The 115,343-nt window shown below is 65.9% G+C and carries 101 protein-coding genes, 3 tRNA genes, 1 other RNA gene and 2 pseudogenes (1 of these 107 running past the window's edge); 30 read left to right on the top strand and 77 right to left on the bottom strand.

The features are described from left to right. The 3 genes from M9921_06865 to M9921_06855 form a co-directional block, all read left to right on the top strand. Nucleotides 1-810, top strand: partial view of a dipeptidase gene (locus M9921_06865; protein ID MCO5296559.1) — the 3' portion only. 261 nt of this gene lie to the left of the window's left edge; 810 of the gene's 1,071 nt are visible here — the last part of the coding sequence; its start codon lies off the left edge, out of view; it ends in the stop codon at nucleotides 808-810. A 13-nt stretch (nucleotides 811-823) separates the two neighbouring features. Beyond that, entirely contained in the window at nucleotides 824-1,264 is a 441-nt protein-coding gene (locus M9921_06860) for a MarR family transcriptional regulator (GenBank protein ID MCO5296558.1), read from the top strand. Between the two features lie 149 nt (nucleotides 1,265-1,413). Further along, on the top strand, nucleotides 1,414-1,785 hold the full coding sequence (locus M9921_06855; protein ID MCO5296557.1) for a hypothetical protein: 372 nt from the start codon (nucleotides 1,414-1,416) through the stop codon (nucleotides 1,783-1,785). A gap of 37 nt (nucleotides 1,786-1,822) precedes the next feature. Here the strand turns inward: M9921_06855 and pth are convergent, their stop codons facing one another. Genes pth through M9921_06820 form a run of 7 tightly spaced genes read right to left on the bottom strand, consistent with a single transcriptional unit; the run spans nucleotide 1,823 to nucleotide 7,356 of the window. Next, nucleotides 1,823-2,407 (bottom strand): aminoacyl-tRNA hydrolase, encoded by a 585-nt coding sequence (pth, locus tag M9921_06850; protein MCO5296556.1) that lies wholly within the window; start codon nucleotides 2,405-2,407, stop codon nucleotides 1,823-1,825. Then, nucleotides 2,407-3,279: an undecaprenyl-diphosphatase UppP gene (gene uppP / locus M9921_06845; GenBank protein ID MCO5296555.1), complete on the bottom strand. Its 873-nt coding sequence runs from the start codon at nucleotides 3,277-3,279 to the stop codon at nucleotides 2,407-2,409. The genes pth and uppP overlap by 1 nt, the downstream gene beginning before the upstream one ends. Beyond that, the gene (gene wecB, locus M9921_06840) at nucleotides 3,270-4,403 is read right to left on the bottom strand and encodes a UDP-N-acetylglucosamine 2-epimerase (non-hydrolyzing) (protein MCO5296554.1); all 1,134 of its coding nucleotides are present in this window, start codon (nucleotides 4,401-4,403) and stop codon (nucleotides 3,270-3,272) included. The genes uppP and wecB overlap by 10 nt, the downstream gene beginning before the upstream one ends. Beyond that, the gene (locus M9921_06835) at nucleotides 4,396-5,484 is read right to left on the bottom strand and encodes an undecaprenyl/decaprenyl-phosphate alpha-N-acetylglucosaminyl 1-phosphate transferase (GenBank protein ID MCO5296553.1); all 1,089 of its coding nucleotides are present in this window, start codon (nucleotides 5,482-5,484) and stop codon (nucleotides 4,396-4,398) included. Before M9921_06835 ends, wecB begins: the two co-directional genes overlap by 8 nt. Further along, a complete protein-coding gene (locus tag M9921_06830; GenBank protein MCO5296552.1) occupies nucleotides 5,481-5,954 on the bottom strand; it encodes a dCMP deaminase family protein in 474 nt (157 codons plus the stop codon). Before M9921_06830 ends, M9921_06835 begins: the two co-directional genes overlap by 4 nt. A gap of 37 nt (nucleotides 5,955-5,991) precedes the next feature. Continuing rightward, nucleotides 5,992-6,579 carry a LemA family protein gene (locus tag M9921_06825; protein ID MCO5296551.1) on the bottom strand — a complete coding sequence of 196 codons (588 nt, stop codon included), beginning with the start codon at nucleotides 6,577-6,579 and terminating at the stop codon, nucleotides 5,992-5,994. Between the two features lie 6 nt (nucleotides 6,580-6,585). Continuing rightward, entirely contained in the window at nucleotides 6,586-7,356 is a 771-nt protein-coding gene (locus M9921_06820; GenBank protein ID MCO5296550.1) for a DUF3137 domain-containing protein, read from the bottom strand. A gap of 69 nt (nucleotides 7,357-7,425) precedes the next feature. On the opposite strand from M9921_06820, the gene M9921_06815 reads away from it, so the two are divergent. Both M9921_06815 and M9921_06810 read left to right on the top strand, forming a co-directional pair. After that, nucleotides 7,426-9,132, top strand: coding sequence for a M14 family metallopeptidase (locus M9921_06815; protein MCO5296549.1), 1,707 nt, complete (start codon nucleotides 7,426-7,428; stop codon nucleotides 9,130-9,132). A 97-nt stretch (nucleotides 9,133-9,229) separates the two neighbouring features. Then, nucleotides 9,230-11,827 (top strand): S8 family serine peptidase, encoded by a 2,598-nt coding sequence (locus tag M9921_06810; protein ID MCO5296548.1) that lies wholly within the window; start codon nucleotides 9,230-9,232, stop codon nucleotides 11,825-11,827. A 58-nt stretch (nucleotides 11,828-11,885) separates the two neighbouring features. On the opposite strand, the gene M9921_06805 is transcribed toward M9921_06810, so the two are convergent. The 21 genes from M9921_06805 to xseA form a co-directional block, all read right to left on the bottom strand. Beyond that, nucleotides 11,886-12,968, bottom strand: a complete 1,083-nt coding sequence (locus M9921_06805; GenBank protein MCO5296547.1) for a hypothetical protein — start codon at nucleotides 12,966-12,968, stop codon at nucleotides 11,886-11,888. Nucleotides 12,969-13,014: 46 nt separating this feature from the next. Continuing rightward, the gene (locus M9921_06800; protein ID MCO5296546.1) at nucleotides 13,015-15,843 is read right to left on the bottom strand and encodes a prolyl oligopeptidase family serine peptidase; all 2,829 of its coding nucleotides are present in this window, start codon (nucleotides 15,841-15,843) and stop codon (nucleotides 13,015-13,017) included. Nucleotides 15,844-15,984: 141 nt separating this feature from the next. Beyond that, on the bottom strand, nucleotides 15,985-16,599 hold the full coding sequence (locus M9921_06795; protein ID MCO5296545.1) for a sigma-70 family RNA polymerase sigma factor: 615 nt from the start codon (nucleotides 16,597-16,599) through the stop codon (nucleotides 15,985-15,987). Nucleotides 16,600-16,818: 219 nt separating this feature from the next. Further along, nucleotides 16,819-18,000 carry a sigma-54 dependent transcriptional regulator gene (locus M9921_06790; GenBank protein ID MCO5296544.1) on the bottom strand — a complete coding sequence of 394 codons (1,182 nt, stop codon included), beginning with the start codon at nucleotides 17,998-18,000 and terminating at the stop codon, nucleotides 16,819-16,821. Continuing rightward, on the bottom strand, nucleotides 17,997-19,541 hold the full coding sequence (locus M9921_06785; GenBank protein ID MCO5296543.1) for an ATP-binding protein: 1,545 nt from the start codon (nucleotides 19,539-19,541) through the stop codon (nucleotides 17,997-17,999). The genes M9921_06790 and M9921_06785 overlap by 4 nt, the downstream gene beginning before the upstream one ends. A gap of 191 nt (nucleotides 19,542-19,732) precedes the next feature. Continuing rightward, nucleotides 19,733-20,143, bottom strand: coding sequence for a type II secretion system protein GspG (locus tag M9921_06780; protein ID MCO5296542.1), 411 nt, complete (start codon nucleotides 20,141-20,143; stop codon nucleotides 19,733-19,735). Between the two features lie 54 nt (nucleotides 20,144-20,197). Then, nucleotides 20,198-21,433, bottom strand: a complete 1,236-nt coding sequence (locus M9921_06775) for a type II secretion system F family protein (GenBank protein ID MCO5296541.1) — start codon at nucleotides 21,431-21,433, stop codon at nucleotides 20,198-20,200. A gap of 2 nt (nucleotides 21,434-21,435) precedes the next feature. After that, a complete protein-coding gene (gene tadA / locus M9921_06770) occupies nucleotides 21,436-23,148 on the bottom strand; it encodes a Flp pilus assembly complex ATPase component TadA (protein MCO5296540.1) in 1,713 nt (570 codons plus the stop codon). Next, a complete protein-coding gene (locus M9921_06765) occupies nucleotides 23,145-24,944 on the bottom strand; it encodes a type II and III secretion system protein (GenBank protein MCO5296539.1) in 1,800 nt (599 codons plus the stop codon). Before M9921_06765 ends, tadA (M9921_06770) begins: the two co-directional genes overlap by 4 nt. Continuing rightward, nucleotides 24,941-25,552, bottom strand: coding sequence for a hypothetical protein (locus tag M9921_06760; protein ID MCO5296538.1), 612 nt, complete (start codon nucleotides 25,550-25,552; stop codon nucleotides 24,941-24,943). The genes M9921_06765 and M9921_06760 overlap by 4 nt, the downstream gene beginning before the upstream one ends. Next, entirely contained in the window at nucleotides 25,549-26,121 is a 573-nt protein-coding gene (locus M9921_06755; GenBank protein ID MCO5296537.1) for a hypothetical protein, read from the bottom strand. The genes M9921_06760 and M9921_06755 overlap by 4 nt, the downstream gene beginning before the upstream one ends. Then, nucleotides 26,118-26,720 carry a hypothetical protein gene (locus M9921_06750; GenBank protein ID MCO5296536.1) on the bottom strand — a complete coding sequence of 201 codons (603 nt, stop codon included), beginning with the start codon at nucleotides 26,718-26,720 and terminating at the stop codon, nucleotides 26,118-26,120. Before M9921_06750 ends, M9921_06755 begins: the two co-directional genes overlap by 4 nt. Then, nucleotides 26,686-27,861 carry a type IV pilus assembly protein PilM gene (pilM, locus tag M9921_06745; GenBank protein MCO5296535.1) on the bottom strand — a complete coding sequence of 392 codons (1,176 nt, stop codon included), beginning with the start codon at nucleotides 27,859-27,861 and terminating at the stop codon, nucleotides 26,686-26,688. The genes M9921_06750 and pilM (M9921_06745) overlap by 35 nt, the downstream gene beginning before the upstream one ends. A 1-nt stretch (nucleotide 27,862) precedes the next feature. Then, the gene (locus tag M9921_06740; protein ID MCO5296534.1) at nucleotides 27,863-29,542 is read right to left on the bottom strand and encodes an HD domain-containing protein; all 1,680 of its coding nucleotides are present in this window, start codon (nucleotides 29,540-29,542) and stop codon (nucleotides 27,863-27,865) included. A gap of 98 nt (nucleotides 29,543-29,640) precedes the next feature. Then, nucleotides 29,641-30,705: a hypothetical protein gene (locus M9921_06735; protein ID MCO5296533.1), complete on the bottom strand. Its 1,065-nt coding sequence runs from the start codon at nucleotides 30,703-30,705 to the stop codon at nucleotides 29,641-29,643. Further along, complete coding sequence (locus tag M9921_06730; protein ID MCO5296532.1) at nucleotides 30,696-31,367, bottom strand: prepilin-type N-terminal cleavage/methylation domain-containing protein; 672 nt, start codon at nucleotides 31,365-31,367, stop codon at nucleotides 30,696-30,698. Before M9921_06730 ends, M9921_06735 begins: the two co-directional genes overlap by 10 nt. Then, a complete protein-coding gene (locus M9921_06725) occupies nucleotides 31,357-31,758 on the bottom strand; it encodes a type II secretion system GspH family protein (GenBank protein ID MCO5296531.1) in 402 nt (133 codons plus the stop codon). Before M9921_06725 ends, M9921_06730 begins: the two co-directional genes overlap by 11 nt. A gap of 43 nt (nucleotides 31,759-31,801) precedes the next feature. Next, complete coding sequence (locus M9921_06720; protein ID MCO5296530.1) at nucleotides 31,802-32,194, bottom strand: VOC family protein; 393 nt, start codon at nucleotides 32,192-32,194, stop codon at nucleotides 31,802-31,804. A gap of 9 nt (nucleotides 32,195-32,203) precedes the next feature. Further along, on the bottom strand, nucleotides 32,204-32,683 hold the full coding sequence (locus M9921_06715) for an HIT family protein (protein MCO5296529.1): 480 nt from the start codon (nucleotides 32,681-32,683) through the stop codon (nucleotides 32,204-32,206). Nucleotides 32,684-32,685: 2 nt separating this feature from the next. Next, complete coding sequence (xseB, locus tag M9921_06710; protein ID MCO5296528.1) at nucleotides 32,686-32,919, bottom strand: exodeoxyribonuclease VII small subunit; 234 nt, start codon at nucleotides 32,917-32,919, stop codon at nucleotides 32,686-32,688. Then, a complete protein-coding gene (gene xseA / locus M9921_06705) occupies nucleotides 32,916-34,661 on the bottom strand; it encodes an exodeoxyribonuclease VII large subunit (GenBank protein ID MCO5296527.1) in 1,746 nt (581 codons plus the stop codon). Before xseA ends, xseB begins: the two co-directional genes overlap by 4 nt. Nucleotides 34,662-35,031: 370 nt before the next feature. Between xseA and M9921_06700 the strand changes: the two genes are divergently transcribed. From M9921_06700 to M9921_06685, 4 genes are all read left to right on the top strand, one after another. Further along, nucleotides 35,032-36,780: a thiamine pyrophosphate-binding protein gene (locus M9921_06700; GenBank protein MCO5296526.1), complete on the top strand. Its 1,749-nt coding sequence runs from the start codon at nucleotides 35,032-35,034 to the stop codon at nucleotides 36,778-36,780. Between the two features lie 122 nt (nucleotides 36,781-36,902). Next, a complete protein-coding gene (locus tag M9921_06695) occupies nucleotides 36,903-37,790 on the top strand; it encodes a hypothetical protein (GenBank protein ID MCO5296525.1) in 888 nt (295 codons plus the stop codon). A 35-nt stretch (nucleotides 37,791-37,825) separates the two neighbouring features. Further along, complete coding sequence (locus tag M9921_06690; GenBank protein ID MCO5296524.1) at nucleotides 37,826-38,308, top strand: ankyrin repeat domain-containing protein; 483 nt, start codon at nucleotides 37,826-37,828, stop codon at nucleotides 38,306-38,308. Nucleotides 38,309-38,417: 109 nt separating this feature from the next. Then, nucleotides 38,418-39,137, top strand: a complete 720-nt coding sequence (locus M9921_06685) for a prepilin-type N-terminal cleavage/methylation domain-containing protein (protein ID MCO5296523.1) — start codon at nucleotides 38,418-38,420, stop codon at nucleotides 39,135-39,137. A 74-nt stretch (nucleotides 39,138-39,211) separates the two neighbouring features. On the opposite strand, the gene M9921_06680 is transcribed toward M9921_06685, so the two are convergent. From M9921_06680 to M9921_06640, 9 genes are all read right to left on the bottom strand, one after another. After that, complete coding sequence (locus tag M9921_06680) at nucleotides 39,212-39,835, bottom strand: hypothetical protein (GenBank protein MCO5296522.1); 624 nt, start codon at nucleotides 39,833-39,835, stop codon at nucleotides 39,212-39,214. A 49-nt stretch (nucleotides 39,836-39,884) separates the two neighbouring features. After that, nucleotides 39,885-39,956 (bottom strand) — tRNA-Thr (locus tag M9921_06675). Nucleotides 39,957-40,024: 68 nt separating this feature from the next. After that, nucleotides 40,025-40,432: a hypothetical protein gene (locus M9921_06670; GenBank protein MCO5296521.1), complete on the bottom strand. Its 408-nt coding sequence runs from the start codon at nucleotides 40,430-40,432 to the stop codon at nucleotides 40,025-40,027. A 76-nt stretch (nucleotides 40,433-40,508) separates the two neighbouring features. After that, nucleotides 40,509-41,363, bottom strand: coding sequence for a pantoate--beta-alanine ligase (gene panC, locus M9921_06665; GenBank protein MCO5296520.1), 855 nt, complete (start codon nucleotides 41,361-41,363; stop codon nucleotides 40,509-40,511). Next, complete coding sequence (panB, locus tag M9921_06660) at nucleotides 41,360-42,142, bottom strand: 3-methyl-2-oxobutanoate hydroxymethyltransferase (protein ID MCO5296519.1); 783 nt, start codon at nucleotides 42,140-42,142, stop codon at nucleotides 41,360-41,362. The genes panC and panB overlap by 4 nt, the downstream gene beginning before the upstream one ends. Before the next feature lie 21 nt (nucleotides 42,143-42,163). Continuing rightward, complete coding sequence (locus M9921_06655; GenBank protein MCO5296518.1) at nucleotides 42,164-42,499, bottom strand: hypothetical protein; 336 nt, start codon at nucleotides 42,497-42,499, stop codon at nucleotides 42,164-42,166. A 10-nt stretch (nucleotides 42,500-42,509) separates the two neighbouring features. Beyond that, nucleotides 42,510-42,602 (bottom strand) — tRNA-Ser (locus M9921_06650). Between the two features lie 30 nt (nucleotides 42,603-42,632). After that, nucleotides 42,633-43,511, bottom strand: coding sequence for a DNA-processing protein DprA (locus tag M9921_06645; protein ID MCO5296517.1), 879 nt, complete (start codon nucleotides 43,509-43,511; stop codon nucleotides 42,633-42,635). Next, on the bottom strand, nucleotides 43,508-44,239 hold the full coding sequence (locus M9921_06640) for an MTAP family purine nucleoside phosphorylase (GenBank protein ID MCO5296516.1): 732 nt from the start codon (nucleotides 44,237-44,239) through the stop codon (nucleotides 43,508-43,510). Before M9921_06640 ends, M9921_06645 begins: the two co-directional genes overlap by 4 nt. 117 nt (nucleotides 44,240-44,356) lie before the next feature. Between M9921_06640 and M9921_06635 the strand changes: the two genes are divergently transcribed. Together M9921_06635 and bcp are read left to right on the top strand one after the other, a co-directional pair. Beyond that, nucleotides 44,357-44,776: a CBS domain-containing protein gene (locus M9921_06635; GenBank protein ID MCO5296515.1), complete on the top strand. Its 420-nt coding sequence runs from the start codon at nucleotides 44,357-44,359 to the stop codon at nucleotides 44,774-44,776. Next, complete coding sequence (gene bcp, locus M9921_06630) at nucleotides 44,769-45,221, top strand: thioredoxin-dependent thiol peroxidase (GenBank protein ID MCO5296514.1); 453 nt, start codon at nucleotides 44,769-44,771, stop codon at nucleotides 45,219-45,221. The genes M9921_06635 and bcp overlap by 8 nt, the downstream gene beginning before the upstream one ends. Nucleotides 45,222-45,283: 62 nt before the next feature. Here the strand turns inward: bcp and recR are convergent, their stop codons facing one another. The 10 genes from recR to trpD form a co-directional block, all read right to left on the bottom strand. Further along, nucleotides 45,284-45,877: a recombination mediator RecR gene (gene recR, locus M9921_06625; protein ID MCO5296513.1), complete on the bottom strand. Its 594-nt coding sequence runs from the start codon at nucleotides 45,875-45,877 to the stop codon at nucleotides 45,284-45,286. Then, nucleotides 45,878-46,198 (bottom strand): YbaB/EbfC family nucleoid-associated protein, encoded by a 321-nt coding sequence (locus tag M9921_06620; protein MCO5296512.1) that lies wholly within the window; start codon nucleotides 46,196-46,198, stop codon nucleotides 45,878-45,880. A 16-nt stretch (nucleotides 46,199-46,214) separates the two neighbouring features. Further along, nucleotides 46,215-47,783, bottom strand: coding sequence for a DNA polymerase III subunit gamma/tau (gene dnaX, locus M9921_06615; GenBank protein ID MCO5296511.1), 1,569 nt, complete (start codon nucleotides 47,781-47,783; stop codon nucleotides 46,215-46,217). A 13-nt stretch (nucleotides 47,784-47,796) separates the two neighbouring features. Next, nucleotides 47,797-47,895: signal recognition particle sRNA small type (gene ffs, locus M9921_06610), an RNA gene on the bottom strand. Nucleotides 47,896-47,951: 56 nt separating this feature from the next. Then, nucleotides 47,952-49,343: a hypothetical protein gene (locus M9921_06605; GenBank protein MCO5296510.1), complete on the bottom strand. Its 1,392-nt coding sequence runs from the start codon at nucleotides 49,341-49,343 to the stop codon at nucleotides 47,952-47,954. 4 nt (nucleotides 49,344-49,347) lie between these two features. Then, nucleotides 49,348-50,133 carry an ABC transporter permease gene (locus tag M9921_06600; protein ID MCO5296509.1) on the bottom strand — a complete coding sequence of 262 codons (786 nt, stop codon included), beginning with the start codon at nucleotides 50,131-50,133 and terminating at the stop codon, nucleotides 49,348-49,350. 9 nt (nucleotides 50,134-50,142) lie between these two features. Further along, nucleotides 50,143-51,060, bottom strand: coding sequence for an ABC transporter ATP-binding protein (locus tag M9921_06595; GenBank protein MCO5296508.1), 918 nt, complete (start codon nucleotides 51,058-51,060; stop codon nucleotides 50,143-50,145). A 309-nt stretch (nucleotides 51,061-51,369) separates the two neighbouring features. Next, nucleotides 51,370-51,954: a phosphoribosylanthranilate isomerase gene (locus M9921_06590; protein ID MCO5296507.1), complete on the bottom strand. Its 585-nt coding sequence runs from the start codon at nucleotides 51,952-51,954 to the stop codon at nucleotides 51,370-51,372. Then, on the bottom strand, nucleotides 51,951-52,733 hold the full coding sequence (gene trpC, locus M9921_06585; protein MCO5296506.1) for an indole-3-glycerol phosphate synthase TrpC: 783 nt from the start codon (nucleotides 52,731-52,733) through the stop codon (nucleotides 51,951-51,953). The genes M9921_06590 and trpC overlap by 4 nt, the downstream gene beginning before the upstream one ends. Then, the gene (gene trpD / locus M9921_06580) at nucleotides 52,730-53,746 is read right to left on the bottom strand and encodes an anthranilate phosphoribosyltransferase (protein MCO5296505.1); all 1,017 of its coding nucleotides are present in this window, start codon (nucleotides 53,744-53,746) and stop codon (nucleotides 52,730-52,732) included. The genes trpC and trpD overlap by 4 nt, the downstream gene beginning before the upstream one ends. Nucleotides 53,747-53,790: 44 nt before the next feature. Between trpD and ndhC the strand changes: the two genes are divergently transcribed. The 6 genes from ndhC to nuoD all read left to right on the top strand — a co-directional run bounded on the left by ndhC (nucleotide 53,791) and on the right by nuoD (nucleotide 59,887). Then, nucleotides 53,791-54,234: an NADH-quinone oxidoreductase subunit A gene (gene ndhC, locus M9921_06575; protein MCO5296504.1), complete on the top strand. Its 444-nt coding sequence runs from the start codon at nucleotides 53,791-53,793 to the stop codon at nucleotides 54,232-54,234. Then, a complete protein-coding gene (locus tag M9921_06570) occupies nucleotides 54,234-54,833 on the top strand; it encodes an NADH-quinone oxidoreductase subunit C (GenBank protein MCO5296503.1) in 600 nt (199 codons plus the stop codon). Before ndhC ends, M9921_06570 begins: the two co-directional genes overlap by 1 nt. A gap of 397 nt (nucleotides 54,834-55,230) precedes the next feature. Next, nucleotides 55,231-56,121, top strand: coding sequence for a prepilin-type N-terminal cleavage/methylation domain-containing protein (locus tag M9921_06565; GenBank protein ID MCO5296502.1), 891 nt, complete (start codon nucleotides 55,231-55,233; stop codon nucleotides 56,119-56,121). 1,417 nt (nucleotides 56,122-57,538) lie between these two features. Next, nucleotides 57,539-57,715: a hypothetical protein gene (locus tag M9921_06560; GenBank protein MCO5296501.1), complete on the top strand. Its 177-nt coding sequence runs from the start codon at nucleotides 57,539-57,541 to the stop codon at nucleotides 57,713-57,715. 84 nt (nucleotides 57,716-57,799) lie between these two features. Further along, nucleotides 57,800-58,477, top strand: coding sequence for a hypothetical protein (locus tag M9921_06555; protein MCO5296500.1), 678 nt, complete (start codon nucleotides 57,800-57,802; stop codon nucleotides 58,475-58,477). A gap of 195 nt (nucleotides 58,478-58,672) precedes the next feature. After that, the gene (gene nuoD, locus M9921_06550) at nucleotides 58,673-59,887 is read left to right on the top strand and encodes an NADH dehydrogenase (quinone) subunit D (GenBank protein ID MCO5296499.1); all 1,215 of its coding nucleotides are present in this window, start codon (nucleotides 58,673-58,675) and stop codon (nucleotides 59,885-59,887) included. Here nuoD and M9921_06545 read toward each other — a convergent pair. Then, nucleotides 59,884-61,455 (bottom strand): hypothetical protein, encoded by a 1,572-nt coding sequence (locus M9921_06545; GenBank protein MCO5296498.1) that lies wholly within the window; start codon nucleotides 61,453-61,455, stop codon nucleotides 59,884-59,886. The two genes, nuoD and M9921_06545, sit on opposite strands and share 4 nt — an antisense overlap. Here M9921_06545 and M9921_06540 point away from each other — a divergent pair. The 6 genes and pseudogenes from M9921_06540 to M9921_06515 all read left to right on the top strand — a co-directional run bounded on the left by M9921_06540 (nucleotide 61,454) and on the right by M9921_06515 (nucleotide 64,926). Further along, nucleotides 61,454-62,074 (top strand): NAD(P)H-dependent oxidoreductase subunit E, encoded by a 621-nt coding sequence (locus tag M9921_06540; protein ID MCO5296497.1) that lies wholly within the window; start codon nucleotides 61,454-61,456, stop codon nucleotides 62,072-62,074. The two genes, M9921_06545 and M9921_06540, sit on opposite strands and share 2 nt — an antisense overlap. Nucleotides 62,075-62,369: 295 nt before the next feature. Further along, complete coding sequence (locus M9921_06535) at nucleotides 62,370-63,218, top strand: prepilin-type N-terminal cleavage/methylation domain-containing protein (protein ID MCO5296496.1); 849 nt, start codon at nucleotides 62,370-62,372, stop codon at nucleotides 63,216-63,218. 1 nt (nucleotide 63,219) lies between these two features. Continuing rightward, nucleotides 63,220-63,438: a hypothetical protein gene (locus M9921_06530; GenBank protein ID MCO5296495.1), complete on the top strand. Its 219-nt coding sequence runs from the start codon at nucleotides 63,220-63,222 to the stop codon at nucleotides 63,436-63,438. Between the two features lie 206 nt (nucleotides 63,439-63,644). Continuing rightward, nucleotides 63,645-64,493 carry a prepilin-type N-terminal cleavage/methylation domain-containing protein gene (locus M9921_06525; protein MCO5296494.1) on the top strand — a complete coding sequence of 283 codons (849 nt, stop codon included), beginning with the start codon at nucleotides 63,645-63,647 and terminating at the stop codon, nucleotides 64,491-64,493. A 1-nt stretch (nucleotide 64,494) separates the two neighbouring features. Beyond that, the gene (locus M9921_06520) at nucleotides 64,495-64,713 is read left to right on the top strand and encodes a hypothetical protein (GenBank protein MCO5296493.1); all 219 of its coding nucleotides are present in this window, start codon (nucleotides 64,495-64,497) and stop codon (nucleotides 64,711-64,713) included. 138 nt (nucleotides 64,714-64,851) lie between these two features. Further along, nucleotides 64,852-64,926 (top strand): annotated as a pseudogene (locus M9921_06515) (prepilin-type N-terminal cleavage/methylation domain-containing protein). Between the two features lie 842 nt (nucleotides 64,927-65,768). Here M9921_06515 and nuoF read toward each other — a convergent pair. After that, complete coding sequence (nuoF, locus tag M9921_06510) at nucleotides 65,769-67,076, bottom strand: NADH-quinone oxidoreductase subunit NuoF (GenBank protein MCO5296492.1); 1,308 nt, start codon at nucleotides 67,074-67,076, stop codon at nucleotides 65,769-65,771. 76 nt (nucleotides 67,077-67,152) lie between these two features. Here nuoF and M9921_06505 point away from each other — a divergent pair. The 3 genes from M9921_06505 to M9921_06495 all read left to right on the top strand — a co-directional run bounded on the left by M9921_06505 (nucleotide 67,153) and on the right by M9921_06495 (nucleotide 69,058). Continuing rightward, nucleotides 67,153-67,228, top strand: a tRNA-Arg gene (locus tag M9921_06505). 68 nt (nucleotides 67,229-67,296) lie between these two features. After that, on the top strand, nucleotides 67,297-67,731 hold the full coding sequence (locus M9921_06500; protein MCO5296491.1) for a hypothetical protein: 435 nt from the start codon (nucleotides 67,297-67,299) through the stop codon (nucleotides 67,729-67,731). A 118-nt stretch (nucleotides 67,732-67,849) separates the two neighbouring features. Beyond that, nucleotides 67,850-69,058 carry an ABC transporter permease gene (locus M9921_06495; protein ID MCO5296490.1) on the top strand — a complete coding sequence of 403 codons (1,209 nt, stop codon included), beginning with the start codon at nucleotides 67,850-67,852 and terminating at the stop codon, nucleotides 69,056-69,058. A 45-nt stretch (nucleotides 69,059-69,103) separates the two neighbouring features. On the opposite strand, the gene M9921_06490 is transcribed toward M9921_06495, so the two are convergent. Both M9921_06490 and thrS read right to left on the bottom strand, forming a co-directional pair. After that, a complete protein-coding gene (locus M9921_06490) occupies nucleotides 69,104-69,466 on the bottom strand; it encodes a prepilin-type N-terminal cleavage/methylation domain-containing protein (GenBank protein MCO5296489.1) in 363 nt (120 codons plus the stop codon). 307 nt (nucleotides 69,467-69,773) lie between these two features. Further along, nucleotides 69,774-71,588 (bottom strand): threonine--tRNA ligase, encoded by a 1,815-nt coding sequence (gene thrS / locus M9921_06485; GenBank protein ID MCO5296488.1) that lies wholly within the window; start codon nucleotides 71,586-71,588, stop codon nucleotides 69,774-69,776. A gap of 110 nt (nucleotides 71,589-71,698) precedes the next feature. Between thrS and M9921_06480 the strand changes: the two genes are divergently transcribed. Next, a complete protein-coding gene (locus M9921_06480; GenBank protein MCO5296487.1) occupies nucleotides 71,699-72,535 on the top strand; it encodes a hypothetical protein in 837 nt (278 codons plus the stop codon). Nucleotides 72,536-72,659: 124 nt separating this feature from the next. Beyond that, a pseudogene (gene rpsR / locus M9921_06475) lies at nucleotides 72,660-72,887 on the top strand (30S ribosomal protein S18). 115 nt (nucleotides 72,888-73,002) lie between these two features. On the opposite strand, the gene M9921_06470 reads toward rpsR, so the two are convergent. Together M9921_06470 and rocF are read right to left on the bottom strand one after the other, a co-directional pair. Continuing rightward, nucleotides 73,003-73,965, bottom strand: coding sequence for a KpsF/GutQ family sugar-phosphate isomerase (locus M9921_06470; GenBank protein ID MCO5296486.1), 963 nt, complete (start codon nucleotides 73,963-73,965; stop codon nucleotides 73,003-73,005). Between the two features lie 22 nt (nucleotides 73,966-73,987). Next, complete coding sequence (gene rocF / locus M9921_06465; GenBank protein ID MCO5296485.1) at nucleotides 73,988-74,950, bottom strand: arginase; 963 nt, start codon at nucleotides 74,948-74,950, stop codon at nucleotides 73,988-73,990. A gap of 17 nt (nucleotides 74,951-74,967) precedes the next feature. Between rocF and pdxT the strand changes: the two genes are divergently transcribed. Next, nucleotides 74,968-75,549, top strand: a complete 582-nt coding sequence (pdxT, locus tag M9921_06460; GenBank protein MCO5296484.1) for a pyridoxal 5'-phosphate synthase glutaminase subunit PdxT — start codon at nucleotides 74,968-74,970, stop codon at nucleotides 75,547-75,549. A 73-nt stretch (nucleotides 75,550-75,622) separates the two neighbouring features. On the opposite strand, the gene M9921_06455 is transcribed toward pdxT, so the two are convergent. The 24 genes from M9921_06455 to tadA (M9921_06340) form a co-directional block, all read right to left on the bottom strand. After that, nucleotides 75,623-76,675, bottom strand: a complete 1,053-nt coding sequence (locus M9921_06455; protein ID MCO5296483.1) for a copper amine oxidase N-terminal domain-containing protein — start codon at nucleotides 76,673-76,675, stop codon at nucleotides 75,623-75,625. 403 nt (nucleotides 76,676-77,078) lie between these two features. Then, nucleotides 77,079-78,158, bottom strand: a complete 1,080-nt coding sequence (gene ribD, locus M9921_06450; protein MCO5296482.1) for a bifunctional diaminohydroxyphosphoribosylaminopyrimidine deaminase/5-amino-6-(5-phosphoribosylamino)uracil reductase RibD — start codon at nucleotides 78,156-78,158, stop codon at nucleotides 77,079-77,081. Continuing rightward, on the bottom strand, nucleotides 78,133-78,435 hold the full coding sequence (locus tag M9921_06445) for a hypothetical protein (GenBank protein MCO5296481.1): 303 nt from the start codon (nucleotides 78,433-78,435) through the stop codon (nucleotides 78,133-78,135). The genes ribD and M9921_06445 overlap by 26 nt, the downstream gene beginning before the upstream one ends. Further along, complete coding sequence (gene rpe, locus M9921_06440; protein ID MCO5296480.1) at nucleotides 78,426-79,073, bottom strand: ribulose-phosphate 3-epimerase; 648 nt, start codon at nucleotides 79,071-79,073, stop codon at nucleotides 78,426-78,428. Before rpe ends, M9921_06445 begins: the two co-directional genes overlap by 10 nt. Next, nucleotides 79,070-80,788, bottom strand: coding sequence for a PASTA domain-containing protein (locus M9921_06435; GenBank protein MCO5296479.1), 1,719 nt, complete (start codon nucleotides 80,786-80,788; stop codon nucleotides 79,070-79,072). The genes rpe and M9921_06435 overlap by 4 nt, the downstream gene beginning before the upstream one ends. Beyond that, nucleotides 80,785-80,949 (bottom strand): hypothetical protein, encoded by a 165-nt coding sequence (locus M9921_06430; GenBank protein ID MCO5296478.1) that lies wholly within the window; start codon nucleotides 80,947-80,949, stop codon nucleotides 80,785-80,787. Before M9921_06430 ends, M9921_06435 begins: the two co-directional genes overlap by 4 nt. 23 nt (nucleotides 80,950-80,972) lie before the next feature. Continuing rightward, the gene (aroB, locus tag M9921_06425; GenBank protein MCO5296477.1) at nucleotides 80,973-81,989 is read right to left on the bottom strand and encodes a 3-dehydroquinate synthase; all 1,017 of its coding nucleotides are present in this window, start codon (nucleotides 81,987-81,989) and stop codon (nucleotides 80,973-80,975) included. Then, complete coding sequence (locus tag M9921_06420) at nucleotides 81,986-82,492, bottom strand: shikimate kinase (protein MCO5296476.1); 507 nt, start codon at nucleotides 82,490-82,492, stop codon at nucleotides 81,986-81,988. The genes aroB and M9921_06420 overlap by 4 nt, the downstream gene beginning before the upstream one ends. Nucleotides 82,493-82,579: 87 nt before the next feature. Continuing rightward, nucleotides 82,580-84,229, bottom strand: coding sequence for a hypothetical protein (locus tag M9921_06415; protein MCO5296475.1), 1,650 nt, complete (start codon nucleotides 84,227-84,229; stop codon nucleotides 82,580-82,582). Between the two features lie 43 nt (nucleotides 84,230-84,272). Beyond that, a complete protein-coding gene (locus tag M9921_06410) occupies nucleotides 84,273-84,989 on the bottom strand; it encodes a hypothetical protein (protein MCO5296474.1) in 717 nt (238 codons plus the stop codon). A 77-nt stretch (nucleotides 84,990-85,066) separates the two neighbouring features. Then, entirely contained in the window at nucleotides 85,067-85,819 is a 753-nt protein-coding gene (locus tag M9921_06405; GenBank protein MCO5296473.1) for a hypothetical protein, read from the bottom strand. Nucleotides 85,820-85,846: 27 nt separating this feature from the next. Beyond that, nucleotides 85,847-86,641, bottom strand: a complete 795-nt coding sequence (locus M9921_06400) for a hypothetical protein (GenBank protein MCO5296472.1) — start codon at nucleotides 86,639-86,641, stop codon at nucleotides 85,847-85,849. Nucleotides 86,642-86,653: 12 nt separating this feature from the next. Then, nucleotides 86,654-87,544: a hypothetical protein gene (locus M9921_06395; protein ID MCO5296471.1), complete on the bottom strand. Its 891-nt coding sequence runs from the start codon at nucleotides 87,542-87,544 to the stop codon at nucleotides 86,654-86,656. A 9-nt stretch (nucleotides 87,545-87,553) separates the two neighbouring features. Continuing rightward, nucleotides 87,554-88,771, bottom strand: a complete 1,218-nt coding sequence (gene pilM, locus M9921_06390; protein ID MCO5296470.1) for a type IV pilus assembly protein PilM — start codon at nucleotides 88,769-88,771, stop codon at nucleotides 87,554-87,556. Between the two features lie 331 nt (nucleotides 88,772-89,102). After that, nucleotides 89,103-95,669 (bottom strand): PQQ-binding-like beta-propeller repeat protein, encoded by a 6,567-nt coding sequence (locus M9921_06385; protein MCO5296469.1) that lies wholly within the window; start codon nucleotides 95,667-95,669, stop codon nucleotides 89,103-89,105. Nucleotides 95,670-95,678: 9 nt separating this feature from the next. Then, the gene (locus M9921_06380) at nucleotides 95,679-100,391 is read right to left on the bottom strand and encodes a hypothetical protein (protein MCO5296468.1); all 4,713 of its coding nucleotides are present in this window, start codon (nucleotides 100,389-100,391) and stop codon (nucleotides 95,679-95,681) included. Next, nucleotides 100,391-103,390: a hypothetical protein gene (locus M9921_06375; protein ID MCO5296467.1), complete on the bottom strand. Its 3,000-nt coding sequence runs from the start codon at nucleotides 103,388-103,390 to the stop codon at nucleotides 100,391-100,393. Before M9921_06375 ends, M9921_06380 begins: the two co-directional genes overlap by 1 nt. Before the next feature lie 16 nt (nucleotides 103,391-103,406). Next, entirely contained in the window at nucleotides 103,407-105,548 is a 2,142-nt protein-coding gene (locus tag M9921_06370) for a type II secretion system GspH family protein (protein ID MCO5296466.1), read from the bottom strand. Further along, nucleotides 105,545-107,431 carry a type II secretion system GspH family protein gene (locus M9921_06365; protein MCO5296465.1) on the bottom strand — a complete coding sequence of 629 codons (1,887 nt, stop codon included), beginning with the start codon at nucleotides 107,429-107,431 and terminating at the stop codon, nucleotides 105,545-105,547. The genes M9921_06370 and M9921_06365 overlap by 4 nt, the downstream gene beginning before the upstream one ends. Nucleotides 107,432-107,468: 37 nt before the next feature. After that, nucleotides 107,469-108,341, bottom strand: coding sequence for a type II secretion system GspH family protein (locus M9921_06360; GenBank protein ID MCO5296464.1), 873 nt, complete (start codon nucleotides 108,339-108,341; stop codon nucleotides 107,469-107,471). A gap of 23 nt (nucleotides 108,342-108,364) precedes the next feature. Further along, the gene (locus M9921_06355) at nucleotides 108,365-109,441 is read right to left on the bottom strand and encodes a prepilin peptidase (protein MCO5296463.1); all 1,077 of its coding nucleotides are present in this window, start codon (nucleotides 109,439-109,441) and stop codon (nucleotides 108,365-108,367) included. A gap of 156 nt (nucleotides 109,442-109,597) precedes the next feature. Next, nucleotides 109,598-110,830 (bottom strand): type II secretion system F family protein, encoded by a 1,233-nt coding sequence (locus M9921_06350; protein MCO5296462.1) that lies wholly within the window; start codon nucleotides 110,828-110,830, stop codon nucleotides 109,598-109,600. 16 nt (nucleotides 110,831-110,846) lie between these two features. Continuing rightward, a complete protein-coding gene (locus M9921_06345; protein ID MCO5296461.1) occupies nucleotides 110,847-112,061 on the bottom strand; it encodes a type IV pilus twitching motility protein PilT in 1,215 nt (404 codons plus the stop codon). A 9-nt stretch (nucleotides 112,062-112,070) separates the two neighbouring features. Then, nucleotides 112,071-113,834, bottom strand: a complete 1,764-nt coding sequence (gene tadA, locus M9921_06340) for a Flp pilus assembly complex ATPase component TadA (GenBank protein MCO5296460.1) — start codon at nucleotides 113,832-113,834, stop codon at nucleotides 112,071-112,073. Nucleotides 113,835-114,023: 189 nt separating this feature from the next. On the opposite strand from tadA (M9921_06340), the gene argS reads away from it, so the two are divergent. Next, nucleotides 114,024-115,343 (top strand): arginine--tRNA ligase (gene argS / locus M9921_06335; protein MCO5296459.1); only part of this gene is annotated, 1,320 nt, incomplete at its 3' end.

The raw sequence follows: 115,343 nt of genomic DNA, 5'->3' as shown, positions 1-115,343 counted from the left end.
GCGGACGCCTTCACCCGCGGAATCGCGGAACAGATGTTCGCCCTGGAAGCGGGCTCCGCCGGACGCGTCGTCGTCGCCCGCGATGCGGCGACTCTGGAGGCGTGCCGCGCGGACGGGCGCTTTGCGGTCGTGTTGCACTTCGAGGGCGCCGAGGCCATCGCGCCCGACCTCTCCAACCTCGAAGGGTGGGTTCGGCGGGGATTGCGCTCTTTGGGACTGGTGTGGAGCCGGAAGAACGCTTTTGCGGAGGGCGTTCCCTTTCGGTTTCCCTCCTCGCCGGACACGGGCCCGGGCCTCACGCCCGCCGGCCGCGAACTCGTGGCCGCGTGCAACCGGCTGGGCGTGATGATCGACCTCGCGCACCTCAACGAGAGGGGTTTTTGGGACGTTGCCTCCCTTTCGAGGGCGCCGCTGGTCTCCACCCATACGGCCGTGCACGCCCTCGCCCCCCGCTCGCGCAACCTCACGGACGCGCAGATCGATGCGATCGGCGCTTCCGGAGGCGTGATGGGCGTGATCTTCGCAAACTACGACCTCGACCCCGAGGGGCGGCTCGACGCGGACGTTCCCTTGGAGCTGCTGGTGCGGCACATGGCCTACGTTGCCGAGCGCATCGGCGTGGAGCACGTCGCCTTCGGCTCGGATTTCGACGGGACCCAGCTCCCTTCGGCCATCCGAGACGCGTCCGGGCTTCCGAAGATTGTCGGGGCCCTGCGCGCCCACGGCTTCGGCGAGAGCGATCTCGCCAAGATCGCCCATGGGAACTGGATGCGCGTGCTCGGGCAGACTTGGGCGCCGCTCACTCATTAGGTATCCTAACCATATGGAAGGCGAACGGTCTTTGCAGGGGTCGCTCTCGGCCCGGGCCTCCGTGCTCTCCGAGCTCGTCTCCGCGCAGCTCGATCCGGTGCTCGAGGCCAACGGCCTGAACTACGGCACGTTCGAGCTTCTCAGCGCGGCGCACGCGGCCGACGGGAAGGCGAGCCAGGCGGAGCTGGCTAGGCGGCTGGGAATCACCCCACCCTCCTTGTGCGAGGCGGTGAAGGGCGCGATGGCCAAAGGTCTCGTCGAGCAGCGCGCGAACAAGCGCGATCGCCGGGAGAACCGGATCCAACTGACGCGAAAGGGCGGCGCGGCCCTCCGCAAGGTCCTGTCGGCGCTCAGCGCGACCGAAGAGCGGATGACCCGAGGGATCTCGACCGAGCAGCTCGACATCGCGGTGCGGGTGCTGGGCGATGCGGCGCACAACCTCGCCAACGATTAGCATGGGGAATTGGGGAAAAACCGGAGTTGGGGCTTCGGAGGGAGTTGGACTATCCTCGGCTAAGGATTGCGAGGGCCTCCCCAAGGTGTGGAAAACCGGCTCCGAATCGGGCTTGCGATCCGTCCCTTTAGGCAAGGTGGTCCACCTCTGTGATTAGAATCGTCGGCGTCCAGCGAAGCGAATCTGCGGAACGGGAATTCGTTCTGCTCCAAAACCAGGGTTCGCTCCGTGCCGCCCTCAGGGGCCACATGCTGGTCGCGGACGAGGCCTTGCGGACCGGAGACGTCCTGCGCGGCTCGCATCTGTTCACCGACGACGTCCTCGTGCCCGCGGGCATGTACGTGATCCTGATTTCGGGAGCGGGTACGCCGCGCTGGGGAAAGACGCGGGACGGCGCCCACGTCTACCACGTCTACATGAACCAGACCCGGCCCCTGTGGAGCCGGTGCGACCTGCCCCTGCACCTGCTGCACACCCAACACTCGTACAGCGAGCGCACCGAAGGCCTTTTGATGCGCTAAGAGCCCGATCGGGTGCAACCGGGTGCCACAGGACGGTCTACGTCAGGTCGCGGCGCCCCTCGAGTCCGTCCGCCAGCAACTCCTCGACCGCGTCCGCGCAAGCCGCGATCGCCTTGTCGATCTCGGCGCGCTCTTCCGGCTCGAACCGGCTCAACACGTGCTCGATCGTCGCGTCTCCCGGGCGACCGATCCCGATTCGGAGCCGAGGGTACTCCTGGGTCCCGAGCATCTGGATCAGCGACTTGTGGCCGTTGTGCCCCCCCGAACCGCCCCGGGGCCGGTACCGCACCTGACCCACGGGCAAATCAAGATCGTCGGCGACCACCGCGATCCGATCGACCGGGACCCCCAGTTGTCGCGCCAGCGGCGCGACCGACTGACCGCTCAGATTCATGAACGTCAGGGGTTTCACCAACCCCACGGCCACTCCCCGAATGCGCCCGATCCCGACCAGCGCCCGATTCCGACCCCTGTCCAACTTGATCCGGTGCCGCCGGCCCAGCTCCTCGACCACCTCGAAGCCCACGTTGTGACGCGTGCGCGCGTACTCCGCCCCCGGATTCCCCAACCCAACGATCAGCCATTCGGGCTGGATCGCCTCCTTGGGCTTGCGGCGGAACATCACGGTTGGTGCCCGGTGGCGACGACCGCCCCCTCCGCCGGCGGCAACCCGGTATCGGGACGAAGCGTCCCCGAGGAAAGCAGTGCCAGGATCGCGACTCCGAGAGCCACCCGGTACAGGACGAACGGCCACAACCCGCGCGTCTGCAGGTATCGCAAGAGGAACGCGATGGACGCGTACCCCACCACGAACGACACCGCCGTGGCCACGGCCACGGCCATCCACTGGCCCCCAAGCGCTCCCGCGTGCTCTTTCAAGCTGAACACACCCGCGGCGAAGACGCTGGGAACGCTCAGCAAAAACGAGAATCGGGCCGCCGCGGCGCGGTCGAAACCGCCCAGCAGGGCGCCCGTGATCGTGCTCCCGCTGCGGCTTGCACCCGGGATCAACGCGATGCACTGCCAAAGGCCCACCCACACGCCGTCGCGCACCGTGGCCTCGTGCTCGCCCCTCGTGCCTGCCGCCACCCGATCGGCAACGCCCAACAGAAGCCCCATCCCGATCAAGGACCAGGCGATGATCTCAAGCGACCGCAACTCGTTCTCGATCGAGGACTTGAACAACACGCCGAGGATCACGATCGGAATCGTGCCCCAGAAGATCGCCCAACCGAGCCGGCCCTCGGGCGTCTTGCGCAGCGAAGCGTCCCCCAGACTGCGGCCCCAGGCCCCGAGCGCGGAGGCCAACTCGCTTCGGAAGTACACAAGCACCGCACCCAACGTGCCGAGCTGGATCACCGCCGTGAAGGACGCCCCCGGATCGGACCAACCCAACAGAGCGGGCAGAATCCGTAAATGCGCCGTACTGGATATAGGCAGGAATTCCGTCAGCCCCTGGACAATTCCGAGCACGATCGCTTCGATCAACCCCACATCGGCACCTCGTTGGCCCCCAGGCCCAGGCGCCGAAGGATCACCGACGCGATTCTCCGCGCCGCCATGCCATCCCCGTAGGGGCTGACGGCATGCGCCATCCGCCGGTACGCCGTCTCATCGCCCAGAAGGGCCAAGGCTTCGCGCTCGATCGTCGCCCGATCGGTCCCGACGAGCTTGGCCGTGCCGGCATCGACCCCCTCGGGACGCTCGGTGGTCTCCCGAAGCACCAGCACCGGGACCCCGAACGCCGGCGCCTCCTCTTGAACCCCTCCCGAATCGGTGAGGATCAGGGTCGCGCGCTGCATGAGTTTCACGAACCTCGGATACTCCGGCGGGTCGATCAGCTGGATCCGCGCGTGGCCGCCCAACTCGGCCTCCAGCACCTCGCGCACGCGCGGGTTCCGGTGCATGGGGACGATCAGGAGCGTGTCGGGCGTTTGGTCCACCACGGTGCGGACGGCGCGGGCGATCTCGCGCTGAGGTTCGCCCCAGTTCTCCCGGCGATGCGTCGTTAGAACGAGCACGCGGCCGGCGTGATCGGGCGCCCACTCCTGGGGAAGCCGCGGCGCGATGGCCTGCACCGCGTCGATGCCCGTGTTGCCGGTCACGAAAAGGTCGCATTCGGCCTTGCCCTCGCGGCGCAGATTGTCGGCGGCCCAGTGCGTGGGTGGGAAGTGGAGCGAGGCCACCAGACCGGCGGCGCGACGGTTGAACTCCTCCGGGAAGGGGTTGTCGATGCGGTCCGTGCGCAGCCCCGCCTCGACGTGCGCGGAGGGGATGCCTCGGTAGAACGCGGCGAGGAACGCGCAGAACGTGGTCGTCGTATCCCCCTGCCCCACGACCATCTGGGGTTCCAGGCGTTCCAAAAGCCCATCCAGCCCGGCCAACGCCCGTGCCGTCACCTCCGCCAACGTCTGTCCATGCTGCATGATCGCGAGATCGTGATCGGGCGCAAGGTCGAAGGCACCCAACGCCTGCTCCAACATCTCCCGGTGCTGGCCCGTGGACACGAGAAGCGTCTCCACCTCGTCCCGATGCTCCCTCAGCGCCAGGACCACCGGCGCCATCTTGATCGCCTCGGGACGGGTTCCGACGACGCACGCCACGACCGGCTTAGCCATACAGTCGCACCACCACGAGCAGCACGCCGCACAGGGTCAGCGCCACGAGATAGAGCACCCACACGGCTTGGCGCTGGGTCAACCCCCGCTCCAGCAGTTGGTGGTGCAAGTGGCGCTTGTCCGCCTGAGTGATCGGCTGTCGGCTCGCCAGGCGTCGAATCACGACGTTTACAGCGTCCACGATCGGCACTCCGAACACCAGGACGGGAACGAGCAGCGCCAGGGCGGCGGCCGTCTTCATCACACCGACGATGCTCAGGCATGCGAGCAGGAATCCAAGCAGTTGGGCCCCGCCGGTGCCCATGAAGATCTTCGCGGGATTGTAGTTGTGCTTGAGAAAGCCGATCGCGGCCCCCGCGAGCGCGGCGGCGATAATCGCGATCCGCGGCAAATCCTGCCAAAGCGCTCGCCCGAGTTCCGCGGCCCGCTGCGGATTCGAGTCCAGCACGAAGTAGGTGGCGATGACGGACAACGTGCCGCCCGCAATCGCGGCGATCCCCGCGGCGAGGCCGTCGATGCCGTCGATCGTGTCCATCGTCTTGGTCACCACGAACAGGTAGATCGCCGTGATCGGCACGGCCGCCCACCCGAAATCGATCCAACCGCCTTCCGCGGCGAGCGGATTGCCCATGCCGGGGATCTGAACGCGCCCCGCATCGCCAAACCAGTACTGGACACACACTCCGATGGTGAGAAGGAACAAGGCCTGCACCGAGGCCCGAAACTGGTAGAGGTCGTCGAGCGCTCCCATCACCACGATCAGGAGGCTGGCCACGAGCATCGCCTGCAGATACCGTGGAAACGGATTGAGAGGGAACGCGAACGGCAAAACCACCGCCAACGCGGCGGCGATTCCCACGAAGATCGCCAGACCTCCCCACCGTGGCGTGGGTTCGGTGTGCACCCGTCGGTCGTCGGACTTGGGGTCGTCGATCACGCCCTTTCGAATCGCCAACGACCGAACAAACGGGGTCAGGAAGTAGGTGACCGTGAGGGCGATGGCACCGGTCATGAGGGGCGCGCGAAAGCCGGCGAGCGGCTTGGCGTGCTCCTGCGCGACCCAATCGAGAAGATCCATCATTCTCCGAGGTCAAGACGTTCCAAACGGTCGCCGCGATAGAGGAAAACGTCGAGCCCCGCGTCCCGGAACAGCTCCTTGGAAAACTCGTCCGGGTACTCCCCCTCGTAAATGACGGTTTGGATGCCCGCGTTGATGATCATCTTCGCGCACGCGTTGCAGGGCTGGCACGTCACGTACATCGTCGCCCCTTCGCACGCGACGCCGATCATCGCGGCCTGCAGGAGGGCGTTCTGCTCCGCGTGCAGGGAACGAATGCAGTGGCCCGCGCGCATGCACCCGACCGGCCAGTCGTGCTCGGGTCCCTCCGGGGGGCAGTGCGGCAAGCCGCGCGGGGCCCCGTTGTAGCCCGTGGCAAGGATGCGGCGGTCCCTGACGATCAGGGCTCCCACCTGGCGTCTCGGGCAGGTCGCGCGTTCCGACGCGAGGTGGGCAAACCGCATGAAGTAGGTATCCCAACTCGGGCGCTCCATGGTTGGTGATTATGACCGCTTCGCGATGGGACGAACCTCAACGGGGGCCGGGCGCCACGGTCGGCGCAAGTCGCACGTGAAGCTCTTCGATTTCGAAGAACTCGGCAGGCCGCAGGCCCATCGACGAGCCGACCATCGCCGACGGGAACGACTCGAGCAGGAGGTTGAAGTCGCGCACGTTCGCGTTGAAGAACCGACGCGCCGCCGCGATCCGGTCCTCGGTGTTCGTCAATTCGTTCTGCAGCGCCAGGTAGTGGACGCTTGCCTTCAGCTCCGGGTACGCCTCGACGCGCACGAGGAGTTGGTTGAGCGCCCGAACCAACTCGGATTCGGTTTGCGCCTGGTGCCCGACGCTTCCCACATCGGCGACGGCCTGCTCTCGGGCCTTGGCGACGGCCTCGAACACCTGCTGCTCGTGGGCCGCGTAACCCTTGACCGTCTCCACCAGGTTCGGGATCAGATCGTAGCGCCGCTTAAGGAGCACGTCGATGTTGGACCAGCTCTCGCGCATCATGTTTTGAAGGCGGACGAACCGGTTGCGGGTCACGATGTACCAGAGCAGCGGTGTGACGAGGGCGAAGAACCCGACGGCAAGCAATGGGCTCAGAGAAGTGGGGGCATTCATCGTGCGCTATCCAGAATACGCGGAACGGGCACGCAGGTCCTGGTCCAGGTACGGAGGAAGCAGCTTGAGGAAGTCCTCGACGTCCGAGATCACCCGGAACAACTCCTCCGCCGAGTAGCTGCCGCTCTGCATCAGCACGACGCGGGAACCCTTGATTTGCCAATGGCGGGGTGGCAGGCCCATCAGGAACTCCATGGCCTGGGGGTGCAGGATCCCGTACGCCTCCTGGGCGTCGGGAGACGTCACGAAGTAGCGGCGGTTGAACGCCTCCATTTCGAATTGGATGTCCTTCCATCCCACGATCGAAGCCACCCGGTCGAGCACGCTCTCCGGCCGGATCTGCAGTCCGGCGAACACCATCGGCACCGTGGCGGCCGCGATTCCGAAATGGTGCGTGCTCCGGCTCTTGCCCGATCCGGTCGAGTACTGGTAGTCGAAGCACTGCCAATCCAACTCCGCCCGCCGGCCAGACAGCAGATTCGAAGCGCGCCGGGAGTCGCCGCGGCCGAACGGGTCGAATCCGTCCAACCGGGCAATGATCGAGGCGCGAGCGGTCCCGCCTCCGCCAAAGAGCCCCATCAGACACCCGAACGGATCCCCGCCGTCGACCACGCCGGGAATGAAATCGAGTCCGAGCAGCCGCGCGACTTCGGCGAGACGCTCCTGGCGAAGCCTCTGCAAATGGTTGGCGAACAGCAGGATCGCCACGACGACAAGGACACCGGCCCCGACGACCGCCGCAGGTCCCAAGCTCTCCAGGAGTCCCCCGTCATCCACTCAGGAACCTACGTGGGCGGTGAGGCCGCGTTGCACTCGAGCCGATCGGCCGCTAGGTAATCTGCCGCCATGCCCGGGATCGCCTTCAACCGCTACTACCGTTACGACGAACTCACCGCACTCCTGAGAGGCTACGCGGAGGAGTATCCCGAGCTCGTGGAGCTGGAGTCGATCGGACGCTCGCACGAGGGCAAGGAGATCTGGCTCGTCACGCTGACCCAGCGCGAATCCGGACCGGCCGCCGACAAACCCGCGTTCTGGTGCGACGGCAACATCCACGCTTCCGAAGTGAGCGCCTCCACGGCTGTGCTCTATCTGATCCACCACCTGTGCACGGGCTATGGGTCCGACCCCGAAGTGACGCGCGCCCTCGACTCGCGGGCGTTCTATCTCGTGCCAAGACTGAACCCGGACGGCGCGGACTGGAGCTTGGAGTCGCCGCCAAGGGTCGTGCGCAGCGGAACCCGGCACTACCCGTACGACGAGGAGGACCTCTACGGGCTCGAACGCAAGGACCTCGACGGAGACGGCCGCATCCTCAATCTTCGCGTCAAAGACACGAACGGCGCGTGGAAGGTGTGCGAGCAGGAGCCCCGGCTGCTGGTCCGCCGCCAACCCGGCGACGTTGGCGGGACCTACTACCGCGTCATGCCCGAGGGCCTTCTGCACAACTACGACGAAATGACCCTTCGGGCGCGGAGGATCCCCCAAGGGCTCGACTTCAACCGCAACTTCCCCATCGCCTGGCGCGGCGAGCACGAACAGCACGGCGCGGGGCCGTTCCCCACCAGCGAGCCCGAGATCCGGGCTGCGGTCGCGGCCATCTGCGATCGACCCAACATCTGTGGGGCCGTCACGTTCCATACGTTCAGCGGAGTCCACCTTCGCCCCCCGAGCCGCAAGCCCGACGACGAGCTGCCCGCCGAGGACATCTGGACGTTCGACAAGATCGGCGCCGTTGGCACCGAGATGACCGGGTACCCGGCGATCAGCAACTTCCACGAGTTCAAGTACCACCCGAAGGAGGTGATCTCCGGCGTATTCGACGACTGGATGTACGAACATCGGGGCGTGTACTCGTGGACCACCGAGATCTGGTCGCCCCAGCGCCAGGCCGGCATCACGGACTACAAGTACATCGATTGGTTCCGCGAGCATCCGGTGGAAGACGACCTCAAGCTCCTGAAGTGGTCCGACGAGAAATTGGGCGGCCGGGGCCACGTCGATTGGCAACCCTTCCACCACCCGCAGCTCGGAGAGGTCGAGATCGGCGGGTGGGACAGCCACTACGCGTTCCGCAACCCGCCGCCAGAGTTCCTCGAGGCCGAAGTGGCGCCATTCTCCAAATGGGTGGTTTGGCAAGCCCTCGCCTCTCCGAAGCTCGAGTTGCGGGAGCTGCGCCTCGACCCGCTCGAGGGGGGCGTCACCCGCATCCGCTTCGCGGTCCAAAACACCGGTTGGCTTCCGACCAACGTCACGAAGTGGGCCGCCGAGAAGAAGCTGGTCCGCGGCGTGGTGGGAGAGATTCGGCGCACGAACGAGGAGGAGGGGGGCGCGGGCGCCCACGCTCCGGAGTGGCTCGCCGCCGGAAAGCTCCGTGAAGAGGGCGGCCAGCTCGTGGGTTGGAATCACGTGACGGCAGGGGGTTTCGGGTGGCAGATGAGCGGAACCGACGACGTCCACATCTTCGAATGGGTCGTGCGCGGCCCCGGGACTTTCGAGCTGATCGCACGGCACGAACGGGCCGGAACCGTACGGACCACCGTCCAGATCTAACCGTCGGCGACTTGCCTCCCCGTCCGTTTTGACGCACAATGGGAGAGTGTTGCGGTAGCAGCACGCGTTTGCGTTCATCTATCTGGAGAGGTGTTTCATGTTGAATCTTGTCTTCGCCGCTGCCATCGGGCTCGGCGGCACCGCTGGCGGCGGCCTCGTCGTCCAGCGCTCGGGCGACCTGACGTCGCTCGCTTTTGAAAAGGGAGAATCCTTCCACCAGACGAGGGCGAAGGTGGCCGATGGACGGGCCATCGACGTGGCCGGCACACAGCTCCGCCTCGCCACGTGGCAAGAACGCTCCCGCGCCGGCACGAAGACCTTCTACGCCATCGCGCCGAACGGCCGCGACGTCAGGCGCGTTGCTGAGGCGCTGAACACGCTCAAGCTGCGCTACGAGGAGTTCGACCCGCTCCAGACGATCCCCACGGTCTCCCCCGAACTCGCGGCCACCGAGCACAACGAGCAGTACATCGTGCAGTTTCAGACCCAGCCGCTACCCGAATACCGCGACGCGATCGCCCGGGCGGGCGGTGTGGTGACCTACTACTTGCCGTACGACGCCTACCTCGTGCGGATGGACTCCCACGCCCGAGGCGCGGTCTCGCAACTGCCCTACGTGCGGTGGGTGGGCCCCTACCAGCCCGCCTACCGGCTGGACCCCGATCTTCGGAAGCAAATGGAGAAGGGCAAGCTCCCGACCCAGCGCTACAACGTCCAGGTCTATCACTACGGCCTCGAGGAGAAGCAGACCGCCGCCCAGTGGATTGAAGCGATCGGCGGCAAGATCGACGAGTTGGGCGAGCCCGGATACGTCTTCCAGGCGACGCTGACACCGGGCCAGTTGCGCGCCGCGCTCCTCATGAACGAGGTGTTTTGGATCGACAAGTGGGTCCCGATGGAAATGGACATGAACATCGCCCGCGACTTCGGCGGGGCGAACTACATCGAGGGCGTGGCCGGCTACACGGGCCAAGGCGTCCGCGCCCAGGTGCGCGACGGCGGGCTTCGGACCACGCACGTCGCATTCCAAAGTCCCCCCACGATCATTCGTTCCAACACGACCAACACCAGCCACGGGTCCAGCACTTACGGCATCGTGTTCGGAGACGGCACGGCGAACCCGCTCGGTCGCGGCATGATGCCGGACGCCCAGGGGATCTTCCTGGCGGGCCTCACGACAGGCTCCACACGTTACAACGAGACCGCCGCCCTGCTCCAGGCGCCGTATTTCGCCGTGTTCGAATCGAACTCGACCGGCGGTACGCGAACGCGGGCCTACACGACCGACTCGTTCGGGATGGACGACATCCTGTTCCGCATGAACATCACGATCCTGCAGTCCCAGAGCAACGCGGGCAACCAAGACTCCCGGCCGCAGGCGTGGGCGAAGAACATCGTCTCGATCGGCGGCATCAAGCACCTCAACACGCTGACCCGCGCCGACGACCGTTGGACGGCGGGCGGAAGCATCGGCCCCGCGGCCGACGGCCGCATCAAGCCCGACCTGGCGCACTTCTACGACTCCGTGCTGTGCACCACCAACACGAACGATACGGCCTACACGTCGAGCTTCGGCGGGACGAGCGCCGCAACGCCGATCACGGCGGGTCACTTCGGACTCTTCTATCAGATGTGGGCCGACGGGGTGTTCGGGCAGACCGTCACCGGGACGACCGTGTTCGACGCGCGCCCGATGAACATGACTGCCAAGGCGGTCATGATCAACACCGCCACGCAGTGGACGTTCAGCGGAGCCAGCGCGGACCTCACTCGCACGCACCAGGGCTGGGGCGCCGCAGACCTGAAGGCTGCGTACGATCAGCGCAACGACATGTTCATCGTGGACGAGACCGATGTGCTGACCAACCTCCAGTCCAAGACCTATCGCCTCTACGTGGCCTCCGGAACGCCGGAGTTCAAGGCAACCATGGTCTACTCGGATCCCCCCGGCACGACCAGCTCGACGCTCCACCGCATCAACGACCTGACGCTCAAGGTCACCGCGCCCAACGGCACCGTCTATTGGGGGAACAACGGGCTGCTGGCCAACAACTACTCCACCCCGGGCGGCGTCGCGAACACCGTCGATACGGTGGAGAACGTGTTTGTGGCGAGCCCCCAAGCGGGCGTCTGGACCATCGAGGTGAGCGGTGACGCCATCGTGCAGGATGCGCGTCTGGAAACGGCCGGTGTGGTCGATGCCGACTACGCGCTGGCGGTCAGCGGCGTGCGGCACAGCGTCCTGGTGAGTTCGCTGCAGGCGGACGTCGGCACGCCCCAAGGCGGCGTCCTCGCCGACCTGCACACGAGCAACAACCACGCGATGGGCTGGGGCCAGTCCGCCCAGTACGACTCCATCGTGCCCCACGGGCGCGTGACGTTCCGGGGAACGGCCCCGACGTCGACGCTCTCCCAGTTGACCTTCCGCGTCGAAGCGAAGGCCAACGCGACCGGAACCTCGATGGACACGTACCTCTACAACTGGACGACGAACCGCTACGAGCTGGTCGATTCGGCGACGCTCGGCGGCACGGACCAGGTGCGGACCGTCACGGTGACGTCGAATCCGAGCGCCTACGTCAACCCCGCGACCCTTCAAATGGCTGCTCGGCTTGACATGTATCGCCGCGTGGCCGCGAACGAGGTCGCCTGGCGCGTCTCCACGGACCAGGTGCGCTGGTTCGTCCACCCCTAGGGCCCCGAAAGGGTCCCAGAAGGTAGCCCGGGGTCTCGCCGAAAGCAGACCCCGGGCCCTAATTCACAATCGTGAACCGCCCGTCCGGCGCCACGAACAGAGCGCTGCGGTGCCCACTCGAGTCGAAGGCGCCCGAGGAGCCGTCGGGAAGGTCGCGCCAATGCACGCGGCCGTCCGCTTCCCAAATGCCCAGCAGGGAGCCGTCCGCTCCACGCGCGACCGAGGGGTACTTCGAGGGCCCGTCGGCAAGCTGCTTGCGGGGAAGGAAGGTCTCCCCGGCACGTTCGGCCCAGTACGTGCGCCCGTCGCTCATCCACGCGGCCACCGGACGTCCGACGCTCTCGAAGTAGCGCGGCCCGTCCATCGGACACGTCTTGAGGGACCAGTTGTCCTCGGACACGCGCAGCGCGGAAAACTCGCGCCGATCCGTTGGCCGTTCCAGAAGCCACACGTCTCGGATGTTCCCTTCTCCCGATCGGTAGAGCACCTTGAGGGTGCCGTCCTCCGTGAACTGGGCGTCCATCGTGCAGCAGGCGCACGCGCGTCTCGCTCTCGCCGCCACCGCGGAGACGCGCCCGCCGGCAGACCTTGGTTCGACGATCGAGTAGGCCTCCAGCTTCGTGTTCGGGCCGAACGTGTTGCCGCCGTCCGTGCTCTCGACGTAGTAGATGAGGCTGGTCGCGGGACTGCGCGGGTCCTCTCCGCCCCGACCGTCCAGCCAAAGCACCACGACCCGTTTCCCCATTGCCGCGACGGTGACCATGTCCACACCGACGCTGCCCTGAAGGAGATCGCGTTGAGATTCGAATCCCTTGCCGCCGTTCGCGCTGCGCGCGTACCACACGTGCGCTCCGCCCTCTTGGGGGCCCTGCCACGCGACGTGCAGGGCGTTGGTGCCCGCGGCGATCTGGGGTCCCCGTTCCCCTCCCGCGACCGCGGACCCCCGGGTGGAGTTCACGCGGACGGGCGGCGTCAGCGTCTGGTCGCCGAACTTGATTTCGGCGACGTAGGCGTCCGAACGGTCCCCGTAGGCCACCCACGCGCGCGAACCTTGAACCGCCACATCCGGAACGATGCCGCCGACGGGCAATCGGACCAGAAGGGGCGACGCGGAAACGGCCAACAGACAAGCGCTAAGCATCACAAGGGTTCAGACGTCCCGGCGCCGCCCAGCGCGTCGCCCGACCCTATCCGCCCCCCTTCTTCTCGATCAACCCAAGCCCGAGGTCCTTGCCCTTGTTGACCGCTGGAACCCCGTCCACCAGCCAAACCGGGGGCGCCGCGTCCTTGAGATAGAAGTCGAAGAACTGCTGCATCCGGATCGACCAATCCTTCCGGTTCTGGCGCTTGCCGAGCCCGTGGTCTTCCCCGTTGTAGTTCAGCATCCAAACGGGCTTTCCAAGCCTCCTCAGCGCGGTGAAGTACTCGATGCCCTGATACCAGGGAACGGCTCCGTCCGCATCGTTGTGGATGAGCAGCAAAGGCGTCTCCACTTTGTCGGCCCAGAAGATCGGCGAGTTCTCGAGGTACTGCAGCGGCCGCTCCCAGAGCGAACCTCCGATGCGGCTCTGCGTCTTCTCGTACTGGAACTGGCGGACCATGCCGCTTCCCCACCGAATCCCACCGTAGGCACTCGTCATGTTCGACACGACCGCGCCACCGATCGCACACCGAAACAGGTTCGTGCGCGTGATGAGGAAGGCCGTCTGGTACCCACCCCAACTGTGTCCGCAGAGGGCCATGTGCGCCGTGTCCACGTAGCCGCGCGAGGCCACGCTCTGGACGGCCGGAAGGATCGCGTGCAGAGCGCTCTCGCCCGGATAGCCGACCTTGTAGGGAATGTCGGGCATGAGCACCAAGTAGCCGCGGCTGGCATAGAACGAGGGGTTCACGCTCGCCCCCGAACTGGGGCTGGGCGCGTAGTAACGATGGAGCCCGTCGGAAAGCCGCTCGTAGAAGTAGACCAGCATCGGATACTTCTTCCCGGGGTCGAAGTCGGCGGGCTTCACGAGGATTCCTTGCAGCGGAACCCCGTCGATCGACGTGTACTGCACCAGCTCTGCGTCGCCCCACGCGTACTCCGCCTGCTGCGGATTCACATCGCTCATCCGTTTGCGGTGCTCAAAGTTCCCGTTGGAGACCCAGAGATCGGGAAAGTCGCGGAAGGTCTCCTGCGTGAAGAGCAACACGTCCGCATCCTCCGCCTTCGACGGATTGCCGAAGCGGCGGTCTTCCATCACCAGCTTCTGCGGAGAGTCCGTTCCGGCAAGGGAATCGCGATAGAATCCCGCCGCCTTGGTGTCCGCGTTGAACGCGTTCAGCAGAAGCGACGCCTTCGGATCGAGCGGGCCGCGGTCGCGATCGAGGGAAACCACCCGCAGCCGAAGGTTCCAGCGTCTGCCGAAGCCCTCGGTGACGCATCGCGGCGCCGCGACGCCCGTGGGGTCGCAGAGCCAAAGGTCGAAGGCGTCGTAGATGAGGGTGCCCTGGTCGCCCTTGAGCCATCCCGCGTTGCCGTAGGCGTTCGGGCGATCGGGCGTATCGTGCTCCTCGTCGTGCACGGCGTAGGGGATCCCCGCGCTGAGCACGACGATCTTCCCGGTGGCGACGTCCATCGCGTAGTACGCCAACGTCGCCTGGTCGAACCACGAGACGAAGCGGCACTCGGGGGAGAGCGTGGCCTGTCCGTCGAGCTGCTCGAGGATTCGCCGGCGCGAACCGTCGGACACGTTCACCAGGACCACGTCCACATAGGTGGTGTCCCAAGAGGTCAACTGGCGATAGGGGAGGTTCGAGGTTCCCAGCGCCCAAGCGCCATCCCCTTTCCCACCGACCGTCACGTTGGGAAGGTCCTCGGTCTCCAACTGGACCAGCTTTCCCGTCTCGAGGTCCGCCATGGCGGTGTACGTCCGGTTTCGCTCCGCCGCCGCCCGAAGAAGCTGCATGGGCTGCAGCTCCGGATCGCGCCAGTTCCAGATGTCCACGACCACCTTCTCATCGGCCGCGGGCGCGTCCTCCTTCTTCTCGGGCTCCGGCTTGGGAGCCACGGGGAAGAACACCCTCTTCCCGCTGTCTGAGAAGCTGAGACTGCCTCGCGTCTGGAGGATCCACCCTTCCGGAAGACCCGCGGACCCTTCCGCCGCAAGCCGCTTCGGCTGCGAACCCCGCTTCCACACGTAGAGCGCGTACCGTGCGGGGTCCGCCTTGTAATCGTCACGGTCCGTCACAAACGCCAGCGTTTGGGAGTCGTCGTGCCACGTGAGTTGCCGGTAGTTCGCCATCCCGTCGGCCACCGTGGTCTTTGCGCCATCTTCGAGGTTCATGGCGAAGAGCCCGTCCCCTTCTCCCGTCTTCGTGGAGACGGCGTAGAGGAGGGTCTTCCCGTCCTTGGAGAACACCGAGTCTCCGACATCGGCGAATTTGGTTTCGGTCCCGGAGGCCACGTTGCGGACAATCAGCTCGGAACCGACCGGGTGGTCCTTCTTCTTCTGCGGCTTCTCGCTCTTCTCCGGTTCCTTGGGCTCGGGCTTGGCCGCCTCGGGCTCCACCTGGTAGGCGATCCAGCCGGAGTCTTCCGAAGGGACGCGCAACGACTTCAGCCGCTCGATCCGCGTCAGTTCCCCGGTGGCCAGATTGAAGATGCCGAGCGCGTTCTTCGGCATCTCCGCGGGCTTCTTCTTCTCCTTCTTGGCCTGGTCGACCTCGGCCTTTGGCGGCACGATCGTCGTGAGCACGAACCGCGAATCGTGGGTAAACCGCGGGGCGGTCCCACGATCGATCTTATGGACGGTGTCGCCCGAGACCGATTTGATCAGCAGCACGCCGTCGCCTTCCTGAGGTGCCTCCGCGTACACCAGCCACTTGCCGTCGCGGCTCAGCTCGGAGCCGCGTATCGAACGCCACGTGTCGTAGACGTCGTGGTCGATCGGCTTCTTGGTCCCTTGCGTCCCAAGGGCCAGCGTGGCAAGAAGGAGCGCCGCGAGAAGCGGCGACAGGCGGCGGTAGCGAATCCCCATGGTATCTCCCCCCCGAGCCCCCGGCGTCGAGGTTCGACAAGGCTACCATGGGGCCGCAGCCAAGGACCCCCCAAAGGGGTTCACAGAAGGTAGCCCGGGGTCTAGCGCAGCGAGCCCCCGGGGCCCCCAACGCGGTACCGCCTAACCCATGTGGACGGCCGCGAACCCGGAAACGCTCGGCGAGCGATCCCGCTGCAGCTTCTCCAACCGTTGGCGCATCAGCTTGTGCGTTCGATGCAGACGGGAGCGGATGGTGCCCACGGGTTTGCCCATCATCTCGGCGATGTCCTTGTAGGGCAGACCTTCCACGTCCGCAAGGATCACGAGCAGGCGCTGTTCCGGCGTGAGCGATTTTAACGTTTTTTGGAGATTTTCACCCAAAGAGTTGTTGAGAAGGTGGTCCTCGGGGTTCGGTTTGTCGTCCGGCATCTCGAAGTAGAGGTTGTCCTCCACCCCGTCGCGCTGGAGCGGCGAATCGTACGAGACGGCCTTAATCCTTCGGCGACGGCTCCTGAGCAGGTCCAAGAATAAGCGTGTGACGATGCGGAAGATCCAGTTCTCGAACGGGCGGTCGCCCTCGTAGTCTCCAAAACTGCGATAGGCCCGGTAGTACGCCTCCTGCGTGAGATCTTCGGCATCCGACCGGTTGCCGGCCAGGCGGTACGCCATGTTGAACACCTTCCGATAGGTGCCCTCCATGAGCCGGTTGAACCGGATCTGTTCGCGGGGATCGAGTGTGACTGCGTTGCTAGACATCGTTTTGCGCCTTCCTAGCGCCCTTCCTTTCCCAGGTCGCACGATTGCGTGCCTCGATAGTAAAGACACCTCTCGGTCCGTTGGAGTTCCTGAGAATCCCACCGGCTCCCCGGGGACCCGGGTCCTTTCGGGAAGTGCCAGGTTAGAGAGACAACGCAAGGGCCGAAGGATTCAGGCCGTCGCACGCCCGTCGAGCGGGCGTGGCACCCTCGCCGGGGCCTAGGCCGCTTCGCGGATGGTGGGCGGCAGGAGCGCTGGGGAGAGCGAGGTCTCGCCTTTGGCGGACAGCACGACGGCGCGCTCCATCGTGTTCTCCAACTCCCTCACATTGCCGGGCCACGCGTACCGGCGCAGCGCCGCAAGGGCCGCATCGCCGATCGCCAGCGTCGCCCGACCGTTCTCGGCCGCGTATTTGGCCAAGAAGTGTTCGGCAAGGGGCCGGATGTCGTCGGTGCGCTCCCGCAACGGCGGGATGTGGACCTCGACGACCTGCAGCCGATAGAGCAGATCGAGCCGGAACGTTCCCTGTTCGACCGCCTCGCGAAGGTCGCGGTTGGTCGCGGTGATCAAGCGTACGTCGACCTTCGTGGGCTTGCGCGCGCCCAGGCGCTCGAACTCGCGCTCCTGCAGCACGCGAAGCAGCTTCACTTGAATCGACGGGGGAATCTCGCCGACCTCGTCGAGGAACAACGTGCCCTCGTGCGCCATCTCGAAGCGGCCCGGCTTTGCACCCTGGGCCCCCGTAAAGGCGCCCTTCTCGTAGCCGAACAACTCGCTCTCGAGCAACGTTTCGGGCAAAGCCGCGCACGAAACGGGAACGTACGGCTGGTGCGCACGCCCGGAGGCCTCGTGCAGCAGCCGCGCCACGACCTCCTTTCCGACACCGCTCTCGCCGGTGATCAACACCGTGGCTCGCGAGTCGGCGACCTGCTCGGCCGTTTGAACGACGTCGCGCATGGCGGAAGACTCGGCGATCAACTGGAACGAGCGCTTCTTCGGCCGGCGCGCGGCAGACTTCGCGCCTGCTTCGGGCTGCCAGTCCAGCGCGGACTGGACGACGCGCTTCAACGCGTCGAGGTCGAACGGCTTGGTCACGTACTCGAACGCGCCGTCCCGGATCGCCTGAACGGCCTGGGGAATCGTGCCGAAAGCGGTCATGATCACGACTGGAAGCGCAGGGGTTCGTCCGCGGATTTCGCGCAGAAGCTCGTAGCCGTTCATGCCCGGCATCGTCACGTCGGTGAGCACGCACCCAAACTCGTGTTCGCCGAGCAGTTCGAGGGCCTGGGCGCCATCCTCCGCCACGATCGGCTGGAATCCCGCCTTGTCGAACGAGACCTCGAGGATGCGCCGAATGTTCGGCTCATCGTCTACGATCAGAATCTTGACCCTTTCCTTCATGCAATCTTCCTTGGGACCAAGCTGACGCGAAACGTCGTGCCGACACCCATTCTCGAGTCGACCTCGATCGACCCGCCGTGCGCGTCCACGATCTTCCGCACGTTGCTCAAGCCCAATCCTATCCCCGCCGGCTTCGTCGTGAAGAAGGGCGCAAACACCCGCTCCCGAACCTCCTCCGGCATGCCGCAACCGTCGTCGCGAACCTCGAACCCGTTCTCGTTGACCACCAGCTCGACCGTGCACCCTGGCTTGCACGCTTGAAGGGCGTTGAGCGCCAGGTTCCTGCAAATCTGCTCCAGCCGAACCGGGTCTCCCTTTATCATCGGTCCGTGGTCGGGGATCTGCACCTCCAGGCGCACCTGCCTTGCTTCGAAATCCGACGCGTGGAGCGAGGCGATCTTGCGCACGATGTCCGAGAGCGTCACCTGCTCGACCCGCAAACTCAGGGGTCGGGCGAACTCGAGGAACTGGTCGCAAAGCGTGTTGAGCTTCACAGCCTCCTCTTCGATGATCTGAGCGAACTCCTCGGCCGACTCGGGGTTCTTTCCCAAAAACTGGGCGGCGCTGCGAATGCCGGTCAGCGGATTGCGGATCTCGTGCGCGATCGCCGCGGTCATCTGACCGATTTCCGCGAGGCGCTTGGTCTGCTCCAACTCGCGTTGCGTCCGCTCGAACTCGGTCACCTCGTGGATCGCCAGCGTCGCCCCGCCGTCCGGCATCGGCGTGGCCGTGAGGGACCACGCGCGGTCCGTACCCGGATCGTGCGCGCGGCGACGCGTCGCCACGCCTTCCAAGGCGCCCGTGACGACCTCCTCGAACGGATCGGCCAGCGAGGGTCGCACCGTCTCGAGCAAATCGAACCACTGGCTGCCGTCCTTCGGGCTCGAACCGAGCCACGAAACGGCCTCGGGATTGCACTCGGTCACCTCGCCGTAGCGGTTGAGGACGATGACGCCGACCACCAGCCGCTCGATGACCGCCCCCAGCCTTTCGTGCAGCGCGCGCGCCTGCATCGTCGCCTGGTTCATGCGGGCGAAGAGGCGGGCGTTGCTGACTCCCAGCGCGAGGTGGCGTGCGAAGCTCTTGGCCTGCCGCAGGTCGTCCAGATCGAAATCGGGCATCCCCTTGTTGCGCGAGAGGTTCACCACGCCGATGCACCCGCTTTCGGGGGTCATCAACGGTACGACCATCGAGCTGCCGATGTCCGTTCGCGCCATGACCTTCCCTTCCAGCCGCGCGTTCTCCCGAGGGTCCGAAACGAGCAGCGGTTCGCCCGATTCGATGCTCGCCCCGGCGATCCCCAATCCGGGAACGACTTTGGCATCGGCCGGAAAGCGGGCCCCGCGCCCCCGCCTGGCGGCCAACACGAACACCCCCGACTCCTGCCGGAGGAAGATGGACGCGCCGGTGGCCTCGAACCAGTGGGCGCAGCGATCCAACAACGTGCGCATGTAGCCGTCCAGCCCCCCGGACTCGGAAGCCCAGGAAACGTCGAACAGACTCCAAACATCGCGTTCGGACAGATCTTCGCGTGCACGCATGCCTTATGGGAATTATCGGCAGACCTGCGCGCGGGCCAAGGGTACATTGCGCGCCAAGGGCCGGTTTCGAAGGCTTTGGAAAGAGAAAGGGCGAGGATCGCTTCGCAATCCCCGCCCCGTTGTCGAGTCACCCGGTATTTCGTTTTCGGAACCACCACGCGACCCAACCGGGGCGTGTGCGTACCGACGGGTTACCAGGTCGTGTAGCCGGCCGTCGCGGATGTGACCTTTCCGACCGAGCCTGCGGTCACACTGTACTTCCAAGCCGTGCCGAACGGATCGTTCGCGGCGACGGCGTCGATGTACGGTCCCTTCCAGTCGGCGGCCGTGATGTTCTGCGACGTGCCGGAGGAATCCTTGCCCTGGGCGGGCGCCGACGTCGCTTCCAGATCGCTCAACTGGAGCGGGTAGTACCCCGTGTCCGCGCGGAACAGCTCGATCGCGTTGCGATACAGCTTGAGGTCAGACCGAAGCGCCGCTTCTTTGCTGCTCTTGCTGGACTGCGAGAACTTGGGCACGACCACCGCCGCCAAGATGGCGATGATGATGATGACGATCAAGAGTTCCACCAAGGTGAAACCCTTCCGATTACGAATCTTCATGAGCTTTTCCATTACACACACGCTCCGACAATGATTGTCGGCAACTTTCTTCCATTACTTGAGATTCTCGACCACCGAATAAATAGGGGTAATGATCGAGAGGGTGATGAAACCCACCATCACGCCCATCACCACGATCATCAGAGGCTCCACGATGGCCACCAGGGCTTTCAATCGAGCGTCCACATCCTCTTCCATGTGCTTCGTCGTGTTGAGCATCAGGGGCGCGAGGCGACCCGTCCGTTCGCCCACCGCGGCCATCTGGATCAGCATGTTGGGGAACACCTTCGTCTGCGCGAGCGCCTCGGAGAACGTGCTTCCCTGCTCCACGCTCGTGCGGGCTTCCATGAGGGCCCTCTCCACAATCGGGTTTCCCGCCACCTTCGATCCGTGCTCGAGGGCGGCCATGAGGTTCACGTTCCCCGTCAGCAGCGTTGCGATCGACTGGAACGCCCTCGAGTAGGCGAGCCGCTTCAACAGCTCGCCCAACATCGGCACGCGAATCGCGACGCGGGACGCGACCACGCGCGCGCCGGGCAAGCCCAGCAGCAACTTGATGCCAACGAGCGTCCCCACGATCAACCCCACGGTGAGCAGCGGATTGCCCCGCACGAAGTTACCGGTTCCGAGCAGGATTTTGGTGGAGAGCGGCAGGCCGCCCTTCATCTTCTCGAACATCGTGGCGAACTTCGGCATGACGAAGACGATGAGCACCGTAAGGGTCAGGAAGGCCACGGACGACAACACGATGGGATAGAGCATCGCGTTGACGACCTTCTTGCGAAGGTCCGCCGAGCGCTCGACGTACGCCGATGCGCTGGCAAGCGCCTGGTCCAGCCGTCCGCCCTCTTCAGCGACGCGCACCATGTCGGACACGAGCGTGGGAAACATCCACGGCACGCTCTTCATGCCCTGGGAGAGCCCCCGGCCGCCCACGATTTCCGATCGCAGGTGCTCGAGACCCGCTTTGATCGCCGGGGTTTTCGCACCCTCGATCACCGCGTCCAGCGCCTCCACAAAGGGCACGCCCGTCTCCGACATCACGGCAAGGTCGTGCAAGAGGATCGCGAGGTCCGCATCGGAGATCTTTCGGCGCCCGCGCGGCACCTTCTGGACGCCCTCGGAGACCTCGGCCTTTTGAGAGCGGCGCATCCCCGCGGGCACGATGGCGATGATCGTGACCATCTGCGACGACAGCCGGCGCTCCGCGTCCTCGATCGTCGCGCCTTGGATTTCCCCCTCGACCTTCTGTCCGGTGCCGTCGACGCCCTTGTACTTGAATGCCTGCATGCCTACATTCCGTCCGCGGTGACGCGGATGACCTCCTCGATGGTCGTCGTGCCCTCGAGCACCTTGGCGCGAGCGTCGTTCCGCAACGTGGTCATGCCCTGCCGCTCGGCCTGATCCCGAATCTCTGCGGCGTGGTTGCCGGTGAGGATCATCCTGCGAACGTCGGACGAAACGTCGAGCACTTCGTAGATGCCCATCCGTCCGCGGTAGCCCGTCTTCGCGCAGTACTCGCAGCCACGGCCGCGCCGATACGGGACGTCGGTGGGCAGGTTGAGTTTGGCGAGCACCTCGGGTTCGGGCTCGTACGTTTCGAGACACTTGGGGCACGACGCGCGCACGAGCCGCTGGGCGACGCTGCACGTGATCGAGGACCCGATCAAGAACGGCTCGATGCCCATGTCCATCAATCGGGTGATCGCCGCGGCGCTGTCGTTCGAGTGCAGAGAAGTCAACACGAGGTGGCCCGTCAACGCGGCTTCGACCGCGATGGACGCCGTCTCGCCATCGCGCACCTCGCCGACGAGGATCACGTCGGGGTCTTGCCGCAGAATCGAGCGCAGCCCCGTGGCGAACGAGATGCCGGCGCGCGGATTGACGTTGGCCTGGATGATCCCTTCCAACTGATACTCGACCGGATCCTCGACGGTCACGATGTTCCGATGCACCGCGTTCAGGTGGTGGAGGGCCGCGTAGAGGGTGGTCGTCTTGCCGGAGCCGGTCGGCCCGGTGACGATGATCAGCCCCTGGGGCTCCTCGATCTTCGGAATGAGCCGGGTCTTGTTCTCGGCCGACATGCCCAGTTTGTTGAGGTCGATCGTCGCGGCATGCTTATCCAGGATGCGGATGACCACGTTTTCGCCGAAGACGCTCGGGTACGTGGACACGCGGAAGTCGTACTCGCCCTGGTGCGACACCATCGTGCAGCGGCCGTCCTGGGGAACGCGCCGCTCCGCGATGTCGAGGTTTGCCAGAATCTTGATGCGGGACACCAGCGGATGCTGCAGGTCCTTGGGGATCGACATCACCTCCTGCAGCAAGCCGTCGATGCGGAAGCGCACGCGCACGCGCCGCTGGTGCGGCTCAACGTGGATGTCGCTGGCGCGCATGGAGATCGCTCGCGTCAAGAGGATGTTGGCGAGCTTGATGACCGGAGCGCCCTCGACGATCTCCTTGAGCTCGACGACGTTGACCTGCTCCTCTTCCTCCTCGTCCTCGCCCGCCATCCGGAGCCCGTCTTTGTCGAGCCCCTTGACGGCCTCGCCAACGATTTCGCCAAGGTCGTCGTACGCGCCGAAGGACCGGAAGATCGCGTCGCGGATGTCCTCCTCGGTCGCAAGCATGGGGTCGATGTCGAGGCCGGTCAGGGCGGCGAGATCGTCGATCGCCGCCAGATCGAGCGGATTCACCATCGCCACGCTGGCGGCGATGTCCGTCTTCTCGATCGGGATCGAAAGCAGCCGGATCGCCACGGGGTGGGTGATGATGCGCGCCGTCGAGATGTCCAGCTCGTGGTTGGCCAGATCGACGAACGGGACGCCCATCTGCAGCCCGACGCACTTGAGCTTCTGCTTTTCCGTGATCTTCTTGAGCCGAACGAGCAGGTCGCCGACCGGCTCAAGGGTGTCGGCCCGCTCCGCAAGGATCTGGTTGAGCTCCTCGCGGGTGACGTACCCTTCCTCGACGAAGATATCGGAGATCGAGCGATCGAGGTTCATTGCGTCTTGGGGGGAATCACGGTCGGGGTGATCGCGATCAGCACCTGGGACGACGTCTTCGTGGTCTTGCGGCGCTTGAACAGCTCCCCGAGGATCGGGATGTCGCTGAGGATCGGCACGCGCTCCATGTTGGAGATCTCCTCATCCCGGAGCAAACCGCCCATCACGATGGTCTGACCGCTCGGGACTCGAAGCGTCGTCTGCGCTTCCCGCGTGGCGATTTGGGGATAGCTTGCGCCGTTTACCTGCAAGAATCCGGTGATGGACGACACCTGGGGATAGAGGCTCAGGGTGATCTCGTTCGAGTCGCTCACCGACGCGGCCACCTGCAGGTAGATGCCCACCTTCTCGGTCTCTTTGTCGAAGATCGGCGTGTTGAGCTGCGTGTAACCGATCAGCACCGGATAGTTGATGCGGTTGCCGATGAGGATGAACGCCTGCTCGCCGTCGAGCACGGAGATGTTGGGTGACGCGAGTTGCTTTGCCTTGTCGTTCTTCTCAAGCGCGCTGATCGTCGCGGCGAAGCTGAGCGGCACCCGCGTGAAGTCTCCGAAGTTCAGGCCCTTGCCGACCGAACCCTCCGAAATCCCGATATCGCCGAACGTCCAGGACAGCCCAAGGTCCTTCACCGCATCGTTGTTGATGTCGTAGATGGCGACCCCGATCGAGACTTGCGGCCGGCTGACGTCGAGCGCCTTGGCCACCTCGAGCGCGGCGTCCACCACATCCTGGGGCCCTTGAAGGATGACGACTCGGGAGACCGTGTCCGTCCCCGGTGCGGCCGACACCGTGCCGGTCGTGATGCCCGTCACGGCACCGGTGTCGCGGGCGACGATCTTCGGCGTCACCTGGGACGGTCCGGCGTTCACGGTCAATCCCTGGTTTCCAAAGATCCCCTTCAGCGCTTCCACAACCTGCTGGGAGCTCACATAGTTGGCGATATAGACGTGCGTGGCCGTCGCCTCTTTGGGAGCCGTCTTGGGAGCGTCGGGTTTGGGGTGCAGCGCATACCACTCGGCCGGATAGGCGGCCTCGAGCTTCGCCGCGTCCGCCACGATGTAGGTGTTGTCCACGCGGAGGTACTGCAGGTTCGTCACCGCGCAGATGTGGCGCAGCATGTCCGCCAGCGGAACCTTCGTGAGGCTGATCGTGAGTTTGGTGTCGGGCGGCGCCTGGAGCAACAAGTTCGCGTGGGTCTGCACGGAGAGCGCCTGCAGGACCTTGGCCAGATCCCACTCGGCGACGCTCAGGCTGCAGATGAGTTCGTCCATCGCCGTGCGCTTGACGCCTCCCGGAGGAGGCGAGGGAGGCGTGCCTGCAGCCGCGACGGGAAGGGCCGCCTGCACCACGTCTTCCAACCGCTCGGTCTGGCGAACCGCCCAGTCCTCGTCGGGCCCTGCCAGAACTCGGGGCGCCAGAGCGGGGGTGGAGATCCACGTCGGACTGGCACCCGGGAAGCTGTTCCGGAAGGACGCCTGCAAGCGGGTGGGGGATCCCAGGGGATTTCGCCAACCCAGACTCTCCAAGAGGTCGAGGGGCTTGTCGGGCGCCGGGACGGAGGGAGCTCCCGAGAACGGCATCTCGACCTCGTCGCGACTCCGTGCCCGCTTCTCCACGTTGGAAAGGGATGCCAGGCCCCGCGGGCCCGGCAGGGCCCAATCAAAGGCGATCGGCATCAGCGAAGGACGAACCACCGCCGCCGGCGTCGGTTGAGGGCGCACCTTGGAAACCGTTGGGGGCGTTCCGCCTTGGAGGAGGCTTGTCCCGGCCGCGAGGGCCATCAAGAAATCGCTCATAGTTCCACTGCTTCCCCGATCTCGAACACGACCTTCCCACGGGCTGTGACCACGGTCACCGAACCCGACGTGATCGCCGCGATCGTTCCAATTCCAGGCACCTCGCCACCGATCCCGACCCGGAACTCGGTCCCGTCGACGGACAGGTAGGCAAAGGGCGACGCCACCGAAAGAACCGCGTTCAAAACGACCTTTCGGGTCTTCTTTGTTTGTTGGCCCTTCCCGGTCTTTTCCTCAGGGTCGCCCGTGTCCCCCGTCGACGGGCGGATGCCGATCAGACCCGGGATCCAGCCGCTCGGCACGCCCCACCTCGCCGGGTTCGGCAACCCTCCGGAAGGAACGTCCAGGGGAGCCGCGCCCGCGGGGTCCGCCTCGCCCACATCGGGCGCGGACGAAGGCAATTCCAGCTTCGGGTGGTAAAACGGATCGCCGCGAAGCACCAGCTCCTGGCTCGAAACCACCGCTGCGACATCCGCGGTCTTTTCGGCGCCCTCGACCGCACGGGGACCTTGCTCCGACTTGGGGAGGATGCGCACCACGGCCACCCCGAGGACCACCAGTGCGACCACGACGAGCACCAACACCTTCTTGGGATCGCCGGTCTTCAAGCGGCACCTCCCTTGGCCAGCACCCGAAGCTCGAACGCGAGTTCGAGGATCGAATGCCCTTGCGCGACCGACGAGCGCCGCAGGGTCAAGGTGTCCATCTCGAACGGGATCTGGCTCTCTCCCAACGCACGCAACGCCGCGAGCACCTGCGACGGGGAACCCACGATCGACGACTTGAAGCCGAGTTGGACGTACTCGTTGGGCGGAGTGTCCTTGTTGAACTTCGTCACGTAGGGCTGCCCTTCCGACGAGGCGACCACCTCTTTGACGGTGCACCCGCTCCCCGTGACCTTCTCGACGAAGAATCGCTGGAAGGCGTTGACGGCGGCGAGACCCTCCACCCCTCCGACCGCCTTTACCGAACGACTCCGGTCGAGGGTGTCCATCGCCTGCTTGATCGCATCCTTGTCGGCCCGGACCGCCTCGACGGCTTGGCTTCGTTGCGCGCCGAAGTACAGCCCGCTGGCACCCAGGACCGCGAGGACGAGAGCACAGACGACCGCGCATCCGACCACCAGGCGACCGAGCAGCGCGTTGACTTTGGATTCGGCAAGGGTGTGGCGGATCATGGGGCCCACTCCACCTTCTTGATCAGATCGAAGCCCACTCCCGTCGGCGCGATCTGCGCGCTCTGGCGAGCGCTGCTGAGAAACGCATCCTTGGAACCGGGTGCGCTGCGCGCGTTGGCGAGGAACGCTTGGGCCTGCTCGAAACTCTCCGCCTCGGCTGTGCACTGGAAGGTGAGGGTGCCACCCATGACGTCGACTTTCACGCCGGAGAGCGCCACGCCCGCGGGCACGGCGTTGAGCACGCCCACCAACTGGTCGACCACACCGTTCGACTGCTTCTGCAGGCGGTCCATCAATTCGCTCTCCTCCAGCTTCGGCTGAGCTTCCTCGACCTTCTTCTCGAGCGCGGCACGCTGCTCGGCGGACTGGTCCGCCTTCGCCTGAGCGTTGTGCGCGGCTCTCGTCGCCGCCCCCTGGTACCGGTAGAGGGGGGGCGCGGCCAGCAGGAAGAGGGCGAGCGACAGCCCAAGCCCGATGAGACGGTTGCGCGAGCTCTCGGCGATGCGCGCGCGCTCGGTCAGCCGCTCGGAGAGCAGATTGGCCTCGACGTTGATCGTCTTCGTGCTACGCTGCGCGCGACCAAGCGAACTGGTGTCCAAGCCCTGCCTCCCCTTGATCTTTGCGCGTGGACTCGAGCCCGGAAAGGGCGAGACCCATCACGACGGTGTACGCCTCCTGGCGGTTCACCACGTTTTCGAACGAGCTCTTGCTGAATTTGGCGATCGTGCCGGCAAACGGTCGGGCGCGCTCGACGCGCAGGCCCAGCTCCTGCTCCAGGTATTCGGCGAACCCGTTCAGGCTGGCGAGTCCTCCGCACACGAGCACGTGGTCGAGAATGCCCGCATAGCTCCGTTCGGGATGCAGCGACCGGAAGTAGCGCAACAGCCGGAGGAACTCGCGCGTGAGCCTCTCGAGCGCCGGTTGGATCCGCATGCAGGCGGGCAACCCTTCGACGCACAGGTGAAGCACCCCGTCGGGGTTCAAGACGGTCTCGGGGCGGCTCAAGAGGGCGTCGGCCTCCTCGGTCGCCAGGTCCAGCGCGTCCGCGACGGTCTGGGAGATGAGGTTCGCGCCGAACTTCACGCCTCGGATGAACTGGAGCTGCTGGTTCTGCACGACGTACATGTGCGTGTTCGTCGCCCCCACGTCGATGATCGTGAGCGAGGCGTCGCGCCAAAGCGCGCTCTGCTCACCCAGTCTTCGCTCCGCCACGCGAAGGATGGCCTGGGCCTCCAACTCCGCCCCGATCGGCTCCAGTCCGGCGCATTCGAGCCCTTCCGCGCGCGAGTCCACCACGTCCCGCCGCACCGCGATGATCAGCGCGGGGCCCTGCCCCTCTTCGTCGACCGACTCGGGAGGCGAGGCTTCCACGTACGCATCCTCGACCGGGAACGGGAGGTGGCGTTTGACCTTGAACCGCGCGGCCTCGCGCAGCTCGTCCGGCTCGAGGAGCGGCATGTTGAGCCAACGAAGCACCGCGAGGTTGCTCGGAACCGAGAACACGGTGGAGGTGCAGGCGACCTCGGCTTCGAGCAACTGCGCCCGCACCGAGCGGCCGAAGCGCTTGGGATCGCGCACGATTCCATCGGTCACCAAACCGAGGGGGATGGTGAACGAGCCGGCGGTCTGGACGTCCACACGCTCGGCGACCAAATCGGCCGCGACGAACTTGATCGCCTGGCTGCCGACGTCGATGCCGAGCGAACGGCGCTGGAACCGGCTGGAAGGATCGCGTGGCATGCTAAGCCGCCTTCTGCTCCTGGGTCTGCCGACTTTCCGCCCGCGCGCGATCGTCCCAATACATGGCGTACAGCTCCTGCATCGGGGGGGAATCCATCAACTCTTTGAGCGTCTCCACCACCACGGGATCGAACTGGGTTCCCGCGCCCTTGCTGAGTTCCGCCAGGACCATCGAGGTCTCCATGACGCCGCGATAGGGACGCTTCGAACTCATCGCATCGAACGCGTCGGCCACGCACACGATGCGCAGCGACAGTGGCAGTTCTCCACCCTTCAAGCCGTCCGGGTACCCGCTTCCATCCAGTTTCTCGTGGTGGTTGCGGATGATCATCAAGATCCCCTCGGAGAGCATCAACGGCCGGCAGATCTCGTAGCCCTTGACCGGGTGGCTCTTCATGACCTCGAACTCCTCGTCCGTGAGGCGGCCCCGTTTGTTGAGGATCTCGTCGGGAACACCGATTTTGCCGATGTCGTGGAGGATCGTCCCCACGCGCAGCTCTTCCAGCGCCTCCGCACCGAAGCCGAGCTTCTCGCCGATCATCAACGACACCTCGCTGACGCGGTGGGAGTGGCCCCGCGTGTACTCGTCCCGGGCTTCGAGGGCGGTCGCCAGGCTCTGCATCGTCCGCAGGAACGTCGTGCGTTGCCGCTCCTCCATCCGCGAGTTCGAAACCGTTACCGAAATGAGCGAGCCCAGCGCCCGCAACAAGTCCATGTCGTCGGCCGAGAACGCCGCGCGGCCGTCGAGGCTGAGCAGGCTGAGGACGCCCAACACGTTCTCCGCACCGGACTGCGCGGTGGACGAGTAGGAGCGCGTCACCAGCGGAACGCTCGCGGCCGAGTGCACGCCCGCAGTCACGCCGTCGAACTGGTTCTCCTCGCCGCCGTCCGTGATGGCGACGGGCTGCCCCATCTTTGCGACGAAGCCGGACATACCCTGGCCCACCTCCAACTCCTCGGGGAATGTGAACTTCCCTTCGACGCTGTACGCCACTTCGGTGACGAGCCGCGTGGCCGACCCCGACTCGTCGATCAGCATCACATACCCGCACGTCGCGCCGGTTTCGTGGACGGCGGACTTCAGCGTGTGCAGGATCGTAGCGCGAAGATCGCGGCTCGCGGCAAGGGCCGCGCCGCAGTCGAGCACCGACGAAAGGCGCCGGTCGTGCGTGACCAGATGCTCCTCGCGCACCCGATAGCCGGACAACACCAATCCCACGGCCGCGCCGGCGAAGATCGTGCCGACCGACATCGCGATCGCAGTGGGGCTCGCGTGGTTCGCAAAGAGCACGCCCGCTTGAATGAGGGCCATGGGCGCCGCCGTCAACGCGACATGGCGCTTGTTGCGGCTGATCAAGGCTTCCCCGACGAGAACCGGCACGGTCAAAAGCCACAACTTCTCGGCGCCGAACGGAGGGAGGAATCCAATGCCGGTGAGGATCGCACCGTCTGCAATGCGGGCGATCCAACCCGCCTTCCGCCCGAACTTGGCGAACCACTCCTTCTTGGCGACCAGCTTCAACAGGGCCAGGTTCGCCATCGCCATCACGCCAAGGGCGACCTCGAACACCGGCGCGCCGATCTGGTCGAACACCATGATGCCCGCCGCGGCCAACACGGCCCATCGGATGCGGATCCCGAGCGCTTCGGAAGCCAGTGCGGATTCGTTGGATTGGTTCATCACGTTGGCGCGTTCCAGATGCGCCGCGGTTCGCTCCCGCGGGGCACGGTGTTTTTATCGGGACTTTTGCGCCCGGATTGGAGGGTGCCGCGCGATTCCTACGGCCAATATCCGGGCAACTTGAAGCGGGCGCGCTCCGAGGGGTTGTCGGTGAAGTAGGGGTCGTGGATGATCGTCACGTACTTGCCGATGTCGCTTGAGTTGGCGACCACGGCACCCGTAACCGTGTTCCCCCGGTTGCTGACCTTGAACTCGTTCTCGGCAAAGAGGAACGCGTTGACCGCAACGTCGTTTTGCTTGAGCAACACGTCTTCCTCGGCGACAATGACCAACTTCCCTCCGCTGACGGTGATGGCGTCCTTGATATTGACCTTGCCGTTCACGTAGATCATGCCGTTGCCGACGAAGTTCCCTTCGATGTTGAGATCCCCAGTGTGGAAGACCAGGTGGGTCTTCGTCGGGCCGAAGTCGGTGAATGTGTAACCGACCATGTTGTTGCTCCAGTAGATCGTGTCGGCTGCGGCTTGGTAAGTTGCCCACGTGCCCGTGGCGAACGCGATCGACGGACAATGGTCCCACGCGGTGCCGGTCACGTTGAAGCGGGTGGACGAGAGATCGACCACGCCCTCGAGGTCGCCGTTGATCGTGTGGGTGTTCGAACCGCCCCAGGCGCTCCAGCCGAAATAGGCGCTTCCATTGGCGCCCAAAGCGCCCGTGGTGAGCACGTCCGACCAGGAGTTTGACCCGTTGACAAACAGCGCGAAATCCCATGGAGAGGGGTCGATGCGTTGCCCGGCGACGACCGAGTCTTTGAACGTCGTACCCTTGATCGCCAACGACGTGGTGATCTTCATCGTCTTGGGAACGACCCCGGAGTTGTCCGTCACATCCGCGGTGACCGGAATGCCCGCGACGGTGACGACCCGCGTTGCGGGCAACGTCAGCAAGCCGTATCGGAACTCCGAGATCACTTCCGCCGCGGCGGACTCCGTCGCCAGACGAGCCTTGGTCCGGTCCTCGAAACGCTGCTGCGCGGTCACTGACGACATCATCAGCTCTTGCGCGCCCACGAAGAAGATCGTGATCGCCGTGATCAGGATCACCGCGAAGATCAGAGAACTCCCCCGTCGGGTGCGGCTCCGCCGCGTGCCGGTCACTTCCACCAGTTCCTCCAACAGACCTTGCGGCTCAACGTCACGACGTAGTTGTCCCTGTTCTCCGCCGCCGCCGCGCCCGCGGCACTCTCGTTGCGGTAAAGCCTCGACGTTCGCACGGTCACCGTGACCGACTCGACGGGGCTGTCCAGACTGAATCCGATCGAATCCAGGAGCGGGTATCGATACTGCCCGCCGGAGTTGCTGAAAGCCGTGACGACATCGGCACCCGTCGGGTTGGCATCGTCGTTTCGCGCGGCCTGGTAGATGAGGTTTCCGGGCGTCCCGAAGTTGCCTGTTGCGTTCGACATGTAGTACCAGACCCGTTTACCGCGGTTGAACTTCGCGATGCCTCGAGTGCTGACGCCGGTCGGCGTGCAGGAATCGAGAACCCCGTCGCCGTCCTTATCCTTGCCGGTCGATGGCATCGTGATCTTCAGCGCCGTCACGCCCCCGAAAGTGACCAGTTGGGCGTCGCACGCTTGGGCAAGATGGACCTCCATCCTATCGAGCAACATCTGGGCTTGCAGAATCGCCGAGACCTCCGCGACGCCCCGGGTCATGCGGTTGAACGTCGTGAAATAGAGCGAGGCGAGGACGCCGACCACCACCGCGACCAAAGCGGTGGTGATCATCACCTCGACCAGGGTGAATCCACGTCTACTCGTCATAGTCCCGTATCCACAGCTCGAGCACGACCTGGTCCGTGGCGCCGTTGTTCGCAGTCCAACTCACTTGGACGTTGACCTTGAAAAGCCCGCTGATGCCGCCCGTTGTCACTGACGAGATCGATCGCGTCACGCTGAACGGTCCAACGCCCGACGCACGGCTCACCACGGTGCTGGAGGCGCCTGTAGACATCGAGCCCGACCGGGCCTGCACGCGCTGCTCCTCGATCTTCTCGCGGGCGATGCCCAGGGCCACCGCCCGTTGACGAGCGCGCTCCACCTTGAACGAACCTGCGCTGAGGGCACTCATCAGGGTGGCGCTGAAGATCCCGACCAGCGTGATGGTCAGCAGCAGTTCCACCAGCGTCGTACCGCGCAGCGTTCGGCGAGCCACCGTCTGATTGTCGGTCGCCGAGAACCGTGACGAAAGGGGGGTGCTACCCGGGCAACGGCGCGAACAGATCCACGGTGTTTCCGTCGGGGTCCTTCACCTGCGCGTACCGCTGGCCCCAGAACGCGTCCCAAGGGGCGAGTTCGGAGGCGTGCCCCGCGTCCACCACCGCCTGGTGGACGCGGTCCACGTCCTCCGGACTTGCGCACAAGAAGGCGAGGCCGATCCGCTGGCCGTTTGGCGGCGTCCAGCCAGGCTTGATCTGGCGCACCAAAGCCTCCGAATCGAGCATGAGGCGCAATCCGCTCGGCAAGGTCGCCTCAAAATGGTCTTCGCCCTCGGCGGGCTCGCCGAACGGAACGCCGAGCAGGCGGTAGAACGCGGCCGAGGCCGCGATGTCGGCCGCGACGATTCCGATGGCGTCAAGCTTGGGTTCCATGCGCGGAGGCTACCCCTCTTCCAAGGCGATCCGGATCGTTTGGACGCGCCTTTCAAGCTCCTCCGCGTTCAGCACGTGGTGGCCGCTGCCCGGAGCCAGGGGTGCGCCGGGCGCCCCGTCGTCCGCGTACCGAGGCAGCAGGTGCGCGTGGAGATGGGGCACCTGGTTTCCAAGTATCTGGTAGTTCATCTTCACGGGCTGGAAGACTCGGTCGAGGGCCTTGGCCGCTCGCATCAGGTCCCGAAAGAAAGCGGCTTGCACTTCCGGGGCCAACTCGTAGGGTTCCTTCGCGTGGACGTGGCTCACGAGCACGCAGTAGCCTCGGACGAACTGGTTCCGGGCCAGGCGGAGGCGGCTCGCCTCAAGATCCGCGACGACGACGGCTTCCTCGTCCTTCTCAGGATACGCAAGCACCTGGCAGAGCGGGCAATTCCGCCCCTCGACCAGTTCGTCCCAACGCTCGGAGGGCCACCATGGCGACTGGGGCACGCTTACTCCTCCGGCCCATCGAACGGATCGTCGTCCGCCTCGTCTAACTCTGCCGCGATCTTCTCGACCTTGGCTTCGACCGCGCGCAGCTTCTTGCGGCAGTGGCTGAGCAGGGTCGCGGCCTCCTCGACGACCTGCGCTAGATCGTCGATCTCGACCGAACCATCGCGCAACTGCTGCAGGATCGCGCCCAGGCGCTCGGACGCCTCGGCATAGGTGGGTTCTTTGGGCTTCACACGTTCTCCTCGTCCCCATTATCCCCGGCGGGATCGAGCGCGAGCTCCTGCTGCGGCGGGCCGGGGTGCTTCGCTTCGAGCGACAGGGTCCCGTCGGCGAGTTGGGCGACCACGGCATCGCCCGCGCGCACCGCGCGCGAGGATCGGATCACGGACCCCGACGGCTTGCGGAGGATCGCGTAACCCATCTCCAGCACGCGTTTCGGGTGCGCGAGCTCGATCTGCCGCGCGGCCGACTCGTGGCCCGCGGAGGCGATGGCCAAGACCGCCGCGCCTCCCCGAAGCAGGTCGGCGCGAGCGGTTGCGAGGTGCCTGCGAGGGGCCGCGACGTGCTCCCGCGACGTCCCTCGGAGCTGCTCGATTCGCGTTTGGACGCGCGTCTGCTCTCGGGCCACGGCGTGACGCGTCGCGGTCTCCAGCGCGTGGCCCGTGGCCGCTTGCGCCGCGCGGGCTCGGTGGGTGGTCCCGAGGGCCGCTTGGGACGCGACCCGCGCGTGGCTTTGCAGCGTGCGCTCGGCCTCCGATGCCGCCCGGAGCGCCATCGGGGCCAGCTCCCGGCGGATGCGCGCCAGATCCTCGGCGTGGGCGCGCACCATCGTTCCGGCCTGTTCCGAAACAGCACCCATCGCCGCCCCGAGTCCCCTTTCAAAACGAAGGACCTCCTCGACCAGGAGTTCCGCGGCGGCGACGGGGGTGCGCACCGAACGCGCGCACGCATCCAGCACCGAGCGGTCCTGCTCGTGTCCCACCCCCACCACCACCGGGATCGAGAGCGCCGCGACCGAGCGGGCGATCGCCTCGCTGTCAAAGGCGGATAGGTCGACGCGAGAGCCGCCACCTCGGCAGATGAGCAGCACGTCGAACTCCCTCGCCCGAGCTTCGAACCGGCGTAGGGCACGCAGGATCGTTGGCTCGGCGTCGCGACCCTGCACCCGCACGTCGGCAACGGTCAGCACAAACGCAAGCCCCGAGTCCGTGAGCGTCTGGCGCACGTCGTGGAACGCGTCCGATTCCGCCCGGGTGATCAGCGCCACGCGCAGGGGAGCGGGCGGAATCGCAAGGGCGGGGTTGCGTTTGTGGAGCCCCTCACCGACCAGCCGCCGCAACACCTCTTCCCGGCGCCGCGCGACGTCTCCCAACGTGTACTCCACGTCGAGTTCGTCGACGACGATCTGAAAGGAGCCGCCCGCCGCGTAGAGCGAAGGCCGCACCCGAAGCCGCACGGCGGTTTCGTCCTGCAGTTCGAACGGGCTGCCAGCGCGCTGCAGGTTGCGTTCGAGCCGCTTGCGGGTTTCGCCAAACAGCACGGCGCGCACCCGGGCGATCTCCTTGCCCTTGGAATCGCGCTGGACGAGCGAGAACCGCAGGGTGCCGCTCGCGTCGATGCGCCGGGCGCGCGATACGTCGTACAGCTCTCCCACGACCCAAACCGAACCGGTGAACGCACGGTCGATCGCATCGGCGGCTCTCTCGTTCAGCTCCGCGACCGTCAGGTCCGGCGTCTGCGCGGGCGGCCCAGCGGCCAAGGGGTCGGCGGCCAGCTCCATCACCGAGGGCTCGACCACGAACCCCATCGGCTGGAGCCGCTCCACCACCACGGCGGCGTGCTCCCGCGGTACGATCCAGCACCGGTCGTTCTTCAACCACCGTTTCTCGGGGAGCGTCCTCACCAGCGCGACCAGTCCCTCGTCGTACTGGAACGTGATCGCCAGGTCGCCGTCGTCGCAAAGCCGGATCCACATGTCGCCCCTCCATGTTTACCGCCTTTTGTCCTGCGCCGACCGCTTGGAAAAGAAACAAAGCGCCCGGGCCGCATGGCTGCGTGAGGTCCCCGTTCACTTCCGACACGGAGCCGGAGCCGGCGGAGGCCAGGAACGTCACGGCGCCGCGATCTCCTCGGACTGACCCGCGCGCCGCATCGGAGGTTCGGGCGGGTGGTTTGGACCAAGTTAGTGGTCCGACATTGGCGATCATAGAGTTTTCTTATCACTCTCCAACCCCCTCTTAGGGGTCCCTGCCATGTGCTCCCCCAGACTCTGGGTAGGCCCGCGCACGGGTCGCGCTGCGGCTTCGAACCGACAAGGTCGCCAATCAGATCATCGAAAACAAGTTATGGCTAAAGACGTATCGGATATTTTGATCAAAACAATCGAGGATTGGGGCGTCGACACGATCTTCGGAATCCCCGGCGACGGAATCAACGGGATCATGGAGGCCCTCCGCGTCGAGCGGGAGAACGTGCGGTTCGTCCAAACCCGCCACGAGGAGGCGGCGGCGTTCATGGCGTGCGGCTATGCCAAGTACACGGGCAAGCTGGGCTGTTGCCTCGCGACTTCGGGACCGGGGGCGATCCACCTGCTGAACGGCCTCTACGACGCCAAGATGGACCAGGCGCCCGTGCTTGCGATCACCGGCCAGACGTTCTCCGACCTGAAGGGCAGCTACTTCCAGCAGGAGGTGAACACGCTCAGCCTGTTCCAGGACGTCGCGGTGTACAACCAGGAACTCCTCAACCCCTCGCAGATGAACATGCTCGCCAACGAGGCGTGCCGACACGCGATCAACCATCGCGGGGTCGCCCACCTGAGCGTGCCGGTCGACTACCAGGTGGCCGTGCCCAAGAGCAACGGCTCGATGCACAAGGTGGCGCACCACGCCTCCAGCCGACGGGCCACCTCGAGCATCGTCCCTCCCGACGAGCAGCTCGAACGCGCCGCCGAGCTGCTGAACGGGGCCTCGCGCCCCGTGATGCTGGTCGGCCAGGGGGCCCTTCGGGCGCGCAACGAAGTGATTCAGGCGGCTGAACGCCTGGGCGCCCCGATCGTCAAGGCGCTCTTGGGCAAAGCCGTGGTCCCGGACGACCATCCCCTCTCGCTGGGTGGCCTGGGCCTGCTGGGCACGAGTCCCGCGCAAACCGCGATGGAGACGTGCGACGCGTTGTTCATGGTGGGCACCAGCTTCCCTTACATGGAGTTTCTTCCCAAGCACGAAGGCGTCCGCGCGGTGCAGATCGACGACAAGGCAGACCGCATCGGGCTGCGCTTCCCCATCGATGCGGGCCTCGTGGGCGACGCCGGCCCCACCTTGGCGGCGCTCATGCCCAAGCTTGCGCGCAACGAGAACAGGGATTACCTGTCGGGGCTCCAGAGCCAGATGGACGACTGGTGGAGCCTCATGGAGGAGCGCGCGCGGCACGCGACGCCCATCAAGCCCCAGCAGATCGCGTACGAGCTGGACCAGATCGCCAGCGACGACGCGATCGTCTCCACGGACTCCGGCACGATCACGACGTGGATCGCACGCCAGTTCAAGATCCGCGGCGAGCGCATGTTCTCCTGCTCCGGCAACCTGGCGACCATGGCGCCCGGTCTCCCCTACGCGATCGCCGCGGCCGTGGCGTACCCGGGGCGGCAGTCGATCGCTTTCGTGGGCGACGGCGGCTTCACCATGTTGATGGGCGACTTCGCCACGGCGGTGAAGTACGACCTGCCGATCGTGGTCGTGATCGTGAAGAACAACGCCCTGGGCCAGATCAAGTGGGAGCAGGTGGTGTTCTTCGGCAACCCCGAGTATGGTGTCGAGCTGCACCCGATCGATTTCGCCAAACACGCCGAGGCGTGCGGCGGAATGGGGCTCAGCGTCCGGGACCCCGAGAAACTGCGCCCGGCCCTCGAAGAGGCCCTTGCCGCCAAGAGGCCGTGTGTGGTGGAGGTCGAGGTCGATCCCTTTGAGCCGCCGATGCCAAGCAAGGTCTCGCTCGAGCAGGCGGGGCATTTCGGCGAGGCGCTCGTCCGCGGTCAGCCCGACGGAGGCCGCATTGCACTGACACTGTTCCGCGTCAAGCTCAGCGAACTGTTCTAGCAGGGTGCTGAAGAACGATCTCGAAGAGGTCGCAGACGGTTGCCCGGGGTCGGGCGCAGCGATACACCGGGTTCAAATGGGGGACCCGGAGCACCGCGGAAGGGTAAACCAAACCCATCGCCATGAGCCGTTTCACGGTGTTCGAACACGAGCCCTTGGTGCTGAGCAGGCAGCCCGAGGTGGACGACTTCTTCCACCTGAGCCCCTACGTGTGGAAGGTCGAGGGAACCTACCATCTGGCGGTGCGCGTGCAAGATCCGAAAACGTTGGACTCGTTCATCGCGCACGGGGTCGGCGAGGACGGTCGACGTTTCGAGATGGCGCGCGGCGCGGCAATCGCCCCCGGCTCGAATCCGCTCGAGAAGAACGGTTGCGAAGATCCCACCGTGGTGCCGTTGGACGATCGCTGTCTGGTGTTCTATACCGGTTGGAACCGGGAGACGGGGATCGCCAAGCTGATGCAAGCGATGGGGCCCACCTTCGACACGCTGGAGAAGCACGGCCGGGTCTTTCCACCGGACAAGCGGTACGCCTACACCAAGGAACCGTCGTTCGTGCAGGGCCCGGACCGCTGCAGCATGTTTTTCGAGTACGCCGACGGAGATCTGTCGCGGATCGGGCTGGCGTGCGCGGGGTCGATGGCGGGTCCGTGGAGGTTCGAAGATCCGCTGGTGATCCGCCGCAAGGAGGAGTGGGACCTGCACCACCTGAGCACCGGTCCGGTTCTCTACACGCCGGGAGAGCGGATCACGATGTTCTACAACGGTTCGGACGAGAAGGCGGATTGGCGCATCGGTTGGATCGAGTTCGACACGAACTGCCGCACGGTGCTGCGGCGCGGTCGTGAGCCCCTGATCCGGCGGCCCCCCGAGCCGAGCGGCATGCCCGATATCGCATTTGCGGCATCGGTCGTCGTCGAGGGCGAGGATCTGTGGCTGTACTACTCGATCGGAGACCAGGTGGTGATGCGCGCCCGATTGCGGGAAACGGACCCGGACGCCGGCGAGTGAAGAGCGAGGTGGGTGGCGCGGGGGTATACCGGGGCATGCCCGAAGCCACCCCCACGGAGCGACTGCTCGCCGCGAGCGAGTCCGGCGATCGGCCCGGCGTCGAGCGTGCGCTCCGCGCGGGCGGCGAGATCGAGGGCCGCGATCCCTTCTCACGGACCCCGTTGGTGCTGGCGGCCGGGCGCGGCCACGCGCCGGTGGTGCAACTGCTCCTGGCCGCCGGCGCCGAGGTGGGCGCGCGGATGCTGGGCAACTCCACGCCGCTCCATTACGCCTGCCGCGAAGGGCGCGAGCAGGTGGTCCGAATGCTCTTGGACGCGGGGGCGCAGGTCGACGCCCGGGACGATCAGGAGTTGACGCCCTTGCACTGGGCGTGCGATTGGGGTCGGGAGAGCGTGGTGACCCTGCTGCTCGAACGCGGCGCCGATCCCGCGGCCGTGGACAAGCGCGGTCGGAGCGTGATGGACCACACGCGGCACGCGAGCGTGCGGGATGCGGTGGCCGACGCCTTGGCGACTTGAGGGACAGAAGGTCGCCCCCTGGGCCACCTCTTCGAAACCGAACTCGGCGGGAAAGTTGACCGTCTGGTATAGATTGAGCTACCATCGGTGCTCCCAACGAGGCAATCTTATGAAAAAGGCGTTTACCCTGATCGAACTTCTCGTCGTGATCGCGATCATCGCGATCCTTGCCGCCATCCTCTTTCCCGTCTTCGCGCAGGTCAAGGCCGCGGCCAAAAAGACGATGTGCATTTCAAACGGCAAGCAGATCGGGATTGCGTTGTATCTCTATGTCGGCGACTACGATGATTCGCTTCCGATGGCGAACTACCCGAACACGTTTGTCGGCCCCCCGTTCACCGAGTTTGGATTCGATGCGGGCGCCGGGGCGGGAGAACCCGCTTGGGCGGACCTGATCCAGCCCTATTCGAAGAACCTGCAGATCTTCAAGTGCCCCGTCGATGATTCCGGGACCCCGGGCAACGTCCCCGGCGCGCCCCTCTCCTACGGCTTGAACTACTACTTCTACAAGCTTCGGGGCGGCGTGTCGCGATTCTCGCTTACCGGCGGAAGCATGAGCGAGATCGCGACCCCGGCCAGCAAGATCTACATCGCGGAAACGGCGTCGGGCTCGGGTCGGGAGATTCTCCGGCCCGACCGGTATCTCGGATTCGAGCGCCACTCGGGGGGTTCGACGTACATCTACGCGGACACCCACGCGCGCTACCACAAGATGCCCCAGTGGTGGAAGGACATCCCCTCGTCCGTTTGGGGAACGCCCGAGCAGGCGGAGCTGCAGCCGTGCCCGCAGTGGTTCCCTTGGCTCGATACGTCGACCGAACTCTGGTAGCCGTCCCGCACGGTCGCGGCTCCTCGGGCAACCATGGGTGGCACGTCCGCTCGACGGGCGTGCGCTGCACCCTGCTAGTGAAATTGGATTCTCGTGATCGGCATGAGGCGCGCACCGCTATGGTGGGCGCCTTCTCGATCGGTGGACCGTCCGAAGAAGCCGATTCCTTCGATCGTCACGCGCAGATCGAGCGGCCTGGGCCTCTGCGTGGGCTGAAAGCGCTCGACGAGCTGGTCCCAGACAGCCGCGATCGAGTCGCGGAACACGCTCCCTTTGCACTCCTCGACGTTGGGAGCTTCGCCGACCATGATGCCGCCGCGACCGTCGACGAGGACGAGGTACAGATCGCCGTCCTCGCGCAGGACGATGCTCGTCAACGTGGCTTCCAGCCGCCAGATCGTCGTTTCGAGCGGTGCGATGCGCTTGTCCTGGTAACGCGGAGACGAGTCGTCGCTCCGGAGGTCGGCGGGCCTCGGAAGCGCCAGGAGAGCGGCGATCGTCGCGGTTTGCGGACGGCGATCGATCTTGTCGGCCGCATCGTCCAGCGCCCACTTGACGACTTCCCTGCGCAACACGGGCAACGTGTCGACGCTCTCGTCTTCGGGCGGGAGGGCGAGCGACTCCCTGATCATCGCGTAGCAAACGAGGCCCACGACGATCAGGACGCCTGCCGAAAGCACCGATGCCGGTCGCACCACGGTTCGATGATACACAGATTCACGCCGGGCCTCCCATAACGAAATGGGGAGCCGGCGACAGGATTCGAACCCGCGACCCGCTCTTTACAAAAGAGCCGCTCTACCCCTGAGCTACGCCGGCACGGCAGGGGGATTGTACTTCCCCCGCCCCTTGACGGGCGGGGGAAAGCCATGCGAGGAGCCCGAGACCTAAGCCTTCTTCGCTCGGGTGCGCGTGCGCACGAGGCGAGGCTCGCCGTCCGGACCAAAACCAAGGCGATAGCCCCTCGGAATCTTCTTCAGCGCGTTGGCGACTTCCGTCGGTACCTCGGCCTGCACCGTGCGGCGCTTCCGGGCGCGCTTCTTCGCCGGGTTGAGGGCTGCAAAAGCGGCCGACGCGTCGGCCTCCGCGGCCATCGGCGACAGCTTCTTGTCCTTGACCTGATACAGCTCGGAACTCGCGGGGAACGACAAAAAGATATAGTCTTCGTTGCTCAAAATGCGCGCTTCGACCGGGAGGTTGTACTTCTTCACGCCGACACGGACGGACAAGATGCCCTCTTTGGATTGCGCTTTGAACTTCAACGAGTTCTTGACGGACTTCACATTCTTTTTCATAATTGCCTACCTTGTCTCGATGGCACGCGCAGTATACCAAACGAAAAGCATGGGCTTGCGCGCTACTTCGGCCCGCTTAGGAACCTTTTCCGGCTACCGGCTCCCAAAGTACGGAGACGTTATCAATCAGACGCGTGGAACCCAGTTTGGCCGCGGCTATCAACCGAGCGTCCCCTGTGCCTTCGAAAGGCGCGAGAGAATCTGCGTCCACCAAAGCGAAGTAATCGACGGCAAACCCCTTCTGCGATAAGCCATTGGCGATCTCCGAAACCCGATCGTGCGCCTCCCGCACTGCGCGCGGGCCGATGCGGGCCACTTCCCTGGCCGCCTCGCGCAAGGCGCCCACCAGCGCCGGCGCGGCGGCACGCTGGGCCGAATCGAGATAGCGGTTCCGGCTCGACAAGGCCAACCCGTCCGCCTCCCGTACCGTCTCCAAGAACTCGAGGGCCACGGGGAAGTCCAGATCCCTCACCATCTGGCGGATCACGGCGCACTGCTGGTAGTCCTTGAGCCCAAAGAACGCGACCTCCGGTTGAACCTGGTGAAGCAGTTTCGCGACCACGGTCGCGACCCCTTCGAAGTGGCCGGGCCGGTGTTCCCCCTCCCACCGCGAGGCAATCTCCCCCACGCGGACGGTCGTCGACACCCCCGCGAACATCTCCTCGACCCCGGGCGCATACAACACGTCCACACCCGCCGACTCCGCCATCGCAAAATCCCGATGCTCGTCGCGGGGGTATTTGCCGAAGTCCTCGCCGGGGCCGAACTGGGTGGGGTTCACAAAGAGCGAGACCACCGCGAACCCACACCTCTGCTTCGCCAAGCGCATCAACGCCAGATGGCCCGCATGGAAGGCGCCCATGGTCGGCACGAAACCCTTGCCGGGCGCATCGATCTTCGAGAGCTCGCTACGTGTGCGAACGATCTTCAAAAGCTGTGTTCTTCCCCCGGAAACTCGCCTTCCCGAACTTCGTCGGCATAGGCGCGCAGGCCGTCCGCCAAGAGCCGCTGCCCTTCGACATAGGTCTTTGCGTGCTTAAGCGTTACGGGCGACAACCCGAGCAGGTCGTGGAAGACCTGGATCTGCCCGTCGCATCCGGCGCCCGCGCCGATCCCGATCGTCGGACACGCCACCTCGCTCGTGATCCGGGCCGCCAACGCGGCCGGCACCAGTTCGAGCACGAGAGAGAAAGAGCCGGCGTCCGCGAGCCCTCGCGCGGCGTCCGCCACCTGATCTCCCGCCGCGCCCTTGCCCTGTACGCGAAATCCGCCGAACGCATGCACCGACTGCGGCGTCATGCCCACGTGCCCCATCACGGGAATCCCCGCGCGCACCATCTCGCGCACGAGTTCGGGGTAGGCGCCCTCCAGCTTCACGCCGTGCGCGCCGGCTTTGAGGAACGCGGCGGCCGCGCGCATCGCGTCCTCGAGCGACGCCTGGTAGCTGCCAAACGGCATGTCGCCGATCACCAACGCCCGCGTGGTCGTGCGCGCCACCGCCCGCGTGTGGTGGAGCATCTCCTCGAGCGTCACCGGCAGGGTCGACTCGTACCCCAGGACGACGTTGCCCAAGGAGTCGCCCACGAGGATCAGATCGACTCCGGCCTCTTCGGCGATGCGAGCCGTCGACGCGTCGTAGGCCGTCACACAGACGACCTTCTGGCTCCCTTTCATCGCACGTATCTTCGGTGCCGTTACCCGCTGGTTCACGGAGCCATTGTATCTGGCCCGCTACCGCACGAGTTCGTCGTGACCGAAGTAGAAGTGGTGGGAACGCTCGGCCGGCTTGAGCCAGATCACGCCTGGGTCGACCTCGGGAACGGCGAAGGCGACCACCCGTTGCGCCTCTTCGACGCGCAACGGCGATGCGTCGCGGCGCCACACCCACAGGTGAAGCAGGTCGTCTTCGCCCTCGAACGCAAAGGCGTACGGCCCCACCCTCCCCTCGAACGGGCTCACTCCACGCGGCCCGAGCACGACGCGCCGGTTTTCGCGAATCCACCTCTGGAGTTCGGCGATCAGGCCGTCGCGGGCGTCCTGTTCCTCGGGCGTGGGGGCCAGCGTCATGGGAGAAGGCTGGCGGAGCGGGTGGGATTCGAACCCACGATCCGGCTTAACACCGAATACGCGATTTCCAGTCGCGCTCCTTCGACCACTCGGACACCACTCCAGCCGCATTCATTATGTCCGACCGGGCGCCTCAGGAAGGCAGCGGATCCGCCCCCGAAGCGAACAGGTGGGCCGCGCAACCGCACGTGGCGGCCACGCGCACCGTCCGTCCGGCCCGCAAGGCCAGCTTGGCGTTCCGTTCCATGTTCCCCCCTGCGTTGGCATGCACCAGCTCCAGACGGTCGCTCAGGCACGCCACCAGGCGATCCCGCACCTGGTTGTTCACGCCCACGTAGTGGGCCTCCGGGCGGAAGGGCGAGACCACGAGATCGGTGCCCGGATCGAACTGGTACCGCCACAGGCGGGCGGCCCGGAACGGCTCCTCCCGCAGATCCTCGCCCAAAGCCTGGAAGAGGCCGCGGTCCAGGCACAAGACGCGCGGGGAGCCCCACCGCAGCGGCACGACGGCCGCGCGCTGATACTCCGGACGGTCGTGGCCGCTGACCAGGACCTCGGCGTCCAGCACGCCCTTCTCGACGCGCTCCTCCAAGACGTCCAGCGTGCGTGGGGGCGTCCCTCGCGAGGCCAGCACCGCGAAGGTGCGGCTTTGGAGCAGCTTGGCGTTCCCGTAGAGAAAGAGCACGCCGGGCGGCTGGGGGTCCATCTCCTCGACGCGCACGGGGTAGTGCGCGTCCGCCGCCGTCACCAGCGAGACCCCCAGCCGATCGAGACGCTCTTCGAGTCGGCGAACGTCGTCCACGAGCTTGCGCGGCGCCGCCTGGGCAAGCGTCCGCGCGGGTTTGGCCGAGAGGCGGTACTCCTCGCGCAAGGCCTCTTCCGAGAGCTGGAGGAACTCCTCGGCCGAACGGCCGAGAAGGTCGTTGCGCGCCAGCACCCGCACGACCCCTTTGCCACCCACGCCCGGGGTCATCGCAAGGAGCAGCGCGAACGTGCGGCGCGCGACGGTCACGGCTCGAGCCCCTTCACGGCCTCGGTCAGCACCTTCACCGCCTGCTCTCCCGCCTGCTCCATCTCGCGCACGACGTCTTGGTGGTCGAGCGGCTCGGACTCCATGCCCGCCGCCAGATTGGTCACCACGCACAGGCACGCGTAAGGCACCCGGGCCTCCCGCATCACGATGGCTTCGGTGGCCGCGGTCATGCCGACCACGTCGCCCCCGGCGCGTTGGTAGAGGTCGATTTCGAACCCGGTTTCGTAACGCGGGCCGTTTCCGCACACGTAGACGCCGGACGGATGCACCGGCACGCCCGCCGCGGCCGCACCCTCGAGGAGGCGGTGCCGAGCGGATTCGGCAAACGGCTCGCTGAAGTCCGTGTGCACGACCCGGTCGTCAAACAGCGTCGCGTTCCGCCCCGTCACGTCGAGGAAGTCGTTCGGAACCGCGAACGTGCCCCGCGGCCAATCGCCGCGCAAGCTCCCGACCGCAGCGGTGGAAAACACGGCCCGGGCGCCCAGGGCTTTCATCGCCAGCGCCACCGCGGCGAAGTTGACGCGGTGCGGAGGCACCTTATGGCCCGCGGAGTGGCGGCTGGCAAGCATCACCGATCGACCCTCCAGGTCGAGGAGGCGCCCCCGCACCATGCCCCGAGAGGTGGGCACGTGAACCGGGCTTCCGCCAAGCGCAAGAAGGCGCTCTCCCACTCCCGTTCCGCCGATGATCGCCGCGTCGATTCGCATGGTGTCCGGAGTATAGCTTTCGTCATTTCGGGCCTTTCGATACCCTTATGTGACGATACTACCTTGGTTTGTGGTTTTTGGTTTGTTCTGGAGAGGCGGCATGTAAACTGGGTCGGCATGACGTTGCGCGAGGTTCTGCACGCCCACATCCCCACCCTATGGCCCGAGAGCACGGTGCGGGACGCGGTGGACAAGATGGACGTGTACCAGTTCCCCGCGCTCGTGATCGTCGACGAAGAACGGGCGCCCCTGGCCGTGATTACCGAGGGAGACGTGTGCCGCGCGTCACTGACCCGGGACAACATGACCGGACTCGGCGCCGAGCCCGCCCTCGTCTACGCGAGCAAGGACCCCCGGGTGGCATCGCCCGACACCGAAATCGGCGAGGCCTTCCACACGATGATCAGCAGCGGACTCACCCTTCTGCCGGTCGTCGAGGACGGCCGCCTGGCAGGGGTGGTACTGCGGGTGGACCTCATGCACGCGATGCTGCTCGATCGGCGCCCGGATGAGAAGGAAGACAACCCCCATGATTGAAGAAGGCTCCCCGTTCCCCAGTTTCTCCCTCCCCGACCAGGACGGCAAAGTCCGCACGCTCGCCGACTTCGAAGGCAAGAAGACGTTGTTCTACTTCTATCCCAAGGACGACACGTCCGGCTGCACGGCCCAGGCGTGCGACCTGCGCGACTCCTTTCCCAAGTTCAAAGGGGTACATGTCGTCGGCGTGAGTCCCGACTCGCCCAAGTCGCACCGCAAGTTCATCGACAAGTACAGCCTGCCGTTCCCACTGCTGGCGGACGAGGAGAAGGCGCTCTGCGAGGCGTGCGGCGTGTGGGTCGAGAAGTCGATGTACGGGAAGAAGTACATGGGCGTCGAACGCAGCTCGTTCCTCGTGGACGAAACGGGCGTGGTGACGCACGTATGGCGGAAGGTCAAACCCGCAGAGCACGCGGAACAAGTTTTGGAAACCCTCAAGGGATAACCGATTCCCGATTCCCGATTCCCGTTCCCGATTCCCGATTCCCGATTCCCGATTCCCGGCACCTACATTTCGCGCCGGTACTCCAAAGCGCTGAGCAGGGTGGCCGAGTCCGCGTAGTCCAGTTCGCCCCCCACGGGCATGCCGTGCGCGAGGCGCGTGATCTTGATCCCGGCCGGTTTGATGAGCTTCGCCAGGTAGAGCGCGGTCGCGTCTCCCTCGGTCGTGGGATTGGTGGCCACGATCACTTCGGTGACGTCGTCCCGCAGCCGCTCCAGAAGCTCCTTCACCCGAAGCTGCTCGGGGCCGACTCCGTCCATCGGGCTGAGGAGGCCGTGCAGCACGTGGTACACGCCCTTGAACTCGTTCACCCGCTCGATCGCCGCGATGTCGCGCGGCTCGCCCACCACGCAGATCTGCATCGGGTCCCGCCTCGGATTCGAGCAGATTTCACACAGCTCCTGCTCGCTCACGTTCTGGCATCGAGCGCAAAAGCGCAAGTTTTGCTTTGCCAACTTGATCACATCGGCAAGGCGAAACGCCTCTGCGTCGGTGACGCGCAGCAGGTGGTACGCGAGGCGTTGGGCGGACTTGGGCCCGACGCCGGGAAGCCGCTCAAGCTCCGCGATGAGTTCGGCAAGGGGCCGCGCGAACAGCATCTACATTCCGGGGATCTTGGGCATGATCTCCTGGACGCGGGCGTTCCGAAGGTCGGTCGCTTGCGTGAACCCGTCCCGGATCGCGCCCGTCACCAGGTCCTCGAGCACCTCGACATCCTCGGGATCGACCACGCTGGGATCGATGCGCAACTGGATCAGCTCGCCCGTTCCGCTGAACGTCGCCTTGACCGGGCCCTTGTCGATCTCCAGCCGCTGGGCCGCCAGCTCCTCCTCGAGGCTCTGGGCGCGCGCCATGGCGTCCTGCGCCTGTTTCATCATGCCGGAAAAGCCCTGGCCGCCGAATCCTTTGGGAAGTTTCATGCTTTCTGCGTCGCTCCTAGTCCGTGCCCGGCGCCAAGATCTCCTGGGCCATCTTGTGCAGCCGCGGTCCTTCTGCGGGCAATTCTACCGTGCGGACCTCGTCGTCGGCGGCCGAGGACCGTTTGCGGGCGGTGAACTCCACGGTCAGCTCGCCCTTCGTGTGCTCGCCGAGCTTCGCCTGGATGGCCGCCAGGCGCTTCGCGTGGTCGACGACCCAGTCGCGGTCGAGTTGGCGGTCGAACTCGATCGTCAGCACCTTGCCCTCGAGTTGCGTCACGCGCGACCCGCCCAGGCGCATCGCCATCGACTTCGACACCTCGCTCAGATCGTGCACGACGGTCTGCCACACCTTGGAAGCCTTGGCCAGCTTGGGATCGACCGCCTTCGCCTCGGCTTCGGCGGGCGGGGCCGCCTTTGCCGGAGCTTGGGCGGTCTGCGCCGCGGGTTGGACGGCTGGCGGCGCCTCCCGCACGCTGGCTGCGGCGACCGTCACGGGGGTTTCGGGGACGGTGGCGAGGCGGATGAGCTCGGCCTCGAGCCACAGGCGCGGCAGCGTGATGTCGCGCAGCGTCTTGTGGGCGTCGGCCAGCGCCGAGCGGAGGCCGAGCAACCGATCGCGGCCCACGCGGGCCGCGGTTTCGCGGGTCGCGGCCTCCCTCCCGGCATCCGATTCGGCCCCGACGGCCACGCCGTATGCGGCGCGCGTCAGGTCCGCCAAGCGGAAAAGGAGGGACTCGAGGATCGAGCGCGGATCGCGCCCGCGACGCGCCAGCTCTCCCAACTGGTCCATCAGCGCGGGCACATCGCCCTCGCGCATGGCGATCAGCAGGGCGTCCACGGACTCGTCCGCGATCAGACCCAACTGGTCGTAGACGTGCTGCAGCGTCACGGTGCCCTCCGCACTCAGCACGGCCTGCTCGAGCAGAGTGAGCGCGTCGCGATACCCGCCGTCGGCCATGCGGGCCAGCGCGGTGAGCGCGGCCGGCTCGATCGACGCCCCCTCCGCCTCGGCCACGTGGCGGAGCCGCGTCTCGACGTCCTGCACGGAGCCGCGGTGGAACTCGTACTTCTGGCAACGCGAGCGGATCGTCGAGGGCACCTTGTGGAACTCGGTCGTCGCCAAGATGAAGATGAGGTGGGGCGGAGGCTCCTCGATCGTCTTGAGCAGCGCGTCGAACGCGCGGGACGAGAGATCGTGGACCTCGTCGATGATGAACACCTTGTAGCGGGCGAGCGAAGGCCGGTACTCCGCCACCTCGACGATCGACTCGCGCACGTCTTCCACGCCCGACTCGCTGGCGGCGTCGATCTCGACGACGTCCATCAGCGAGCCCTCGGTGATCGCCAGGCAAAGGTGGCACTCGTTGCACGGCTCTGCGAGGGGCCCTTTCTCGCAACACAACGCCTTGGCGAGCAGCCGCGCCGTCGAGGTCTTCCCCGTTCCCCGGGGACCGGTGAACAGATACGAGTGCGCGATGCGGCCCGACGCGATCGCGTTCTGCAGGGTCCGAACCACGTGCTCCTGGCCCACCAGATCCGAAAAGGTCTGGCTGCGGTATTTGCGGTAAAGGGAGAGATAGGCCAAGGGAAACGGGCTCCAATGCCGGGAAGGGTGCGTCGCACAGAGGTGCGGCTTACCGTTGCTACCTTCCGGTCCTGGCGGGGTTCACCGTCCTGCTGCCGCGCAGTTCCCGGCGGACTGCCTCAATTGTAGCACTCCGCCGGTCCAGCACCGAGCCTGTTTCCTTGCCCGCTAGCCTCCGGGAGGAGGTTTCGCCGGCTCCGCCATCATACTCGGCACCGCGAACATCTCGTCCTCGATCCCGGCACCCTTCTGCTCCACGTAGTTGGGCGTTTTCACGATCGGCACGCGATCCTGCCACTCGCCGCGACGGAGAATCTGGTCTCGCGTCAGCGTGAGCGTGGTGTAGACGACGCGCTGGTCCGGCCGGACGTCCAAGCGGAGGTAGTTGGCGTCCGTCATGCCCTCGCCGTTCCAACCGAACTTGTCCTGGATGTGCACGGCCGCGCTGCGCGGGTTGTAGTAGAACTCCACGAGGTACTTGTCCGTCGTGAACGGATACATCGTGGGGTCCTTGCTCATGTCCACGCGCCGGTTGAAGCGGCGGTTCTTCACGAACAACTGCTCCTGCATGTACGTGAGATCGCGCGGCGGGTCGAGGTCCACGTTGCTCTGCGAGTCCCAATCCAGCTCGGCGAGCTTGGCCCCCGGGTAGTTGGCGTCGCGCACGATCGCACGGATGCGGGTGCCTACGGGAAGCACGTTCCACGTTCCCTCGAAGCGGATGATGCGGGGGTCTTCCACCGTGACCTTCACGCTGAAGCCGGTCTCGAAGGGCGGCTTGACGTCGTAGGGGAGGCGCTCAAAGCTTCCGTCGTTGCGCTCCCGAGCGAACACGCCGCGCTGCGACATGCGGATGAGCATCGTGTCGATGTTGTTCTCGATCGTGTCCCGCATCGTCATGTTGCCGTACGCGGGGTCCTTCTTCAAGCGCTCGTTCGCTTCGTCGAGAAGCTTGTACCGCGTCATGAGCGACTCCTCGATCTTCCCGTCGCGCTCGAGGGCGCCGGCCAGCAGGTTCTTACGGGCCGCAAGCATGTCGGGCCTCTGCTGGGCCTCCTTCATCCACTTCACAGCCTGGAAGTAGTCGTCGTCGATCTTGTGGTACCACATCCAACCCGTCTCGAAGAACATCTCGTACGTGTTGGGGTTTTGCGCCGCCCCCTCCTTGCCGAGCGCGAGCGCCGAAGGGATGTAGCGGCGGTCGGAGCGCTGCTCCTCGTCGGTGAAGTTGTAGCCCAGGTGCCACATGCCCGTGGCGTACACGTCGATCTGCTTGGGGTCGAGCCACGTCACGAGCCGGATGATGGGGAGGATCGCGTCGTAGTTCCCCGTCTCGAAGAACGAATCGGCCTTGACCCAGAGAATGCCCGCGGCGAACTCGCGCAAGCCGAAGAGCTGCAGGAGCACCTGCTCGGGGGACGAGTTCGCGTGCACGAGGCCCTTGCCCGAACCCGGCCCGAAGTCCTTGTTCCACTTGTCGCGCAGCGCGTAGTTGCACAGCAGCGCCTGCGCGAGAAACAACACGACCAGCGCCCCGACCAGAGGCTTGGTTCCCCTCATCGGATCAGACCTCCCTCCGGTCGAAGATCAGGATGCCCGCCACCAGCAGGACCGAGATGTAGAACACGCCGTACACCGTGGCGTTCAGATAGAACACGGTCTCGTTCGCGATGATCTGCCCGGGGTTGATGATCGGGTTCTGCACGTTGTAGTTGCCGAAGTTCGGCAGCACGGTCGTGATGATCTGCGCGACGGTTTTGATGAACTGGTTCGAATTGGTGGACGCAAACGTGTCGTAGACGGGATTCAGCACGGTTCCGACCGCGTACAGGCCCGTCGAGAGGAAGAAGTTCACGATCGGCGTGGTGAACGTCGAGAAGAAGATCGCCACCGCGGCGAGCAGGCACATCTGAACGAAGTAGAGGATCGGCCCCTTGGCCAGCTCGGCCATCTTCGCCATGTCCGGCTGCTGCTGGAAGTAGAAGACGCCCAGCATCACCGCGCTCATCAGACCCATCATCAGCGCGAGCGCCAACACCGCGCCCAGGTACTTGCCGACCAGGAACTGCCACCGCTGCACCGGTTTGGAGAGAATCGTGTAGATCGTGCGCCGCTCGATCTCGTTCGGGATCATGTACACCGTGAGGATGATCGCGATCAGCGCGCTGACCCCCTGAAGGACCGCGTACATCATGCTGATCAGCGTCGTCGTCTCCGACCGCGCGGTCAGCACGGACAGACCGGGCGCGATCGTGAGGATCAACAAACCGATCAGCAGGATGATGAGCAACACCCGGCGCCGAATCGCTTCGCCGACGGTCGTTGTCGCAATGGACCAGATGGGTTTCAAAGCATTCTCCTAAATCTTCACGTTGCGGACCGTCTCGACGAAGAGGTCCTCCAACCGGCGGCGACGGGGGATCACGCTGACCACCCGGCCCTTCTTCGACCGGATCGAATCGAGCAGGCCGTTCACGTCCTGCTCTTCGGGCATGTCCACGATCAGGCGCTCGCCGCTGAACGAGACGATGCTGTCGTCGCTCAGCTTGACCGAGTCCGCAAACTCCTTGTCGATGCCGTCGGCCACGATCTCGATCCGACCGCCGCGCAGCAGGTCGTCCAAAGACCCCTGGCGCTCGATCTTGCCTCGGTTGATGATCGCGACGCGATCGCAGATGCGCTCGACTTCGCTCAACTCGTGGCTCGAGATGAACACGGTGCGCCCCTCGTCCCGGAACTGCAGGATCAGGTCGCGGATTTCCGTGTGCGCGATGGGGTCCAAGCCGCCCGTCGGCTCGTCCAGAAACAGGAGTTTGGGGTCGTTCAGGAGACTCTGGGCGAGCCCGACCCGCTGCTGCATGCCCTTCGAGTACTGCGAGATCGTCTTCGTCGCGTCGCCCGCGAGGTTGACCTTCTCGAGCAGCCGCTGGCACTTCTCCACGTCGTCGATTCCGAAAAGCGAGCCGTAGAACTTCAGCAGCTCCAAGCCGGTCATGTGCTCGTAGTAGTACGGGCGCTCCGGAAGGTAGCTGATGACGCGGTGCACGTCCATGTCCCCGATCTCTTTGTCGAGCACGTACGCCTCGCCCGAGGTCGGGTAGATGATGCCCAGAAGCATCTTGATCGTCGTCGTCTTCCCGGCGCCGTTGGGCCCCAAGAAACCAAAAATCTCGCCCTCTTCGACGACGAGATCAAGATGGTCTACAACGTTGACGACGCCCGCGGATCGAGATTTGTAGCTTTTCGTGAGCTGTTTCGTAACAATGGCTGCGGCCAAGCGCGCGCACCTCCTGTCGGTTCCGCGAGAGTATACCAGCGGGTTGGAAAACCCGACGATTGCCTCTCCTGCACACCCCACTCAACGCGCGCGATGGGGAAATCGTCCCCAGAATGTAGTGGAAAAGTGTTACATGTAATCGAAAATATGAGACGTTTGTTATGACTTTCAACGTCTATAATGTCAGCGCGCCAAGAAACCGAGGCCCTCGCAAGGACGCGCAAGCGACGGAAGGGCCAGGTCTTGGACGAAGCCTTGCGGGAACGTGCTTTGCTCTCCTTTCAGCGTTCCCGCACTTTTTATGTTTCCCTAGGCGCCTTTGGCTTCGAGGACGAACGCGCGCACCCGCTCGTGACTCTTGATTCCGGGCGAAACTTCCAGGCCGCTGCTGGCATCCACCCCGTAGGGCCGAACCTTGCGTACGGCCTCACCCACGTTCTCCGGCCCCAGGCCGCCCGCCAGAATCACGGGAAGAGGAAGGGCCTGCACGAGTTCGGCGGCCAAGCCCCAGTCCACGAGGCGGCCCGTGCCCCCCGCCACCGCGCCGTCGAACGCGTCGAGCAGCACCGCGGCCGGCTTACTGATTTCGTCGCCAAGCTGCGCGAGCACGGACTCCACGGTCGATTCGGGTCTCAGGCGAACGGCTCGGATGAAGGCCGCGTCCGGGGTCCCCGAGGAGCACTGCACCCACGGACAGACCTCGGTGCCGGGAAGGTAGACGCCGTAAACGGAGACGCAAAGGGCAAGCGGTCCCACCGCGGCCGGCAAAGACGCGTCGTGCAGGCGGCGGGGGCTGCCCGCCTCCATCACGAAACCCAGCGCGTCGGCCCCGGCATCGAGCGCGACCTCGCAATCGTCGAAGCGCGTCACCCCGCACACCTTCACGCGCGTCACCAACCCATCACCTCGCGCACCTTCGGCTCGATGTCGGGCGCCGCGCAGAACGCCGTGCCGATCAGCACCGCCCGCGCGCCCGACGCGCGCGCGCGCGTCACGTCCTCCGCGCTCTCCAACGCGCTCTCGCTGACCACGAACGCGTGCCGGGCCAAACGCGGCACCAGCGCCGACGACGTGCCGGGGTCCGTGGCGAACGTCGACAGGTCGCGGTTGTTCACCCCGATCAGCGGAAATCCGTGGCGCAGGGCGATCTCCGCCTCGTCCTCGTCGTGGACCTCGACCAGCACGTCCATGCCCAGCGAGCGCCCCAGGGCGTGCATTTCGACAAGGGCCGGCTCGGAAAGCGCCGCGACGATCAGCAGCACGGCATCCGCCCCCAAGACCCGAGACTCCACGATTTGATAAGGTTCGAGCGTGAAATCCTTGCGCAAAACCGGAAGCCGGGTGGCCTCCCTTGCCCGAACGAGATTGTCGTTGCTTCCTTGAAAGAACGTCGCGTCGGTCAGCACGCTGAGCGCATGGGCGCCCGCGGACTCGTACGCGCGGACGACCGATACGACCTCGAAATCGGGTCGAATGAGCCCGCGCGAAGGGCTGGCCTTCTTCGCTTCGGCGATCAGCGCCGGGCCGGGCTGGGCTCGCTCCAGCGCGGCGAGAAAGCCGCGGGGAGGCGGGCTGGCGGCCAGTCGGGACTCCAACGCCGCAAGGGGCGTCGCCGCCATCGCTTCGACGAGCTCGGCGCGCTTGGTCTGGAGAATCTGCGCGAGCCGGTTCATGGCTGGTGGGACGCCTCCGCGTACGAGGCGAGGCGCGCGCGTGCCGCACCGGACGCGACGGCCTGGAGCGCAAGGGCCACGCCTTCCCGCAGGTCGGGGACCACCCCCGCGCACCAAAGGGTGGCGGCCGCCCCCGGAAGCAGGGCTGCGCATCGCGCGGAATCGGGATCCGAAATCGCCTCCCAGAGAATGGCGGCGCTCCGCTCGAGCGTTTCGCCCGGGGCCAGCGCGGCCGGTGGAAGCGGGTCCAGCCCGAAGCTGTCCGGGCTCCAGCGGCCCGAGGTTCGCTCGCCGTCCGCGACGCCCTCCCAGCGCGTCGGCCCGCATGGGGAGACCTCGTCCATCCCCTCCTCGGCCCACACGACCAGGGCTCGCTCCGCGCCCAACAGGACCAGGGCGTCCGCCATCGGCTCCAGGAGCGTCTCGTCGTACACGCCGATCACCTGCCTCGGCGCGCCCGCGGGATTGGCGAGCGGCCCCAGTTGGTTGAACACCGTGCGGACCCCCAGTTCCCGCCGCGCCGGACCCACGAGACGCATCGTCGGGTGCAGCGCCGGGGCAAAAAGAAAGGCCAGATCGAGGTTTCCCAACAGCTCCGTCGCCCTTGCCGGCTCGATCTCGAGCCGCACACCGGCCGCTTCGAGCACGTCGGCGCTGCCGCACAGGCTGGTGACGGCGCGGTTGCCGTGTTTCGCGACGCGAGCTCCCGCGGCCGACGCCACGATCGCCGAGGCGGTCGAGAGGTTGAACGTCGGGCGCCCGCCCCCGGTTCCGCACGTGTCCACCAGACGTTCCCTGGGGGCGTCCACGGGCGTGGCGTTCTCCCGCAACACCTGGGCGAATCCCGCGAGCTCCTCGCCCGTGCATCCTTTGGCCCGCAGCGCCGCGAGGATCGCGCCGATCTGCGCGGGGCCGGCGTCGCCGCCGACGAGGAACCGCATCAGTTCGGACGACTGGCGCGCGTCGAGGTGGCCGCCAGTCACCACCCGCTCGAGCGCATCGCGGAACTCCATTCGGCGCAGTTTATCCTCCGTGGCGCGGTGGGTACACTTTCGGCGTGCTCGAAGGCTATCTGGGCGTTCTGTTGCTGATCGCGGTCGCGGCCTTGATCTCCACCGCGATGGTCACGCTGAGTTGGGTGCTCGGCCCCAAGAAGGTCACCCCCTACAAATCCGCGCCCTACGAGTGCGGCGTCGAGCCCGTCGGCGACATCCACGAGAGGTTCCCCATCAAGTTCTATCTCGTCGCGATGCTGTTCATCCTGTTCGACATCGAAGTCGTCTTTCTCTGGGGCTGGATGACGACGTTCCTGCCCGCCGCCAGGGCCGGCGACACCACGTACGTGGTGTTCAGCTTCTTCGAGATGCTGCTCTACATGTCCACGTGGGTGCTCGGCTACGTCTATGCGATCCGCGTCGGTGCGATCAACTGGGACGAGACGATCTCGCTTCCCGAGCGCACGCGGGCCCAGGGCGAGGCGGACATGGCGGTGGCGAGCTGATGGCCGCCGAAGCGCCCCTCGACCGGATCGAGATCGACAAGGTGCGCGCCCGTTTCGGCGACGCTTTGCTCAAAGTGAAGGAGTCGCGCGGCGATTTGTTCCTGTGCGTGCGGCGCGAATCCGTCGCCGACGTGCTCGCGCTCCTCAAGGAAGACCCCGAGCTGCAGTACGTCTACTTCAGCGAGTGCCTTGGCGTGGACTACAGCACGTGGAAGCACGAGCGGGATTTCGTCGAGCGGTTCGAGGTGGTTTACAACCTCATGTCCCTCAAGCACGCCTCGCGCGTGTTCGTGAAGGTCGGCGTGGACGACGGCCAGACGGTCCCCACCTGCAAGCACGTGTTCCTCGGCGCGGAGTACCCCGAGCGCGAGGTGAACGACCTGTTCGGAGTCGTGTTCGAGGGCAACGAGCAAGACCAGAGGTTCCTGCTTCCCGACGATTGGGCGGGCTACCCCCTTCGGAAGGAGTACCCCCTAGGAGGAGAGGACGTCCTCTTCGACAAGGGAGACCGCGGCCCGGCCGTCGAGGACATCGCGCGCCCCCACGCCGGCGAGAGTTTCGAGGGCAAGACGGGGTCCGACGAGGTCTCGGGCAGGTAACCGACGCGGCCCTGGTGGGGCATTGGACCCGCCGCAGTCCGCCTATCGTGGACTTGCGCCCATTGCATGACCCTTCCCTTCGCCCCAGGACGTTCTCCTTGCTTTGAACCTAGTGTAGTGTCTCAATAATCTCAGGGCAGCGAGGCCCCGGTTGGGCCCTCCGGGCCCCTCGCCCCTCTGGGGGAGAGGGGTGCCTCTTGCGCCTTTCGCCACGGCCCGCTGGGAAACTAGTGAGACACTACACTAGACTCCCCACGCGTTCGGCCAACCCCGCCGATCGTGTGAGGAACTTCATGGTTCGGTTTTGGAGATGTTGGAGGAAATCCCCTGTTGGAAATCCCGTGACTTGCTGTACAGTGAAATCGTCTCAAGTGTCATAAGGAGGAATCCAGCAATCATGCGAAAAGCCTTTACGCTTATCGAACTCCTCGTGGTCATCGCGATCATCGCGATCTTGGCCGCGATCCTCTTCCCCGTGTTCGCTCAGGCGAAGGAGTCGGCCAAGGCTGCTTCCGACCTGAGCAACGTCAAACAGTTGGCCACCGCGGTCGCGATGTACGACGCGGACTACGACGATCTCATGCCCCTCGGCCACGGCATCAACCCCGCCACCGGGCAGATCGGCTACAACTACGGCAAGTACGTTCCAGCGGACTGGGCGTCCACGCCCACGCCTCCGGAGCGCGTGGACTACTCGCGAACCTTCGTGATGAACACGATCCAGCCGTACGTGAAGAACGACGCGATCATGGCGGCTCCAAGCCAGTCCGTCTACGTCTATCAGCCGACCGTGCCGGTGGCTGCAGGCAAGATCAAGGGCACGACGACCTATGCGTACAACGGGTTCCTGCACGGTTGGAGCGCCACCGCGGTCGCTTCCCCGTCCAACCTCCCGCTGTTCACCGCGGCGAACGGCAACCGGGTCGGTCTCGGCACCGGCTTCGCCAATCCGGCCCTGGCTTGCCCCACAGCGGGGCAGCCGTGCGTTTACACGCCGCGCGGCAGCACGGGCTGTTCGACGGCTAACGGCGGGAACGGGGCAACCGGTGGTTTCTACCTGACGTTCGAGTACCCGGCCAGCTCGTACTGGCTGTACAAGGGCGGGCAGAACTGGTCGATGACCGATACGCACGCCAAGTTTCGACGCGTCGGGGCGACGATCGCTCCCGGAGCGACCGACTACCGCACCGATCCGTGGACCAACTACACGGCCACCGGCAGCGCCAACAGCTACTGGTGGAATCTCTGCCACGCTTGGCTCTTCCGACCGGATTACGACTTCAGCTAGGAGTCGTCGTCCAAGTCCCGGGGGTCCGTCAGGGCCTTCGGGGCTATTGGTGTTTGGATCCTGGCTCCAATCGAGGCCCGATTGTCCCCCGACTAGATACTCGCATACCAGTGACCAACCACCAGAAACACAGGGCGGATCGGGGGTTGGAGGCTAGAGCGGTTGTGCATCACCAGCCTATTCGCAAGACCGTGCTCTCATGCGAAGAGCCTTGACGCTCATCGATCTCCGCCCGGACATCGCGATCATCGCAATACTCGCCGCGATTCTCTTTGCAGTGGCTGCGCAGACGAAACGGTGGGCCCAAGCCGCGCCCGCCCAAGAAACTCAAACCGATGACCACCGATGTGGCGGTGTACGAAGGGCCCACGACCAGCTTATGCCTCTGGCCACGGCACCAACCCTGCCAGCCAACTACATGGCAGTAAATGCACGAAGCACGTGCGGTTCGGTGGTCCATTACCCCTGTCGGCTCATCCCTTGTCACACTTTGCGCGTTCAACCAGATCATGACTTCAGTTACGAGAGTCACTCATCGTGCCAGCCCCGGGAGGGGGCGGGGGGAGCGAGCAGGACTCCGGGCGGTCCACTTTGATGTCCAGCCGGTGCCGTTTCCGGTATGCAGCCACCGAGGACAGTCGGATCACCCACGTGTGGCATCGTTTCGTTCGTCCAGATTCCGTGGTGGAGTGCACACGCGATGATTCGAACTCTGATCTGTGAAGATTGGCTAAACAACTATTGACATAGATATGTTGGTGGTTATATGATAATGACCGTAACATCCTGCTGGCCGACGTCATGCGGGAGGTACTGGAGAACAGCGTATGTACAGAAGAATGGTGTTTTGTTGCCTCGCGTGTCTGATCACCGCGGTCTTTGGCATGGTGTCCCGGCGAGTTTCTGCGGTAGATATCTGTGAGCCATGTACGAGTGAGACGCTCTGCGCGGAGGCCACCCTTATTGGCGACTACTCTGGAATTCGATATTCCGGCTCTGCACTGGGAACCAATTGGTACTGTCGCTTTTATCAGTATCGAGTCTGGCAGTGTCCTGGAGGAAACTACATCTGTATCCCGTTTGGGAAGTACGACGAGGTCTATCTCGAGGAGCCACCTGACAATCCTCTGTGCCAACCATAGTTGCCTAGGGGTCTGAGCGAGGAGCTACTCAGTGGCCAACACCGCCACTTCACCGTATGGACCGGAGCAAGTTGTCCGCTCCAGGCCGAGTAGTACATCACGTGACACTCTGAGGACGGATTCTGTGGTCCATCCTCTCGATGGGTCATGAATGCATGTCTACGGGACAGTGCGCCGTTCCGTGTTCATCGAGGGCATTGCACCGAACACTTCTCCACCTGCAGGCTGGTGTCAGATCAAGATGACCGCCTCGTATGGGAGGTAAATTCCACAAGATGAAACACCTGCTTGTATTCCTTGCGCTTCTCAGCCTTGGTTTGGTAGCCATCGGGTGTGGCGGCGGCGACGAACCGACGACGGAGACCCCGACCGTCAATGGCCAGAAACCGGATCCGTCGAACCCCGGCGACAACAACACACCAGGAGGGGCCGCGTCCCAGACTCCCCTCTAAGTTGATACGGCCCTCGCCCCCTGGAACCGTGGGCCGGGCCCCTTCCAGGGGGAACCTTGACTTGGCATCCTGAGAGGTGACGCCATGAGATCTGCCCACGCTTTCGCCCTGCTCGGCCTTCTTCTGCTCGCGGCGGGTTGCGCCTCCTCGGAGGAAGACGAGGCGCTGGCGCGCATCCGCAACCGCCCCGCGCCAGGCTTCGTCCGGATTCTCAATCTCACCGACCAATCGTTCAAGGTGATGTGGACCAACTTCACGCTCGACGAGCACGTGGGTTTCGGCACGGCCTCGATGTTCCGGCCGATCGGCTCCGGCAAGAAGCAGACGATCGCCCTCCTCGTGGACGACAAGCCTGCGGCATCGTTCGAGGTCGAAGTGCCTACCGACGACCGCGTAACGCTGGTCGTCTACAACGACGGAGACGCGATCGCCAGCGAGGCCGTGGTCGGCGACGCGACCAAGTGGGGGCCCGGCCCGAACGTCCAGGTGCACTTCGTCAACCTCGACGGCAGCGCGCCCTCCGGTGAGATCTCCCTCTCGGGAGCCGGATCGTTCACCGTGGACCCTCCGACCCAGACGCTCGAACTTCCCGCCGGGGAGTACACCCTCGCCGGGAACGGCTTGGCCGATGCGGTCGGCGGCAGGATCGAGGCGAACGCGATGTACTCCGTGTACGTCGTCGCCACGCCCGACGGCAAGAAGCACGCATTCCTCGTACGCAACACGTCGACGGATCGACCGGCAGCCTCGGCCAGCTCCTAACGGGACCGGGTGCCCCTCGCCCGTCCGGAGCACGCCCGTCCAGCGGGCGTGGCACCCACGTGCACCCACCTGTCCGGGGCACGCCCGTCCGGCGGGCGTGGCACCCACGTGCACCCACCTGTCTGGAGCACGCCCGTCCGGCGGGCGTCGCACCTCCAGGTAACATCGGATTGCCTCTGAGCGGGCTTCAGACCCATGGCCAAGACCTTCCTTCCCAGCACCGAGACCGTCTTTCAGCGAACCGGCGAAAACACGATGGTCGTCAACATGGGGCCCCAACACCCCTCGACGCACGGCGTGCTCCGCGTGATCTGCGAACTCGAGGGCGAGACGATCATCGCGTGCAAGTGCCAGATCGGTTACCTCCACACCGGCATGGAGAAGGAAGCCGAGTACCAGCAGTACCACAAGTGCGTCGTGATGACCGACCGCATGGACTACCTCAACGCGAACGGCAACAACCTCGCCCACGCGTTGGCGGTCGAGAAGCTGTTGGGATGCGAGATTCCCCGCCGAGCCCAGTATCTGCGGGTCATCCTCGCCGAACTGAGCCGCGTCGCCTCGCACTGCGTGTGGCTGGGAACCCACGGCTTGGATCTTGGGGCCATGACGCCGTTCTTCTACATCATGCAGCAGCGCGAAGAGATCCTCGATCTGTTCGAAATGTTCTCCGGTGTGCGCATGATGCCGAGCTGGATCGTCCCCGGCGGGCTCCGCGGCGACATGCCGGAAGGGTTCGAGCCCAAGCTGCGCAGCTTCCTCAAGACGTTCCCCGGCGAACTGGCCGTGGTGGAGAATCTCCTCGTCGAGAACCCGATCTGGAAGGAGCGGACGCTCGACGTGGGCATCCTCAGCGGCAAGCAGGCCCTGGAGCTGGGCTGCTCGGGGCCGATCGCCCGAGCGAGCGGCGTGCCGTGGGACCTTCGTAAGAGCAACCCCTACTCGTGCTACGAGGATTTCGACTTCCAGGTCCCCGTGGGCTCGAACGGAGACGTTTACGATCGGTTCCTCGTCCGCATCGCCGAGATGAAGGAGAGCTGCCGCATCCTCGAACAGGCCATCGACGGGCTTCCCGAGGGCGGCTGGGCCACTTCGGACCGGAAGATCGCCCCTCCCCCGCGAGCGGAACTCGACTCGTCGATGGAGTCGCTCATCCACCACTTCAAGCTCTTCACCGAGGGCTACCACCCGCCGGTGGGCGAGGCGTACGCGGGGATCGAGGGCAGCAAGGGCGAACTCGGGTTCTACGTGATCAGCGACGGCACGAACCGGCCGTACCGGTGGCACGAGCGCCCCTCGTCGTTCATGAACCTCAAATCCCTCGAGGTCCTCGCCATCGGGCGGCTGATCGCCGACGTGATCGCGATCATCGGCTCGATCGACATCGTGCTGGGCGAGATCGACCGCTAGCCGAGACCGAGGGCCTTGGACAGGGCCTGCGCACGGGCGGACTTCCCTTCCCGAAGCTCGAGCACGGCCAAGGCGACCTGCGCCCCCTCCCGGTCGTTCAAAAGCCCCGCCAAGATTCCCGCGAGAAACATCGCGTCGGCCTTGCGGCCTTCGTCGTCCCCGGCGAGGAGGAGCGGAAGCAACCGGTTGTACTCCTCCGCCACGGCCTTGAGCGCCGCCTCGTCGGGGGCGCGCCGCGCGGCGATGGTCGCCAGTGCCAGCGAGCGCCAGAGCACGAGAGACTCGCGATCGATTCTGGCCACGGCGATTCCGGCTTCTTCGTACGACCCCACTTCGAAGAGAAACTTTGCCTCGATCTGGGTCACGGTCGGTTCGTCGAGCAGGGCGCGTGCCGAACGAACGAACTCGAGGCCGGCTTTCCAATCGCTGGTGGAGGCGAAGAGCACGACCAACGGCCACGCCAGGGCCTTGCGCAACTCCGGACGTTCGGCGCCCGCCTCCCAAGCGGACCGCAGCGCCTTAAGCGCACCCGCGTCGTCGCCGAGAACGGTGAACCGGAGAGCGCCGCCCGCCACAAGGGCGGCCAACCGCTGGTCGGGCTGGGCGGCCGCCTGCTCCAGGGCGGCGATTTCGGCGGCCAGCATCTTCTGGAAACCCTCGGCGGCCGAAGGGCCGGGGGCGCCAAGCGCCGCGGAGCCGACGACCACTTCGGCCAGGGCGTCGAAATCCCCCGTCTTGGAGGCACGCTGGAACGCCTGGTCGTGCAACCCGAGCATGGGCGCCCGCACCTTCTCCGCCCACTGGTCCACCGTCGCGTTGAGGAGCGTGTCGAGCATCGTGAGCGTCGTCTGCAGGTTCTTGCAGCGCAGCCACACGCGGTACTCGTCGAGGTCCTGGGGCGATGCGTCGAGCTGTCGGTCGAGGTCGGCCGCCAGCGAGTCGATCGTTCCTCGGACCCGGGTGATCGCTTCTGCGGTGGCCGTCGGCACATCCCGCATGATCTTGCCGACCGCCAAGACCGCCATCGGACTGAGGGCCCACCCCTCCCCGGCGGCGGGGCCCAAGACCTCGCCCAGCACGCGCTCCACTTCGAGCTGCGCGATCGCGACCCGAGCGCGCCGATCCGCGAGCGACGCCCCCGTCAGGGAAGCGTAGGCGGAGGACACGTCGTCGATGCGTCCCAGAACCGCCTCGGCGGCGACGCGGTCCTGCGCGCCGGGGTTCTTGCCAAGCGACTCCTCGGCCAGGGCGCGGGCCGCGTCGCGATCCGTGGTGCGCCACAGGAGTTCGAGGGTTTCGGGCAGCGTGCGCCGCGCGCCCTTCGAGCGCAGCTCGGCGAGACGCGCCCCTTCAAAGATCCGGTTGAGCGCGCCGAGATCGAGCTCGTACGGGACGGCGAAATCGGGAAAGGCGATCAGGGCGTGCAACGCATCGGGCGACTGCCCGAAACAAGGGCGCGCCGCGAGGAGACCGAGCACCGCCAACACGACACGCACCACCATGACTACCGATTCGTACGCGCGCGCGGGCCGGGAAGTGACCGCGGACGGTAAACTGGCGCGGTCCATGAGCGAACTCCTCCGCATCGGCGGCGTCGACGGGCGACCCAAGGCCCCGGCTCCAGAAACTCTCACCCTTCGATTCTCCGACGCGGCGGTCCACGAGCTCGACGCGCTCAAGTCGCACTACCCCGAGGTCAAGGCGTGCATCCTGCCCGCGCTTTGGATCGCGCAGCGCGAGTACGGCGGCAACCTGGTGCCCGAGGCCCTGGCCGAAGTCGCCTTCCGATTGAACCGCAGCTACGCGGAGATCGAAGGGGTCGCGACGTTCTATTCCATGTACAACGTCGTGCACAAGGCGGGCAAGCACAAGATCGAGGTCTGCACGTGCCTTTCGTGCCACCTGTGCGGCGCCTACGGGATCTACGAGCACCTGAAGGCAAAGCTCGGCATCGGCCACGGAGAGACCACCGAGGATGGCATGTTCACCCTCGAAGAGGTGGAGTGCCTCGACGCGTGCGACCGCGCCCCCGTCCTCCAGGTGGGCGACCGGTATGTCGGGCCCGTCGACGAAGCCGCGGTCGACCGCCTGCTCGCCGAGCTGCGCGCCAACCCCCAATCCACGGTCGTCCAACTGGCCGACGAGATCGTGCAGACGCACCTCGCCCAACACGAACGCGCCCGCTGAAGGGAGCGCTCCACGCCCCGTCGGCGTAGAAGGGGAGGAACCACCCAGGGCCGTTCGGTCGAGCGACCGTCTGGGCGCCTCGTGACAAATCGATAGTGTTGTCTACACTATTGCTTTCTGTTACATGGTCGGAGGCGGAAAACGGAAACCACGCGCGGGCTTGAATTCCAATTCGGCATCCAAAACGAACCTTTTGGCGCTAAGGCGCGTCAAAGGAAATGGTAGGGCACCCTATCCTTGCCTTCATCTTTGGTTCATTTGTTTAGCGTGCCTTACGATATCTACTAGGAGAAACATGAAACGAAAAGCGTTTACCCTCATTGAACTGCTCGTCGTGATCGCGATCATCGCGATCCTGGCGGCGATCCTGTTCCCCGTCTTCGCCCAGGCCAAGGCTGCCGCGAAGAAGATCAGCTCGCTGAGCAACAACAAGCAGATCGCCCTCGCGGCGATCATGTACGGAGGCGACTACGACGACGCCATCCCGCTGCTCATGAACGGCAGCTACACGTACATGACGAACCCGACCGCCACCCAGCGGACCGACTCGTGGGTTTGGGAGATCCAGCCCTACATCAAGAATCTGGGTCTGATGGTCGATCCCAGCGCGACGGACACGAACAACATCTTCGGCTCCGGGCCCTACGCCTGGTACCGCAACCAGAACCTGTTCCCGTACTACGCGCTGAACTTCCTGTTCCTCAGCCCGTGGCCCAACTGCGACGTGGCCGAGTCGCGCAGCTTCACCCAGGCTCAGCTCCCGGCTGAGACGGTGTTCTTCGTCGAGTCGCGCCACCCCAACTACCAGAACACGTACGGTTACTACACGGCCGCCGCGCCGGGCATGTACCCGATCCTGCTGCCGCACCCCGTGTACTGCATCTATCTGGACACGGGCTGGTCGAAGCTGAACTCGACCGGAATGGGCGGCGTGCCGGCCGGCACCCCGTACACCGGCGAGACGGCGTTGCGCCATCAGGGCGGCAACAACGTCGCCTGGATCGACGGCCACGCCAAGTACCTGAAGGACACGGCTATGGCCGCGGGCACCAACTACTCGACCAACCCCGACCAGGCCACCACGGCCATCACCGACAAGTCGGTCTATCTGTGGAACCTGGACGACAACTACTACGGTGGCTAAGATGAACAAGCTCGTCTGGTTGGCTGGAATCCTTCTGGCCATGGGCACGGTGATCGGCTGCGGGCCCGAGCCCGCACCGCCTCCCGCGGCGACTTCGGCGAACAGCGGGGGTATTCCCCCCGGTACGAAGAAGTCGGAAGCGGGCGGCGTGCAGGGGGCTCAAGCCGCCGATGCGATGCCTGCGCCGGATTGGGCCAAGACCGGAACGCCCACGGGCTGACGGTCGTTCGCCGCTGAAACAGCCGAGGCCGTCGCTTCCCTTGGGGGGAGCGGCGGCCTCTTTTTTCGCGTTTCGCTTCAAGCCCCCGCGGCCACGGGCCCCCTTGGCATTTCACTTTTCCTGCGTTATAATGCTCGCTGGAGGCACCCCATCTGGCTCTCATTCATTCAGAAATCTGAGTGCCTCATCATTCAAATAGGAGAAACATGAAACGAAAAGCGTTTACCCTTATTGAGCTCTTGGTCGTCATCGCGATCATCGCCATCCTTGCTGCGATCCTCTTCCCGGTCTTCGCCCAGGCGAAGGCGTCCGCCAAGAAGATCAGCTCGCTGAGCAACAACAAGCAGATCGCCCTCGCGGCGATCATGTACGGCGGCGACTACGACGACGCCATCCCGCTGCTCATGAACGGCCACTACACCTACCTCACGGGTCCCACCGCCACCCAGCGGACCGACTCGTGGGTCTGGGAGATCCAGCCCTACATCAAGAACCTCACGTTGATGGTCGACCCGAGCACCAACGACCCCACGAACATCTTCGGCACCGGACCCTACGCGTGGTTCCGGAACCAGAACCTGTTCCCGTTCTATGCGTTGAACTTCCTGTTCCTCGCCCCGTGGCCCAACTGCGACGTCGGTGAGTCGCGAAGCTTCACCCAGGCCGAAAAGCCGGCCGAGACGGTGTTCTTCGTCGAGTCGCGACACCCCAACTACCAGAACACGTACGGCTACTACACGGCCGCCGCGCCGGGGATGTATCCAATCATCGCCCCGCACCCCGTGTACTGCATCTACTACAACACGGGCTGGTCGAAACTGAACTCGACCGGAATGGGCGGCGTGCCGGCCGGCACCCCGTACACCGGCGAGACGGCGTTGCGCCATCAAGGAGGCAACAACGTCTCTTGGATCGACGGCCACGCCAAGTACATGAAGGACACGGCCATGGCCGCGGGTACCAACTACGCGACCAACCCCGACCAGGCCACCACGGCCATCACCGACAAGTCGGTCTATCTGTGGAACCTGGACAGCAACTACTACGGTGGCTAAGATGAACAAGCTGATCTGGTTGGCTGGAATCCTTCTGGCCATGGGCACGGTCGTCGGCTGCGGACCCGAACCCGCACCGCCTCCCGCGGCGACTTCGGCGAACAGCGGGGGTATACCCCCCGGTACGAAGAAGTCGGAAGCGGGCGGCGTGCAGGGGGCTCAAGCCGCCGATGCGATGCCTGCGCCGGATTGGGCCAAGACTGGGACGCCGACAGGCTGACGAGTCGAACGTCTGACAGCACTTGGCTGGGCGCCGCAACCCGAAAGGGGAGTGGCGCCCTTCTTCTTTTGCACCCCCTGTGGCACGGATGTTGCAGCCTCCCCACTCCACTCGCACACCGCGGAGGTCAACAAACACATGAACCATCGAAAGGGTTTCACCCTCATTGAACTGCTCGTCGTGATCGCCATCATCGCGATCCTCGCGGCGATCCTCTTCCCGGTCTTCGCCCAGGCCAAGGCCTCCGCGAAGAAGATCAGCTCGCTGAGCAACAACAAGCAGATCGCGCTCGCCGCGATCATGTACGGCGGCGACTACGACGACGCCATGCCGCTGCTCATGAACGGCCACTACACCTACCTCACGAATCCCACCGCCACCCAGCGGACCGACTCGTGGGTCTGGGAGATCCAGCCCTACATCAAGAACCTCACGTTGATGGTCGATCCGAGCACCAACGACCCCACGAACATCTTCGGCACCGGCCCCTACGCGTGGTTCCGAAACCAGAACCTGTTCCCGTTCTACGCGTTGAACTTCCTGTTCCTCAGCCCGTGGCCCAACTGCGACGTGGCCGAGTCGCGCAGCTTCACCCAGGCTCAGCTCCCGGCTGAGACGGTGTTCTTCGTCGAGTCGCGTCACCCCAACTACACAGCCACCTACGGTTACTACACGGCCGCCGCGCCGGGCATGTACCCGATCCTTCTGCCGCACCCCGTGTACTGCATCTATCTGGACACGGGCTGGTCGAAGCTCAACACTACGGCTCCCGCCGGTTCGATCGCGGGCCAACCGTACACCGCTGAGACCGCGCTGCGCCACCAGGGCGGCAACAACGTCGCCTGGCTCGACGGCCACGCCAAGTACCTGAAAGACACGGCCATGGCCGCGGGCACCAACTACGCGACCAACGGCAACCAGGCCACCACGGCCATCACCGACAAGTCGGTCTATCTGTGGAACCTGGACGACAACTACTACGGCGGCTAAGCCCACGCCGAAGCACCCCAGAACGCGGGGCTCCGAATTCGGAGCCCCGCGTTTTTGTGGGAGCGTTACACGGGGGCCATGGCGGCGGTCTCCGGTGAATCGACCACGCTTCGTCCGTGCTTGATGAAGTACTCGAACTCCTCGGGGAACACCCGCAGGGCGCCGGCCACCGGCCACGCCGCGGCGTCGCCAAGTCCGCAGAACGAACGCCCGTCGATCTGCGAACACACGTCGAGCAGGAGCTGGATATCGCCCTCCCGACCGCCGCCGTTGCGGATGCGGCGCAAGATCTGTTCAAGCCACTTGGTGCCCTCGCGGCACGGCGTGCACTTGCCGCACGACTCTCTCGCGTAGAAGAGCGCGGTCCGCCAGATGAAGGTGACGATGCACGTGTGCTCGTTGAGGAACATGCATCCGCCCGAGCCCACCATCGACTGCACGTCGGCCATCTCCTCGTAACCGAGGATCGCGCGCTGCGTCTGCTCGGCGTTGAGGATGGGGACCGAGCTGCCGCCCGGCACGCACGCTTTGAGCGCGCCGCCTTTCATGCCGCCCGCCAGCTCCAACAGCTCCATGAGCGACGTTCCAAACTCGATTTCGTAGTTCCCTGGCTTCTCGACATGGCCGGACACGGAGAAGATCTTCGTGCCGCGGGAATTCTTTGTGGATGCGCCGAGCGAGGCGTACCACTCGCCGCCGCGGTCCACGATGAACGGGGCGCAGCAGTATGTTTCCACGTTGTTGATGACCGTCGGGCACTCCCAAAGGCCGGCGATCGTCGGAAGAGGGGCGTGGGGAAACTTGAGCCGTGGCATGCCGCGCTCGCCCATCAGCGAACTCATCAGCGCGGACTCTTCGCCGCACTCGTATGAGCCGGCGCCGAGATGAAGCTGAATGTCGAACGAGAACGTCGATCCCAAGATCCTCTCGCCCAGGTATCCCGCTTCGCGCGCTTCATCGATCGCCCGCCGCATCGACCGGGCGGCATCGACAAACTCGCCGCGGATGTAGATGTAGCCCACGCGCGACCCCGTGGCGTAGCCGGCCAGGCTCATTCCTTCGATGAGCTGGAAGGGACAGCGCTCCATCAGCTCCTTGTCCTTGAACGTCCCAGGCTCGCCCTCGTCGGCGTTGCACAAAATGTAGTGCGGCTTCGCCTCGTCTTTGGGGATGCCGTTCCACTTGATCCAGGCGGGAAAGCCCGCCCCGCCGCGGCCGCGCAAGCCGGACGCCTTGACCTGGTCGATCACGGCCTGGCGGTCCCCTTTCAGGGCCTTGGCGAGCGCCGCGTAGCCCCCCGTCTTCTTGTAGCCGTCGAGAGTGCCATACGCGTCGTCGTGCGCATGTTCGAGGAGGAGTTTGTATTCGCCCATGGATTCAATGCGAGTCTACTTGATCGCCCCGCCGGTCCGCGGGGTCCTCGGGCGAAGGGTATTCTGAACGGGCCGTGCGGCTGTAGCTCAGTGGATAGAGCGCTTCCCTCCGGAGGAAGAAGTCGGGGGTTCGAATCCCTTCAGCCGCGCCAATTTCAGTTTGTGGTTTGTGGTTTGTGGTTTGTGGTTGTTCGGGAGTCGGTCGGATATAGTAAGGGCGATGAGAATTCCACGCGGGTTGATCGCCCTTCTGATTTGCATTCCCCTCGCCTCATGCGGCTCGAAAGAGGAGTCCACTCCCGCCGCGGGCACGGCGACGAAGGCCCCCGAAGCACAGTCGGCTGCGCCCGAGCCGAGCGCCGCCGCCCCGAAGGAAGCCACCGCCTCGATCGACGAGTTGAAGCAAGCCTACGAAGCCGCGAAGCCCAAGGACGAAAAGGCGCCCGAGGATCCGAAGGCCCTCATCCAAGCGACCAACGCCTACGCCTATGCGGTGATGATGGACGATGCGATCCCGCCACGCGAGAAGTATCCGCTGTCCCTCAAGCTGTACCGCGAGTCGCAGAAGCTCGATCCGAACGATGCGGAGTCCGCGAAGTGGGTGAAGGAGATCGAGGACATCTACAAGTCGATGGGCCGCCCCATCCCCGAGTAGCAACTGTTCCGCAAAGCCGACGCCGAGGGCCCGAGGACATCCGCCTCCGTGGAGTCCAGACGCATGGATCGCCGCCACCCGCTCCCGCATCGGCGCGCATCCCCTTCATAATCTCCGCATGGCGGCGATGCGCACCAACTTCCAGGCCGCCGTTCGAAGCCTCCGGGAGCAGAGGCAACGCTCGATCCTGAGCGCTCTGGGCATCACGGTCGGGGCGATGGCGATCATGCTGCTGGTGAGCATCGCCCGCGGGGTGCAGGAGGATATCGGCGGCCAGGTCGAGGATCTGGGGATCAACCTGCTGGTCGTGCTTCCCTTCCGCGCCGACGACGACACGCTCTTCATTCCCAACGCCGCCGGCCTCAGCTACCTCAAGATCGAAGACCTGGAGCGCGTTCGCCGCGTGCCGGGCGTGCGGATGGCGACCCCGTTCACCTTCGTGGGAGGCAGCATTCGCCGGGGCGAAAAGGACAGCCCCTCGACCCTCGTCCTCGCCACGGGGCCGGAGTGGTTCTCGATTCGGCCCACCGAGATGGAGGAGGGACGCCCCTTCTCCGCATCCGACGAAACCCAAGACGTTTGCGTCATCGGATCGATCGCCAAACAGAAATTGTTTCCCGACGAAACCGCCCTCGGCAAGAAGGTGGAGATCAACGGCGTTCCCCACACGGTCGTCGGAGTGACCGCGGATCCCAAAGCCGAAGCCAGCCTCTTCTCCGCAGGCTCTTTCGCCAACGTCGCGATCGTCCCGTTCGCCTCGTTCGCCGCTCGCAATCCCGAGCCCCAGATCCACCGGTTCATGGTGCAGACCCAGCCCGACGTCGAGCCGGGGCCGCTCGTCAAGGCCGTCGAACGCGCCCTCGGGGAGCGCCTCGATCCCGCGATGTACTCGGTGAAGACCCAACAAGATCTTCTCAAACTCGTGTTTCGAATCCTCGGGATCCTCACGTGGCTCCTCACCGGCCTCACATCGATCGCGCTGTTCGTGGGAGGGGTGGGCATCATGACCGTGATGCTCATGTCCGTGGGGGAGCGCGCCAAGGAGATCGGCGTGCGCAAGACCGTGGGCGCCCGACGTTCCGACGTGTTCGTGCAGTTCCTGTTCGAGTCGCTCCTGCTTGCGATGCTTGGGGGCGTCGCAGGCATCGCTTTGAGCTACGCGATCTGCCTGTGCCTCGCTCAGTGGACCCCCATCAAGCCGCTGATCGAGGCGAAGACCGTGTTCCTGGCGGTGGGAACGTGCACGGGGGTTGGGGGAGTGTTCGGACTGCTTCCCGCAGTGCGGGCCGCCCGCCAGGACCCGGTGGTCTCGCTGCGGAACGAATAGTGGTTGCCCCTTCTCCCCCAGAGGGGCGAGGGGGATCTGTTCTCGCTAGTCGATCGCGTGCGGGAACGTGGCGGCGCCAGCGAGGGAACACGTGGGAGCCGTGCCGATCGGCTGGATCACGTAGGTCCCGCCCGCGGGGCAGGCGGGGAACGCGCTGCCCTTGAGGTACACGGGCCACAAGTTCGCTTCGGTAACCGGAGCACCCGGCGGCAGACGGTGCTCCGCCGCATAGAACTCCTTTGCCCCATCGATTTCGCGCAACTGCGTCATGCACACCTTCTGGTGCGCCTTGCCACGCGCGGCGTACCACTGGGGAACCGCAATGGCGAGGAGGATCGCAAGGATCAGGACCACCACCATCATCTCGACCAACGAGAATCCGGCGCGGGAGTTCGTTCTGGCAAGCATCGGTGCAGGCAAACGCAACAACGATGCCAAACTCGCCCCCCTCTGGGAGTGCGCGGATGAAATCGGCGAACTCCCAAACTAGTGTAGTGTCTCACTAGTTTCCCAGCGGGCCGTGGCGAAAGGCGCAAGAGGCACCCCTCGCCCCTCCGGGGGAGAGGGGCTGGGGGTGAGGGGTCCGGATCGCTGGAATTGAAGCTGAAACCGCGCCAAAACGGGCCCCTCACCCCAACCCCTCTCCCCCGGAGGGGAGAGGGGCCCGGAGGGCCCAACCGGGGCCTCGCTGCCCTGAGATTATTGAGACGCTACACTAGAGCTCCCCAGCCACCCGGGCGAGGAACGCGTCCAACGTCATCGCGCCCAGATCGCCCTCTTCCCGGGAGCGCACGCCGACGGTCCCGTTCTCGATGTCCCGATCGCCGAGGATCAGCATGTAGGGAACCTTCTGCATCTGGTTCTCGCGAATCTTCTTGCCAAGCGTCTCGCGGCGATCGTCCACGCTCACGCGCAGCTTGGGGCCGGACGCCGGGGATTCGTAACCCCGCAGCTTCGCGGCCAGGCACTCGGCGTACTCGAAATGGCGATCGGCGATCGGCAGCAGCGCGACCTGCACCGGTGCCAGCCAGAGCGGAAACGCCCCCGCATACTGCTCCGTCAAGAGCCCGATCATCCGCTCGAGCGACCCGAACGGCGCCCGGTGGATCATCACGGGGCGGTGCGGCTTGCTGTCCTCGCCGATGTACTCCAGTTCGAAGCGCTCGGGCAGGTTGTAATCCACCTGCACCGTGCCCATCTGCCAATCGCGGCCCAGAGCGTCCTTGATGATCAGGTCCAGCTTGGGTCCGTAAAACGCGGCGTCGCCGACCGACACCTCGTACTCCATGCCCATCTCTTGGCACGCTTGTTCGATTGCGGCCGTCGCGAGCTTCCAGTTGTCGTCGTGCCCGACATACTTGTCCGAGGCTGGATCTTTCGTGCCCAAACGCGCCCGATAGTCCGTCAGACCGAGCTTCTTCAGCACCGTCATCATCAGGTCGACGACGCCCTTGAACTCTTCGAGAAGCTGGTCGGGGCGCACAAACAGGTGCGCGTCGTCCTGCGTGAAGCCGCGCGCGCGCAAGATGCCCGTGACTTCCCCGCTCTGCTCGTACCGGTGCACGGTCCCGAACTCGGCGTAGCGGATCGGGAGGTCCCGATACGAGCGCATCTGCGCCGCGTAGATTTCGATGTGGAACGGGCAGTTCATCGGCTTGAGGATGAACGTCTCCTTCTCCTCGTCCTCCATGAACGGGAACATCTTGTCCTTGAACGTGAGGATGTGCCCGGACTTCTCGTACAGTCGCTGCGACGCGATCTGAGGCGTCACCACGGGCTCGTAGCCGCGTTTGAGCTGCTCGCCTTTGAGGAACTCCACCATCGTGTCGCGCAGCGTCGCGCCCTTGGGAAGCCAAAGCGCGAGGCCCGGTCCCACGCGCGGCGAGAACATGAAGAGCCCCAGTTCTCTGCCGAGGATCCGGTGGTCCCGCTTCTTGGCCTCCTCGAGGTTGTGCAGGTACGTCTCAAGCTCCTGCTTCGACTCGAACGCCGTCCCGTAGATGCGCGTGAGCTGTTTGTTCTTGACGTCGCCGCGCCAGTATGCGCCGGCGAGCGACATGAGCTTGAAGTGCTTGAGCTCCGCCGTGTTTTCGATGTGCGGCCCGCGGCACAGGTCGATGAAGCGGCGTTCCTTGCCTTGTTTGTCCACGGCCTTCTGGTCGTAGAAGCTGACGGGCTCGCCCTCGGGGACCGCTTCGAGCAGCTCGAGCTTGTACAGGGCCGTCTCCTCACCCTGCCCCAGGGTGCACTCCTCGAGGATGATCGAGCGCGCCTCGTCGCGGTCCTTCGCCACCTTGCGCTCGATGGGCTGTTTGAGGTTCGCCAGCTCGCGCATGCGGTGTTCGATCTTGGCGAGGTCCTCCTCGCGGATCGGCTCGGGCGGATCGACGTCGTAGTAGAAGCCGTTCTCGATCGGGGGGCCGATCGCGAGTTTGACGCCGGGAAAAAGCTCGGTAAGGGCCTGCGCCATCAGGTGGGCGGCGGAGTGGCGGAGCTTGTAGAGATGCGATGTTTCGTAGTTGGAATTCATAAGGCAAACCTCCCAGACCAAGGGATCGAGTTGTGTCGACGAGTCCCCATTATAGCCCAGCCTCTCCGGAACCTAAGGCGCCTGGATCGCGTCGTACGTTCGTGGTGCCTTTGCGACGCCTTCTCGGCCTGCTCCTTGCGACGACTCTGCCCGCCTGGGCGGCCGCACAGCCGTTCACGCCCGACGCGGCGGTCCAGCAGGCGTTCGCGGCGCTTCGGCCCACGTGGAACCTCTGGCTTCGCTTGGACGGCTCGGACACCGTGGGCTCAAAGGTCACGGCCCTCGCCACCGACGTCTACTGGTCGCGAACGACCAACGCGTCGGGCCAGATCGTGACCCGCCTCGAGGCCCGTTCGTACCGGAACGGCTCCCTGGCGACCCGCCTCGTCGGCGACGGGGTCGTCTTCTGGCGCTACGACGCCGCGGCCAACACCTACGGGGCCAAGCCGTACGGCAACTACGACGGCTCGATGCCGCCCTCCTACCTCTCCGATCTGCTCCAGACCTTCACGTCGGTCGCCAACGGGACGGACGGCTACCTGGCCCGCCTTCTGCGGGAAGCGTGCGGCGGAGCCACGGCGACCTTCACGCGTTGGATGCCGGCGGACCTCGCGCCCCTGCTGCACACGAGCGGGAGCCTGCAGGACCCCATCGTGCCGTGGCGCACCTTCGACGCCACGCCCAAGCTCGAATTCGCAATCTACCGTGCGGCTCTGCCCGGCTCGGACCGCGTGCTGGCGTTCGAACTGCAGCGCGATCCCGACCCCAATCCTCCCAACTACCGGCTGGGTGCGATCTCGTACGCCGAACGGGGCTTGGTGGGCAACCGCGCCCACGTCGTCGAGTGGAGGATCGAGGCGAGGCCCAACGCCATCCCCCCGACCGCCGATTTCACCTTCACGATCCCCGCCGGCGCCAAACCCGTCGTGTTCCGCTCCGCGCGCTAGAGTGCCTCCGTATGCTAGAATACGGCCTGACTCCGTGTGAGTGTTTGGACCAACGATGAGCGAAGACATCAAAGATAAAGGCGACGGGCGCAACTCGTATCCCCGCGACAAAGACGCGGCGGGGATGGGTGGCGACGACCGACGTTTCAAGAACAAGCGGCGCCGCAAGGTCAGCTACCTGACCATCAACAAGATCGACACGATCGACTACAAAGACGTGGCGTCCCTCAAGCGATTCATCAACGATCGCGGCAAGATTCTGGCAAGCCGGCAAACCGGCAACACCGCGAAGCAGCAGCGCATGATCGCCTCGGCGATCCGGCGCGCCCGCGAAATGGCGCTCATCCCGTTTGTGGTCGCCGAAATGGGTGCCGATCGGCGCGATTACGGCCCTCGGCGCGAGCGTCCCGCGTACCGCAGCCACCGCGACAACGACGGCGACTCGCAGGACTAAAGCCCTCTGGGAGTTAGACGATGCCGCTTCGGAGGAGGTCTTTGAGGGCGAGCAGGCCCACGACCTTCCCCTCCTCCACCACCGGCATCTCACCGATCTTCACGGGCAGGTTCTGAAAGACCTCCAGGGCCTCGGCGGCCAGCAGGCCCGCCTCGATCCGCTTGGGGTCTCGCGTCATCAGGTCTTCGGCCCTCCCCTCGAGGGGCTGGGCGGCGTTCAAAAAGTGGCGGCGGAGGTCGCCGTCGCTGATCACGCCCTGCAATCCACCCTGGGCGTCCACCACGATGGCCGCACCTGCGCCCGCCTGGGTGATGCGCCTCATCACGTCCAGCACAGGATCGCCCGCCGAGGCGAGCGCGAGATCCGACTCCGTGCGCATCACGTCGCTCACCCGAAGCAGCAGGCGCTTCCCCAGGGATCCGCTCGGGTGGAAGCGCGCGAACTCTTCCCGGCCGAACGCCCGCCTCTCCATCGCCGCGACCGCCAAGGCGTCGCTCAGCGCCAGCATCGCCGTGGTGCTGGTGGTCGGCGCCAGGTTGTTCGGGCACGCCTCTTCCCACACATGGGTTGAAAGCACGAGGTCGGACAGGCGCCCGGCGCTCGAATCCGGTCGGCCCGTGATCAACAGCGTGCGCGCCCCGATCGCCCGCAGCGATGGAAAAAGCTTCACCAACTCGTCGGTCTCGCCGCTGTGGGTGTAGAGGAGCACGATGTCGCGGCGGGTGACCATGCCGAGGTCGCCGTGCACCGCTTCGGCCGCGTGGAGAAACAGGCTGGGGGTCCCCGTGCTGCTCAGCGTTCCCGCCGTCTTGCGCGCGATGTGCCCCGACTTGCCCAGCCCGCACGTGATCACCCGCCCCTCGCACTCCAAGAACCACTGGACGGCCTGCTCGAACGACGCGTCGAGCGCCCCGGCCAATCGCTCGAGCGCCCCGGCTTCCTCCAGCAGCACCCGACGTCCCGTTTCCACGCTCATGGGGCCGAGTCTACCGCTGCCCCTAGAGGATCGTCTTGCCGAACAGCGAGGCGATCCACTCCACCGCGGTGGTCGCGGTCTGGTTGTTGGTATCGAACAGGGGATTGGTCTCCACCAGGTCGAGTCCCACCAAGCGGTAGCCGGCGTCGGATCGATCGAGCTGCTCGCGCAAGAGCTCGGCGCACAGGTGGGACTCGCGGTACGTGAGACCGCCGCGAACCGCCGTGCCCGTTCCCGGGGCGAGCACCGGATCCAGGGAATCCACATCGAAGCTGACCCACAACGCCTTCGCCCCGGTCTCGCGGAGCCAAAAGTCCAGACGCGTCATCGTGGCCACGAGACCTCCGCGGTCGATGTCCTGCATCGTTGAAGTGAAGGCGCCGTGCCAGGAACGGAGGATCGCCTTCTCCCCGTCGTCGACCTCGCGCAGCCCCAGCCAGGCGAGTCGGTCCGGCCGCAGCGAACCCCCGGGTGCCAAGGCATCCTTGAGCCCGCGCCACTGAACGTCGGCCAGTCCGTCGGTTCCGCTCGCCATACCCGAAAGAAGCGACAACGGCATGCCGTGGAGGTTTCCGGAAGGCGACGATCCTGGCGTGTTCAGGTCGGCGTGCGCGTCGATCCAGAGGACCGCCAAATCGTCCCCGTACTGCTCGAACGCGGCGGCGACGCTTCCCATCGCCAACGCGTGGTCTCCGCCGACCACGAGCGGGCACCGTCCCTTCTCGAGGGAGGCCGCCACCCGCTCCTTCAGCGTCTTCAGGAACGCCAACGCGGGCTCGTAGTTGCGCAACCCGCCGCGAACCGTGGCCTCGTTCCCGACCGGCAGATCGCCCAGGTCGGCAACATCGATTCCCTGCGCCCGCAAGACGTCCGTCAACCCGGCGAGCCGCAGCGCGGCGGGTCCCAGACGGGTACCGCGCCGCTTGCCGCAGTGGTCCAATGGGGCCCCGATGAGATCGATCACGTCGTCCAGTCTACACGCCATGCGAGTAGAATCCGGGCATGCCGCGCACCGTGGGGGTCATCGCCGTCCAGGGCGATTTTGAGAAGCACGCGGCGGCTCTTTCGCGGTGCGATCCGAAGCTCGAGGTGGTCGGCGTGCGCACCCCAGAGGAGCTCGAAGGGGTCGAACGCGTGATCTTGCCCGGTGGCGAGAGCACCACGGTGGGCCTGTTGATGGAGCGGTACGGCCTCGGTGCGGCGCTGCAGGCGGCCGCCCGCGGCGGAATGCCCGTGTGGGGAACCTGCATGGGGATGATCCTGATGGCGCACGAAGTCGTCGGCCGCGATCAGTACACGCTCGACCTCCTCGACATCTCGGTCGAACGCAACGCGTTCGGCGCCCAGGTCCACAGCTTCGAGGATCTGGTGCCGATCGAGGGGTTGGACGCCCCCGTGCTGGGTGTCTTCATCCGCGCCCCGATCGTCACGCGGTGCGGCGAGGGAGTCCAGGTCCTTGGACGCTACGATGGCAAGGTCGTGGCCGTTCGCCAGGGACTGAGGCTCGGCACGTCCTTTCATCCCGAGCTGACCGACGACATCCGGCTCCACCGCTACTTCCTCGCGATGGGCCAGGACGCATAAAAGGAGCCCCGCTCTGAGGGAAGAGACGGGGCTTTCGGGGGAGGGAGGTTGGAAGACTTCTCTCTACGGGTTTCTACGCCTTGTTTCCAACTCTTGATCCATTTACTTGGACATTATTGGAACGAATTGCAGAAAAAGCCTCGATGGGGCAGTACCAGACTCCGCCACGCTCGACCAGAGCCACGGGCAATCGGCCGCGCCGACCGTTGAGGCGGTACTCGTCCGAGTCGGCATCCAGGCGCATGAGGTTGCGATCGTCTTCGATCAGCAGCGTTCGGTTCCCCGCCCAGGCTGCATCCAGGCCCAGGCCGCGCGCGGTTCGCTCGACGGGAACCATGGCGGTGTTGCCCTGCCAGTACGGCGTCTCGTTGGAGCCGTAGCGCAGTTCGCGGCCCTCGTAGGAGATCACGGGCTCGCGGCGATCGTCGCGCGGGTCGCGGCCGTCGCCGTAGTCCCGTCGGTCGGGATCTCGCGGATCGTACCGATCGTCGTTGCGAAAGTCTCTCGAGTTCCAAGGGCCGCGGTAGTCGAACTTCACCTCACGCTCGAAGTAGGCGCCGAGGGTCGTGCCGCGCTTGGCCACGGAATCCCCGTCTTGCCCCTGGGTCTCGGCGAGCGCGATCCCCGCGAGGGCACCCAAGACCGCGCCTTCGAACGGCTTCTTGATCGAATTGCCCAGGATCAGGCCGCCCAGGAATCCGCCAAGGACGAACTTCTCTTTGGAGGTGCCGCGGCTCGCGACCAGGCGCCCATCTGCCCCTCGTCGAATGCGTCCGTCGTCCAACCGGATAGGCACCGCCCGAATTCCCGTGCGCTTTCCGTCCGGCAACACCATGTTCTGGAACTCGAGGTCCATGGTCGCCGGTCGGTCTCCCCGCCGCGGCCGAACGTCGAGCACGCGTCCTTCGAGCACCGTGCCCAGGGGAAGGTCCCGGCTCTCTTCGACCCGCGCGGAGAAGCGATCGCCGCGGCGGCTGTCCTTGAAGTTGAGGGAGTCCTGCAACACGACGGGAATCACGCTGTCGCGCCGGATCGTGACCGTCTCGGCGGTCGCGAAGGCGGGCAACACGGCCAGGCCCAGGGCCAGAGGGGTCGTCCAAAACCTTCGGTGCAGTTGCTCTTTCATGTCGTGCTCCTTAGCGGGGCGCGCACGCGCCTCCCATTCCCTTGACGACCGTCGAGGCCCGGCGGTTACGAGGATTCCAGCCGGCGGGCGTGGCACCCCGGGCCCGGTTCACACGCCCGTCGAGCGGGCGTGGCACCCTTCTGACTTCGGGCCCGGTTCACACGCCCGTCGAGCGGGCGTGGCACCCTTGTGACTTCGGGCTCGGTTCATACGACCGTCGAGCGGGCGTGGCACCCTTGTGACTTCGGGCCCGGTTCACACGCCCGTCGAGCGGGCGTGGCACCCTTGTGACATCGGGCCCGGTTCACACGCCCGTCGAGCGGGCGTGGCACCCTTGTGAAGCGGGCTCGGTTCATACGCCCGTCGAGCGGGCGTGGCACCCCGGGCTCGGTTCATACGACCGTCAAGCACCCCTGGCACCCTTGTGACGTCGGGGGACGGCGGTGATCTGGACGTCGGGCCCGAGGCGACGCACCCGGCGGATGTCGAAGCTTGGGCTGGCCTCCAGACTCGGCCACGGTTCCCCGGTTGCCCAGGCCGGACCTGCCCCCAACACCTTGGGCGCGACGAACAGCTCGAGACGGTCGACGAGCTGCGCCTTGAGAAACCTTGCGAGGGTGACTCCGCCACCTTCCACAAGGACTCCGGTAATCCCCTCGGACCACAAATCCCCCAGCACCTGCCCCAAATCGAGCTCTCCGGCACGCAGAGAGGCCTTTCTGTCCGCTTCCAGAGTCGAGGAGTCCCCCACAAAACGCAGCGTGGGCGCCTCGGGGCCGAAGATGCGTTCCGTTCCATTCAGCCGCGCGCGGGGATCGAGCACGACGCGGACGGGCGGATGGTGAACGCCTCGAAGCCTCGCGGTGAGGAGCGGATCGTCCGCGGCCACGGTTCCCCGCCCAACGAGAACGCATCCGAGTTCCGCGCGCAGCCGGTGCGCCTCCCGCCGGGCACGATCCCCGGTGATCCAGCGGCTACGGCCGTCGGGAAGGGCGATTCGCCCGTCCAGGGTCATCGCCGCCTTCGCCACCACGAACGGCCGGCCGAGGGCGTGCGCTTGGAGGAACACCTCGTTGGCAGACGCCGCGCGCTGCGCCCGGATCCCGTAGGTCACGGAAATGCCGTGCCGTTCAAGCCACGCGCCCCCGCCCGCAGCGCGCGGGTTGGGGTCGCGGACGGCCACGACCACCTCTTTGATCCCCGCCTCGATCAGGGCTTCAGCGCAGGGCGGGGTGCGGCCGGTGTGCGCGCACGGCTCGAGGGTGACGACCGCCGTGGCTCCCCTGGCCTTGTCCCCGGCCTCCCGAAGCGCGAAGACCTCGGCGTGGGGCGCCCCGGCGTACGGGTGGAATCCCTCGCCCACGATCTCGCCGTCCCGCACGATCACGCACCCCACGCGGGGGTTCGGCGCGGGGTATCCGCGGCGCGAGAGCGCGATGGCGCGGTCCATCGCCCGCTCAAGCGTCATTTCGGCCCTGCCCATGGTCCTCGAGCGTGCCTTCCAGAAGGCTGTGGAAGTTCTCCATCGCCTCCTCCTTGAGTTGGCGGCGCGCCTGCCGCGCCACCAGCACGGCCCCGACGGCGGTCGAGAAGAACGTGAGCAGCAGGGTGACGAAGTAGATTCCGTAACGTAGCAGGTAGCGCAGCCTTTCCTGCTCGGGCGCGGTCGCGGCGGGCTTGGCGCCGACGATCCACGGCCAACCCACTAGGAGCACGATCCCAAAGACGAGCAGCGCGGTTGTGACGAGCTTTACCCGCATGCGGCCCTCAATTGGCCGACTCCGTCCGCGAGGCTGAGCTGCTGCACAAGGAAGCTCCCCGACACGAAGGCGTTGGCGCCGGCCTCACGCGCCCGCCTGAGGTGCACGGGATCGATCCCTCCATCGACCTGAATCGTCAAGTCCGGCTTCAGCGAGCGCAGTTGCTCAACCTTGCGCAGCATCGGATCGAGGAACGCCTGCCCTCCCCAGCCGGGGTTCACGGTCATCACCAAGATCAGGTCGGCGATCTCCAGGACGCCCCGCACCGCCTCGACCGGCGTGCCGGGATTCAGCGCCACGCCCGCCTGCGCTCCGAGTTCGTGCAACGTCTGGATCAGGCGGTGCGCGTGGGGAGCCACTTCGACGTGAAAGGTCACCCTGCTGCACCCCGCTTCGACGAACGCTTGGAAATGGCGCTCCGGCGTCAAGGTCATGAGATGCGCCTCGAACGGCGTCTCGCCCAAGGAGCGCAGGCTGGCCACCAGCTCGTGGCCGAACGTGATCGGCGGGACGAACTGGCCGTCCATGACGTCGAAGTGAATCCACTCGACCCCCGCCTCCATCAGCTCGCGCACCGCGGGGCGAAACTGCGAAGGATCGCAGGACAGAATCGAGGGGGTCAGCTCGCACGCGGTCATTGGGCGGGCTCCCTGGGACTTCCCTTGACCTGCTTCACCAGTTCGCCATCATAAAAGATCCGGAACAAAACCTCGGAGCCGACGCCTTCGGCATCCACGAGGAACGTGTCGTTCGGCTCGTGGTAATCCTCGTGCACGGTCCTCGTTCCATCGGCGTCGGTCATATCGACGCGGACGGTGACGGGCACCGGCACATCGGTCATCCGAATCCGAAGCGAGTACATGTTTCGTTCCCGATCGCCCGTATCGGACTCGCCTCCCTTGCCGGAGCTCACCTTCACCCGAATGGAGGTGAAGCGCTCCACCTTCGAGTGCGGTCCCGGCAGTTGCGACACGATCATCCCCGGCTCCACCGAGCTGTCGGGCACCTCCTGCACGCTGTCGCTCAGTTCGAGATTGACCGTACTCAGCATGGCCTTGGCCTGGTCCACGGTCATCCCGCGCAGATCGGGCGCCTCGACGAACTTGCTGCCCAGGCTCACGACCACGGTGACGAACGCGCCTTCCCGCACGCGCTCTTTCGGCGAAGGGTTCATATCGAGGATGCGGTCCGCCGCCACTTTTTCGCTGGCTTGCTTCGACCCGATTCTCAGCCGGAGGCCCATCTTGTCGAGCATGCCGTTGGCCTCGCTCACGCTCTGGCCGACGAGGTTGGGCAGAACGATCTCACGGGGCTTGTTGAAGTTGAACACGATCCACCCGCCGATCATGAACACGAGGAGCGCGGAAAAGAAGGCGATCGAGACCTTGATCCACGTCGGCACGTCGCCGCTGTCGTAGTCGTACACCTGCGTCGGTTCGGGCTTGACGGCGGACAGCTTGGGCGCGACGGGTTGGGGCGCGGGGTCTTGCGCCGCCCCGGGCCTCAGCGGCCACGTCAAGGGCCGGCCGAACCGCAGCGCATCCTGCAGGAGCCGCAGATCCTCGGCCAACTCGCTTGCGGAGGCGTAGCGGTGGGCCGGCTCCTTGCTCATGGCTTTGCGGATGATCTCGTCGAGCACATGGGGGACCGACGGGTTGAACAGCTTGACGCTCGGAACCGGAGCCTGGGCGTGCTTCTCCGCCATCTCCTGGGGCGAGTTGGCGATGTAGGGCAGTCGTCCGGTGACCAGTTCGAAAAGCATCACGCCGACCGCGTAGAGGTCGGAACGCGGCGTGGGCATCCCGCCCGCCGCCACTTCGGGAGCCAGGTAGGGCGCCATGGCGGCGAACGCCAGCGCCCCGCCGTGGGCGCAGTGCGAATACGCCTCCCAGAGCCCCGCGCGATGCACCTTCACGGAGCCGTCGGGCAGGAGGTAGGTCGTGTGCGATCCCAGATCGCCGTGGACCACGCCGCTTCGGTGGAGCGCGCCGAGCGCCTCGCTCACGGCCATCCCCATCGATGCGGCGACGGGGACGGAGAACGACCCGAGCTTTCGTAGGCGCTCGTTGAGCGGCGCGCCGGCCACCGGCTCGCCTACCAGGAAGACCTGGTCTTGGTCGACTTCCAGCGATCGGACGGCGTGCAGTCCGGGATGGCCGAGCATGGCGGTCTTCCCGACGACCTGCTTCAGCTTCTCCACAAAGGAGGGTTCGGTGGCGCAAATCGGCGCGACCACCCCCACCGACACGTCCTTCGAGTCGATCTGGTCGCGCGCCCCGTAAAGGGTGAACAAAGGCCCTTCCGAAAGGAGCTTGGTGACCTCGTACCGGCCCTTCAGCCTCGCGCCGATCACCCTTCGGGCCCCTCGGCCGGCACGATCGCCAGCAACACGGCCCCGGCGAGCACGCCCAACGCGACCCACTTCACCCACCCGCCGACGGTCCACGGGGCGCCATGGAAGAAGCTCCACTGGCTTCCAGCGTAGCCGCCGGCCAGTGCGACGAGTGTCGACACCGAGAGCGCGTACCTCAGACCATTCATAGCGACCGAAGCGCCGCTCGCACCTCGCGCGGATCGACGCCCCGAACCAGTTTACACTCGCCCAGACGGGGCACGAGGCTGAAGGCCAATTCCCCTTCCGTGGATTTCTTGTCCCGGCGCATGGCGTCCAGCAGCGCATCCTCTTCGCGCAGCCAGGGGGTGGCGACCGGCAGACCTTGCAGTTCGAGGGCCCGACGGAGTCGCGATGCGACGCCGGATTCGGTGTGCCCGAGTCGCTCGCCGAGCACCGCCTCGGCGACCATCCCGATGGCGACGGCTTCCCCGTGCAGCAGTTCGCCGTACCCGCTCACCACCTCCAAGGCGTGCCCGACCGTATGGCCGAAGTTCAGGATGGCGCGCGCGCCGGACGTTTCGAACTCGTCCTCGGCCACGACTTGGGCCTTGAGTTCGACGCACCGGCCCACGACCTGCTCGAGGCGCTCGTCCTCGAGATGCAGGGCTTGCGCTTCCAAGGACCCAAACAACGCGGCATCGAGGATGCACCCCGTCTTCCACACCTCGGCCGTGCCGTTGACGAACTGCCGCTCGGAGAGCGTCCGAAGGGTCTCCAGTGCGATCCAAACCGCTTGGGGCGGGTGAAAGGCTCCCGCGAGGTTTTTTCCGGCTTTCAGATCGACGCCGACCTTGCCACCGCCCGACGCATCCACCATGGCAAGGAGCGTGGTCGGCACCTGGATCACCGGCACGCCGCGCATGTACGCGGCGGCTGCGAACCCGGCCAAGTCGCCCACGACGCCCCCGCCCAAGGCGACGATCGTCGTCGACCGGGTCGCGCCCTGCGAGGCGAACGCCTCCAGGAGGGCGCCGAAGTTCGCGAGGTTCTTCTCAGGCTCCCCCGGGGGGACCTCGAGCACGGGCAGGCCGCGGGGTCGCCACGAGGTCAGGACGTTGGAGTCCGAGACCACGAGACTCCGTGCGGGAAGTTGGTCCAGGACCTCGTCGAACGAGGCGAACCGGACGTCGTACGTACCTCGAGAGTGGCGAATGGTCACCGAGCCTCCTCCTCGAACTTCGCTCGGAGTTCGATCACGATCTCCTCGAGCGAGCGGCCGTCGATCGAGCACCGGAGGTCGGCTTGCTCGTACAGCCTGCGCCGTTCCGCGAGAATCGCTTCGAGGCGGTCCTCCCAGTTTTCGACTTCGAGCAGCGGACGCCGGCGCTTGCTGGCCCGGAGCCTTGCGGCAAGCGTGGCGGTCGACCCCTCCAGGTACACGGTGGTTCCAAGGCGCCTCATCTCGTCCCAGTTCTCCGGCCGCGTGACGATGCCGCCACCTGTGGAGAGGACGGCGGGGGTCGGTTCCAGGCCGCGCAGGATGTTCGTCTCGTGTTGCCGGAACGCCAGTTCGCCGTAGACCGCGAAGATTTGGGCGACGGAGCGTCCAAACCGGTTTTGGAGGAGCTGGTCGGTGTCGAGCACGGGCCGCCCGACCAGTTTGCCGAGCGCTCGGGCGGCGGAGGACTTCCCCGCTCCCATCATTCCGACCAGGATCCACATGCGCGCCATGGTTTTCGGGAGGGCCAAACAAGAGCAGCGGCGGGAAGATCCCGCCGCTGCCTGCGTAACCGATGGGCCCGGCGTGGGTTAGAAGCCGCCGGACGAGTCGTCCTCGACGATCGTGGGAGTCACAAAGACCAGCAACTCGGTCGTGTTCTTGTCCTTGTTGCTTGCCCGGAAGAACTGCCCGATGATCGGGAGATCGCTCAGGATCGGGAACCGCGCGGTGGAGCCGGTCTCCGCTTTTCGCGTGAGGCCGCCCAGCACGATCGTCTCGTTGTTCTTGACGCGGGCCACCACCGAGATGGTCTGCGCCAGGACGTCCGGGACTTCCTGCCCGTCGGGACCGCGGCGCACCTGGCCGAAGTCTTGGACGGTCGGAGTCATGAACATCGTGATCGTATCGTCGCCGTTGATGCGCGGCGCGACCGCGAGGCCCGTGGTGATCGGGAACGGAACCGGCTGCGGCGAGATGATGATCTGGCCGTTGCCCACCGCCGTGATCTGGTTCACGAACACCGTGGTCTGCACGAACTGCTGGACGAACGCGGGCTGGTTGTTCAGGGTCCGGATGATCGGCGCCTGAACCGTTTTGCCGTAGCCTTCCTGCAGGAGCGTGCGGAGCCGCGTGGTGACGTTGCCCGTCGCGTAGTTGATGAAGATCGGGTCGCCGGCGCGGGCGAACGAGCCGGGGCGGTTGCCCGCGAACACCGTGCCGCGCTGGTACAGCCAGTCGAAGCCAAGGGACTTGGCGATGCTCGAGCTGGTCGTGATGAACTCGACCTTGATGATGACCTGTCGGGGCGCCACGTCGAACAGCGCGATGTTGCGCTGCAGCTCGGCGATATCCTCTTCGGATCCGCGGACCACGAGGCTGTTGTCCGTCGGGTCGAAGCTGATAAAGTCGATCGAGTCGCCCACGAGGCCCTGACCCGCTTGGAGGGTCGCGCCCTGGCCGCCGCCGAGGCCGCCGCCCTGACCACCGCCGAGCCCGCCGCCGAGGCCACCGCCGAGACCGCCGCCCTGGCCGCCGCCGAGGCCGCCGCCCTGGCCGAGGCCGCCGCCGCCACCGAGCGGGCCTTGGCCCGCCGTCTCACCCGGAAGCCGGATGTCGCGGCCCGATTCGAACGCGTTCGGGACGGGAGACATCTGAGCGGGCTGCGGGGTGAAGTTCTGCTGGTTGTTGAAGACCTGCGGCTGCCGCGTCGTGGGAGTGACCTTGGGCGCCGAGACCTCCTGGAAGCGGTTCAGCTCGCGGAAGCCGTACGTCGGATCGTATTCGATCCCGGCCGTGAGCTGGCGGTACACGTCGCGCGCGTCCGCCTTCATCATCTTGAACTTCGACACCTTCTTGGGCAGCTTGACCGCGGGGGGATCCACGGGGCGGACCGCCGTGTCGGGCTGCTTCTTGCCATTGCTGATGATGTAAACGCCCGCCTCGTCGCGACGGAACGTCGCGCCCGCGGACTGGCAAATGTAGCGAATCGCCTCTTCCGCCGACACGTGGGTCAACGAAAGCGTGATTCGGGGAAACGCCTCATCGCTCGTCTCGACGACGAACTGGACGCCCGTCTGCTTGGTCAGCATCTGGGTCGCGGTGATCATGTCGGCATCTTTCAGCGACACGTCCACGCGAAGTTCGTCCGCGATCTGGGCGCCGGCATTGGCCGCGACCCCTGTCAAGGTCGCGGTCATCGCCACCGCCAGCGCAAATTGCGCCCATCTGTTACGCATCATATCCTCCTAACCCTCTTCGAATCCGAAACCAATTGGGCGCGGCTTAGAAGCCCACGCCGCCGCGGCCGCCGCCGCCGCCACGACCGCCGCCGAAGCCGCCGCCGCCGAAGCTGCCGCCGCCAAAGCCGCCGCCGCCAAAACCGCCGCCGCCGAAGCCGCCACCGCCAAAGCCGCCGCCGCCAAAGCCGCCGCCGCCAAAACCGCCGCCGCCGAAGCCGCCATTGCCGCCGCCGCCGAAACCGCCGCCGCCGCTAGAGCCCGTCTTAAACAAGGTGCTCATCTCGGGGGCGAGGCTCGCCACGTTCTGCGAACCCGACAACATCGTGATGATGTACAGGGGGTCCGCATGGCGGATGGGGAGTCGTCGAATCACGGTGTTGCGCTGCGGACCGGTCAGGTCCGGGCCACCGGTGTTCGAGGGGATCGGAGGCTCCTCGCGCACGATGATCTGGTAGATGCCCGCTTCGACGCGGTACGTGGCGTTGACCTGCTTCAGGATGTTCTGCAGAGCCACTTCGAACTGCACGTTCTTCAGGCTCACCGTCACCGTTCCCTGCACTTCGGGAGCGATCGAATAGGACACTCCCACGTTGCGGAACAGGATCTTGAGCGCATCGCGCACGTCCGCCTGATCGAGCTCGAGCGACGGGATGATCTTGTTGCTCGGATCATCCTGCGCCATCGCGCGCACCGGGGCTGCGGTTACCAGCAGCACCGCCAGCAGTGCTCCAAAAACAAACGACATGTGCTTCTTCATCATTTCCTCCGATCTTCTCGGGCCGTTGCCAAATTCTCTTTACTTCGTGGCGGTCCTCACCGCCGTCGCGTCCGTCACTACTAAGGCGGGGGAGGCGTCCCTCCGCGGCGACCGCCGCCGGGAGCCCCGACCGCACCGCCGCCCGGTGCTCCGATCGCGCCGCCGCCCGGTGCTCCAACCGCACCGCCGCCTTGTCGACCCGCACCGCCGCCGGTGGGAGCCCGCCCGCCGCCCTGGCCGGCTGGTGGGCTCTCCAACCTTACGACGATCTCGTTGGGGCGCCGGTTACCAGGACGTCGCAAGATCGCCTTCTCCCCGTCGATCGAGACGACCGTCCACTCCGTGTTCGGGATTTTCGTGCCGGGCCGGACGATCTCCGTGCGGCCCCCTTCCAATTCGATGATCGCGTGGACCGAGTCCCCGACCAAGATGCCCGAGAGCCGGCGGTACGGCTGCTGTTCGATCGGCACCAAGGTGTCGTCCGGCTTCTCCTCGGGTGGCTCGAACATGATCGAGAAGCCGCCGGCGTCCTGGAGGAAACGCATGACGCGCTGCTCGGCCTCGTAGCGCTGTTCGGTGGGTTTGAGCGAGAACGGATCTTGGCGCGTGCCGCCGAAGTTCCGGTTGCTGGCCACGGTGGCCAGGTCGGTCTCCGCGTACTGCGCGATCGGGATGCCCGCCGGGGCGTCGGGCCGGAAAGGCTCGCGCGTCACGGTGCTCGTCGCGGGGGGCGGGGCGCTGCTCACGGCAGTCCCTCCGCCGCAGCCGACGAGCGCCAGGCAAGCGCCCAGGGCTCCCATCCAACCGATCTGCTTGTAGGTGTTGCGACTCATGCTTAAACCTGGACTCCTTCGATCAGCCTAGCGCCCGGCCCTCGGGCCACCGCCCATACCCGCGGCGCTCGGGCCGCCGCCGACGGGACCGGCGCCCACGGGACCGCCGCCGCCGAATCCACCGCCGCTCGAGGAAGGAGCGGCTCCCGCGGGAACGGCCGGGTAGACCCGGTCGCCCCGGATGTAGCCGACCAGCGAAAGATTGTAGGTGCCCGTCAACTGCGGCGACGTGCCCGTCAACGCGAGCCCGTCTGCAACGGCGAGGTAGCCCCTCATACCGGACCAGGACCGGACGTTGGCCATGATCTGGGCGTAGGTGCCTTGGACCGTGACCGTCCCCAAATCGAAGATGACGACCGGGAACGGAATGGCTGGGTAGTTGAAGTAGTTGGCCACGACCGTCGTCGCATCCTCGTCCGGAAACGGCACCGTCGGGCCGTTCACCACGGTCACGCCGCCCCGCCGCACCTGGGCGTTGAGCGCGCGCTGCACGTTGTTCCGGAAGGTGCGCGCATCCACGGTCAACTGCCACGCGTTGACCGCGAGGTTGATGCCGCCCGAGGAGAGGTTGGCGGGAGGCGTGTGCTGCTCGACCACGTTGCGCCACTCCGCGGCCTTCTCGTTAACCATCGCCTTGGCGTCCTCGACGCGCTTTTCGGCGGCGGGGAGTTTGGCTCCCTCGGCCTCGCGCTGCTGCCGAAGCTCCTGGTAGTACATCGCCTCGGTCTTGTTCGGCACCCATTCTCGGAAATAGGCGTAGGAGAGCGCGATCACGCCGACGGCGAGACCGATCAGAAAAATGGGAAGGGCTCCGATCTTCATAGTGACTCTCCTCTACTCCTCGTCAAAGCGGTCGCGGGGCGGACCACCACGTCCCGCCGGGACCGCCGGGGCTCCTGCGGGGCTGACGCCCCCACCCGCGGGCGGGGCTCCGGGGAATCCGCCGGGTGCCGGCGGGGCGACGCTGCCGATCCCGGCGAGCGTGGCGCGCGGGTTCGGGGTCTGCGAATTGCGCTGCAACACCACGGAAACGGTCACCGCCGACTCGCCCGGCATGGCACCGCGCACGCCGGGCCCCGTGCCGAAACCTCCGGTTCCGGTGAACCCGGTGACCGTGCCTTGCGCGATGAAGTAGTCCAACCGCGCAAGAGGATCGTCGGGGATCGGCCCCTGGCCCGGTGCGACCGGGCGTCCGGTCTGATCGACGGGCGTCAATCCGGGAACGAACGGAGACGTGTACTGGTAGCCGGTCCGGGACACCGTCTGCGCGCCCGGGATGCGGTAGAGGGCGAGCATCAGGTCCGCGTACTGCTGGTAGCTGGCCAGCACGCCGTTCATCGTCACCACGGTCGTGTCGGCGCCGCCGGGAGTGGCCTGCATCGACGTCACGCGGTAGAAGGCCGGAATGTAGCGCCGCACCTCGTCGTACAGGTCCGGATACACGGTGTTGTGGTTTTTCATCGCCTCGGCGAGGTTGATGTTGATGAGAATCACCCGCGCCTGCGAGATCACCTCGTCCGCATACTTCGACGTGGAGGCGGCGAGCTCGGCCCGGGGACGGGCGTTCTCGGCCTCGTTGATGGCGTTGGCGCGCTCGTTGCGCGAAGCCGAAATCATGCCCACCGCGCCCACGATGCCGATCACGGCGATCAGCGCCGACAGCACGATGGCGGTCTGGGTCTGCTTCCCCTTGGAAACCGATGACGGGAGTAGATTCAGCTTCATGCTTGGTTCCTAGTCGAAAAAGATGTGCAGCCCGTTGCCCACCGCGACGGCAAACTCCTGACGATGCTCGTTCACGAACTCGTCCGACGCCTTGCGGGCGCTGACGCTTAGACGGCGAAGGGGATCGTAGGTGTCACATGGAATGCCGACGGTGCTCGCGAGGAACTCCGCGAGCCCCTTGAGCTTGGAACCGCCCCCGCAGAGAGTCACCCGCGACACCTCTCCACCCCGGCTCCGGAAGTAATCGATCGAACGCCGGATCTCGGCGACGAACTCGTCGAGGACCGGTGCAATCGCGTTGTAGATCTGGGTGTCGCCTCCCCCGGCTGGCACGGGCGCCGGCGATGCGGGCGCCGCCTCCTCGCCCTCGCCGGCGACCGGCGCGGCGACCGGAGCCGGAGCAGGCTCGTCGGTGAACGGGTTGTAGGGCTGGAACTCCTGGGTGGCGGCTCCGCCGAACGTGCCCGTCTGCTGGGCGGCGTCGTTCGGAATCTGGCACTTCTCCGACTTGAGGCGCTCCGCTTCCTCGGTGCCGACGCCCATCGCGTCGGCCACGGCCTTGGTGAACATCTCGCCGCCGATCGGTACCTGGCGCGGCATCAGGAGCTTGCCACCCTTGAAAATGTTGATCGAAGTCGTTTTGTGGCCGACGTCCACCACGCAGACCGTCTGCTGGTCGTACTGGTCGTCGTAGCTCATCTTCACCGAGCGCGCCAGCCCCAGCGGCTCGACGTCGATCGCCGCCGTCTGCTTCCCCGCCTTCTTCACGCACGCCAAAATCATGTCGATCGCGGACTGGGGAGAGATCGCCATGACCACGTCCATGTTCTGCGAGTTCGGATCGTCGGACGCCAAAGGCTGGAAATCGCTGACCACCGTGCTCTCCGCGAACGGGATGTTCCGGTTGATCTCCCACTGCATGTGCTCTTTCAGCTCGGCGGGGTTCATTCGGGGCACTTCCAACGTGCGCACGAGAACCGAAGCCTGGCCGGCGATGGAGATCACGGCGTGAGGCACCGAAGCGCCGCTCTCGGCGAGCACCTGCTTCAGGGCGGCTCCGACCGCGTCGCTGTTGTACACGCCCGTGTGATCCACACTGCCCTCGGGAGTGTCGATCATTCCAAGAGCCGTCACAACGGGCTCCCGTCCCTGGCTTCGAACCTCGGCGACTTTGATCTTTCGACTGCCGATGTCGATGCCCAGAACGCTGTTCAGCTTTTTGGCCATATGTTTTGAAACCTGCTTCCCCGGGAGGGCGAAGCTATGTTATCACCGGCTTTCTACGGGTGTCAACGTCGAAAGCCGACCACGCATCAAAGACGCCATACCCGTGGCAAGTGGTTCGCTCCCAAGAAAAAAGCGTGGAGTTTGCAGGAACGGCGCCGCCGACGGCCGCCAAACGGGGAGTTCGGGACCCATCGCGAAGGGTGTTCGGGGACGAGTCCATCACGCTGATCATACTCGGCTTTGGCGATGCGCGGGGGGAGATCCGGGCGCCGATGACGCCGTTTGGACGCAAAAAAGCCCCTCGAGTTTCGCTCGAGGGGCCTTTTGCCGCCTATCCGCCCGGAACGAGCGGGGTGAAGCGGGGCGCGATCGTCTGGAAGTACAAGTCGGGTCCGCCTGCCCGGGTGCTCGTATAGAACATCCAGATCAGACCGGGCCTTCGCTGCGCGGCAGGTGCCGGATCGAACGGGTCGAGGAAGGCCGTGAGCTGCGTCTCGTTCACCGCCTGGTCGATGGGGAGCGGGGTCTCGTCGCGCTCCGGAACCAGCGTCACCACCGTGGAGATCGCAAGCCCGGGCAGTTGCGCCCCCGTCGACGGATCGAGTCCGGTGTAGCTGACGGTCAACGCTCGATTCTCGTCCACATCCGTGAAGTACACACGGCCGACCGACGGGTCGACTTGGTAGTAGCCCGTCGCCCCAATGACCTGGAAGTTCGTCAACGTGCCGTTGGGCTGCGTGTGCACGCCGGTCGGGAGCTGGATGCCGAACCGGGCGGTCCGAACATACGGCCGCGCCGTCTGGCCCTCTCCGGACGCCCCACGCCCGTACGCGAACACCAGCCGCGCGGGCCGCACCGGGTCCGACGGGGCGATCGCGACGTTGCTGGGCCGGGCCCAGTAACCGAACTCCCCGATCAGGCGGTTGTCGAACAGCACCGTCGGGCTCGAGTGACCCGCCGCACGGTTCGAGCCGCTGATCCGCAGGTAGCGGGGCGTGTAGGTCGCACGAAGCTCCGCGCCTTGGGGCAACGTCGCCGACGTGAAGGTCAGGCGACCGAGCGAAAGGTCCGCAAACGCCTTCCCGCCGAGCTTCGTGTCGAAGCTCATCGTGTTGGTGTCGCGGTCGTAGTTCCGCGTGTTGGGAACCTCGATATCCACCAACGGCCCGCCGTTGACGCTCTCGTAGAACGCGATGGTGTCGCGCGGGTTCCACTCCACTCCGCCCGTCTGGTACACGCCCGGCTCGCCCGAAGCCGTCATCCGGTCCAAGCCGCGCTCCGGCAGGTACACCGTGGTGTAGGAACCGTTCCTGGCGTCGACGCGCACTCGGCCGTAAAACACATCGCTGATCGAACGGCCCTTGAGCTTGCCGACGAACGCGACTTCCACGATGGTAGTCCCCGTTCCCAGACCCGAGACCGGGGCGCCCCGGTAGACGCGGCCCGAAGCGCTCGGGGAGGTCGCCGACTCGAAGCCCGTTCCCAGAGGAAGAATGTTCGTCCGGCTCCAGCCGCCGTTGGCGGCCCACGAGGGGTTGGTGGGATCGTAGGTCGCGTAGGCGACCTGGCTGTGGCCGGTGCCTCCCAACGTGAAGTAGACGATCGCGCGAGACCCGATCTGGACCACGCTGGGATTCGACTTCTCGACGCGAGGATCGTTGGGAAGCACCACGGGCGCCCCCAGCGAGACCGTGCCGGTGGCCGAAACCGTCGTCGGGGCCAACATCAGTCTGGACTCGTTCTGGAGGCCGGCCGGCGTCTGCTTGACCGCGTCGCCGACGAACGCCAGGTAGACGGTGGTCAGCGCGGATCCGCTGAACGGATCGACCATGCCTTGCGACGGGAACGCGGGATCGCGGAACTTGACCGTGTTCGCCAAGATCGTCTCGCCGGGCTGCGCGTCGAACAGGATATCGGGCGTGGGAACGCTCGGATAGGCGCCGACTTGCTGCGAGACCCACTGCGAGTTGCTCGCGGGCACGAACGCTCCGAGATCCCCCAGCGGACTGGACCCAACGCCGCCCGAAGGGGTGGCGCCGCGCACGGAACCAACGTAGATCCGCCAACCGTCCACCAGCGGCGCCGCGGGAGGCTGGGGCGCGTTGAACGCGGGGCGGTTCGAAGCGAACGCCACCACGAGGTTGCCGTTGAGGTCGCGCATCGCCGCGGGCTGTGCGTTCTTGTGCTGGAAGCTGCCGGACCCGATCACCGACGGATCGTCGACCATCGGGGCCGTGTTCGTCGTGAACTTGTTGGTCAGCCGCGTCTCGCGCACCTTGAACACGAGGTTCAGGGTCGGGTCGGTGTAAGGCTCGAGGCCGTTGTTCGTCCCGTCGAGCGCGAGCGACAGGTCGCCGTTGCGATCCTCGATCACGCGCATGATCTGGCTGTACGTCCCCACCGGCATGCCGAGCGGAGGCGTCACCGCGATCCGAGGCGGCGCCGGAGTCGGCCCGGGCAGGAGCGTCCCCGCGGACACGCCCAGGTTCTGATTGTCCCGACGTCGCGGGTTCGTGAGCAGCTCGGTGGAGACGCGGTCCCCGACGCGGGCCTTCTGGATGATGACCTGCGACGTCAGCGCGAACACCGGATCGATGTCCGACCACACGTACCACTGGCTGTCCAACCACGCCAACGCGTGGTTGCCCGAGGCAAAGATCGGCCACGGCTGGGGGGCGCCGGCGCCCACGTTTGACGCGTGCGCCAATCGCACGTCCAACATGTTGACGTTGCCGTCGTTGAACACGCGGAACGGCGTGAAGAGGTTGTTGAACGCCCCGCCCGCCCAGGGGCTGAACGGAGTGCCCGCCCCGTACGGCGCGATCGGCGAGTAGCCGGTGGCGGCCGCCAAAGGACCGAGGTCGAGCGTCGGCGTGGGGATGCTCATCGCCTCGTCGATGCCGACGCCCGCGCCGAGCGTGAAGCTGCGGAAGGCCTCGCGACGGCCGGACTGCTCCAGCTCGCCGTTGCCGTTCGCATCGACGTACACCTGCACGCGGCCCGTGTAGCCGCCCACCGTGTTGGTGCCGGTCGAGTCGGGAATCAGCAGGAGGTTGGCCGGCTGGAACTTGGGAACCGCCACCTCGAAGTCCATGAGGGTGGGAACCAGCGTTCGCAGCAGCGGGTTGTTCTCGTCCACGTTCAGCGGCGGATTGAGGGAGACGGGGCTGAACACGGGGTTCTCGGCATTGCCCAGCGGGTCCTTCGTCACCGAGATCACTTCCCGCTTCATGTCCGGGTAGTCCAAGCTTCCGTTGGGGCGGTTGAAGGGCAAATCCTCGAAGTTCGGGAACAGCAGCGGCGGCAGGGGCTTGACCACCGACGACCCATTCGCCGGGTTGCGCCAAGACAGATCGTCGCGGGCCACGCGCACGTTGGAAAGGCCGCGGCCGGGGCCCAGGATGAGCGTCATCATGCTCCGGTCGTAGACCGCCATGCGGCTCGATCCGGCCTGGCCATGGGAAAGGAGTCCCGTGCTTGAGATCAGTCGATCCTCGCGGGCTCCCGTGCCGACGACGTCGGGCGATCCGTTCACCAGATTCTCCGGCAGCGAGGCGTCCGGCGAGTAGCCGATGCCGTACCCCGCCAAGGGAGCCCCCGTGCTCGGATCGAACGCGGTGGCAAGCGCCAGCGGGTTCCCGATCGCGAACGCCTTGCGGGAGTTCGCCGGGTCCAAAGCGATCGTCTGCGCCCGCGCGGGATTCGAAAGGGCGGTCGTGCTGATCGTGGCGCTGACGCGGGCCCGTCCCGGCGGCAGCGCGTTCGCGCCGCCTCCCTGCAGGGAGTACGCGATCACGGTGTAGCCGGAGTCGGCCGTGTTCGGGCTGCTTCCGGCGAACAGCTTGCTCTCGATCGCCAGGTTCCGGATAGCCGCCCCCTCGGTGGCGAAGGAGTAGTTGACGATCGGCGGAGTGGTGGCGCCGTTGGGCGCCGGAATCTGCTGGATCTGATAGGGGAAGTCGTACACCAGGATGTACAGGGTCTCACCCCAGTCGAACGCGACGCGGGTGACCTCGCGCCCGGGGTCGACCGACTCGACGTACGTCAGGGTGGGGGGGTTGGCCCGCAACTGCTGGTAGGTGTCCTTGGTGACAAACTTGATCTTGGCGTCGCGGAAGATGTCGCCCGACGCGTCGTTCTCGACGACCGTCTGCTGTCCCGGAGGGTTCCCCGGCGAGATGTAGCCCGTGTTGAACGTGTCGTTGTCAAACCCGTACAGGTTCCCGGCCATGTCCGCGCCGTACATCCAGTTCCGACCGACGGCGAGGGACGCGGTCAGGGAGTCGCTGGCCGTGATGAACTCGTAGCCGCGCTTGGTGCCGAACCGGTTGAGGTCCGTGTCGCGGGCAAAGAGCGCCGAGAAGCGGCCGTCCGACGTGGGCACAAGCACCATCGGCGCCGCGATCCGCGTTCCCGTGCCCGAGTTGTCGAACACCGACATCGGCGTGAATCCGAGGGCGCCGGACACGCCCGAGCCGAGCTCGTCCGTCGACCAGAGAAGCGTTCCGTCGGAGGCGCGCACGGCGTACACGAAGAGATTCTCGTTCGCCACGAACACCGTGTCCGGCATCGTCCCCGGCGCCATCTCGGCCGCGGGAACGGTGATCGGGCTACCGCGGAAGTCGCCCGCCGGGACTCCGGCGGTGCCGTCGAAGGTCCATTGGAGCGAACCCGTGTCGGCATCGAGCGCAATCAGTTGGCCCCGGGGGTCCTGGGCGCCGTCGATCGCATCGGTTCCGAAGTAGATGTTGCCGAACTCGATGGCGGGCGTCGTCCGGATCGCACCGAGCGTCTCGTCCGTCGCTGCGGGATAACGCCAGCGGACCGACGTCGTCTTGGTGCCTGCGGTTCCGATGGCGTCCAGCGCATACATGCGCCCCTGCGTCGTCGGCACGTAGATCGTCGGTCCCGAAGCGACGTCCGCAAACGCCACCGACCCTTCGATCGGTCCCAGAAGACTGGTCTGCACGGCCGCGGGGTAGTCGTTGGGGTAGGTCCAGGCGCGCGTCGTAGTCCCGGGCACCCGCCTCGCCAGATCCATGTCGCCGCGCCCATCCATATGGATCGAGTACACGCGCCCGTTGCGGGAGCCGATGTAGAGGCGGTCTTCGGGGACGCCGCCCGGGCTCACCGTCTGGACGAGCGCCGAGCTGAGGTCGAATCCGATGGGCATCTCGGCGACCCCGTTCGGACCGTCGACCCCGACCACCTGGTTGGGGTCGGTCCATGCCGCGTCGTCGGGATCCGGAGTCGACGGATAGGTCCAGTAGACGTTGGTGGTCCCGTCGCCGTTGCCGAGCGCGTCGAGGCAGTAGAGACGCCCGTTCTCCGTCGCGACGAGCACGACGTCCGTGGGCGTTGGGGCGCCCCCGTTGGTCGTGCGGACCCGGGCGGTCGCCAAAACCGGCGTGGAGTTGATAGCCATGTTGGCGGCGCCGACGAATCGGATCGCGTCCGCGTAGGCTTTGCGCCCCACGTCGCCTCCCGCGCTGTAGTTCAGCACGGAGACGGTGAGGTCCGCAGTGGACTCCTGGTGCGCAAAGCGGCGGTTGCCCACGCGCACCCATCCTCCGTTGACGGACTGGTCCAGGGTGAACGTCGATGTCGTCGCGCCCTCGTGCACCTCGTAGGTCACGGCGGTGCCAAACTGCTCGCCGCCGCCGTCCCCGGGAAGCCACGCGTAGATTTCGTAGGTCCCGTCGTCGAGGGTGGGCGAGTACGTGATCGCGGAGGCCGAGCCCAAGGCGCCGACGATCGGCGCGGCGTGGTAGTTCGTTCCCCGGTAGTTCGGCGCGAAGCTTTCGGGAATCCAGGCCGGAGACGCGGCGACGCCGGCGCTCGTGTTGTCCTGCTGCACCGTGAACTCCGACTCGTCGAGCGGCGAGAACGTCCACCGGACATTGCCCGTGTCGTGCTCGTAAGCGGTCACCACACCCTTGGTGATCGTGACCGACTCGCCTTCGCGCACGCCTTCCGACTGCTCGTTCCGAGCCGCGATCGTGCTGACGGGCGCGCCGTTGTGCATGCCGACGATCGGCGTGGCGGCATAGTAGCCGGTCTGCGGTTCGGCCTTCACGGCGTCGGCGTAAACGAGCGTCGCGCCCGGATTATCCGTCAACGCGCCGAACGCGTCGCGCGGCACGGTGTTGTACAGACGCACGAGGATCGGGTTCACACCGTCGTACGGGAAGCGCTGGAGCGTCTGCGCGCCCCCGTTGCCGATCCGGACCCATCCACCGCCCGAAACGAACGTGTCGATCACTTCGATCCAGCGTTGCCCGGTCCCGTAGAGGACCTCGTAGACGAAGTACCGTTGCGGATAGCTCAGGGTCACGCCTGGGCCGGGGTCCACGTCGGTCGGACCGCTGGGGAGCCAAACGTAGAGCGCATAGCTCTGGGGGAATCGGTTGATCGGATCCGCCGGTTCGACGCGCCAAGTGAACGTGGCGAGCGGGTCGAGGGCGTTCTGCGGGATCGTCGGGTCGGAGCCGACCGCGGACGGGATCGTCGGTACGTAGAGGTACCCCGGGTCGGCGGCGTACCCTGTCGCCGCGTCCTCAAGGGGATCGGGCGGAACCCGATCGACGGGAGGAGGGGTGAAGACGAGGTTGGCTTCTTCGGCGGGACCGGGACTGATCCAAGGACCGGTGGTCGCCGTCCAGGGGTTCGGCGCCGTGTTGTTGCGGATGAGCACGGAACCGGTCGCAGGATCCGCGACGTTCGGGTGCCACCAGCGCAGGAGGGCCCGCCCGGGGCCGGAGGTGGCCGCCAGGTCGTTGCGTCCCACGCGCTGGTTGTCGCCCTTGAACGCCTTGAAATCCTGCGCCCAGGCGGTTGTCGCGCCCGCCACCAAAGCGGCCGCGACCAACGTCAACCCGATCTGCCTTTTCATCATCATTCCGATTTCCTAGCGCCGGTCCGCAAACACCGGTATCACAAGTCCTCTCGCGCCCTGCACCGGCGGAAGCTCCGCACGGATGCTGGACGAGTAAAAGCCGAGATTCACCTTCGTGAACCCGAATCCGAGCACGGAGTTCGTTTCCGAAGCGTCGACGCCGCCTTCGATCTCCAGCACTTCGCCCTGGTAGGATCCGCCGCCACGCGTCAAGCCGCCCCAACTGTTGACCACGAGCACCTGGCCCGAATCGAGCCGGCGCGCGTAGGCGGGACGGAAGTCGCGCGGGTTGGAGGCCGTCGGCACGCCCAGCCAGGGCTGTCCAACCGGCGCATTGAAGCGACGAATCACACGGTACGCCTCGCGCGGCAGCATCCAACGCACCACCCACGCCTTCCCGGACGGGTCCTGCGTCAACGGAGGACGCGGATCCGCTCGCTCCACGACTTCGTACACGCCGGTCGAGTCCGTGATCATCATCGCGATCTCGGGGCCTGCGCCGGAGTTCACGTAACGCATCGTCACCGAGTTCACGTTCGTGAGCTTCTTGGCGTGCATCGGCACCGGGGGCGAGTTGAAACTCAGCGAGGCACCCTCATTCCAGTACACGTTCGGACCCACCTCGGGAACCACGATCTCGTTCACGACGACCGTCCCGGTCCCGTCGAACAGGACCACGCCGCCGTTGCCCGTCGAGTTCTCGCGAACGAATCGCGGATCGGTCGAGGGGGCATCGAGGCCGCTGTCCACGCGCGTCGGCAGCGATCCGCCGATGCTCGCGGCGTAGACGTAGCGCCCGGTGGCCTGGTTGAACACGCGCGCCAATCCGTTGTACGCGAACTGCTTGCCCGAGACGTTGGCCGGCGAGTGCCACCAAAGCACGCCAAGCGCGCGGTTGTTGTTCGCGTCGAGGATCACGCCGCGGATCCGCCTCGTCGCGGGGTCCACGTCGTACCGGTCGATCAGTTCGACCAAGCGGTTGTTGCCGCTGTCCGCGATCAGGTAGTGGACCCAGTACTCGAGGGGCCGGGAGTTGCTCAACGGCGGCGACGATTCGTACGTCGTGTAGGTCAACACGTCGCGCGGCTGACGAAGCAGCTCGCTCTCGTTGGCCTGGAAGCCTTCCGGGCGATACGTCGGATCGAGACTCAATGCCTCGATCGACCGCACTTCGCGACCGGCCGAGTCGATGCGCACGACCCGATTGGCGCCCGTATCGACGATGAGCGTCCCGTTCTGCCCGACGGGGTACGCCTTGGTCGGCCGAACGAGCGGCCGCGCGTTTCCGGCCGCGTTCACGTCCAAGGCGATGCCGGAATTGAGCGTCGTATCGGAGGTCCAAAGGGGATTGCCGCTGGGATCGACTTTCAGCAGCCGCCCCTCGTCGCACACGAGGAAGTCCTGCCGCGAGAAGCCGAACAGCCCGTCGTCGCTCCAGGCGACCAGGGTGCCGTCGCCTCCGATCACGCCCTCGGAGTCCGTCGAGTTGCCGAGGAGGGTCTGGAGCAGCCGCACGCGCCAGGTCTCGAACGAGTCGACTCCCGCCGCTTGCGGCCAGCGGATGTCCGGGTTCGGCTGGAGTCCACCGGAGTTCCGAAGCTGGTAGAGCTGGTGCAGCCACGGGCGCGCGCTGTTTGAGAACAGGAACGGGTCGTTCGGCGTGATCTGGGCGTCCATCCCCATGATGATTCCGCGCTCGGGGAAGGGCGAGCCAGTCGTCACGATGCTGGGCAACGAGCTGGAGCCCGTCACGAACAAGGTATTGCCGCTCACGAACGAAGGGCTGTGGTTGCGCAGGCCGTGCAGCACGATGTACCACGAGAGCGGACTCCACGTGCTTCCGTTCCGGTCCGGCTCGATCAGCACGTCCGGTTGGCCGGACCGCCGAATGATGATCGGCTGGCTGGTGCTCAGCGCGTTGAGCATGGGCCCGCGCGTCGTCGCCATCAGGTTGTCGATGCGGATCGTTCCCGAACTCGCCCCGCGCTGCCGCTCGTAGACGAACTGGTTGGGCTGGAGCGTGTTGAACACCTCGGGCATCGCCTGGTTCGTGCTGCGCGCGATGTCGGGCTGGACGATCGAGAAGCCGGGAGCAAGATCTCCCGTTCGGATCTCCACGGCCGCGGGATCGGCTTTGAACGCCAGGATGATGGAGAGCGGAACCTGAACGAACCCGGTCCCCTTGTGGCCGCCTCCCACCACGTAGACGACGCCGTCCCGCACGATCGGGCCGCCGTCGAAGTGCAGTTGTTGGATCGGCCCGCCCAAGAGCGCACCGATGCCGGGAAGCGTGGTCAGGTCGTCCGTGTCGAACAGCGTTTCGGAGTACATCTGCGGCTGGGCTTGGTTCAGCCGAATCGAGTGCTCCCTGTACATGTCGTACCGGTAGCGCAGCTTGAAGGTGCCGCGACCCTCCTCGCGCAGGGCGTAGAACGCCCCGCCGGAGATCTGGTTGCTATGCGCCACGTAGATGCTGCCGTCGGGTCCCATCGCGATCCCGTGGATGATCCGCCGGTTCTTGTTGGCGTTGTCCGGCAGGAACAACTGGCCCCGGATGATCTGCGCCGTGACGTTCGGCTGGCCGGTGCCCCAGTCGATCTGGTAGTCGACGCGCACCGTCGCAGGCGACGGCAGGGACGCGTCGATCTCATTCGTGACCAGCCCGACCCCCGCCGGGGTCAACTCCGCGTTCAGACGGCCCTGGAACTGCGTGATGCGGCCGGTGAAGCGGTCCGCCATCTCCGTCGCGGTGTACGGGTCGCCGTTCGAGTGCACCATGGTCAGCTTCACGCCGAGCTGCTTGAAATCGGCGCCCGGGAGGAAGATGTCCAACCCCTGGAGGGACGCGCGCGTCGGCAGTTCGAGCTGGTTGCCGTTCACCTCGGGCCGGGACACGCGCTCGCCGCGCACGCCCAGCCAGAGGCTCGTGATCCCCGCGGTCGTGTTCGGTCCGGGAATCGCGGGATTCGGCCGCGTCGGGACGTACATGACCTTGTCCAGCCCGCCCGAGCTGTCTTGAATCTGCAGGTAGCCGACCGTCGGACTCCACGACGGGTCGCCGATGAAGTTCGTGCCGGCGCCGCCCACCGACCAGCTCGTCCCGGTCGTGGAGACGTTGAGGCCGACGCTGGGGTCCGCCACCCATACCCGGCCGATCTTGTTGAAGCCGGTGTCCTGGGTGTCGGCGACGTAGAGCAGCCCTTCGTGCATCGTGGGCGCGTATGGCCCTCGGCCGGGCAGGCCCAGATCCCACGAAGACGGTCCACCGGGCCCGGACAGTTGGTACGACGTCGGCGCGTTGGCCAGCGGCTGGATCTGGCCGTTGGCGTTGAGCGGGAACAGGTCGAACGCGTTGAGCCGTCCGCTGGCGTCCTGCACCACCACCTGGTCGCGCGGGACGCCGTTCCTCGGATTGGGAATCTCGAACGCCGTCGGCGAGGAGATCGGAGAGGCCATCGGAGCGCTGACCCAAACGAGGTCGAGGTTCGAACCCGTCGAGTAGTCGGCAATGCCATCGTCGGGATTGCCGTCTCCGTCGAGATCGGACGCCGGATTGGCGTCGTACACGTAGACGCGGTCGTCCGAGGTCATGACCACGACCCCCTTGAAGACGATCGGCGGGGAGTGCACCAGATTCGAGGCAGACCGGTTCAGAGTTGCCTCGAACCGCTGCAGCAACGGGGCGCCGATGTCCACGGGAGTCGTTCCGGCCTTGCGCGAACCCGCTCCCGGCTGCGTGTTCGCGGACCGCAGGCTCGCCATGTTGAGCGCCAGTTTCGACGCGCCCTCGGCGGACCGGTCGGCGGTGGGGTCGGCGGCTTGGTACCGGTTGTTGACGTCGTAGTTCCCCGCGGCGTTGACGACGCGGTTCAACGCCGTCGCCACGCCGTGCGTGGTCACGACAAAATAGCCGTCGCCCACTTTGGCGGCGCCGACGGAGACGCCGCGCTCGTCCTGAACGACCGAGCGGATTTTGAGCGAGTCCGTCTCGAGCGGCGACAAGATCGGCTCGAGCTGCCCGATCCCCTGCGAGGCGAGCGTGGTGAGCACCAACCCCAGCGCCCCGTCGGTCTCCATCGCGGCCAGGTTCTGTTCGGTGACGGCGTTGGGATAGCTGAGCAGGGGGTGGAAGTAATCCGCGTTGCGGACGAGTCCGAGGTTCGTGGCGTTGAGTTGGAACGGTACGGGGAACGAGTTGATGCCGTCCAGGGTCGCCCCTTGGGCGAAATCGACCCAGAGCACGCCTCCCAGGTCCATGAATCGGCGCAGCTTCTCGCGCTCGATCGGATTCAGGGAAACGAGCCGGTACCCCGAAAGGAGCAGGACGTCGTAATCGGACAGCTCTTGATCGCCGACCGCGCTGAGCGGGACCTCCCAGTACGCGGCATCGCGCTTGGTGATGCGCTGGCCGGCGGCCGGAGCGGTTCCGCCCACCTGCGAGGCGATCAGCGTCCAGCGGGTCTCCACGGCCGCGGAGACCTGGCTCGACGCACGCGGGTTGTAGATGTTCAGCCCGGCGGGTTTGACGGCCCGGTTCGAGTCGAGGTTGAACCAAACGTGGGGAGTGTCGTTCGCCGGCACGTTGATCACCGGGAGCTTGTTGCTGTCGACGAGCAAGACGCCGGCCCGTATCTCCGTTCCCCGCTGCGCGTACGTCACGGGCTGGGCTCCGGTCATCGCGGCGAGCAGAGCCAGGCCGGCGACCATCCAGAAGCGTCGATACATCACGGATTCACCTCTCCGAAGAAGGCCAGCGTCGGACTGACCGGTAGCCGCGGCAACGGCGGCAGCACGCGACCGAGCGCGTCGGTGCGGATCACAGCGTTGGCGTTGTCGAATCCGCCGACTCGTCCGGTGGCCAAGGCCGGATCGTAGACGACGACCAGGTTCGGCACGTAGCGGTCCGGCCCGGAGTCGCGAATGTCGTAGCCGTTCGGGACGTGCGTCTTGGGGATGAGCCGGCCCGTCGATCCGAACTTGCGCGGAATCCAGCCCCACTTCTTGAGCCACTCGCCCTGCTGGGAGATGGGAGGAGGCATGTTCTCGCTCACGGCCCCCACGATCGTCACGCGCACGTCCGGGGTCTCGCCGAAGAAGGGCATTTCCGGAAAGGCGCCGAACGAGTCGAGGCGGTCCTGGTTGGCCTGCGCCTGGGCTTGGGCGCCGGGCAGCCCTTGCGCCACGTACCCGGCGATGGCGAGATCGTAGGCGTCGCGCCGGTCGTTGGGGTTGGGATTGAAGGGCGGTCCGGGAATCACGAACACCGAGCCCTCCTCGGCGAACATCGACGCCTCGATGCGGACGTCGTGCGGAATGAGCGCCGCCCGGGCGAGATACCACGCGTTGGTCGCGCCGCCGCCCACGTTGTTGGGACGGAAGACCAGATCGCTGGTGTCCTGCAGCAGCAGCCGGTACGTCCCCTCCGGCGCGCTGGCGACCAGCGTGTTCGACGACACGGAGGCCGTCGTCTGGCGCACGATCGGGAAACCGATCTGCTCGAACTTCGCGAAGCGCTGCCAGGGCTCGACTCCCAACCCGTAGAGCGGGATGTAGTTCGGGGTCACGTAGCCGGGCGTGATGTACCCGTTGAGATAGGGGGGCTGCCCCGTCGCGGCGTTCGAGGCGCTCATCGGAAAGAGGAACGTGGGCGTCGTCAGCGCGGGATTGACGTCGAGGGAGACGAACGAGTAAGGCGCGGCGCCGTCCTCCATCGAGTGGGCGAGCATGAGGAGCTGGTCGATCTCCGGACCCGAGTTCATTCCCACGGCGGGATCGGTGAACTCCCTGTAGTCCAGGGCGAACGGCCGCCAAAGCGCGGGATTGGCGCTCGACGACGGGTCGAGCAACTCTTCGGCCCGCAGCGTGAGCGTGCCGCCGCCGAGCGGCATCTTCACCGCATTCCACGAGACCGCGCCCGCCTGCTCGGCCACCTCGTCGACGTCCTCGATGCCGTTGCCGAAGAATTGGGACGTGTTGATCGCGACGTAATCCTTGGCCGCCAGAAGGAGCATCGAGCGGCTCAGCCGGTTGATGCGGTTGCCGCCGGCGTCGACCGGAAGGCCTTTCGTGATGCTGCCCTCGACGTAGATCGTCGCGTTGGAAACGACCGTGAGCTGCTGGTCCACCGGAATCACGCCGCGCACGCGGACGTTGCCCTCGAACAGCAGCACGCCGTTGAACGGCACGCCGGCCGCGTAGTTGGGGTTCGCGGCATTGACGTTTCCGCCGGGCGTGAAGGAGTTGATGATGTACGCCTGGCCGCCCACGTTGCCGATCCGGTACCGAATCGCCCCGCTGTTGGTGTCGGTTCCGTCGGGGAACCGCCACGTGCGCTGCCGGCCGGGGGCGCCGCCGTCTCTCACGATCACGAACCCGTCGGACAGGAGCTGCAGATAGGCCCCCCGAGGCGTGTAGAAAGGCCCCTTCCACGAGCCGTTGGGGTTGTTCGGATTGAGCCAGTCGCTGAAGAGGGCCTCCGCGGTGCCCGCCTCGGCGCGGCCCTCCTCGTCGACGCGCATCTGGCGATCGGCAAAGTTGTCCACGTAGACGCCGCGGCCATGGCCGAAGCGCCCGTCGTTTCCGTTGCCGGAGAAGCGGCCGCTTTCCCGGGTGAGCAGGAGGTAACGGTTCAGACCCGTTTCGCTGTCGACGTGCTCGATCGAAGGCGGCGTCTTGCGGGCGACGCCCCTCGAGAAACCCTGGGCGTCGATTTCGCTCAGCCCGTCCTTCAACACCCCTTGGAGGGTGCCGAAAGCCGCGCTCCGGTTGTCGAGGCTGGGGTTCGTTCCGTTTTGAAGCTGGGTGGTCGTGCTCTGCCACGTGTTGGTGCCCGTGTTCCACGCCGCACGGGTCACCAGAAGCCGCGCCTGATCGTCCACCCCGCGAATGTCGCCCGCGATGCTCCACGAGTCCCCAAGGGTGTAGTTCAAATCGGCGCGCACGTCGCCGTGGACGAGGATGTCGGCGTTCGAGTAGAGACTGCCGCCGAAGTCGATCGGCGTGACCGCCAGGGTCGGCGGATTGCCGAAGTTGTACATGGGCGTCGGCTGGCCCATCTGCACGGGCACCTGGACGTTGACGCCCTCGGTCTGCACGCCGAGTTCGCGCGGCGCACCGATCTCGGCAGGCGTGGACACGTTGTACTTGTTCGTGATGAAGCGCGCCGATTCGATGATGCCGATCGAAGCGAACGCGGTCATCTTGCGCGACTCGGTCCGGTCCACGTTGAGCACGGTGGTCGGGTCGTTCGCCAGCACCTGGCCGGGCCGCCCGACCGACTCGATCATCAGGTAGTTGCGCGCCTGGCCCGGTTGCCGGAGGGCGCCCTGCGGATTGGTTTGGAAGATGTTCGCGTCGCTGGGCGCGTACCGGACGCGCACGAGGGCGCGCCCGCTCTTGAAGCTCACGCGGAAGTAAGACCCGAGCCCGTCGGGGCCGCCCGCCTGCAGGTACTCGAGGTCGGGATCGCGGCCGCTGATCGGCGGCGTGGGTTGCCCGCGCCAATCCGCGCCGTCCGAGGAGTTGAGGAGCTGCGCGTGCGCGTACCGGACCCCCGCCTCCGCCAGGTCGGTCGCTCGGGACCGCTGTTGGATCCTTCCCGCGGTGTTGATGTTGCGGCTGATGATGCCGAGGAACACGATCCCCAGCACGAGCAGAACGCCCAGCACGATCAACGCGATGATCAGCGTCTGTCCCGACTCACGCCCTCGAATGTCTCTGCGCATGGTGGCTCTCATTGCGTTACCGTAGGAAGTTCCTCACCTTCGCCGCGCCGTTCAGGGTGATCGACTGCGGATCCGGCTGCGTGGTCTGCGGATAGTTGCGAATCGTCAGCAAGATCGACATGATCTCGCGCGAATCGTAGTCGACGGCGACCACATCGCCAACTCCCGTGAATTGGAACCTGTACGAGACGAAAATGTTCCCTTGGGGCAACGGCACGTTGGGATCGGAGTTGAACTGCAGATACCCCGCACGGAACCGGGGCTGGATCACCGCGGAGACGAAGTCCGTGGCGGTGTACTGCGCCGGTGGGTTCGGCACCCCCAGCAGCGTGTAATCCGTCGGTTCGGCGAGGTTCACGTAGTTGAGGCGGTACTGGTTGGGCCCCGGGTTGCCCACTGTGCGCGTGTACCGGATCATCGCTCCGTAGTTCGCGCCCGGAACCTGGTCCGGCCCGAAAACCACTTCGCTTCCCGGAACGATCCGCGCGCGATCGAATCCCACGGCGGGATTCGGATTCAACGGGCTGGCCGTCCCGTCGGCCGTCGGCGTCACGCGAAGGTCGACGAACCGGTGCAGATTGGGCCGCAGCGCGGGGTAGTCGTTCCAAATCTTGTTGAACTTCCGATTGATCGAGGCGTACTGAGCGTCCGAGAACACCCCCGCCGCGAGGCCGGGATCGTTGTTCGGCGTGAGCGCGGGCCCTGTGGCCACGACCGGGAGGTTGCGGGGATTGTTCGGGTCCACCGGCTGCGACGCATCCCCGACTTCGGAGATTTCGAAGCTGGCGACGACGCGCCCGCCGCGCGAGTCGAGCACGAACGGTTCGAAAAGGTCCCGGGCGGACTGGTTGCCGAGCCAGCCCGACCTCACGTTCGCCGCGGCGGTGGCGCGCGAGAACGGGAACCGCCGGTTGAGGGCGACGCTGCTCGCGTACTCCTCGATGTCGAACAGCTCCGTACCCGTCGACAATTCGGGGCCGAGGGCGGGTTCGTACGCGAAGATGCTGAGCCCGGGAACCGCCGGGTCGGGGCGGGCGACGAGGTACCGCGGGCTCGCACCCGCCGGCCACAGCCGCACGAGGGGGTTCGTCCACGCTCCGTACTGCGTGCGGAACACGTCGGGAGCCACCCGATCCATCCCCTCGGCCTCTTGGCCTTGGCGGACCGCGGTCATGCCTTCGGCGGGCTCGTTGGTCACCCGCGTGGGCCTGAGTTGGATCAGCGGCACGAGCCGAGGCACGTTGAGAACGTTCGCGGCGTTGCGGTCGTACGTCACGGCGCGCGTGCGCTTGTCGTAGATCGGCCGGATCATGTCGTAGCGGCTGATCTCGGTGACGACCGACGCCCGGGACAGCCAGTTCTGCATCCGCTGCGCCTTGGCTTGACCGACCGCCGTCAAGGCTCCGCCCTGGTTGTTGACCGGCTCGGTGGACACGTCGGTGCCGGGAAGGAGCGTGAAGAACGCGGGATCGTCGATATCGTCCGGCACGCCGTCGTTGTCCACGTCGAGGAACAGGGCCGTGTTGACGCGGAACTGCCCGTTCTGGAAGATGATCGGCTGCACCTCGGCGCGGTAGAGCACGTACAGGTTGTCCCGGTTCGTGCTGCGCGCGGTGAGGAGGCCGTCGTAGGGGTTGTCGTAGCGGCGAGGCACGCGCCCGGCGGGATCGCCGGGGTCGGCGGCGAAGGGCCGGCGGAGCCCAACCCAGTAGCGGACGATCGCCGCTCCCGGAGCGGCCGGAAGCACGACCTGCCCCTTCGGCGCGCGAAGCGTCGGGTCGCCTTTGCCAGTGTTCGGATCGACGAACGCCCCGTTGACGATCGCCGAGGGGTCGCCTTGCGCGGGAACGACGAGGTCGAGCTTCGTGTAGGGCAGGATCACGGTCTCCGGCTGGCCGTCCGCGCCGGGCACGACGGCCGCCACGGACCCGGCGAGCCCTTCGTTGGCGCGGACCCCCGCGGCGTTGCCGATTTCGCGGGAGAGCCGATCGATCAGAATGCGCGCCCGGTCTTGTGCCTCCGAGAACCCCTGCGCGGAACGGGTGAGGTTGAAGCTCTGGATCACAGGGTAGATGATCAGGGTCATCAACACGCCGGTGATCGCGAGCACCGTCAACAGTTCGATCAACGTGAAGGCCCTTCGATTGCGCATCATCATTTCTCACCCCGCTGCAGGAACGTCTCCGTCTCCGTGCGGCGCCAGTCGCGGCCCCACTGCTCGAGCGAAGCCATGTTGTCGGCCGCGTTGCCGCCGAGCGAGAGGAACGAGGGGTTGTGCAGCACGCGGACCGAAACCGACGCGCCGCGCACTCCGCGCAGCGCGTACCCGTAGGTCGCATAGTCGAACGTTTGCGCACCGGGATCCACGCTGCGGATGTCGATGTAGGGCAGCCCCGTCGCGTCGGGCGGCGTGCCCTGAATGACGAAGTCCACGTTCTCCAACAGCTTGAGCGCGCCGCCGCCGTCGCGGTACCAAACCTCGGCGATCGTCACCTTGCGGCCCAAATCCATCTTCGGGAAGTACACGCGCGTGGGCAAACCCACCGGATTGTCGGGCGTCTGGCCCACGTAGTACTGGCCGACGCCGACCGGCACCGCGTCGGTGACCGAGTAGAGCGCTGCCGGCTTGAGAATCTGCACGGACCACTCGCCCACCGCATGGTACAGGGCGCGCACGTTGCGCCCCCCGAGCGTGACACCGGTCGCGGCGGCCGCCCCGGGCAGGGTCATGCGCCCTTGGATGCCGTTCGTGCCGTCGCCGTCGGCATCGAGGAACGTGACCACGCCGAGCGACCGATCCACCCGGTACGAGTCCTGCGTGACCACGGCGCCCGTGTCGAGATCGACGAGCACAAAATCGCGTGGCTCGACTCCGCCCGCGCCATCTGCGACGTCGAAACCAAGGCCCCCGTACCGAAGCCCGTCCACGTCTCGGTTGCCGAGCACCTTGAGGTTGCCCAGCGTGAGCTTCTGCTGCGCGGCGCCGAGATCCGGGACCCGAAACTCGTCGCGGAGAATGCGCCAGTCCCACACGTCGTAGCTCACCCGGGCCATCAGCGGAATGCTCCTGCCGCCGGGCCGCCGCTCGGTGAACGTCGCCCCCGCCGGGTTGAACAGGAGAAGGCCGAGATTCGCATCGAGCAGCTTGTACTCGTAAGGCTCGCCCGCGGTGAACCCGACGCCGCTCGGGAGCTGGTCGAAGCGCCGCTGCACCTGCACCGAGTCGAACTCAGCGCCCAGGTACGTCTCCCCAGCACCCAGAGGAGCGTAGTTGGAAAGCTGGAAAGGCACCCAACCGAGATTGGCGCGCACGGGAATCGTCGCGTCGACCACGTCGTGCCGATAGTAGTCGCCGCCTTCGCTGACCCACGCGCTGAACGAGAGCCGATACGTGCGGTTCGTCGGCCCGCTCGGAAGCCACAGTTGCCCCGAGGCGTCGTCGATGTCCTCCAGATAGAAGAGGTAGTCCCGCCTGCGGGAGAACGCGTCCGGCGCCCCCTCGCGGGCGATCATGTCGTTGCCATACACCTGGAAGAGGCTCTGGTACTGGGGATTGAACACCACCGGCCCGAACTGAAGCACCAACAGGCCGCCGTATTCGGCCCCGATGACGCGCGGCGCGGGCACGCGGCGCCCTTCGCCGATGACTCGGCGCTGCACGTTCGCTCCGCTCAGATACGGCCAAGAGCCCAGCGCGTTGTTCGAGGCGTCGTAGAGCACGCCGTTCTGGTCGAGCCCTGCGGCGACCGGACCGATGTCGTCCGGCCCGCGCTCGGTGTCCGCGGAGATCACGACCCCGCCCGCTATCCATGTGTAGAGGACCGGGAGCACCATCTCCGGCAACTGCGCGCTGTTCGCCTTGATCCGCTCGATCTCGGCCCGGGAGAGGGCCGTCGCGACCGACTGGTCCCGCGTCGCGCGCAAGACCTTGAACCCGCCCGGAAACACCTGAACGACCGCGAGAATGCCGATCAGGAAGATCACGATGACCACCAGGACCTCGATCAGCGTGGTTCCAGCCGTGCGCCTGTTGCGAATCATCAAATGCTCCTTGTTCTGCCCCGGTCCGCCACGGTCTTCAGCGGGCCACCACGCGCCACGAGCGCTCCGAAATCGCCCTGGAATCGAACGTCCGCGCCCCGCCTCCGAGGAACAACACTACGTCCCGGTTCGCGCGGGTCGCCTGCCCCGACGCATCCAACTCGCGGAAGTAGCTGTCCCACGTGACCACGGTGCCGTCCGGCGGATCGGTGTAGCCCAATTGGCGCGGATCGTCGTCGGCGCCGCCCGTGGTCAGCCCCCACGTCGTCCAGAACTTCGCATAGCGCAGCTCCCATCGCGAGGCCCCGCCGCCCGTGGGCACCTCGGACACGTCGTAGCCGCTGATCTTGTAGAAGTACGCGTTGATCGTAGGATTGGGGTCGTTCTCGATGTTCTCGGCGGCGTTGTTCGGGTTGGGGCGCTTCACCACGTCCGAGGGCCCGAAGGCCTGACGCGCACCCGCAACGTCGTCGTTCGAGTCCACCGAACCGTCGCCGTTGAGATCCAACACCGGCGCCGAGCCCAGCGGCCGCGGGTCGGCCGGGGGCCAGACCGCCGTGGTGATGTCCGCGTTTCCGTAACGCGCGTACGCGGGCTGGAACGTCTTGGATGAGTCCACCCGGCGAGGATAAAGGAAGCCACGGACCTGGGATGCCGGCATCACGTTCCCGGCGTTTGGACCCGTCGCGTAAAGCGTCGCGTAACCCAACAGCGCGGGAGGATAGGCCCCCTGGTCGACGCGGTACAGCTGCAACGCCGTCCGAATCGAGTTCATGTTCGCTATGTCCGAACTGCGGTTGGCATTGTCCTTGGACCGAGCCAACACCGGAAAGGCGATGGCGGCCAACAACGCGATGATCGCAATCACCGTGAGTAGCTCGACCAACGTAAAGGCACGCTTTCGAGTCATCTTTATTCGCACGCTCCCATCAATCAACTATGGATATGACCGAGCAAGACGTGAAAGTGTTCCACGAAGGCCGGTCCCCCGAACGCCCAATCGAAATAACGATCCCACAAGCCACGCAGCGGTCCCTCGAACAGCATGGTGGCCACCGCCCCGAGCGCGAGGTACGGTCCGAACGGGATCATCGTTCTTTCTACCTCAAACTCTTCGATCTCCTCGGCTGCGGCGAACGCGGGCTCGCCGAACCAGGACTCGTACAGTCGGGGCACGAAAAGCCCCACGATGTCGATGCACAGGAAGTAGCCCAATCCCGACTTGAAGAGCGAGCCGATTGACTCCGGCTCCCACGCGCCTTCGTCGCCGGCGTCTTCGGCCGGCCCTCCCTCCGCGTCGCCCTGGCCCTTCAGCAAGAGCACCTGGACCACGCCGAGCACCGCGCCCAACACGATGGCGAGGGCGAAGCTGACGAACGCGGACAGCGGGAACAGCACCGCGCCGATGCCCCGGGCGAGTTTGATGTCCCCGTGGCCCATGGCGTCTTTGCGGAACAGCACGCGTCCGAACACCGCGACCCCCCACAACGCGCCCACCCCCGCGAGCCAGCCCGCGAGCGCGCTCGGCATCCCCCACGTCCACGCCTCGGGCGCGCCCGTCGCGAGCAGCGCGACGTTGTAGAGGATTCCGACGAGCCACAAGAACGCGTTGACCTGGTCCGGGATGATGTAGAGCTCCCAGTCGATGAACACGACGGCGACCAGCGTCGACGCGGCCGCAGCGAACGCCACGAACCGGGCGGGGTCGTGCCCGTCGACGAAGAAGCGGTACCACAGCCCCGCCCAAATCGCCCCGTTGATCAGCTCGACGAAGAAGTAGCGCGACGCGACCTTGGCTCCGCAGTGGCGGCACCTGCCCCGGAGCGCGAGCCAACTGAACAGGGGCACGAGATCCGGAAGGCCCAGGGGATGCCGACACTTGGGGCAGAAGCTGCGGGGCGGGTCCGAGAGCGAGAGGTTCCGAGGGGTCCGGTAGACCACGACGTTGAGGAAGCTGCCCACCGTGGCACCCAGCCACAGCCCGACCAGCCACGTCCACTCAGGAAACATGCGGTTCCTTCCCTCTCACTTCCCCTCCCTGGCGCCGTGCAGACCCGGCACTTGCAACGATAACCGATTGACCGCGCGCTTGCAAGCGCGGAACCACGAAAAAAGCGGAGACCGAACCCGGCTCAGGCTCGGTCTCCGCCCCATCAGCGCGCCCGTCTAGGCGTCTGAGGCGCCACCGCTCGACAAGCGCTCGATGACGCGGACCAGCGGGAGGAACATCGACACGACGATGAAACCGACGATGAAGCCCAGGCCCACGATCATGATCGGCTCGAGGGCGGCCGTCAGGGACTGCAGCGTCGCCTCGACTTCGCTCTCGTAGAAGTCCGCGATCTTCTGCAGCATGAAGTCGAGCGAACCGGACTCCTCGCCGACGCCGATCATGTGCACGACCATCGGCGGGAACAGGCGCGACGCTTCCAGCGGCTCGCCGATCCGGTCTCCTTCGCGGATGCGCGCCCTCGCTTCGAGGACGGCGTCGGCCATGATCGTGTTGCCGACGGTGCCCGCGACGGTCTCCATCGCCTGCAGGATCGGAACGCCCGAGGTGAGCAGCGTGCCCATCGTCCGGCTGAACCGGGCCATGCACACCTTGTGGTGCAGCTTCCCGAAGACCGGCACCTTCAGCTTCATGCGGTCCGCCACGCGGCGTCCGAACCGGGTGCTGGTGAACAGCTTCCACGAAAAGATGATGATGAAGGCGCCCAGCAGGAGCATCCACCAGCGGTGTTTGATCGTGTCCGAAAGGTCGATCAGGAACTGCGTCGGGGCGGGAATGTCGTCGCCCTTGAGCCCCAGGTCCACGAGAATCGCGGCCCACTGCGGCACGAACCAGGACACGAGGAAGATGACGATGCCCGTCGAGAGGATGAGAACGAGGACCGGGTAGGTCATCGCCGCCTTGACCTTGCGGCGCAGTTCGACGTCCTTCTCCAAGAAGTGCGAAAGGCGCTGGAGGGACTCCTCCAGCACGCCGCCGATCTCGCCGGCGCGGATCAAACCGATGAACAGGTTGCTGAAGGTGCGCGGGTGCCGCTGCATGGCGCGCGACAGGCTTTCACCGGACTCGACGCGCTCGCCGATGTCGACGAGGATCTTCTTGAGCTTGGGGTCCTGCGTCTGCTGGCCCAGCACGTCCAGACAGCGCACGAGCGACACGCCGGCGTCGACCATCGTCGAGAACTGGCGGCAGAAGACCGAAAGGTGGGCGAGCTTGACCCGGCCGTACGTCTTGGCCTTGGGCGAGCGCGCCTTGATCACGGTCACCTCGGTGATCGTGAACCCCTGCTCCTCAAACCTCTTGCGAAGAATCTCTTCGCTTTCGGCCTCGGCGGTTCCCTTTTGGGTTCCGCCGCTGGGATCTCTGAACGTGTAGCCGTAGACTGGCATCCTCTTCTCCTATCGGTCAGCGACGCGGCGGCGACGAGGGTGCGGTCCCCGTCTGCGGCGTGTTGATCATCTTCTTCAATTCTTCGACGTTGATCGCGCGCGTCATCGCTTCCTCCAACGTCACATAACCCTTGAGGTACAGGTCGCGCAGGCTCTGGTCCATCGCGATCATGCCGTGGGCGGCACTGGTCTGAATCATAGACGGGATCTGGTGCGTTTTGTTCTCGCGGATGAGGTTGCGGATCGCGGGGCTGGCGATCATCACCTCGACCGCGGGCACGCGGCCCGGCGCTCCGGCGCGGGGCATCAGCTGCTGCGAAACGACCGCCTGGATGTTGTTCGCAAGCTGGATGCGGATCTGCTCCTGTTGGCCGGGGGGAAACACGTCGATCATGCGGTCCATCGATTCGGCCGCGTTGTTCGTGTGCAGGGTGGCGAACACGAGGTGGCCTGTTTCCGCCGCGGTGATCGCCAGGGCGATCGTCTCGATGTCGCGCATTTCACCGACCAGGATCACGTCGGGGTCTTCGCGGAGGGACGCGCGCAACGCGGCGGCGAACGACTTGGTGTCGCCGCCCAGCTCGCGCTGGTTGATCAGCGAGAGTTTGTGCGTGTGCAGATACTCGATCGGGTCTTCGATCGTGATGATGTGCTCGGACCGCGTGGTGTTGATGTGGTTGATCATCGCCGCGAGCGACGTGGACTTGCCCGAGCCGGTGGGGCCCGTGACCAGCACGAGGCCGCGCGGCTTCTCCGTGATCTTCTCGAGCACCTTGGGCAGGTTCAGGTCCCCGACCGTCGGGATCTTGCTGGGGATCAGACGGAACGCGGCGGCGCATGCGCCCCGGTCGCGGTACAGGTTCACACGGAACCGTGCGCGGCGCGGGAGCGCATACGAGAAGTCGAGCTCGAGGGTCGTCTCGAACCGGTTGATGTTCTCGTCCGAGAGGATGTCGTACATCATGCGCTGCAGCGACTGCGGGCTGAACTTCTCGAAGTTGAGCTTCTTGAGCTTGCCGTCCTCGCGGATGATCGGCTCGGAGTTCGTGCAGATGTGCAGGTCCGACGCGTTCTTGTCGACGACGATGTGCAGCAGCTCGTCGATGTGGAGGTCTTCGAGGCTGCGCGGCGCGCCGGCCTTGACGACCTCTTCGGCCGGCTTCTCGGCGACGCTGTCCTCCGAGAGCTGGAACCCGGGGGCGGCTTGCGGGGTGTTCGTGGGTGTATCCATGGGTTTGAGTTAGAAGCCTGCGGTGAAGACCACGCGCATGACCTCCTGCGGGTCGGTGATTCCTGCCAAGACCTTCGTGAGGCCGTCCTCGCGAAGCTCCTTCATGCCGTTGGCCTTGGCGGCCTCTTTGATGTCCGCCAGCGGGGCGCGGCGCACGACGAGTTCGGCGATCTCGGCGTTCATGACCATCAGCTCGTGGAAGCCGGTTCGGCCTTTGTAGCCCGTCTGCCGGCAATCTTCGCAGCCGCGGCCGCGGTGCAACGTGACCATCTCGTCGGGATCCGTGACTTGGAAGCCGAAGCGGCGCAGGTCGATCGCCGGCACCTCGTAGGGCTCCTTGCAGTTGTTGCAGATGCGGCGGCCGAGACGTTGGGCGAGCACGCCGATGACCGTCGCCGAGATCAGGTACGGCTCGACGCCCATGTCGATCATACGGATCGTGGCCGAGGGGGCGTCGTTCGTGTGCAGCGTGGAAAGCACGAGGTGGCCCGTCAGCGACGACTCGATCGCGATCTCGGCGGTCTCCAGGTCGCGCATTTCACCGACCATGATGATGTCGGGGTCTTGGCGCAGGAACGAGCGAAGGGCTGTGGCGAACGTGAGACCCGCCTTTCGGTTGGTCTGCACCTGGGCGATGCCGTTGAGCTGGTACTCGATCGGGTCCTCGACCGTGATGATGTTCACCCCGACCGTGTTGAGCTTGTTGAGGACCGAGTACTGCGTCGTCGTCTTTCCGGAACCCGTGGGTCCCGTGCAGAGGAACATGCCGTTCGGCTGCGACGTGAGCTCTTCGATCTTGAGCTGGTTCTCCTCGGTGAAGCCCAGTTTGTTCAGGCCGATCATGACGCTGGACTTGTCGAGGATGCGCATGACGATCTTCTCGCCGAACGGCGTGGGGATCGAGCTGACGCGCATGTCGTAGTCCTTGCTCGAGTGGCGGACTTCGATGCGGCCGTCCTGCGGGACGCGGCGCTCGGCGATGTTCATGTCCGCCATGATCTTCAGGCGGCTGACGAGCGGCGCCTGGAGGTTCTTGGGGATCGTCATCGCCTCCATGAGCACGCCGTCCACGCGGTACCGAACCCGAAGGGCACGCTGCTGGGGTTCGACGTGGATGTCCGACGCGCGGTCGGCGATGCCCTGCTGGATCAAGGCGTTCGCGAGCTTGATGATCGGCGCCTGGTCCGCCATCTTCTCCGCTTCGGCGTCCGCGGGGTCGATGTCGTCTTCCCGCCCGCGCGCCACCTGGGCGCTCGCGATGGCGCCGCGGATGTCCGAGTTGAAATTGGACTGCTCGTCGGTTATCGGAGCCGCAACGGGCGTGTCGCCGTTCGTTGTGGAGCCGCCGTAGTATTTGCGGAGCGCGTCGTCGATGGCGCCGGGCACGGCCATGACCGGATACACGCGGCACCCGGAGACCATGCGCACGTCGTCCATGGCCTGGATGTTGTTCGTGTTGGACATCGCCAGCCAGAGGTTGGTGCCCTCTTTCTTGACCGGGACGACGCTGTGGTTCTTGGCGATCCGCTCCGGCACGACGTTGATCGCCGAACTCTCGACCGAATGCCGGTCCAAGTCGACGAACGGAATGCCCAACTCCTGGGCTTTGGCCTCGAGCACTTCGCGCTCGCCGACAAAGCCAAGCTCGACCAACACCCTGCCCAAGTCCTGCTTGGTCTGGGTCTGGACCTTCTTCGCCTCGTCCAACTGCTCGGGCTTGAGATACTCCTTTTGAAGGAGATATTGATCCAAAGGAACTCGCGGCAACGCCATTGACTCTCTTACTCCCACCCTCGATGACCCGACAAACGGCCGCGGGCGCGCACCCCGCCGGGCACGTCCATTCTAGACCAAACGCACACCGATTGCCAGCAGTCGAATACTCGAATCACGAGGGTTCACCTTCACGACGCGAATTCGGTGCCGGTCGGTTCGCGCGGGACGCCCGGTAAACTCGGCGCCTTGATCCGCTCGCTTCTCACCCGCCATCTTGCCGACGCCGTGGCCTCGCTCGTCGCCGCCGGCACCCTGCCCCCGGCCGAGTACGGAACGCCCGAAATCGCCGAACCGAAGAACCCCGACCACGGGGACTTCGCGTGCGCGTTCGCGCTCACCGCCGCGAAGCAGGCCGGTATGAACCCGCGCGCCATCGCCGAGGCGCTTGCCCTCGAGTTGGGAACGCACGAGGCGATCGCCGCCGTCGAGATCGCCGGCCCGGGCTTTTTGAACCTGCGCCTCGACCCGGCCTGGCTCGGTTCGCTCGCGGCTCAGGTGGGCGCCGGATTCGAGCGCTCCCCCGCCGAGATTTCTCTGAAGCTTAACGTCGAGTTCGTCTCGGTCAACCCCAACGGTCCGATCACCGTCGGCTCCGGGCGAGGAGCGGCGTTCGGCGACACCCTTTGCCGCGTGCTTGAGGCCGCCGGGCACCGCGTCCACCGCGAGTTCTACGTCAACGACGGCGTGAACTCCGAGCAGATGCGCCTGTTCGCAGAGTCCGTGCGCCACTACGTGCGCGAGGCCGCCGGTCTCGCCTCGAGCTTCCCCGAAGGCGGTTACAAGGGCGACTACGTGCAGGAGGTGGCCGCCTCGGTTCTGGCCGGGCATCCCGACGCGGCCGAGAAGGACGTGGACTGGTTCCAGCGGCGTTCGCAGGAGCTGATGATCGCTCGCCAGAAGAAGGACCTCGCCGACTTCGGCGTCGAGTTCGACACGTGGTTTTCCGAGCAGTCGCTGCACGAGGAGGACGCGGTTTCCGCCGCGCTGGAGAAGTTGAAGGCCGACGGCGTGTCCTTCGAGAAGGACGGCGCGCTGTGGCTGCGCTCGACCGAATACGGCGACGACAAGGATCGCGTGCTGGTGCGCGCCGACGGCCGCCCCACGTACATCGCCTCGGACATCGCGTACCACGAGAACAAGTTTTCGCGGGGCTTCGACAAGCTGATCGACATCTGGGGCCCCGACCACCACGGCTACATCGGCCGCATGAAGGCGGCCGTCGCCGCCGCGGGCCACCGCCCCGAGCAGTTCGAGGTGATCATCTTCCAGATCGTGAGGTTCGTCAAAGAAGGCCAGCCCGCCCCCATGCGCAAGCGCGACGGCAACATCTACTCGCTCCGAGATTTGATGGACGAGATCGGCAAGGCTTCGCTGGCCGACGACCCAGATGCCGAGGCGATTCGCTTACATGGGGGCACCGAGAACCAACGTGTGCGCGGCCGGGACGTGGCGCGCTTCTTCTATCTGATGCGCTCGCACGACACGCACATGGACTTCGACATCGAC

Source organism: Fimbriimonadaceae bacterium, assembly GCA_023957775.1.
In the GTDB taxonomy this organism is placed as follows: Bacteria; Armatimonadota; Fimbriimonadia; order Fimbriimonadales; family Fimbriimonadaceae; genus JAMLGR01.
The sequence above is the reverse complement of the archived record's forward strand: the minus strand, read 5'-3'. Positions and strand labels throughout refer to the sequence as shown.

Bases quoted from the DNA above. Each gene is read 5' to 3' on its own strand.
- M9921_06795 (MCO5296545.1), bottom strand. From the start codon at position 16,599: ATGTCTAGCAACGCAGTCACACTCGATCCCCGCGAACAGATCCGGTTC.
- M9921_06780 (MCO5296542.1), bottom strand. From the start codon at position 20,143: ATGAAGATTCGTAATCGGAAGGGTTTCACCTTGGTGGAACTCTTGATC.
- M9921_06400 (MCO5296472.1), bottom strand. From the start codon at position 86,641: ATGAAGATCGGAGCCCTTCCCATTTTTCTGATCGGTCTCGCCGTCGGC.
- M9921_06700 (MCO5296526.1), top strand. From the start codon at position 35,032: ATGGCTAAAGACGTATCGGATATTTTGATCAAAACAATCGAGGATTGG.
- M9921_06530 (MCO5296495.1), top strand. From the start codon at position 63,220: ATGAACAAGCTCGTCTGGTTGGCTGGAATCCTTCTGGCCATGGGCACG.
- pilM (MCO5296470.1), bottom strand. From the start codon at position 88,771: ATGGCCAAAAAGCTGAACAGCGTTCTGGGCATCGACATCGGCAGTCGA.
- M9921_06405 (MCO5296473.1), bottom strand. From the start codon at position 85,819: ATGAGTCGCAACACCTACAAGCAGATCGGTTGGATGGGAGCCCTGGGC.
- M9921_06490 (MCO5296489.1), bottom strand. From the start codon at position 69,466: ATGCTTGCCAGAACGAACTCCCGCGCCGGATTCTCGTTGGTCGAGATG.
- M9921_06805 (MCO5296547.1), bottom strand. From the start codon at position 12,968: ATGCTTAGCGCTTGTCTGTTGGCCGTTTCCGCGTCGCCCCTTCTGGTC.
- M9921_06415 (MCO5296475.1), bottom strand. From the start codon at position 84,229: ATGATGCGTAACAGATGGGCGCAATTTGCGCTGGCGGTGGCGATGACC.
- tadA (MCO5296460.1), bottom strand. From the start codon at position 113,834: ATGGCGTTGCCGCGAGTTCCTTTGGATCAATATCTCCTTCAAAAGGAG.
- M9921_06685 (MCO5296523.1), top strand. From the start codon at position 38,418: ATGAAAAAGGCGTTTACCCTGATCGAACTTCTCGTCGTGATCGCGATC.
- M9921_06835 (MCO5296553.1), bottom strand. From the start codon at position 5,484: ATGATGGATCTTCTCGATTGGGTCGCGCAGGAGCACGCCAAGCCGCTC.
- tadA (MCO5296540.1), bottom strand. From the start codon at position 23,148: ATGAACCTCGATCGCTCGATCTCCGATATCTTCGTCGAGGAAGGGTAC.
- M9921_06670 (MCO5296521.1), bottom strand. From the start codon at position 40,432: ATGAAAAAGAATGTGAAGTCCGTCAAGAACTCGTTGAAGTTCAAAGCG.
- M9921_06410 (MCO5296474.1), bottom strand. From the start codon at position 84,989: ATGATGAAGAAGCACATGTCGTTTGTTTTTGGAGCACTGCTGGCGGTG.
- M9921_06535 (MCO5296496.1), top strand. From the start codon at position 62,370: ATGAAACGAAAAGCGTTTACCCTCATTGAACTGCTCGTCGTGATCGCG.
- xseA (MCO5296527.1), bottom strand. From the start codon at position 34,661: ATGTGGATCCGGCTTTGCGACGACGGCGACCTGGCGATCACGTTCCAG.
- M9921_06565 (MCO5296502.1), top strand. From the start codon at position 55,231: ATGCGAAAAGCCTTTACGCTTATCGAACTCCTCGTGGTCATCGCGATC.
- M9921_06775 (MCO5296541.1), bottom strand. From the start codon at position 21,433: ATGCAGGCATTCAAGTACAAGGGCGTCGACGGCACCGGACAGAAGGTC.
- M9921_06470 (MCO5296486.1), bottom strand. From the start codon at position 73,965: ATGAGCGTGGAAACGGGACGTCGGGTGCTGCTGGAGGAAGCCGGGGCG.
- M9921_06790 (MCO5296544.1), bottom strand. From the start codon at position 18,000: ATGAAGGAAAGGGTCAAGATTCTGATCGTAGACGATGAGCCGAACATT.
- trpC (MCO5296506.1), bottom strand. From the start codon at position 52,733: ATGAACCGGCTCGCGCAGATTCTCCAGACCAAGCGCGCCGAGCTCGTC.
- M9921_06560 (MCO5296501.1), top strand. From the start codon at position 57,539: ATGAAACACCTGCTTGTATTCCTTGCGCTTCTCAGCCTTGGTTTGGTA.
- M9921_06730 (MCO5296532.1), bottom strand. From the start codon at position 31,367: ATGACGAGTAGACGTGGATTCACCCTGGTCGAGGTGATGATCACCACC.
- bcp (MCO5296514.1), top strand. From the start codon at position 44,769: ATGATTGAAGAAGGCTCCCCGTTCCCCAGTTTCTCCCTCCCCGACCAG.
- M9921_06620 (MCO5296512.1), bottom strand. From the start codon at position 46,198: ATGAAACTTCCCAAAGGATTCGGCGGCCAGGGCTTTTCCGGCATGATG.
- M9921_06345 (MCO5296461.1), bottom strand. From the start codon at position 112,061: ATGGATACACCCACGAACACCCCGCAAGCCGCCCCCGGGTTCCAGCTC.
- M9921_06420 (MCO5296476.1), bottom strand. From the start codon at position 82,492: ATGTGGATCCTGGTCGGAATGATGGGAGCGGGGAAGTCCTCCGCCGCC.
- M9921_06545 (MCO5296498.1), bottom strand. From the start codon at position 61,455: ATGGACCGCGCCAGTTTACCGTCCGCGGTCACTTCCCGGCCCGCGCGC.
- M9921_06655 (MCO5296518.1), bottom strand. From the start codon at position 42,499: ATGACGCTGGCCCCCACGCCCGAGGAACAGGACGCCCGCGACGGCCTG.
- rocF (MCO5296485.1), bottom strand. From the start codon at position 74,950: ATGGCGTGTAGACTGGACGACGTGATCGATCTCATCGGGGCCCCATTG.
- M9921_06860 (MCO5296558.1), top strand. From the start codon at position 824: ATGGAAGGCGAACGGTCTTTGCAGGGGTCGCTCTCGGCCCGGGCCTCC.
- ribD (MCO5296482.1), bottom strand. From the start codon at position 78,158: ATGGGCAGGGCCGAAATGACGCTTGAGCGGGCGATGGACCGCGCCATC.
- M9921_06495 (MCO5296490.1), top strand. From the start codon at position 67,850: ATGGCGGCGATGCGCACCAACTTCCAGGCCGCCGTTCGAAGCCTCCGG.
- M9921_06785 (MCO5296543.1), bottom strand. From the start codon at position 19,541: ATGCGTGCACGCGAAGATCTGTCCGAACGCGATGTTTGGAGTCTGTTC.
- pdxT (MCO5296484.1), top strand. From the start codon at position 74,968: ATGCCGCGCACCGTGGGGGTCATCGCCGTCCAGGGCGATTTTGAGAAG.
- M9921_06385 (MCO5296469.1), bottom strand. From the start codon at position 95,669: ATGATGATGAAAAGGCAGATCGGGTTGACGTTGGTCGCGGCCGCTTTG.
- M9921_06455 (MCO5296483.1), bottom strand. From the start codon at position 76,675: ATGAAAGAGCAACTGCACCGAAGGTTTTGGACGACCCCTCTGGCCCTG.
- M9921_06520 (MCO5296493.1), top strand. From the start codon at position 64,495: ATGAACAAGCTGATCTGGTTGGCTGGAATCCTTCTGGCCATGGGCACG.
- M9921_06640 (MCO5296516.1), bottom strand. From the start codon at position 44,239: ATGCGAATCGACGCGGCGATCATCGGCGGAACGGGAGTGGGAGAGCGC.
- M9921_06365 (MCO5296465.1), bottom strand. From the start codon at position 107,431: ATGATTCGCAACAGGCGCACGGCTGGAACCACGCTGATCGAGGTCCTG.
- M9921_06695 (MCO5296525.1), top strand. From the start codon at position 36,903: ATGAGCCGTTTCACGGTGTTCGAACACGAGCCCTTGGTGCTGAGCAGG.
- M9921_06755 (MCO5296537.1), bottom strand. From the start codon at position 26,121: ATGATCCGCCACACCCTTGCCGAATCCAAAGTCAACGCGCTGCTCGGT.
- M9921_06815 (MCO5296549.1), top strand. From the start codon at position 7,426: ATGCCCGGGATCGCCTTCAACCGCTACTACCGTTACGACGAACTCACC.
- wecB (MCO5296554.1), bottom strand. From the start codon at position 4,403: ATGGCTAAGCCGGTCGTGGCGTGCGTCGTCGGAACCCGTCCCGAGGCG.
- pth (MCO5296556.1), bottom strand. From the start codon at position 2,407: ATGTTCCGCCGCAAGCCCAAGGAGGCGATCCAGCCCGAATGGCTGATC.
- M9921_06375 (MCO5296467.1), bottom strand. From the start codon at position 103,390: ATGCGCAGAGACATTCGAGGGCGTGAGTCGGGACAGACGCTGATCATC.
- M9921_06765 (MCO5296539.1), bottom strand. From the start codon at position 24,944: ATGAGCGATTTCTTGATGGCCCTCGCGGCCGGGACAAGCCTCCTCCAA.
- rpe (MCO5296480.1), bottom strand. From the start codon at position 79,073: ATGACCGCGTGCGAGCTGACCCCCTCGATTCTGTCCTGCGATCCTTCG.
- M9921_06635 (MCO5296515.1), top strand. From the start codon at position 44,357: ATGACGTTGCGCGAGGTTCTGCACGCCCACATCCCCACCCTATGGCCC.
- M9921_06395 (MCO5296471.1), bottom strand. From the start codon at position 87,544: ATGAAGCTGAATCTACTCCCGTCATCGGTTTCCAAGGGGAAGCAGACC.
- M9921_06540 (MCO5296497.1), top strand. From the start codon at position 61,454: ATGAGCGAACTCCTCCGCATCGGCGGCGTCGACGGGCGACCCAAGGCC.
- M9921_06800 (MCO5296546.1), bottom strand. From the start codon at position 15,843: ATGGGGATTCGCTACCGCCGCCTGTCGCCGCTTCTCGCGGCGCTCCTT.
- M9921_06810 (MCO5296548.1), top strand. From the start codon at position 9,230: ATGTTGAATCTTGTCTTCGCCGCTGCCATCGGGCTCGGCGGCACCGCT.
- M9921_06370 (MCO5296466.1), bottom strand. From the start codon at position 105,548: ATGATGATGCGCAATCGAAGGGCCTTCACGTTGATCGAACTGTTGACG.
- nuoD (MCO5296499.1), top strand. From the start codon at position 58,673: ATGGCCAAGACCTTCCTTCCCAGCACCGAGACCGTCTTTCAGCGAACC.
- nuoF (MCO5296492.1), bottom strand. From the start codon at position 67,076: ATGGGCGAATACAAACTCCTCCTCGAACATGCGCACGACGACGCGTAT.
- M9921_06360 (MCO5296464.1), bottom strand. From the start codon at position 108,341: ATGACTCGAAAGCGTGCCTTTACGTTGGTCGAGCTACTCACGGTGATT.
- M9921_06380 (MCO5296468.1), bottom strand. From the start codon at position 100,391: ATGTATCGACGCTTCTGGATGGTCGCCGGCCTGGCTCTGCTCGCCGCG.
- thrS (MCO5296488.1), bottom strand. From the start codon at position 71,588: ATGAATTCCAACTACGAAACATCGCATCTCTACAAGCTCCGCCACTCC.
- M9921_06740 (MCO5296534.1), bottom strand. From the start codon at position 29,542: ATGAACCAATCCAACGAATCCGCACTGGCTTCCGAAGCGCTCGGGATC.
- M9921_06690 (MCO5296524.1), top strand. From the start codon at position 37,826: ATGCCCGAAGCCACCCCCACGGAGCGACTGCTCGCCGCGAGCGAGTCC.
- M9921_06825 (MCO5296551.1), bottom strand. From the start codon at position 6,579: ATGAATGCCCCCACTTCTCTGAGCCCATTGCTTGCCGTCGGGTTCTTC.
- M9921_06570 (MCO5296503.1), top strand. From the start codon at position 54,234: ATGGCCGCCGAAGCGCCCCTCGACCGGATCGAGATCGACAAGGTGCGC.
- M9921_06720 (MCO5296530.1), bottom strand. From the start codon at position 32,194: ATGGAACCCAAGCTTGACGCCATCGGAATCGTCGCGGCCGACATCGCG.
- trpD (MCO5296505.1), bottom strand. From the start codon at position 53,746: ATGGAGTTCCGCGATGCGCTCGAGCGGGTGGTGACTGGCGGCCACCTC.
- M9921_06355 (MCO5296463.1), bottom strand. From the start codon at position 109,441: ATGTTTCCTGAGTGGACGTGGCTGGTCGGGCTGTGGCTGGGTGCCACG.
- M9921_06605 (MCO5296510.1), bottom strand. From the start codon at position 49,343: ATGAGGGGAACCAAGCCTCTGGTCGGGGCGCTGGTCGTGTTGTTTCTC.
- M9921_06500 (MCO5296491.1), top strand. From the start codon at position 67,297: ATGAGAATTCCACGCGGGTTGATCGCCCTTCTGATTTGCATTCCCCTC.
- M9921_06555 (MCO5296500.1), top strand. From the start codon at position 57,800: ATGAGATCTGCCCACGCTTTCGCCCTGCTCGGCCTTCTTCTGCTCGCG.
- recR (MCO5296513.1), bottom strand. From the start codon at position 45,877: ATGCTGTTCGCGCGGCCCCTTGCCGAACTCATCGCGGAGCTTGAGCGG.
- pilM (MCO5296535.1), bottom strand. From the start codon at position 27,861: ATGCCACGCGATCCTTCCAGCCGGTTCCAGCGCCGTTCGCTCGGCATC.
- M9921_06525 (MCO5296494.1), top strand. From the start codon at position 63,645: ATGAAACGAAAAGCGTTTACCCTTATTGAGCTCTTGGTCGTCATCGCG.
- M9921_06445 (MCO5296481.1), bottom strand. From the start codon at position 78,435: ATGCGGGTAAAGCTCGTCACAACCGCGCTGCTCGTCTTTGGGATCGTG.
- M9921_06830 (MCO5296552.1), bottom strand. From the start codon at position 5,954: ATGGAGCGCCCGAGTTGGGATACCTACTTCATGCGGTTTGCCCACCTC.
- M9921_06350 (MCO5296462.1), bottom strand. From the start codon at position 110,830: ATGCCAGTCTACGGCTACACGTTCAGAGATCCCAGCGGCGGAACCCAA.